Annotated in this window: 86 protein-coding genes, 2 pseudogenes and 2 riboswitches (2 of these 90 cut by a window edge); of the genes and pseudogenes, 67 read left to right on the top strand and 21 right to left on the bottom strand. The window is 52.8% G+C overall.

Features of this window, described 5'->3' with window-relative positions; all coding sequences use genetic code 11:
- From PGRAT_RS09320 to PGRAT_RS09360, 9 genes are all read left to right on the top strand, one after another.
- A protein-coding gene (locus PGRAT_RS09320) for a glycerol-3-phosphate responsive antiterminator (protein WP_025707427.1) crosses the window boundary here: on the top strand, positions 1-506 show its 3' portion. The gene continues 73 nt to the left of window position 1, outside the view; 506 of the gene's 579 nt are visible here — the last part of the coding sequence; its start codon lies off the left edge, out of view; its stop codon occupies positions 504-506.
- A gap of 210 nt (positions 507-716) precedes the next feature.
- Complete coding sequence (locus PGRAT_RS09325; RefSeq protein WP_238326867.1) at positions 717-1520, top strand: HAD-IIA family hydrolase; 804 nt, start codon at positions 717-719, stop codon at positions 1518-1520.
- 130 nt (positions 1521-1650) lie between these two features.
- Complete coding sequence (locus PGRAT_RS09330; RefSeq protein WP_025707425.1) at positions 1651-3018, top strand: ABC transporter substrate-binding protein; 1368 nt, start codon at positions 1651-1653, stop codon at positions 3016-3018.
- Positions 3019-3897 (top strand): carbohydrate ABC transporter permease, encoded by an 879-nt coding sequence (locus PGRAT_RS09335; RefSeq protein ID WP_025707424.1) that lies wholly within the window; start codon positions 3019-3021, stop codon positions 3895-3897.
- A 32-nt stretch (positions 3898-3929) separates the two neighbouring features.
- Positions 3930-4745 carry a carbohydrate ABC transporter permease gene (locus PGRAT_RS09340; RefSeq protein WP_042266454.1) on the top strand — a complete coding sequence of 272 codons (816 nt, stop codon included), beginning with the start codon at positions 3930-3932 and terminating at the stop codon, positions 4743-4745.
- Between the two features lie 22 nt (positions 4746-4767).
- Positions 4768-5712: a sugar phosphate isomerase/epimerase family protein gene (locus tag PGRAT_RS09345; RefSeq protein WP_042266456.1), complete on the top strand. Its 945-nt coding sequence runs from the start codon at positions 4768-4770 to the stop codon at positions 5710-5712.
- A gap of 52 nt (positions 5713-5764) precedes the next feature.
- On the top strand, positions 5765-6691 hold the full coding sequence (locus PGRAT_RS09350) for a 5'-3' exonuclease (protein ID WP_025706740.1): 927 nt from the start codon (positions 5765-5767) through the stop codon (positions 6689-6691).
- Between the two features lie 187 nt (positions 6692-6878).
- Positions 6879-8375 carry an alpha-N-arabinofuranosidase gene (locus PGRAT_RS09355; protein ID WP_025706739.1) on the top strand — a complete coding sequence of 499 codons (1497 nt, stop codon included), beginning with the start codon at positions 6879-6881 and terminating at the stop codon, positions 8373-8375.
- A 16-nt stretch (positions 8376-8391) separates the two neighbouring features.
- A complete protein-coding gene (locus PGRAT_RS09360) occupies positions 8392-8667 on the top strand; it encodes a DUF6171 family protein (RefSeq protein WP_025706738.1) in 276 nt (91 codons plus the stop codon).
- 149 nt (positions 8668-8816) lie between these two features.
- On the opposite strand, the gene PGRAT_RS09365 is transcribed toward PGRAT_RS09360, so the two are convergent.
- Positions 8817-9755 carry an ArsR/SmtB family transcription factor gene (locus PGRAT_RS09365; RefSeq protein WP_042266457.1) on the bottom strand — a complete coding sequence of 313 codons (939 nt, stop codon included), beginning with the start codon at positions 9753-9755 and terminating at the stop codon, positions 8817-8819.
- 174 nt (positions 9756-9929) lie between these two features.
- Positions 9930-10116, top strand: a riboswitch (cobalamin riboswitch).
- A gap of 176 nt (positions 10117-10292) precedes the next feature.
- Here PGRAT_RS09365 and PGRAT_RS09375 point away from each other — a divergent pair.
- From PGRAT_RS09375 to PGRAT_RS09450, 17 genes and pseudogenes are all read left to right on the top strand, one after another.
- Complete coding sequence (locus PGRAT_RS09375) at positions 10293-11060, top strand: energy-coupling factor ABC transporter permease (RefSeq protein ID WP_025708507.1); 768 nt, start codon at positions 10293-10295, stop codon at positions 11058-11060.
- A 2-nt stretch (positions 11061-11062) separates the two neighbouring features.
- The gene (locus tag PGRAT_RS09380) at positions 11063-11359 is read left to right on the top strand and encodes an energy-coupling factor ABC transporter substrate-binding protein (RefSeq protein ID WP_025708506.1); all 297 of its coding nucleotides are present in this window, start codon (positions 11063-11065) and stop codon (positions 11357-11359) included.
- The gene (cbiQ, locus tag PGRAT_RS09385; protein ID WP_042266458.1) at positions 11343-12131 is read left to right on the top strand and encodes a cobalt ECF transporter T component CbiQ; all 789 of its coding nucleotides are present in this window, start codon (positions 11343-11345) and stop codon (positions 12129-12131) included. The genes PGRAT_RS09380 and cbiQ overlap by 17 nt, the downstream gene beginning before the upstream one ends.
- 71 nt (positions 12132-12202) lie before the next feature.
- On the top strand, positions 12203-13081 hold the full coding sequence (locus tag PGRAT_RS09390) for an energy-coupling factor ABC transporter ATP-binding protein (protein ID WP_025706659.1): 879 nt from the start codon (positions 12203-12205) through the stop codon (positions 13079-13081).
- A 156-nt stretch (positions 13082-13237) separates the two neighbouring features.
- A pseudogene (gene cobJ / locus PGRAT_RS34005) lies at positions 13238-14455 on the top strand (precorrin-3B C(17)-methyltransferase); the annotation flags it as partial.
- Between the two features lie 129 nt (positions 14456-14584).
- Positions 14585-15769, top strand: a pseudogene (locus PGRAT_RS34290) (sirohydrochlorin chelatase); the annotation flags it as partial.
- Positions 15766-16545, top strand: coding sequence for a precorrin-6A reductase (gene cobK, locus PGRAT_RS09400; protein ID WP_042266459.1), 780 nt, complete (start codon positions 15766-15768; stop codon positions 16543-16545). The pseudogene PGRAT_RS34290 and the gene cobK, both read left to right, overlap by 4 nt.
- 9 nt (positions 16546-16554) lie before the next feature.
- On the top strand, positions 16555-17229 hold the full coding sequence (locus PGRAT_RS09405) for a precorrin-8X methylmutase (RefSeq protein WP_025707646.1): 675 nt from the start codon (positions 16555-16557) through the stop codon (positions 17227-17229).
- Positions 17230-17280: 51 nt separating this feature from the next.
- Positions 17281-18591: a cobalt-precorrin-5B (C(1))-methyltransferase gene (locus tag PGRAT_RS09410; protein ID WP_025707645.1), complete on the top strand. Its 1311-nt coding sequence runs from the start codon at positions 17281-17283 to the stop codon at positions 18589-18591.
- Positions 18584-19813, top strand: a complete 1230-nt coding sequence (locus PGRAT_RS09415) for a bifunctional cobalt-precorrin-7 (C(5))-methyltransferase/cobalt-precorrin-6B (C(15))-methyltransferase (RefSeq protein WP_025707644.1) — start codon at positions 18584-18586, stop codon at positions 19811-19813. Before PGRAT_RS09410 ends, PGRAT_RS09415 begins: the two co-directional genes overlap by 8 nt.
- Before the next feature lie 282 nt (positions 19814-20095).
- A complete protein-coding gene (gene cobI, locus PGRAT_RS09420; protein ID WP_244884057.1) occupies positions 20096-20965 on the top strand; it encodes a precorrin-2 C(20)-methyltransferase in 870 nt (289 codons plus the stop codon).
- Positions 20962-21765: a precorrin-4 C(11)-methyltransferase gene (gene cobM, locus PGRAT_RS09425; RefSeq protein ID WP_025705497.1), complete on the top strand. Its 804-nt coding sequence runs from the start codon at positions 20962-20964 to the stop codon at positions 21763-21765. The genes cobI and cobM overlap by 4 nt, the downstream gene beginning before the upstream one ends.
- Complete coding sequence (locus PGRAT_RS09430) at positions 21758-22873, top strand: cobalt-precorrin 5A hydrolase (protein WP_042266461.1); 1116 nt, start codon at positions 21758-21760, stop codon at positions 22871-22873. Before cobM ends, PGRAT_RS09430 begins: the two co-directional genes overlap by 8 nt.
- Positions 22866-24614, top strand: a complete 1749-nt coding sequence (locus tag PGRAT_RS09435; protein WP_042266462.1) for a cobyrinic acid a,c-diamide synthase CobB — start codon at positions 22866-22868, stop codon at positions 24612-24614. The genes PGRAT_RS09430 and PGRAT_RS09435 overlap by 8 nt, the downstream gene beginning before the upstream one ends.
- 675 nt (positions 24615-25289) lie before the next feature.
- A complete protein-coding gene (locus PGRAT_RS09440; protein ID WP_025704908.1) occupies positions 25290-26171 on the top strand; it encodes an ROK family protein in 882 nt (293 codons plus the stop codon).
- A 359-nt stretch (positions 26172-26530) separates the two neighbouring features.
- A complete protein-coding gene (locus PGRAT_RS09445) occupies positions 26531-27550 on the top strand; it encodes an HRDC domain-containing protein (protein ID WP_025704907.1) in 1020 nt (339 codons plus the stop codon).
- A 93-nt stretch (positions 27551-27643) separates the two neighbouring features.
- Entirely contained in the window at positions 27644-28588 is a 945-nt protein-coding gene (locus PGRAT_RS09450) for a 1-phosphofructokinase family hexose kinase (RefSeq protein ID WP_042266463.1), read from the top strand.
- Positions 28589-28658: 70 nt separating this feature from the next.
- On the opposite strand, the gene corA is transcribed toward PGRAT_RS09450, so the two are convergent.
- Positions 28659-29594 (bottom strand): magnesium/cobalt transporter CorA, encoded by a 936-nt coding sequence (gene corA / locus PGRAT_RS09455; RefSeq protein WP_025705585.1) that lies wholly within the window; start codon positions 29592-29594, stop codon positions 28659-28661.
- A gap of 429 nt (positions 29595-30023) precedes the next feature.
- Positions 30024-30162, top strand: a riboswitch (SAM riboswitch).
- A gap of 86 nt (positions 30163-30248) precedes the next feature.
- Between corA and metA the strand changes: the two genes are divergently transcribed.
- From metA to PGRAT_RS09475, 4 genes are all read left to right on the top strand, one after another.
- Positions 30249-31178 (top strand): homoserine O-acetyltransferase MetA, encoded by a 930-nt coding sequence (metA, locus tag PGRAT_RS09460; RefSeq protein ID WP_025705584.1) that lies wholly within the window; start codon positions 30249-30251, stop codon positions 31176-31178.
- 37 nt (positions 31179-31215) lie between these two features.
- Positions 31216-32415: an aminotransferase class I/II-fold pyridoxal phosphate-dependent enzyme gene (locus tag PGRAT_RS09465; protein ID WP_025705583.1), complete on the top strand. Its 1200-nt coding sequence runs from the start codon at positions 31216-31218 to the stop codon at positions 32413-32415.
- Between the two features lie 280 nt (positions 32416-32695).
- Positions 32696-33832 (top strand): cyclic dehypoxanthinyl futalosine synthase, encoded by a 1137-nt coding sequence (gene mqnC / locus PGRAT_RS09470; RefSeq protein WP_025705582.1) that lies wholly within the window; start codon positions 32696-32698, stop codon positions 33830-33832.
- A 283-nt stretch (positions 33833-34115) separates the two neighbouring features.
- Positions 34116-38498 (top strand): bifunctional 2',3'-cyclic-nucleotide 2'-phosphodiesterase/3'-nucleotidase, encoded by a 4383-nt coding sequence (locus PGRAT_RS09475; RefSeq protein WP_025705581.1) that lies wholly within the window; start codon positions 34116-34118, stop codon positions 38496-38498.
- Between the two features lie 101 nt (positions 38499-38599).
- Here the strand turns inward: PGRAT_RS09475 and PGRAT_RS09480 are convergent, their stop codons facing one another.
- Entirely contained in the window at positions 38600-38782 is a 183-nt protein-coding gene (locus PGRAT_RS09480) for a transcriptional regulator (protein WP_025705580.1), read from the bottom strand.
- A 162-nt stretch (positions 38783-38944) separates the two neighbouring features.
- On the opposite strand from PGRAT_RS09480, the gene PGRAT_RS09485 reads away from it, so the two are divergent.
- The 19 genes from PGRAT_RS09485 to PGRAT_RS32285 all read left to right on the top strand — a co-directional run bounded on the left by PGRAT_RS09485 (position 38945) and on the right by PGRAT_RS32285 (position 62153).
- On the top strand, positions 38945-39787 hold the full coding sequence (locus PGRAT_RS09485) for an SPFH domain-containing protein (RefSeq protein ID WP_025705579.1): 843 nt from the start codon (positions 38945-38947) through the stop codon (positions 39785-39787).
- Between the two features lie 12 nt (positions 39788-39799).
- A complete protein-coding gene (locus PGRAT_RS32280; protein ID WP_020432651.1) occupies positions 39800-39970 on the top strand; it encodes a type II toxin-antitoxin system antitoxin in 171 nt (56 codons plus the stop codon).
- A 530-nt stretch (positions 39971-40500) separates the two neighbouring features.
- Positions 40501-42438, top strand: a complete 1938-nt coding sequence (thrS, locus tag PGRAT_RS09495) for a threonine--tRNA ligase (protein ID WP_025705578.1) — start codon at positions 40501-40503, stop codon at positions 42436-42438.
- Between the two features lie 326 nt (positions 42439-42764).
- Positions 42765-43433 (top strand): 3D domain-containing protein, encoded by a 669-nt coding sequence (locus tag PGRAT_RS09500; RefSeq protein WP_081758819.1) that lies wholly within the window; start codon positions 42765-42767, stop codon positions 43431-43433.
- Between the two features lie 167 nt (positions 43434-43600).
- Positions 43601-43738, top strand: coding sequence for a hypothetical protein (locus PGRAT_RS33150; protein ID WP_155990387.1), 138 nt, complete (start codon positions 43601-43603; stop codon positions 43736-43738).
- 260 nt (positions 43739-43998) lie between these two features.
- Positions 43999-45066 carry a cell wall-active antibiotics response protein LiaF gene (gene liaF / locus PGRAT_RS09505; protein WP_042266465.1) on the top strand — a complete coding sequence of 356 codons (1068 nt, stop codon included), beginning with the start codon at positions 43999-44001 and terminating at the stop codon, positions 45064-45066.
- A gap of 2 nt (positions 45067-45068) precedes the next feature.
- Positions 45069-46124 (top strand): HAMP domain-containing sensor histidine kinase, encoded by a 1056-nt coding sequence (locus PGRAT_RS09510; protein WP_025706465.1) that lies wholly within the window; start codon positions 45069-45071, stop codon positions 46122-46124.
- Between the two features lie 96 nt (positions 46125-46220).
- A complete protein-coding gene (locus tag PGRAT_RS09515; RefSeq protein WP_025706464.1) occupies positions 46221-46874 on the top strand; it encodes a response regulator in 654 nt (217 codons plus the stop codon).
- A gap of 315 nt (positions 46875-47189) precedes the next feature.
- A complete protein-coding gene (locus PGRAT_RS09520; protein WP_025706463.1) occupies positions 47190-48854 on the top strand; it encodes a S1C family serine protease in 1665 nt (554 codons plus the stop codon).
- 124 nt (positions 48855-48978) lie between these two features.
- The gene (locus PGRAT_RS09525) at positions 48979-49668 is read left to right on the top strand and encodes a response regulator transcription factor (protein WP_025706461.1); all 690 of its coding nucleotides are present in this window, start codon (positions 48979-48981) and stop codon (positions 49666-49668) included.
- Position 49669: 1 nt separating this feature from the next.
- Positions 49670-51118: a sensor histidine kinase gene (locus PGRAT_RS09530; protein ID WP_025706460.1), complete on the top strand. Its 1449-nt coding sequence runs from the start codon at positions 49670-49672 to the stop codon at positions 51116-51118.
- Positions 51119-51176: 58 nt separating this feature from the next.
- Complete coding sequence (locus PGRAT_RS09535) at positions 51177-52133, top strand: 4-hydroxy-3-methylbut-2-enyl diphosphate reductase (protein WP_025706458.1); 957 nt, start codon at positions 51177-51179, stop codon at positions 52131-52133.
- Positions 52134-52450: 317 nt separating this feature from the next.
- Positions 52451-53497: a 3-deoxy-7-phosphoheptulonate synthase gene (aroF, locus tag PGRAT_RS09540; protein WP_025706457.1), complete on the top strand. Its 1047-nt coding sequence runs from the start codon at positions 52451-52453 to the stop codon at positions 53495-53497.
- Between the two features lie 282 nt (positions 53498-53779).
- Complete coding sequence (gene glnA / locus PGRAT_RS09545; RefSeq protein ID WP_025706456.1) at positions 53780-55204, top strand: type I glutamate--ammonia ligase; 1425 nt, start codon at positions 53780-53782, stop codon at positions 55202-55204.
- 1110 nt (positions 55205-56314) lie between these two features.
- On the top strand, positions 56315-58939 hold the full coding sequence (locus PGRAT_RS09550; RefSeq protein ID WP_238326834.1) for a GH36-type glycosyl hydrolase domain-containing protein: 2625 nt from the start codon (positions 56315-56317) through the stop codon (positions 58937-58939).
- A 190-nt stretch (positions 58940-59129) separates the two neighbouring features.
- On the top strand, positions 59130-60014 hold the full coding sequence (locus PGRAT_RS09555) for a hypothetical protein (RefSeq protein WP_025706454.1): 885 nt from the start codon (positions 59130-59132) through the stop codon (positions 60012-60014).
- A 106-nt stretch (positions 60015-60120) separates the two neighbouring features.
- Positions 60121-61212 (top strand): 3-phosphoserine/phosphohydroxythreonine transaminase, encoded by a 1092-nt coding sequence (gene serC, locus PGRAT_RS09560; protein WP_081758869.1) that lies wholly within the window; start codon positions 60121-60123, stop codon positions 61210-61212.
- A 99-nt stretch (positions 61213-61311) separates the two neighbouring features.
- A complete protein-coding gene (gene trmL, locus PGRAT_RS09565; protein ID WP_025706452.1) occupies positions 61312-61776 on the top strand; it encodes a tRNA (uridine(34)/cytosine(34)/5-carboxymethylaminomethyluridine(34)-2'-O)-methyltransferase TrmL in 465 nt (154 codons plus the stop codon).
- A gap of 122 nt (positions 61777-61898) precedes the next feature.
- Entirely contained in the window at positions 61899-62153 is a 255-nt protein-coding gene (locus tag PGRAT_RS32285) for an AbrB/MazE/SpoVT family DNA-binding domain-containing protein (RefSeq protein ID WP_025706451.1), read from the top strand.
- A gap of 507 nt (positions 62154-62660) precedes the next feature.
- Here PGRAT_RS32285 and PGRAT_RS09575 read toward each other — a convergent pair.
- Positions 62661-63728 carry a phosphodiester glycosidase family protein gene (locus PGRAT_RS09575; protein WP_025706450.1) on the bottom strand — a complete coding sequence of 356 codons (1068 nt, stop codon included), beginning with the start codon at positions 63726-63728 and terminating at the stop codon, positions 62661-62663.
- Positions 63725-64132, bottom strand: a complete 408-nt coding sequence (locus PGRAT_RS09580; protein WP_025706449.1) for a hypothetical protein — start codon at positions 64130-64132, stop codon at positions 63725-63727. The genes PGRAT_RS09575 and PGRAT_RS09580 overlap by 4 nt, the downstream gene beginning before the upstream one ends.
- A gap of 279 nt (positions 64133-64411) precedes the next feature.
- Here PGRAT_RS09580 and PGRAT_RS09585 point away from each other — a divergent pair, with 279 nt between their 5' ends.
- The 4 genes from PGRAT_RS09585 (at position 64412) to PGRAT_RS09600 (ending at position 69058) form a co-directional block, all read left to right on the top strand.
- On the top strand, positions 64412-65068 hold the full coding sequence (locus tag PGRAT_RS09585) for a response regulator transcription factor (RefSeq protein ID WP_025706448.1): 657 nt from the start codon (positions 64412-64414) through the stop codon (positions 65066-65068).
- 68 nt (positions 65069-65136) lie between these two features.
- Positions 65137-66354, top strand: a complete 1218-nt coding sequence (locus PGRAT_RS09590) for an aminotransferase-like domain-containing protein (RefSeq protein WP_042266472.1) — start codon at positions 65137-65139, stop codon at positions 66352-66354.
- A gap of 1213 nt (positions 66355-67567) precedes the next feature.
- Positions 67568-68260 (top strand): ABC transporter ATP-binding protein, encoded by a 693-nt coding sequence (locus PGRAT_RS09595; RefSeq protein WP_025706446.1) that lies wholly within the window; start codon positions 67568-67570, stop codon positions 68258-68260.
- Between the two features lie 24 nt (positions 68261-68284).
- Entirely contained in the window at positions 68285-69058 is a 774-nt protein-coding gene (locus tag PGRAT_RS09600) for a hypothetical protein (RefSeq protein ID WP_025706445.1), read from the top strand.
- A gap of 51 nt (positions 69059-69109) precedes the next feature.
- Here the strand turns inward: PGRAT_RS09600 and PGRAT_RS09605 are convergent, their stop codons facing one another.
- Complete coding sequence (locus tag PGRAT_RS09605) at positions 69110-69934, bottom strand: DUF2161 family putative PD-(D/E)XK-type phosphodiesterase (protein WP_042266474.1); 825 nt, start codon at positions 69932-69934, stop codon at positions 69110-69112.
- A gap of 173 nt (positions 69935-70107) precedes the next feature.
- Between PGRAT_RS09605 and PGRAT_RS09610 the strand changes: the two genes are divergently transcribed.
- Positions 70108-72003 (top strand): PrkA family serine protein kinase, encoded by a 1896-nt coding sequence (locus tag PGRAT_RS09610; protein ID WP_025708720.1) that lies wholly within the window; start codon positions 70108-70110, stop codon positions 72001-72003.
- A gap of 164 nt (positions 72004-72167) precedes the next feature.
- On the opposite strand, the gene PGRAT_RS09615 is transcribed toward PGRAT_RS09610, so the two are convergent.
- Together PGRAT_RS09615 and PGRAT_RS09620 are read right to left on the bottom strand one after the other, a co-directional pair.
- On the bottom strand, positions 72168-72884 hold the full coding sequence (locus tag PGRAT_RS09615; RefSeq protein WP_025708717.1) for a hypothetical protein: 717 nt from the start codon (positions 72882-72884) through the stop codon (positions 72168-72170).
- Between the two features lie 125 nt (positions 72885-73009).
- Positions 73010-73498: a DinB family protein gene (locus tag PGRAT_RS09620; protein ID WP_025708715.1), complete on the bottom strand. Its 489-nt coding sequence runs from the start codon at positions 73496-73498 to the stop codon at positions 73010-73012.
- Positions 73499-73687: 189 nt separating this feature from the next.
- Here PGRAT_RS09620 and PGRAT_RS32290 point away from each other — a divergent pair, with 189 nt between their 5' ends.
- On the top strand, positions 73688-73852 hold the full coding sequence (locus PGRAT_RS32290) for a helix-turn-helix domain-containing protein (protein ID WP_162165109.1): 165 nt from the start codon (positions 73688-73690) through the stop codon (positions 73850-73852).
- A gap of 203 nt (positions 73853-74055) precedes the next feature.
- Here the strand turns inward: PGRAT_RS32290 and PGRAT_RS31550 are convergent, their stop codons facing one another.
- From PGRAT_RS31550 to PGRAT_RS09645, 5 genes are all read right to left on the bottom strand, one after another.
- Positions 74056-76434 carry a transglutaminase domain-containing protein gene (locus PGRAT_RS31550; protein WP_238326916.1) on the bottom strand — a complete coding sequence of 793 codons (2379 nt, stop codon included), beginning with the start codon at positions 76432-76434 and terminating at the stop codon, positions 74056-74058.
- A 247-nt stretch (positions 76435-76681) separates the two neighbouring features.
- Positions 76682-78076, bottom strand: coding sequence for a SpoVR family protein (locus tag PGRAT_RS09630; RefSeq protein WP_025708711.1), 1395 nt, complete (start codon positions 78074-78076; stop codon positions 76682-76684).
- Between the two features lie 270 nt (positions 78077-78346).
- Positions 78347-78649, bottom strand: a complete 303-nt coding sequence (locus PGRAT_RS09635) for a hypothetical protein (RefSeq protein WP_025708710.1) — start codon at positions 78647-78649, stop codon at positions 78347-78349.
- A 74-nt stretch (positions 78650-78723) separates the two neighbouring features.
- Positions 78724-79737: a bifunctional glycosyltransferase family 2/GtrA family protein gene (locus PGRAT_RS09640; protein WP_025708708.1), complete on the bottom strand. Its 1014-nt coding sequence runs from the start codon at positions 79735-79737 to the stop codon at positions 78724-78726.
- A complete protein-coding gene (locus tag PGRAT_RS09645) occupies positions 79734-80711 on the bottom strand; it encodes a phosphodiester glycosidase family protein (protein WP_042266477.1) in 978 nt (325 codons plus the stop codon). Before PGRAT_RS09645 ends, PGRAT_RS09640 begins: the two co-directional genes overlap by 4 nt.
- A gap of 142 nt (positions 80712-80853) precedes the next feature.
- Here PGRAT_RS09645 and PGRAT_RS09650 point away from each other — a divergent pair, with 142 nt between their 5' ends.
- The 5 genes from PGRAT_RS09650 to PGRAT_RS09670 all read left to right on the top strand — a co-directional run bounded on the left by PGRAT_RS09650 (position 80854) and on the right by PGRAT_RS09670 (position 86204).
- Positions 80854-81582 carry a response regulator transcription factor gene (locus PGRAT_RS09650; protein WP_025704320.1) on the top strand — a complete coding sequence of 243 codons (729 nt, stop codon included), beginning with the start codon at positions 80854-80856 and terminating at the stop codon, positions 81580-81582.
- Positions 81579-82514 carry a sensor histidine kinase gene (locus PGRAT_RS09655; protein ID WP_025704319.1) on the top strand — a complete coding sequence of 312 codons (936 nt, stop codon included), beginning with the start codon at positions 81579-81581 and terminating at the stop codon, positions 82512-82514. Before PGRAT_RS09650 ends, PGRAT_RS09655 begins: the two co-directional genes overlap by 4 nt.
- A gap of 140 nt (positions 82515-82654) precedes the next feature.
- The gene (locus tag PGRAT_RS09660) at positions 82655-83572 is read left to right on the top strand and encodes an ABC transporter ATP-binding protein (protein ID WP_042266480.1); all 918 of its coding nucleotides are present in this window, start codon (positions 82655-82657) and stop codon (positions 83570-83572) included.
- A complete protein-coding gene (locus tag PGRAT_RS09665) occupies positions 83556-84263 on the top strand; it encodes an ABC transporter permease (RefSeq protein WP_244884058.1) in 708 nt (235 codons plus the stop codon). The genes PGRAT_RS09660 and PGRAT_RS09665 overlap by 17 nt, the downstream gene beginning before the upstream one ends.
- Positions 84264-84545: 282 nt before the next feature.
- Positions 84546-86204 carry an ATP-binding protein gene (locus PGRAT_RS09670; protein WP_025705535.1) on the top strand — a complete coding sequence of 553 codons (1659 nt, stop codon included), beginning with the start codon at positions 84546-84548 and terminating at the stop codon, positions 86202-86204.
- Between the two features lie 900 nt (positions 86205-87104).
- Here PGRAT_RS09670 and PGRAT_RS09675 read toward each other — a convergent pair.
- The 6 genes from PGRAT_RS09675 to PGRAT_RS09700 form a co-directional block, all read right to left on the bottom strand.
- Positions 87105-87950, bottom strand: a complete 846-nt coding sequence (locus tag PGRAT_RS09675) for a DegV family protein (RefSeq protein ID WP_025705534.1) — start codon at positions 87948-87950, stop codon at positions 87105-87107.
- A 175-nt stretch (positions 87951-88125) separates the two neighbouring features.
- Positions 88126-88986, bottom strand: a complete 861-nt coding sequence (locus tag PGRAT_RS09680; protein WP_025705533.1) for an AraC family transcriptional regulator — start codon at positions 88984-88986, stop codon at positions 88126-88128.
- A gap of 150 nt (positions 88987-89136) precedes the next feature.
- The gene (locus PGRAT_RS09685) at positions 89137-90825 is read right to left on the bottom strand and encodes a glycoside hydrolase family 13 protein (protein ID WP_025705532.1); all 1689 of its coding nucleotides are present in this window, start codon (positions 90823-90825) and stop codon (positions 89137-89139) included.
- A gap of 322 nt (positions 90826-91147) precedes the next feature.
- Complete coding sequence (locus PGRAT_RS09690; RefSeq protein WP_025705531.1) at positions 91148-93466, bottom strand: glycoside hydrolase family 65 protein; 2319 nt, start codon at positions 93464-93466, stop codon at positions 91148-91150.
- 309 nt (positions 93467-93775) lie between these two features.
- Positions 93776-94438 (bottom strand): beta-phosphoglucomutase, encoded by a 663-nt coding sequence (gene pgmB / locus PGRAT_RS09695; RefSeq protein WP_025705530.1) that lies wholly within the window; start codon positions 94436-94438, stop codon positions 93776-93778.
- 327 nt (positions 94439-94765) lie between these two features.
- Positions 94766-95803 carry a LacI family DNA-binding transcriptional regulator gene (locus PGRAT_RS09700; RefSeq protein ID WP_025705529.1) on the bottom strand — a complete coding sequence of 346 codons (1038 nt, stop codon included), beginning with the start codon at positions 95801-95803 and terminating at the stop codon, positions 94766-94768.
- A 651-nt stretch (positions 95804-96454) separates the two neighbouring features.
- Here PGRAT_RS09700 and PGRAT_RS09710 point away from each other — a divergent pair.
- Positions 96455-104125, top strand: coding sequence for a pullulanase (locus tag PGRAT_RS09710; RefSeq protein ID WP_042267967.1), 7671 nt, complete (start codon positions 96455-96457; stop codon positions 104123-104125).
- A gap of 730 nt (positions 104126-104855) precedes the next feature.
- On the opposite strand, the gene PGRAT_RS09715 is transcribed toward PGRAT_RS09710, so the two are convergent.
- Positions 104856-105317, bottom strand: a complete 462-nt coding sequence (locus PGRAT_RS09715) for a substrate-binding domain-containing protein (protein ID WP_081758885.1) — start codon at positions 105315-105317, stop codon at positions 104856-104858.
- Between the two features lie 328 nt (positions 105318-105645).
- On the bottom strand, positions 105646-107391 hold the full coding sequence (locus PGRAT_RS09720) for an alpha-glycosidase (RefSeq protein WP_025706796.1): 1746 nt from the start codon (positions 107389-107391) through the stop codon (positions 105646-105648).
- A gap of 815 nt (positions 107392-108206) precedes the next feature.
- On the opposite strand from PGRAT_RS09720, the gene PGRAT_RS09725 reads away from it, so the two are divergent.
- From PGRAT_RS09725 to PGRAT_RS09750, 6 genes are all read left to right on the top strand, one after another.
- Positions 108207-109541: a sugar ABC transporter substrate-binding protein gene (locus PGRAT_RS09725; protein ID WP_025706795.1), complete on the top strand. Its 1335-nt coding sequence runs from the start codon at positions 108207-108209 to the stop codon at positions 109539-109541.
- 112 nt (positions 109542-109653) lie between these two features.
- The gene (locus tag PGRAT_RS09730; RefSeq protein ID WP_025708504.1) at positions 109654-110967 is read left to right on the top strand and encodes a sugar ABC transporter permease; all 1314 of its coding nucleotides are present in this window, start codon (positions 109654-109656) and stop codon (positions 110965-110967) included.
- Positions 110964-111812 (top strand): sugar ABC transporter permease, encoded by an 849-nt coding sequence (locus PGRAT_RS09735; protein WP_036706843.1) that lies wholly within the window; start codon positions 110964-110966, stop codon positions 111810-111812. The genes PGRAT_RS09730 and PGRAT_RS09735 overlap by 4 nt, the downstream gene beginning before the upstream one ends.
- Positions 111813-111911: 99 nt before the next feature.
- Positions 111912-113966, top strand: coding sequence for a methyl-accepting chemotaxis protein (locus PGRAT_RS09740; protein WP_042266483.1), 2055 nt, complete (start codon positions 111912-111914; stop codon positions 113964-113966).
- A gap of 139 nt (positions 113967-114105) precedes the next feature.
- Entirely contained in the window at positions 114106-114636 is a 531-nt protein-coding gene (locus tag PGRAT_RS09745; protein ID WP_025708381.1) for a GNAT family N-acetyltransferase, read from the top strand.
- Positions 114637-114759: 123 nt separating this feature from the next.
- Positions 114760-115343 carry the 5' portion of an AraC family transcriptional regulator gene (locus PGRAT_RS09750; protein WP_025708380.1) on the top strand. 358 nt of this gene lie beyond the right edge of the window, so only the first 584 of its 942 coding nucleotides appear in the window; the start codon lies at positions 114760-114762; the stop codon falls past the right edge of the window.

Genomic DNA, 115343 nt, shown 5'->3' on the forward strand with positions numbered 1-115343 from the left:
AGAAGGCTTGCGACAGCGAGTGGCCGATGATTTTTCTGCTGATCGGCGACCTGTTCACTGTGAAGCAATATGTGAGGCAGGGCCTGGAAGCCGGCAAGAAGGTTTTCCTGCATGTCGATTTTATCGGCGGATTGGGCAGTGATCCTCTGGTGGTCAAATATATTGCCGAGAAGATTGGCCCGACCGGCATTATCTCAACCAAGAACCATATGGTCAAGCAGGCTAAGAAAAGCGGGCTTCTGGCGATCCAGCGCCTGTTCCTGATCGACACCTCCGCGCTGGAACACGGCATAAACAACGTGCGCCAGAATGAATCGGATGCGCTTGAAGTCATGCCGGGGCTGATTCCCAGGGTCATTACGGAGCTGAGCAGCAGCACTTCCCGTCCTATCATTGCCGGCGGCCTGATTAAGGATCATCAGGAGATTCAGACCGCTCTCCAAGCGGGAGCGAGTGCAGTATCGATGGGCAACCCGGAGCTTTGGCACAGTTTTGCACAAGCTTAACCTGGAGTTAATATCAGGATGACACGGTTTATTTATAGTGAAGAAGTAAACGTAAGTTAGCACTGTTCAATTTCATATCAAGGGTCGGAGACGAAGAGAAAACCCTTATGCAGCTATGTAGACGGCGGATTCATCATGCCCGCTTACTGTGCTGGATATAGGGTTTTTTGGTTTGTTTCCATTAAGGAGGCTGCTTTCCCATTGCAGGATGTGCTTGCGTACGAGACGTATTTTTTTGATTTAGACGGCACCATTTTTATTGGTGACCTGCTGCTGCCGGGAGTAAGGCAGACACTGAAGTATCTAAGGGAGCACGGGAAGCAGGTGTTGTTCCTGAGCAATACCACCATCCGGACCCGGGAAGAATGCCGGAATCGGCTAACGTTGATGGGGATTGAGGTCCGTACGGAGGAAGTGGTGACTGCGGCTTCGGTATCTGCGGTGTATTTCCGGGAAATGCAGGGAATGAACAACCGTAAGCCGCAGGTGATGGTGATTGGCGAGCAGGCTTTAAAATATGAGATGGCCTGCGGAGGGACTGCACTGACCGATGAACCTATGGAAGCCACGCATGTGCTGGTCGGGATGGACCGCAATTTTGATTATGAGAAGCTTCACCGGGCAATGAAGGCTGTCCGGGCGGGCGCGTATCTGATTGCCGCAAATCCTGATCCGAATTGTCCGGTAGTGGGCGACTTGCTTCCCGATACCTGGGCCATGGTCAAGGCCATTGAGGCAGCCAGCTGCGGCACTGTACAAGAGATTATCGGCAAGCCCTCCGCCTATTATGCGGAGAAGGTACTAGAGCAGAGCGGAACAAGGCGGGAGAACTGTCTGATGGTCGGAGACCGGATGGACACGGACATCCTCTTTGGCCTGAGCCACGGCATCAGCACTGCATTGGTGTTGACCGGAGTGACCGCGAGAGAGGATCTGGAGCAATATTCGACCCTGCCGGACCATATCTGGACCTCAATGTCCGAGATGCTGCAGAATCAGTTGCGCCTGTCCTGATTGCAGCAGCGTTGAACCACAGGATTACAGAGGGATTCCCATGTTGGTCAGAGTAAGAGGATCTGCTGTGCGCCGAGGGCGGCCGATCTTTCTGCTACTTATGAATAGATAAATGGAGGAGATTACAGGGATGCGTAAAGTGAATGTAATGGTTATGGCGGCTGCACTGGGAATGTCGGTGTTGGCAGGCTGCGGCAACAACACAGACACAAACTCGAACACAAACAACAATAACGCCGCTGGCAAAGGCAGCGGCACCGGGGCAGGCGAAGCCGCAGCCGCTCCGGCGGATAAAGGAACCAAGACGGAGCTGACTTACTATTACCCGATTGCTGTCGGAGGACCGCTGACGGCTACCATTGAAGCTATGACTGCAGACTTTATGAAGGAGAACCCGGATATTGTAGTTAAGCCGGTATACACCGGCAGCTATGCCGATACAGCGGTCAAAACCCAAGCCGGAGTCCAGTCGAAACAGCCGCCCGATGTAGCGGTATTGCAGTCGACAGAGCTGTTCAGCCTGCTGGATATGGATGCGATTATTCCGCTGGACGAGTTCATAGAGCAGGAGGGAGGAGACACTTATTTGTCTGACTTCTATCCGGCTTTTATGGAGAATTCCCAGACAGAGGGCAAAACCTACAGTATTCCGTTCCAGCGCAGCACCATAGTTCTGTATTACAACAAAGATATGTTCAAGGCTGCCGGATTGGACCCGGAGAAGCCGCCTGCAACCTGGGCAGAGATGCAGGAATACGCGGTCAAGCTGGCCGGTGGCGGCAAGTGGGGGCTGGAGATTCCGGTGACCGGATACGCTTATTGGATGCTTCAGACCTTCGCGCTGCAGAACGGCAACAATCTGATGGCTCCTGACGGCAAAAAAGTAATGTTCAATACTCCGGAGAACGTCGAGGGACTCCAGTATTGGGTCGATCTGGCGGCGAAGCACAAGGCTATGCCTGGCGGTGTAACCGATTGGAGCACGGTGCCTTCCGACTTCCTGGAAGGAAAAACTGCGATGATGTACCATACCACCGGCAACCTGACCAATGTCAAAAAAAATGCGTCTTTTGACTTCGGCGTCAGCTTCCTGCCGGCGCAGAAGCAATACGGCAGCCCTACCGGCGGCGGCAACTTCTATATTTTCAAGGATATCGATAAGAAGAAGCAGGAAGCAGCCTGGAAATTCGTCAAGTTCATGACTGAAACCGAACGTGCGGCGCAGTGGAGTATCGATACCGGCTATGTGGCAGTGAAGAAATCGGCGTATGAAACCGGACGGATGAAGGCTTATGCCGCTGAGTTCCCGGCTGCGCTGATTGCCCGTGACCAGCTGGAATATGCATCCGCCGAATTGTCGACCCATAACAACGGCAGGATTGTCAAAATCCTCAGTGACTCCGTTCAAGCCGCACTCACCAATGAGCTGACACCGGCGGAAGCCCTGCAGAAAGCGCAGAATGAAGCGGACAAGGCTCTGGCTTCCTTTAATAAGTAAATGAATGCAAGGCTGAGAAGAAACGGGTTCGCCTGGCTGCTGCTGCTGCCCTCACTGTTATTTCTGCTGCTGTTCACCTTCTATCCGATTGCGCTGACACTGCGGCTGAGTCTGTTCCAGGCGGATCTGTCCACACCGGAGCCCGTCTTCACGGGTCTCGGCAATTACCGCACGATGTTTCAAGACGAGGTCTTCCGCAAGGTTATGGGCAATAATGTGCTGTTTGCGCTGGGGACGGTTCCACTCGGAATCGCTCTGGCGCTTTTGATGGCAGTCTTCGCCAACAAGGCGCTGCTCGGCCGGGGATTTATGCGTTCAGCGTTCTTTTATCCGACGCTGATTCCCATGATTGCAGCAGCGAATATTTGGCTTTTTATTTATACACCGGAATACGGATTTATGAGCCGGCTCCTGTCCTGGTTCGGTATGAACGATATCAACTGGCTGGGCACACCGGGGCTGGTGATGTGGGCGATGATCCTGATGATCATCTGGAAGGAAGCGGGATTCTTTATGATTTTTTACCTCGCCGGTCTGCAAAATATCTCGAAAGAGCTGTATGAAGCCGCACATGTCGATGGGGTGGGCCGGTTCACCGTGTTCCGCAAAATCACTTTCCCGCTGCTGATGCCGACTACGCTGTTCGTAAGTATTGTTGCGCTCACCAACGCCTACAAGCTTGTCGACCACCTGATGATCATGACCCGGGGCGGCCCCAATAACGCCAGCAATCTGCTGCTCTATTACATTTATGAAACAGCGTTCAGCTATTGGGATCAGGGAATGGCGTCTGCGCTGACGGTGGTGATGATTGCCGTACTGCTGCTGATTGCGGCTGTGCAGTTCTTTGGCCTGGACCGGAGAATTCACTATAACTAAATCTGCATGGCTGCCGGAAGGAGGGCAATTCTATGATAATCAAATTTACATCCAGACTCGGAAATTTACTGATGCTGGCCCTCGCGGCCTTCTGGCTGATCCCGCTGCTCTGGATGACGGTGACGGCGTTTCGTCCCCGTCATGCAGCGCTTTCGGGTCTGTTCTCGCTGGACTTCACTTTGAACAACTTCGCTACGGTCTGGTCTGCCGCGCCTTTTGCCACTTATTATCTCAACACGATTCTGATTGTGGTGTGCGTGTTTGCTGTGCAGATGCTGACGGCCAGCATGGCTGCTTTTGCTTTTGCCCGTGTAACCTTTGCCGGCAGCAGCATAGTGTTCTTGCTGTTTCTGGTGCAGATAATGATACCCGCCGATGTGCTGATCTTCCCCAACTACAACGTCCTGAAGCAGCTGTCGCTGCTCGACACCAAGCTGGGCATTATGCTGCCGTTTCTGGCTTCGGCGTTCGGAATTTTTCTGCTGCGCCAGGTATTTAAGACGATCCCTGCCGAGCTGGAAGAGGCGGCGCTGATCGAGGGCTGCAGCCAATGGCAGGTCCTGTGGAAAATTTATTTCCCGCTGGCCCGGCCCACTTATGTGGCCTTCGCACTGGTCTCGATCAGCTATCAGTGGAATAACTTTCTCTGGCCGCTGATAATCACCAATTCAGTAGAGAACCGGCCGCTTACGGTGGGGCTGTCGATTTTTGCCCAGTCATTCGAGATTGGGGTGCAGTGGACGGAAGTCAGCGCGGCTACACTGCTGGTAATCACCCCGCTGCTGCTGATCTTCCTGGTGTTCCAGCGCCAGTTCATTGAGAGCTTCATGCATTCCGGCATTAAATAAAGCTGTTCAAGGAGGAGTTCAGATGACGTCGTTACAGGACTGCGCGGTATCTACTTATGTCTACATCGGCCGTCCGCTGGCAGAGGCTATTGAATTACTTGCTGCTGAGGGCTGGAAACACATTGAGATTATGTGCGAAGGCAGGCATGGGGAGCTGCTGGAATGGACGGCAGGCCAGTTGGCTTCGCTGGCCAGCAAGGGCAAGGAATTTGGCATCCGCTGGAGCATCCACGCACCGATTACCGGCTGCAATCCGGCAGCAGCGGACGGGCAGCGGCGGGCGGAGGCGGAAACGCTGCTGCTGGATACGCTGCGTGCAGCAGAAGCGCTGGGCTGCAGCTACGTGGTGCTGCATGCAGGCGAGCTGTCTGCTGCGGACACTGAGGCAGCCCCGCTGCTGGAAGCGGCAGGCGCCGGAGGAGCTTCGGCGGGCTTGCGGGAAGCGGCAGGCGCAAGAGGAGCTTCGTCGGGCCTGCGGGAAGCGGCCAAGGCGCGGGTGGTGCGATTCCTCCAGCGGATACTGACGGAAACCGCCGGCTCTGCGGCGGTTATTGCGCTGGAGAATGTTCCCCCGTACCCCGGGCTGCTGGGGACGGAGGTCACTGAGCTGCTGGAGCTCGCCGCGCGGGTGGATTCCTCCCGCATAGGTCTGGTGTTCGACAGCGGCCATGCCCTGATGGCAGGCAGGGACCGCTGCCTGCTGATGCTGCAGCAGGCCATGCCCCGCCTGGTCGCGCTGCATCTCAGCGACAATGCCGCTGAGCAGGATGAGCACCTGGGGCTCGGCCAAGGCAAGCTGCCGCTGGAGGCGGTGCTCGCCGGGCTGGCGGCAGGCGGATTCCATGGCGCCTGGGTGCTTGAGCTGCGGCATCCCGGAGATCTGCTGCCGTCCGCAGCCAAACTTCACCATTTACGGAAGCAATACCAGGCGGTCTATGGCATTGAACCTGTCCCGGGAATAAGGTAGACTTGATAGAGGAATGCATGTTCCAATATCCATAAAGCAGGTGTTACACACAATGAGTTCAGAAACAAAGGAACGGGTAATGATCGTCGACGGAATGGCTCTGCTGTTCCGGGCTTTCTATGCGACCGCCTATGGAGGATATATCCGCAAGACCAAAGCCGGACTGCCGACGAATGCAGTATACGGGTTTTTGCAGTATTTTTTCGATGCGGTCAGCACGTTTGAGCCTTCCCATGTGGTCTGCTGCTGGGATATGGGCAAGGGGACCTTCCGCACGGAGAAGTATGACGGCTACAAATCGAACCGGATTGATGCCCCGCTGGAGCTGATTCCGCAGTTTGACCTGGTCAAAGAGGTGGTTGCCGAGCTAGGTGTGCCGAATATCGGACTGGCAGGTTATGAAGCGGATGACTGCATCGGCACGCTGGCTTCGTGCTACAGCGGGGAATCCGAGGTGTATATTCTGACCGGGGATCATGACATGCTGCAGCTGGTCAGCGACAGCGTTAAGGTCGTAATTATGAAAAAAGGCCGCTCCAATTACAAGGTCTACGATCCGGCGGAGCTGCTGGAGGAACGAGGGCTGACTCCAGCCCAGGTAATTGACCTGAAGGGCTTCATGGGCGATACCAGCGACAACTATCCGGGAGTGCGCGGCATCGGCGAAAAGACGGCGCTGAAGCTGCTGATGGAATACGGCACCGTGGAAGGCGTGATCGAGAATCTTCACCTGCTGCCCAAAGGGGTGCGGGCCAAAATCGAAGCCGACCTCGACATGCTCCACCTGTCCCGCGAGCTGGCGGAAATCCGCTGCGATGTGCCGGTGGTCTGTACACTTGCAGAATGTCTGTGGGAGCTGCAGCGGGATAGAGCAGCACGCAAATTCCAGGAGCTGGAGTTCGGCAGCCTGATGCATCTTGTCGGCTCGGTGAAGGATGAACGGGGAATTGTGCAGATTGAACTAGGGGATCTGGGTTAAGGCCCATCTCTGTCCGGCAGGATCTTAATAGTAACATATATCCAGATTACAGCAGAAGCGCTTCCTGAGCCGACAACGGCAGGGAGGCGTTTTTTTGTTGTTGACGGATGCGAAAGAAGCGCTTTATAATGTTAATATAATTATTAAGTAGTTAATAAATATATTAATTAAGAGAGGCGGCATAGGAATGACTCAGCGTGTTGTGCTTCATACGGATATCCGCAAGGGAACGATTAACCGGAATATTTATGGTCATTTTTCCGAGCATTTAGGACGTTGCATTTATGAAGGGATCTGGGTAGGGGAGGACTCTCCGATTCCAAACACCAAGGGCATCCGCAATGATGTTGTGGAAGCGCTTAAGGAAATTAAGGTGCCGGTACTGCGCTGGCCGGGCGGTTGTTTTGCCGATGAATATCACTGGAAGGATGGCATCGGTGCGCGCGAAGGCCGCAAACGGATGATTAACACGCACTGGGGCGGCGCGGTGGAGAACAACCATTTTGGAACCCATGAATTCATGGAGCTGTGCGCCATGCTGGAATGTGAGCCATACATCAACGGCAACGTGGGCAGCGGAACGGTTCAGGAAATGTCGGAATGGGTGGAATACCTGACCTTTAACGGTGTATCTCCGATGGCTGAGCTGCGCACGAAGAATGGCCGGGAAGAGGCCTGGGCTGTGAAATATTTTGGCGTGGGCAATGAAAACTGGGGCTGCGGAGGGAATATGCGTCCTGAATATTACGCTGACCTGTACCGCCAATACCAGACGTATGTGCGCAACTACGGGGACAACCGGATTCATCGGATTGCCTGCGGCCCGAATGCGGATGATTATCACTGGATGGAAGTGCTCATGCGCGAAGCTGCGCGGTTTATGGACTCCATCACGCTGCATTACTACACCGTTCCCGGCGCAACTTGGGAGCAGAAGGGCGCGGCTACCGGTTTTGATACTGCGGAATACTTCACCACTCTGGAAAAAGCGCTGCGCATGGAAGAGCTGGTCACCCGCCACAGCGTCATTATGGACAAATATGATCCGGAGAAAAGAGTCGGCCTGATCGTCGATGAATGGGGAACCTGGTACGATGTAGAGCCGGGCACGAACCCGGGTTTTCTGTACCAGCAGAACTCGATCCGCGATGCGCTGGTTGCCGGACTGACGCTGAATATCTTTCACAAGCACAGCGACCGTGTACGGATGGCGAACATTGCCCAGACGATTAACGTGCTGCAGGCCGTCATCCTTACCGAAGGCGAAAAAATGCTGCTGACTCCGACCTACCATGTATTCAATATGTACAAAGTGCATCAGGATGCCGAACTGCTGGATCTGACGCTGGACAGCGGCTCTTACAGCTTCGGCGGCAAGGAGATTCCGGAAGTCTCGGCGTCGGCTTCAGTCACAGCAGAAGGTGTTATTCATGTCAGCCTGTGCAATCTGAATCATGCGGCTGCGGCTGTACTTCCGCTGGAGCTGCGCGGCCTTGCCGGGCAAGCGGTGGACATTGCCGGCACTACGCTTGCCGGGGCAACCATTGATGCCCATAACACTTTCAGCGAGCCGGAAGCAGTTGTTCCGCAGCCGTTCACTGCCTTTAAGCTGGAAGGAGATACTATTACTGTCGAGCTGCCGGCAATGTCGGTGACTGTACTGGCGATTACACCGAAGGCTTAATCGAAGGGGCATGGCTATGGCTGCAACCTCAACCTGCAAAGGGTGCCGGGACGATTATAAGGTCACGGAAGCCCAGATTGCGCGTATACTGGCGTCCTCAATGTTCAACGAAAGCAACACCGCCTCCGATCAGGTGTACGCGGAGCGGCTTGCCATTTGCGGTACCTGCCCGAAGCTGCAGGATGGTGTGACCTGCACCGCCTGCGGCTGCATTATCCCGGTTGTTGCCCGGCTGAAGGCGCGCGGCTGCCCGCTTCCCGGCGGCGGCCTGTGGCAGCCGGTTAACGGCTAAGCGCGGCGCGCGCGCGTCCTTGGGTCAGGCTGTGCAGAATACAGCATGGCATGAATCCTGGCCTAACCTCAAATCCCCGATCATTCGCTGGCTTCATCCGCTGCGGAGGATCGGGGATTCTTCATTGTAATCCTCATATGGAGCCTGGCTTAAGGTGTTCCGGCAGCGCCGGGACTCTCGGAGAGATAGGTATAGAACAATTCAACCAGCATGTCCTGGTTATAGTTGCCGAATCCTTTGCCGAACAGCGTCAGACCGCCGATATGCTCGGCATCCTCCTCCACAGACAGTCTTAACGTCCACTGCTTGCTGCGGATATCCACCTGATCCAGCGTAACCCCGGACAGCTTTTGTCCATCCATAAAGGTCCCATTGGGGGTAACCCGCAGCTGCTTAAGCAGTCCGTACTGATTTGTGAGCGCAGGCCACCAGGAAGGCGTATATTTGCCCCTGCTGTCTCCGTAGTCACCGGGACTGGTCCAGAAGCCAAGCTTTGTTCCGTTCAAAGTAAAGGTGATATCCGAAGGCCAATTATTATTGATGGAAGGGGCCTCTGAGGCGATTTCCATGGTAATGACAAGCTCCTCCGGCTGCTCGCTGGACAGGAGAAAGTTGGGGATTTTGTATTCGACATAGCCTTTGCCGAACCAGAGGATGCCTGCATTCATCCGCTCCAGATCCCAGAAGTAGCGCGGGTCGTCAAAATTGCCGATGACCTTCTCTACCGTTGCCAGACCGCAGGTCGGTTCGATCCGGAAGTCGGAGTAGAGGCCGACCGGTATCTCTTTGCGGTGGCTTTTGCGTTCCGCTGCGGTTTGAGCGGGGAAAATGATCTCTGCGCTTTCAGCCGCCAGCGTGCAGATTTTTTGCAATCCGCTCCGCCCGGGAGCCATATGTGTCCGGATCAGCCCGGCCGCCTCCAGCTTGCGGACATGCATCGTCATAATCGCGCTGCTAAGCTGGGCTGCCGCTGCCAGCTCCTTGACGTTCATCGGCTGAACGGCGAGCAGGCGGAGCATTCGGAGGCGTACGGCGCTCGATAAAGCCTCGTAGACAGGCAGGGATTCTTCGGTAAGATCCAATTTCATAGGACAGCCTCCGGGTTCAGGTTCATACAATAAGGGGACGGCGAAGCCGTTACTGCTTATATAGTTAATAATTATATTATTCAAATCAGGTTCTTACAAGCTTCTTGCCTTTTCATGGACACCTCCACTTTTATCACAGACACCTTAAGCCATGTCCGCTATGATGTACAGGATGAATTAGCGATGAAACAAGGTGCCTTTGATTCACATCAAGGGATAACAGGGAATCGGGTGCAACTCCCGAGCGGTCCCGCCACTGTAAGGAAGAGCCAGCTTTCAACAGGTCACTCGGTTGCTCCGGGGAAGACGAAGGCCAGCGATGATCCCGAGCCAGGAGACCTACCTTGTTTGCGCACACACGACTCTACGCGGATAGGAGCGGTGTACGAATGGATGGAGAGATAAGGGTGTGCTGCTTATTTTGGCGGCGGAGCAGCCTTCTCTTTGTGATCCGGATACGTACATGATACTCCCACCCTCAGGGGCGGGAGTTTTTGGTTTGACGCCGCATACAAAAATCAAGCAGGAGGTGCAGGGATGAACAAACGCAGCTGTTGGCGTTTTGCGTGGCTGGTCGGCATATTTGCCGTTTATTTTTTGCTGAACGAGCCGGGCACGGCGGAAGCAATGCACATTATGGAGGGATTTTTACCGGTTGGCTGGGCGGTGTTCTGGTGGCTTGCTTTTCTGCCTTTCTTTTTCCTTGGCGTCCGTAAGCTCACAAGGATGACCCGGGACAACCCGGAGCTGAAGCTGCTGCTGGGTTTATCCGGAGCATTTACCTTTGTGCTCTCTGCGCTCAAAATGCCCTCGGTAACCGGAAGCAGCTCTCATCCGACGGGGACGGGACTTGGCGCAGTGATGCTGGGTCCGCTGCCGATGAGCGTGACCGGTTCCATTGTGCTGCTGTTCCAGGCGCTGCTGCTGGCGCACGGCGGAATCACCACATTAGGCGCGAACGCCTTCTCCATGGCAGTGGCCGGCCCTTTTGCCGGTTATGCGGCCTATAAGCTGGTCATGAAGCTGGGCAACCGGGAAAAGTTGGCGGTATTCTGCGCGGCTGCGGTGGCGGATCTGATGACTTATGTGGTCACTTCCATTCAGCTCGCGGTGGCTTTTCCGTCAGCGGATGGCGGCGTACTGGCTTCTATGGTGAAATTCGGCGGCATTTTTGCCGTGACCCAGATTCCGCTGGCGGTCAGCGAGGGGCTTTTGACGGTGCTGTTATGGAACTGGCTGAAGGCCTACAGTTCACAGGAGCTGTCCCTGCTTAAACGGGGAGCCAGGGGAGGAAACACACTGTGAAGATGAAGAACAAATGGAAGAACCTGCTGATGCTGCTCGCGGTGATTCTGCTGGTGGTCCTGCCGCTGCTGTTCGTGAACGGAGAGTTCGGCGGGGCCGATGATGCGGCAGAGGGTGCAATTACAGAGATTGATCCCGCATATAAGCCCTGGTTCAAGCCGCTGGCTGAGCTGCCGGGTGAAACGGAAAGCATGTTGTTCGCGCTGCAAGCGGCTATTGGCGCAGGAGTAATCGGCTACACACTGGGTCTCTTGAAGGGAAGACAGGACCGGCAGAAGCTGAATGATCAGAAGAATTGATGCAATATCCTGCAGCAATGCCCTGAGCCGGATATCCCCGATGTGGAAAAGCCTCTTCGCAGCCGTCATGTTCACGCTCGCTTATGTGCTGCATCCGGCCCTTCAGGTGCTCATTACGCTGTGGATGATGCTGTGGTGCCTGCAGTATGCCAAAATCCCGCCGCGCGCCTACGGGCAGTTGTTTGGCACTGCGCTGTTGTTCTACGGCCTCAGCCTGCCGGCGCTGCTGGTGGAGCTGGGCCGTCCGGCAGCCGGAGAGGCTGCCCTCTGCCTGCGGATTCCGGGCACGGCCCAGTTTCTGTACATGGCCCCGGCAGGAGGTATGCGGGCAGCGCTGCTGCTGGCCCGGGTGTCCGCCTGTCTGGCCTGCTGTCTGTTCATCATGCTGACCACGCCGTTCGGCGAACTGCTGCAGGTGCTCCGCAGGCTGCGGATGCCGCAGATCGTGCTGGAGCTGATGCTGGTCATGTACCGGTTCCTGTTCCTGCTGGATGATGCCGCCCATGGCCTGCTGCTGGCCCGGCGGCTGCGCGGGGGTCACAGGGGCTTCAGATCCAAGCTGCGGGAGGCTGCAAGTATGGCGGCGTCATTGTTCGCGAACACCATGCACCGCTACTATGGGCTGTCGCAGGGGCTTGCTGCCCGGGGGTTTACCGGAGAAATTCTTTTGCCGCCATATGTGAAGCGGGAAGTGCCCCGAAGGTTTGCCCTTGAGGCCTATGCGGGAATTGTCCTGCTGGCGGCCGCACAGCTGTGGATGCTGTATACATGAAGAGAACGGCAAATGATCAATGAGTGAAAAGCCCGGATACAGAACTGATGGAGAAGGAGGGCGGCATGGACATGGATTACAGTTTAGCCTTCGAGGATGTCGTATTTCATTATCCGGACACGGTGGAGCCGGCGCTCCGGGGGCTGACCGCAGCGATTCCCAAAGGCTGCAAAACAGCCCTGCTTGGACATAACGGCTCCGGCAAATCAACCCTGTTTCTGCATGCGGTGGGCTTGCTGCGGCCGCAAAAAGGGAGGATGCTGCAAGCGGGACTGCCTGTATCCTATGCCAAAAAGGAGCTTGCCGCCCTGCGGCGCAGAGTCGGGCTGGTCTTTCAGGACCCGGAGCAGCAGCTGATCCTGGGCACACCGCAGGACGATATCTCTTTCGGGCTGCGGGGCGCGGGCATGGATGAAGCGGAAATCGCTGCGCGGTGTGCTGCGGTACTGGAACTGCTTAACCTTTCAGCAATACAAGATAAACCTATTCATCAGCTCAGTCTGGGCCAGAAAAAGCGCACCGCGCTTGCAGGCGTGATGGCGATGGAGCCGGAGCTCCTATTGCTCGATGAGCCAACCTCCTATCTGGACCCGCTGTCGGAGACGCAGCTTCTGGATGGCCTGGACAGCATACACCGTAAGGGTACAACTGTGGTGATGGCCACGCATGATATGAATCTGGCCTACCGCTGGGCGGACTGGATCATTATCCTCGATCAGGGCGTCTGCCGGGCCGCCGGAGCGCCGGAGGCTATTTTTGCCGGAGGGGAGCTGCTGCAGGAGATAGGCCTCGGGCTCCCGCTGCTGGCTGAGCTGTGGCACAGCCTGCCCTCGCGCGTAACGGGAGGGCGCGCTGCTCCCCGGAATGCCGGGGAGTTCAAGGCGTTGCTGAGCAGTCTGCTGGAGGAAGGAACGGGAGAGCGAGCCAGGGCAGCTGGTCGTCAGCCATAGTGGAATATAACCCGCCATACGGTCTCTTTAGTGACAGAGTGCAATTAAATCGGTTTCAGTGCAAATATAGGACTTTTTAGTTGTATCAAAAACAGCTAGAGCATGGGCATCCATTTAGAGTCAGTGTTGGACTTACATACGAACGGGGGAACAAGAATGAACAAGAAAGGAAAGCTGTTGATTATCGGCTTTGGTCCAGGCAGGCTGGAACATATTACGGGCCGTGCTCTGGCAGCGCTGGAAGAGAGTGAAGCCGTGATCGGCTACACCACTTATGTGGACCTGATCAAGCCGCTGCTGCGGCATCAGGAGATTGTCGGCACAGGCATGACTGAAGAGGTCAGCCGGGCCCAGGAAGCCGTGCGCCGTGCGGAATCCGGGCAGACGATCGCCGTTATTTCCAGCGGTGACGCAGGGGTATACGGAATGGCGGGGCTGGTCTATGAAGTACTGATTGAACGGGGCTGGAACCGTGTCACGGGTGTGGAAGTCGAGGTGATTCCCGGGATATCGGCCATTCAATCCTGTTCTTCGCTGCTGGGTGCGCCAATTATGCATGATTCCTGCACGATCAGCCTGAGCGACCATCTAACGCCTTGGGAGAGCATTGCGGCGCGTGTGGAGGCGGCGGGAGCCGCAGACTTCGTGATTGCCTTCTATAATCCGCGCAGCGGAAAGCGCACACGCCAGATTGAAGAGGCCCGCCAAATCCTGCTCCGCTACCGTGATCCTTCCACTCCCGTGGGTATTGTAAAAAGCGCCTACCGCGACCGCGAGCAGACCATTGTCACGACGCTCCAGGAGATGCTTGACCACGAGATCGGCATGCTGTCGACCGTGATCGTCGGCAACTCCGCCACGATGGTTTATGACGGCCTCATGGTTACACCGCGCGGCTATGAACGCAAGTACAGCCTTGGCGCCGATACACAGGCACTGAAGCCGCATGAGCGGCTGCGGACCTCTTCGGAGCCCTGGTCGCTGGCAGCGCTGAATCCCGCGGGGAATGTGGTGAAGGTGAACATCTGCGGCTTCTGCGGCATGAGAAAAGAGAGTGCTGCCGGAGCCGCACGGCGGTTACATCAACAGTTGAACGGCCGGCTTGTGCCAAGAGGGCTGCAGATCAGTGTGGCTGGCTGCGGGATGGCCTGCAGTTCGGCGGTCCTGGAGGATATCGGCCTTGTCTATTCCAAGGGGAGCTACGAACTATATCTTGGCGGAAAAAAAACCGGACGCACCCCGCACGCGGGCAGCAAGGTCCGTGAGGGAATGAACGAAGAGGAAGCAGTGGCCGCAGTAACTGAGGTGGTTGAGCAATACTGTGCGCAGGGCAGTCAGAACGAACGGTTTTATACTTTTTTTGAGCGGATGGGCAGTGGGATTTCAGCGAATTACCCGCAAGCGGAGAGCGTACTCCACTGGGAACACACGCACACATATTCCCATAACCATGAAGAAGCGCAAGGGATAACTACAGTATTGCTTGTAGGACATGGCAGCCGTGTGGAAGAGGGGAATGAAGAACTGCGCAATTTCACCCGGGCGCTTGCTGTCCGCAAGCCGGAGCTTGCCATTGAAACCTGCTTCATCGAGTTGTCGTCTCCTTCCATTTCCGAGGGGATTGACAAATGTGTGCTGGGAGGAGCCGGGACAGTCTATGTGGTGCCGATTATTTTGTTCGCGGCTGGACATTCCAAGCTGGACATTCCGCAGGCTCTGGATCAGGCAAAGCAGAAATATCCGGGTGTGGAGTTCATCTATGGCCGTCCGCTCGGAGTGCAGGAGAGAGCGGTAGAAATTCTGCTCGACCGGATCGCCGGGGCTGTCCCGCAGCCGGTTCAGGTGTCGTCTCAGCCGGAGCTGCCCGGAGACCGGCTGGGGGAAACGCTGCTGCTGGAGCACGGTTCGTTCGCGCAACAGGATACTGGCGGGCAGGAGACTGCGGCTGCATTGTCAGCTAGAGTAATGGCCTCTGCTGCGGATAGGGGCGAGCCTTGTTCCAAAGTGAGAGACGAGGACACCATCGTGCTTGTTATGGGCCGTGGGGGCAGTGATCCGGATGCGAACAGCGACTTTTGCAAGCTGGCCCGCCTGCTCTGGGAGAGAACACCCTACAAAAGCGTCGAAACCTGCTTTATTGCCATCACCAAGCCTTCACTGCCCGCAGGGCTGGAGCGCTGCCTGGCTCTCGGTGCACGCAAAATTATCGTGCTGCCGTATTTATTGTTCAGCGGAGTGCTGATGAAGCAGTTCAATGAGACGGTGAACCGTTTTGCCGCTGCGCATCCGGAGATTGAAGTGGAGGCTGGCACGGGTCTGGGCTCCCATCCGCTGTTGTCTGACATGCTGCTGGAGCGGATCGAAGAGACTCTAACAGGCCGGACGGCAGCCAACTGCGACAATTGCATGTACCGTGAGGAAGCGGCTGCGCACCACCACCATCACCACCATCACGATGATCACCACCACCATCACGATGATCACCACCACCATCACGATGATCACCACCACCATCACGATGAGCATCATGATCACCACAGCCACGGTGAGGAAGGGCATAAGTCCGGGTGTTGCAGCCAACCGGCCCCGGCAGACGCAGATAGGGGTGTCCCGCCGCAGTCCGGAGCTTCATATTCAGAGGATGCGGTGCACCCGGCAGGTGCTCCAGAGGCTCGCCGGCCGCGATGATATTTATACTGTGCGGAACCAGTGACGCTCGGGAACTGGCGCTGGCCCTGTCACGGGAGCAGCTGCCGCTGCTGGCTTCCGTAGTGACGCCCAGCGCTGCGGAACGGCTTGAAGCAGCTGGCATCACAACCCGTGTCGGCCGGCTGGACCAGCAAGGGATGATCGCCTGTTTACGCGAGCTGGGCTGCAGTGCCATTATTGATGCCAGCCATCCGTTTGCACAAGAGGCGCATGACCATGCGATGGGGGCCGCTGCAGCGCTGGGGCTGCCGTATTTGCGTTATGAGCGGCGCAGCCTCATGTATGAGCAGCATCCACGGTTGTTGGTTGTGTCTTCCTATGAAGAGGCTGCCCGCAGGGCCAAGCAGCTGAAAGGCTCTGTCATGCTGACTACAGGCGGTAAAACCTTGGAGATTTTTGCGGAAGCGCTGCTGGGTGACCCTGCGATCCGCCTGACGGTCAGACTGCTTCCCTGTCTGGAAAATATGCAGAAATGCCATTTGCTTGGGATAGAGCAGCGCAACATTATTGCGCTGCAGGGACCTTTTTCACGCGAACTGAACGAGGCATTGTACAAGCAGTATGGCACACAGGTCATGGTTACGAAGGAAAGCGGCGCGGAAGGCTCCCTCGATGAAAAAGTGCACGCCGCGCTCGATATGGGGATATATGTTATTTTGATTGCCCGGCCGCAAGCTTTTTATAAAGAGTATGGCGCGGTGTATGGGTCATTCGAAGAGATGGTGTCCGCAGTTACCGCTTTTAATAAGAAATGAGGGATAGCTATGGAATTTGGCACGGATTTTAAGCCGCTCACAGTGCAGCCGCAGGAAATAGAAAGCCTGAGCTTTCAAATGATTACCCGGGAGCTGGGCGGGCATGCATTTAACGCTTTGCAGTACCCGGTCGTGCAGCGGATCATTCATGCTTCCGCCGATTTTGAGCTGGGACGGAGTCTGGTGTTCCATCCCCGGGCAATGGAGGCAGGGATTACTGCTATTTTGGAGGGGCGGCCCATTATCGCCGATGTGCGGATGGTGGAGGCCGGTATTGCCAAAGAGCGGATTCACAAATACGGCGGTGAGGTACGGGTGCATATTTCTGATCCCGATGTGGTTGAGGCCGCTAAAGCACAGGGAACAACCCGGGCCATCCTCGCCACACGCAAAGCCTGCGCCGAAGCGCCGGGCGGCATCTACGTGATCGGCAATGCGCCAACAGCCCTGCTGGAATTGATCCGTCTGGTCAAAGAAGGTGCAGCACAGCCAGGGCTCATCATCGGCATGCCCGTCGGTTTTGTGTCAGCGGCGGAGTCCAAGGAGGAGCTGCGCAAGCTGGACATCCCTTACATCACCAACATCGGCCGCAAGGGCGGAAGTACTGTTGTGGTTGCGGCTGTCAACGCCCTCAGCCTGCTGGCTGTCCGCCAGGCAGCAGAATCACAGAATCAGAGTGAATAAGGCAGAAGCAAAAGATGCACCCCTTATCAGCAGAGAGAGGAGAAATGGGTCATGCAACAGCGGAAGTCACAGGGTGTGCAGGACGATAAGCGCAGCGGAGATTTGCAGCTTGGACAGAAGGGGCAAGCTGCGGCAGAGCAGCGGGGAAGCCGAGCTGTGCGAGAGCAGCGGGGAAGCCGAGCTGTGCCAGAGCAGCGGGGTAGCCAAACTGTGGCAGCACAGCGAGAGAGCCAACCTGCGGGAGAGCTGCGAGGGAGCCAGCCAGCTGACGGCTGTCCCGCTGGACCGCTGCGCCGTGGCTACACCACGGGCGCCTGTGCGGCCGCAGCCGCCAAAGGTGCTGCGCTCCTGCTGATTACGGGCGAAGCTCCGCCGAGCGTAGAGATCGATCTGCCTGCCGGCTTCAGGCATGCGTTTATGCTGGCCGGAGGGCAGCGCAGCGGCAGGGACTCGGCAGTCTGCGCAACCGTGAAGGATGCCGGAGATGACCCGGATGCGACGCATCAGGCCAGGATTGAGGCTGCTGTGAGCTGGCGTGACAGCCCCGGCGTAGAGATCGACGGCGGCAAAGGGGTAGGCAGAGTAACGAAGCCGGGACTGCCGGTGGCGGTCGGAGAAGCGGCGATCAATCCTGTACCGCGGCGCATGATTGAGGAGGCGGTGTCCGGGGTGCTGGAGGAGCATGGAGCGGCCAGGGGAATGCGGGTGGTCATCAGTGTGCCGGAAGGCGAAGCCATCGCGCTAAAAACGCTGAATCCGCGGCTCGGCATCCTGGGCGGCATCTCCATCCTGGGCACGCGCGGCGTAGTGACACCGTTCTCCACGGAGGCCTACAAGGCCAGTGTCGTACAGGCGATTTCGGTCGCTGCGGCCATGGGGAACAGGCAGATTATTTTGACCACAGGCGGCAGCAGTGAAAAATATGCAATGGCGATGTTCGCAGAGCTTCCGGAGGAAGCTTTTATCCAGATGGGTGAATATGTCGGCTTCTCGCTGGAACATGCCAAGGCTTTCGGTATCCATAAGATCACGTTGGCCGGTATGGCGGGCAAGTTTTCGAAGGTGGCGCAGGGTGCCATGCTGATCCATTCCAAAAACGCGCCGGTGGACTTCGGCTTTTTGGCCAAAATCGCCGCGGAGTCCGGGGCGGATAACGGGCTGGTGGAGGAGATTGCTGCGGCCAACACGGCCTCGCAGGTGGCGGATCTGATGACCGCAGCGGGGAATGACGGATTTTTTGAACAGTTGTGCCTGCACGCCTGCAGACAATGTCTGAAGCATATGAATGGAGGCATGACCGTCGAAATGGTTCTGATGACCATGAAGGGCCGGGTGCTGGGAAGGGCGGAAATCCGTGGCTGACATTATTTATATTATCGGAATCGGTGAGGACGGGGCCGGAGGGTTGACCCCAGACAGTCTAAGCAAGGTGCAGAGGAGCGAGGTACTGCTTGGCGGGGAAAGGCAGCTGTCTTTTTTCAGTGAGTATCATGGGGAGAAGATCGTTCTTAAAAACGGTCTGAAGGCTTTTGCCGATAAGCTGGAGGAAGTGTGGAAGGAGCGGCGTACAGTGGTGCTGGCATCCGGTGACCCGCTGTTTTTTGGGATTGCCGGGTATCTTGTCCGCAGATTCGGGCCGGAGCATGTCGAAGTGATTCCGCATTACAGCAGTGTCCAGCTGGCTTTTGCCCGGCTTGGGGACAGCTGGCAGGATGCGGAGCTGGTCAGCCTGCATGGACGTCCGATCCGGGGATTGGCCCAGCGGATAGACGGCAAGCACAAAATCGCCCTGCTCACCGACGAAACCAACACACCAGCGGTTATCGGTGCTTATTTGCGTGAGTTCGGAATGACCGAATATGAAGCCTTTGTCTGTGAACGGCTGGGCGGGGGCGAGGAGGTCTGCCGGTTCTGGGAACTGGAGGAGATGGAAAAAGGGACCTTTGCTCCTCTGAATGTGGTCATACTGCGGTGGAAGCCGGGAAGCGGGACTGCGGCTGTGCGGCGCGGTTTTGCCTATCCCGATGAAGCCTTCCGCCAGCGGCGCCCGGAGAAAGGCCTGATCACCAAGCGGGAGGTGCGCGCCTTAGTCCTGTCCGAGCTGAATTTGTCTGAAGAAGCGGTGGTCTGGGACATTGGCTCCGGCTCAGGAGCGGTGGCAGCCGAATGTGCGCGGATTGCCCGGTTAGGCAAGGTATACGCCATAGAAAAAAGCGCAGAGAATCTGCCGAATATGGAAGCTAACCGCCGTGAATTCCGCGCCGATTTTGAGGTTATCCATGGCAAAGCGCCGCAAGGCCTGGAACGGCTGCCGGACCCCGATGCAGTATTCATTGGCGGAAGCGGAGGCGGGCTGCGGCATATTATTGAACACTGTTCGCAGCGGCTGCGGCCGGAAGGACGGATTGTGATCGGGGCCATTACAATTGAGACGCTGTATACGGGTTTGGAGGCGCTGAAGCTTGCCGGAATGGCTACCGAGGTGACGCAGCTCCAGGCATCAAGGGGCAAGCCGATTCTCGGCATGACCCGGTTTGAGGGGATGAACCCCGTATACGTGGTAAGCGGGCGCAGACAGGGCTGATTTTGATTGTAGCTCAAGCTGTTCTATCGTCGGCCTTCCTGCCCGCCGGCAGGATTTGGCTCACTGTATACTCTGCACTGCTCCCGGACTGCTTCCGTACTGTGTTCCGCTATTTGTCTAACGCCACTATCTGCGCTCAGCACAAACAAAATCACTAGCAACGTACAGGGTGATTTTTGAAGGGGGATTGGTGGAAGTTGAGGTGATTAGCCGCTGCCAGAAAGGGTTTAGTCCAGGTGTCGCTGCATCAATAGATTAACCTAACTTAAAGGAGGAGCGCTCATGACCACAAGGTTACAAAAAAATAAGATTGAACATCAGCTGCACTCTATGGATGAGCAAGCCGCCCATGAAGAACGAATCACCGAAGCGGCCAGGCAAACTGCAGTTGCAGCGTATCATGCCGATGATGAGTATCCGCTGGTGGAGACTGAGCTTGCCCCCATTGGAACAGGCACCTTGTACGGAGTAGGGGTAGGTCCAGGTGACCCCGAGCTGATTACGCTCAAAGCCTGCCGTTTGCTGAGGGAATGTCCGGTAATTGCCTACCCGGCAACCAAAAAGGGCGGGAAATCCTATGCCCACGAAATTGTAGAAATGCATATCAAGGCGGATGAAAAAGTCATGCTGGGACTTGTCTTTCCGATGACTAGAGATCCTGAGCTGCTGGCAAGCGGCTGGAACCGCACGGCCGAGCTCTGCTGGAACGAGCTGAAGCAGGGCCGGGATGTGGCTTTTGTGACGGAGGGCGATCCCAATCTGTACAGCACCTTTATTCATCTGGCCCGGTTGATGCAGGAGCTTCACCCCGGCGTGCCGATCGTTTCTATTCCGGGAATATCGTCGGTGCTGGGCGCCGCTGCCGCGCTTCAGCAGCCCCTTGCCGATGGCGACCAGCGGGTGGGGATTATTCCGGCTACAGAGGACCGGGCGGCCTTGGAGGAGGCGCTGCTGCATCATGATACGGTGGTGTTTTTGAAGGTGGCCAAGGTGCTGGATCTGCTGCTGGATGTGCTCGATGAGCTCGGGCTTGCGGGAAAAGCTTCCGTTGTGACCAAAGTAACCTCTCCGAATGAAACGGTGTGGCGGGATGCCCGCGAGCTGCGCGGCCAAGAGCTCGAATACCTGAGTCTTATGGTGGTGAGCAAATGACGGCGGCCAGCTTGGAACCCAAGGTATATATCGTAGGTGCAGGGCCGGGTGATCCCGAGCTGATTACGGTAAAAGGCAGCCGCATCCTGCGTTCTGCAGATGTTGTGCTCTACGCGGATTCACTCGTCAGCGGGGAGCTGATCGCCAGTGTGATGCCGGGAGCCGAGGTGCTGCAAAGCTCGGGAATGGATCTGGAGCAGCAGGTGGAGATCATGGCTGCGGCTGTGAAGGCCGGGAAAAGCGTAGCCCGCATCCATACCGGTGACCCTTCCATGTACGGGGCAATCCTGGAGCAGATGTCGCTGCTGAAGCTGTGCGGCGTCAGCTATGAGATCGTGCCGGGGGTCAGCTCTGTTTTTGCTTCGGCGGCAGCGCTGGGTGCGGAGCTCACCGTGCCGGAGCTGACGCAGACCGTGATTCTGACCCGTGCCGAAGGCCGGACGCCGGTCCCGGAGCGCGAGCAGCTGCGGCAGCTGGCGGCGCATCACTGCACCGTAGCCCTGTTCCTCAGCGCTTCGCTGGCTGAACACGCGGCAGCGGAATTTCTCGCTGCCGGGTGGAGTCCCGATACGCCTATCGCTGTTGTGAAGCGGGCGACCTGGCCGGACCAGCAGATTCTGCGGACCACTGTGGCGCGCCTGGCAGCTGATCTGCGCGAAGCGGGCATCACCATGCATGCGATGATTCTCGCCGGCTGGGCGCTGGACCCGGCGCTTACGGACCGTGACCAGTACCGCTCGAAGCTGTACGACAAGACCTTTACCCACGGCTGCCGGGAAGGAATCGGCGCCGATGGCTAAGCGGTATGCAGCCGTTGCGATTACTGTGAATGGCATCCGGCTGGCGCTGAAGCTGGGTGAACGGCTGGCGGATACTGAGGTTTTTTATTACGCTAAATATAGTGAAAACGTACAGGACAACGCGGGAATTGGGCGGGCGTTTGCGGAGCCGGTCAAAGCGCTGCTGCCGAAGCTGTTCCGGCAGTATGAAGGGCTTATCCTGTTCTTTTCGCTGGGGGCGGCAGTCCGGCTGATTGCTCCCCTGCTGGAGGATAAAAGAACCGACCCTGCCGTCATTGTCATTGACGAACGCGGAGAACATGTGGTCAGCATGCTGTCCGGCCACTTGGGCGGGGCCAACAGGCTTACGCGGCAGGTTGCGCAGCTGCTGGACAGCCATCCGGTGATCACTACCGCCTCGGATGTGCAGGGCACCTTCGCCGTGGATCTGCTCGGCTCGGAGTTCGGCTGGCGCGCAGAGAGCTTCGCAGCCATGAAAACAGTCAGCGCCGCCCTGGTCAACGGGGAAGCCGTGGCCTTCCTGCAGGAGAGCGGCGAACGCGGCTGGCTGCCGCCCGGTGCGGTGCTGCCAGAGCATGTCCGCCTCTGCGGAAGCATGGCGGAGCTGCAGGAAGCGCCGTTCAGCGCGGCGGTCGTGATCACGGACCGGCAGCTGCCGGAGCCGGAGGCAGCGGCTCTTGGAGAGCGGACGGTAGTCTACCATCCGCGCAGTCTTGTGCTCGGGCTCGGCTGCAACCGCGGGACCCCGCTGGAGGAGCTTGAAGCGGTGGTGCAGGGTACGCTGGCGGAGCTGGGGCTTTCGCTTCTTAGCGTCCGCAATGCCGCTACTGCCGCGGTCAAAGGCGATGAGGCCGGGCTTCTGGCCTTGTGCGCCAAATACGGCTGGGAGCTGGCCCTGTTTTCGCCGGAGGAACTGAATATGGTGGCGCTGGAGCAGCCCTCGGAAATTGTTTTTAAGGCGACCGGAGCTTATGGTGTCTGTGAGCCGGCAGCCCTGTTGTCCTCAGGTGCCCGCGACCTGGTGCTGAAGAAGAAAAAAAGCGGCAATGCGACCATTGCAATAGCGAGAGTCAGCTTTGCTGAAACGGAGGGGAATAAGAATGAATGAGCAGAGCGGACCGGAGCAGCTTCCCCGGCTCCGCCCGCGTTTTGTGGTAGCCGGAACAGGCAGCGGTTCGGGCAAAACAACAGTGACGCTCGGACTGCTGCGGGCTTTTGCCCGGCGCGGTCTTACAGTGCAGGCCTTCAAATGCGGCCCGGATTATATTGATCCAGCCTATCACGCGGCTGTAACCGGCCGTACGGCCCGCAATCTGGATTCCTGGATGACCTCGGGCGAATATATGCTGGAGTATTTTTTGCGTTCCTCGGAGACAGCCGACCTGTCCGTAATTGAAGGAGTTATGGGGTTGTACGACGGCAAAGAGGCGGCTGCGCTTACCGGATCAACGGCGGAAATTGCCCTCCTAACAGGAAGTCCGGTGCTGCTGGTGGTGGATGTGCGCAGCATGGGACGCAGTGCGGCTGCAATCGTGCTTGGCTTTCAGCAGTTGGAGCCGGGCGTGAACATCGCTGCGGTAATCGTGAACCGCTGCGGGAGCGCCAGCCATTACCGGACGGTCCAAGCCGCGATTGAAGCGGCCTGCGGCATACCGGTCATCGGCTGGCTGGCACGGGATCAGGGACTGGATATCCCGGAACGGCACCTGGGGCTGCTGCCTGCCGTGGAACGCGGAGAGCTGGAGCCGTTATTTGACCGTGCCGCCGACCTGCTGGAGGCAGGAACGGATCTGGATGGACTGCTGCAAATTGCTGCAGCAGCGTCAGTCCTGCATTATCCGGCGGCGGGAGAAATGATGCCGGAAGGAAAAATACTGCCGGAAGGGGGTTCTACGGAAGAGAGTCCGCCAGAGAATGTTCCGGCAGCCAGGAATATCTTTCAGGTGACAGGCGCGCAAGATGCACAGGAACTTCCGGGTAAGCTGCCTGGCGCCGCCGCACTTTTCCCCACGATAGCTGCTAAGATCCATCAGGTGACAGGCGTGCAAGAAGCACAGGAACTTCCGGGTAAGCTGCCTGCCACCGCCGCACTTTCCCCCTCGTTAGCTGCTATGGGAGCCGGTATTATACAGTGCTATCCATCCTTGGATAGCACTGCTCCCCAAGCCCTCGCCTCGGTATATGACCCTGCGCCGGTCATTGCCGTTGCACAGGATGCGGCGTTCAATTTTTATTACGCCGACAATCTGGAGCTGCTGGCCCGTGCCGGGGCCCGGCTGGCTCTGTTCAGCCCGCTCAGCGGCGAAGGCATTCCGCCGGAGGCGGACGGCATCTACCTCGGCGGCGGTTTTCCAGAGGAATTCGCCGCCACAATCGCCGGGAATCCGGCCTTCCTGAACGGCCTAAGGGCAGCGGCAGCAGCAGGTATGCCGCTGTATGCGGAATGCGGCGGCTACATGGTGCTGGCCCGCAGCCTTACCGACCGCGCCGGGGCTGTACATGAGATGGCCGGGATTATTCCCGCCCATACAGTCATGCAGGACCGGCGCACCGCACTCGGCTACCGCGAAGTCACCGCGCGGGCCGATTGCCTGCTGCTGAAGCAGGGCGAGCGCCTGCGCGGGCACGAGTTCCACTATTCCCTGATGAGCTATTCGCCTAGCGAACCGCGGTTGTACGCCTATGACAGCAGCGGACGTAGCGGCAGCCAGCCGGAGGGCTATGCCCGCGGCAATGTTATGGCTGCTTATGCGCATATACATCTGGCTTCCCATATCCCGGCGGCATTCCGGCTGGTAGAAGCCTGCCGCAGCTACCGCAGGAGTAACGAAGACATGCTGCGCTCATAGGATGATACCCATGAGAGCAAGGCCAGAATAAACCGCATGATCCCGGCGAATAAGCTAGGATCATGCGCGCACTTGGAGGAGGAGCTGCCAGATCCGCTAGAGCCTGAGTTCTAAGTGGAAAAAGTAAAACTAATCCGCCGATAATTGCTTAGAAAAGGAATTTAGTGGGAATTTATCCACTTAATTCACGTGAAAATACGATATCAGGAGCAGTTGAGCCAGAATAAGTCTACTTTTTCCCACTACGGATGCCCGTACAGCGAAACGGTACCGAATAAGTATACTTTTTCCACTTTAGTTAGCTCAGTCCGGCCGGTGCACGATCGCAAGGCAGGTTCACTCAAGCCCAGCCGCTTCTCCAGGGATTTTTAGTGTACAAAGTGCAATAGATTGAACTTTTCGGGCGGTTTGATGGGTCTACTGCTGCAGAAAGTACTATAAAAGGCGCGTTCTGACCTAATTGGAAAGGGAGTCGAATCGCCGGTTGTTACTTGGATTGGCCTGCTTGCCTCTATTCCCGATATAGTGGGATTTCGGTGGAAATCTAGTTTCTTTTTCGTATGTCAACCGCTTGTCATAGATCTGCCGGCCACGTATAATAAAGGCAAGAGAACGCTTTATTACACGAATGGCCAATCTTTGGCTGAACGTTTATGGGGAAGGGAGACTGCTGCAGTGAAGGTACTTGGAGCAATTGAAGCAGGGGGAACAAAGTTTGTATGCGGGACAGGAAATGAGGACGGGACGATTATCGACCGGGTCAGCTTTCCGACGACTACGCCTGAGGAAACAATGGGGCTTGTGCTGGACTATTTTACAGGCAAAAATGTGGAAGCAATCGGCATAGGCTCATTCGGACCGATTGATCCGGTAATTGGCAGCCCGACCTACGGCTGCATTACAACTACACCTAAACCCCATTGGGGACAATACAATCTGGTTGGAGCAGTTGCCGGGCATTTTTCCGTGCCTATCGGGTTCGATACGGATGTGAACGGTGCGGCGCTGGGGGAATACAAGTGGGGAGCGGCCCAAGGGCTGGACAGCTGCCTGTATATCACAGTCGGTACAGGGATAGGAGCGGGCGCAGTAGTGGGAGGCAAGCTGGTGCACGGCTTGTCCCATCCTGAAATGGGGCATATTCTTGTGCGCCGCCATCCGGAAGACAAGTTTGAAGGCTTCTGCCCTTATCACAGCGATTGCCTGGAGGGTTTGGCGGCAGGTCCGGCGATTGGCAAACGCTGGGGCAAACCGGCTGGCGAGCTGCCTGCGGATCATCCGGCGTGGGCGATGGAAGCCCACTATCTGGCGCATGCGCTGATGAATTACGTGCTGATTCTGTCACCGCAGAAGATTGTGATGGGCGGCGGGGTCATGAAGCAGAGCCAGCTTTTCCCGCTTATTCATGCGAAGCTTCAGGAGCTCCTCGGCGGCTATGTGCAGCATCCTGCACTGAACGAGGCTATCGGCAGCTATATTGTTCCGCCTCAGCTGGGCGACAATGCAGGTCTGTCCGGAGCGCTTGGACTGGCTAAGCTGGCGCTGGACCGGGAGTAGCCTGAAGGCAGGGATAAGGATTGATTGGCTTTACAGCGCAATTCATCCTTATATTTCCGCTGGAACAAATACTGTTCCCATAGAGGAACGGACAAGCTGTTCCTACTTAGTATAAAAAGGGATTGACTGTTTCACAATATATGGGTATTGTAAGCATTAACAGTATAGCATTCCAGAGGAAGCACCTCTTTCACGTGAATTCGTGGGAGAGGTGCTTTTTTGTGTGCAGATGTAAGGCGGTATAAGCTTCACACCTATATCGTCCTTATATTGTCCGGTGATGGATCTGTCTAAGGAACCGTCCATCCGGAGAGTTCCGGGATTATGCATGCTGTAAGACAAGGAAGGTAGGGATTGGGATGCAGATTGTATTTATGAACCGTTTGTCGAGAATGTCAGGGGCCGATCAAGAGGGTTTAGCCCAGCTCTGGATTGGGGAAGAAGAAGGCACCTGGCGCCTTGGCTGGCGCGATTTCTCCGGCTCAGAGGAAACCGGGGACAGCTTGTGGTATGAAGGCGGCTCCTGGAATGAGATGCTCTGCGTCTACCGGCATGAGCTGGCGGTGAAGATGGGCGATGGCTACCGGCCTCTAATCGATGGGGCCTTTCACGATGAAGACAGCCAGTCCGGCAGCCGCAACCAGGAGCAGCTTAAGCTGCAGTATTTCAGCGAGCAGCATGGCAATGAATCCGTCTATGAAGAGCTCTGCTCCTGGCGCCGGGGCAAAGCCTCCATTGAGCGGAAAGCGCCATACATACTTGCCAGCAACCGTCTCCTGCGGATGCTCAGCGCTTTTCTTCCCCGCACTCTGGAGGAGCTGCTGCAGATTCCCGGCGTAGGCGAGGGCAAGGCCTCGCAATACGGCGAGGACTGGCTGGGCATCACCTCGGCCGCAGAGCGGGAGCATAGCTTTCCGCTGGGCTGGGTGCATGAAGCCGTTGACGAGGAACACTTTGTGTCCTGGCAGTACAAGCAGAAGGAGCTGAAGTACAAGAAGCAGCTGGAGCGGCTGCGGCTGCGCAGGGTTCTGCTGCAGGGAATAGAGGAAGGCCTTGGGATAGAGCAACTGAAGGCAGCGAGTGGGGTAAGCCGCCGAGAAGTGCTTGAAGCGGTAGAAGAGCTGGAGAAGGACGGCTATTCCGTCGAAAAGCTCATTGCTCTCGAACTGGCTGAGGTATCCTCCAGCGAGCAAGCCGGTGTATGGACCGCCTATGAGCTGATGGGTGATACCTTCCTTAAGCCCGTACTTTTCAAAGCCTACGGGGAAGGATTCTCACCTGCGGAAGGATTGGATGTGTATTATGAACGGCTGCGGCTGATCCGCATCCGCTACCGGCGGGGACAATCAGCTAAGCTGGAAGGGGCGACGAATTTATAATCGCCTATGCTGAAGGCCGCTTGGGACTCACTTTAGGAGAATGCTGTAATTTGGAGTAAACTACAGGTATTCCGAATAAAAGGAGAGAAACCTATGATCGTAACATTAACGGTTAACCCCAGCGTAGACGCCAGCACAGGCATTGAGAAGGTCGTTCCTGACCATAAGCTGCGCTGCCGGGAGGCATCCTATAAGCCGGGGGGCGGCGGGGTCAATGTGTCCCGGGCGATCCACAGATTAGGCGGAGAGTCCTTGGCTTTGTATGCATCGGGCGGACTGCACGGGCAGCTGCTGCATAAGATGCTGGAGCAGGAAGGCGTCGGGCACCAGGAGATCCCGATTTCCGGGCAGACACGGGAAAATCTGATCGTTGTGGAAGAATCCACAGGCCAGCAATTCCGGTTCGATATGCCTGGCCCGCACTTTATTGAGGGCGATTGGCAGCAGTGTCTGGAGCAGCTGAAATCCCTGGGCGGGAAGCCGACCTACGTTGTTGCCAGCGGCAGTCTGCCTCCGGGATGCCCGGTGGATTTCTACGGCCGTGTAATTGAAGCCGTGAAGCCTTGGCAGGCGCGGGTGATTGTCGATACCTCAGGCGAAGCGCTGCAAAAGGCTGCTGACGCAGGTGTATATCTGCTCAAGCCGAATGCCCGCGAGCTTGAGGAATTGACCGGACATTCCATTACAGGGGATGCAGAGGTCCGGGCGGCTGCCCTGGAGCTGATCGAGCAAGGTCGGACAGAAGTGGTTGTGGTATCCCTCGGCGGCGAGGGGGCATTGCTGATTACGAGCGAGGGCTCCGAGCATCTCAAGGCACCTGAAGTTCCCGTACTGAGTGTAGTAGGGGCTGGAGACAGTCTGGTGGGCGGGCTGGTCTACAGTCTGGAACGGGGCTGGCCGCTGCGCCGGGCCGTTCAGTTCGGAATCGCCTCCGGAGCGGCGGCGGTGATGAATCCGGAGCGTCAGCTGTGCAAGCGTGAGGATACGGAACGATTGTTTATGCAAATCGAAGCAGCAGATGCAGAGACTCAGCGATAAACCAAAAAGACGAAGGTTTCCTTGCCATGGGGCAGAGAAGCCTTCGTCCTGCTTATTCGTCCATTTTTGTTCATAGCCATTCCTTCTTGCGGAAAATAAACAGCATCCCGCAGCCGAGCGTAACCATAACGGCAATGACTCCATAGTAGCCGTACCGGGTATGAATCTCAGGAATATTGTCAAAGTTCATTCCATAGATCCCGGTGATGACGGTCAGCGGCATGAATATTGTGGTAATCGCGGTGAACACTCTCATGATCTCATTGGCGCGGTTGGCGATACTGGACTGATACGCTTCGCGTAAGTTCCCCATGAGATCGCGGTACGTTTCAAAAGTTTCAGAGATCTTGACCGCATTTTCATAAATATCGCTGAAATACTTCTGCAGCTGATCATCGATCAGGCGGAGGTCTTTTTTGTTAAGCGTGTTGATAACTTCCTTCTGCGGCCCCAGCATCTTCTTCAGCCAGAGAATTTCACTGCGCAGACCAATGATCTCGCTCAGATGCGATTTCTTGGTATGCATCAGAATATCCTCTTCCAGCTTCTCAATCCGCGCTTCAATCCGGTCACCGACGGAGAAATAATTGTCTACGACAAGGTCGATCAGCAGATACAGGAAACGGTCAGGCTCGCTGACCTCCTGCTCCCACAGAATGGGCTTCAGTACGCGCAGCTCATGAATTTTTTGCTTGGTGACGGTGATAATGAAATTTCTGCCCAGAAACACGTTGAGCGCACGCAGAAAAATCTCTTCATCATCAAAACGGATGCTGTTGACTACAATAAAATAATGGCTTTCGTAAATTTCCAGCTTCGGGCGCTGATCCTCTTCGCTGAGGCAGTCCTCAACGGCCAAATCATGCAGATTGTACAAGGGCTGAAGCAGCTCCAGATCCTCAACATCCGCATCAATCCAATAAAATCCCTCAGCGGGGGCAGTCAATGTTTCTTCAATGTCATCTACAGGTGTAAAAACCCCTGCGTTTACCAGCCGGATTTTCATCTGATCCACTCCTCTTAAGCCCTGGTCTTCTCCAGAGCCTGTGCTAAATTATAGGCACAGGGAACAATCAGCTTGACCGGTGGTACAGTCAATTCTTGAGGCCAAATGACGGTTCGAGGGCATGAAGAAGAAATGCTCCCGCCGCCGGCAAGCTGATGTTAATCCTGTGTGGTTGCTCTTTCTGGACGCTTATCTGCGAACTCGGGTCGCCTTCCATTCTTCTCTCACCTCTTCTTTTCGTCAGGTAGGGGCTGTGAAACCCTTGTCTAGTATAACCCCGGGTTATGGGTCTTTCAAGCTAAATTCTTGCGGCTTTTGGGGACCCAATAGCATTGTATGGACTTGACGAAAAGGAGGTTCATGATTTAAAGTGAATTTTAAGAAAAGCATTTAACGTTATGTGACTTTTTCTCAATTGAATACAGCTAAATCTTATCAAGAGCAGGTGGAGGGACTAGCCCGATGAAACCCGGCAACCGGCGTGTGAACGCACGGTGCTAATTCTTGCGGAAACTTTGTATGGGAAGCCTGTCCGGCTGCCTGGCACAAGTTCTCTGGCAGATGAGAGAGGCGCATATGACTGCAGATATATGACCTTTCTCACAGAGAAAGGTCATTTTTACATTGTCATCAACGAAGGAGTGGAAACTAGAAATGCCGATAAAAATTCCCGACAGCCTGCCGGCCAAAGAAGTATTGTCCGGAGAAAATATTTTTGTAATGGATGAAAGCCAGGCCTTCCACCAGGACATCCGTCCGCTTCGCATAGCCATCCTGAACTTAATGCCTACGAAGGAAACTACAGAGACGCAGCTGCTGCGCCTGGTCGGGAATTCACCGCTTCAGGTGGATGTTGTGCTGCTGCACCCGAGCTCTCATACCTCGAAGAACACCTCGGCGGAGCATCTGAAGAGTTTTTACAAAACCTTTGACGAGATCAGCGACCGCCGCTTTGACGGGCTGATTATCACCGGCGCTCCGGTGGAGCAGCTGGACTTTGAAGACGTGAATTATTGGGAAGAATTGAAAGGGATTTTTGAATGGAGCAAGCACAACGTGACCTCGACCATGCACATTTGTTGGGCGGCACAGGCAGGGCTCTATCATCACTTTGGCGTGCGCAAGGTGAATCTGGACGAGAAATGCTTCGGCGTGTTCCCGCACACCGTGAACCAAAACAATGTAAAGCTCCTGCGCGGCTTTGACGAGGTGTTCCATGTTCCGCATTCCCGGCATACGGATGTCTCGCGTGAAGATATCCTTGCCAATCCCGAACTGCAGATTCTGGCCGAATCCGAAGAAGCCGGAGTGTATCTGGTTTCGACGCTTGACGGCAAGCAGATTTTTGTGACCGGGCATTCCGAATATGATCCGTTTTCGTTAAAGTGGGAGTATGACCGGGATATCGCCAAAGGGATGGATATTGCGATACCGAAGCATTACTATCCTAAGGATGATCCGCAGCGCACACCGCCGGCAGTCTGGCGTGCCCATGCCAACTTATTATTCTCTAATTGGCTCAATTACTATGTATACCAGGAGACCCCTTACGATATAGACCAAACCGATTATTTAGTATTCTAAATATATAAGAGAACACCATACTTAGGAGGCAGCAGCTATGGATGAAAAATTGAGGATTGAGAGCAGATTGGCGCAGATTGGTTCGCAGGAGGACCCGGCTACGGGGGCAATTAATTATCCGATTTACAATGCAACGGCATTCCGTCATCCCAGACTTGGACAGAGTACGGGGTTTGACTATATCCGTACCAAGAATCCTACCCGCTGGGTGCTGGAAGAAGCTGTGGCAGAGCTTGAATCGGGGGATGCTGCTTTTGGCTGCAGCTCTGGAATGGCTGCGCTGACAACCCTATTTGCCTTGTTTGGACAAGGTGACCATTTAGTGGTTTCGCTGGACCTGTACGGTGGAACCTACCGTCTGCTTGAACGGATTCTCTCCAAATACGGCATAAGCGCCTCTTATGTGGATACGAATGATCTGGACGGTCTGGAGGCTTCACGGCGTCCGAATACCAAGGCTGTTTTTATCGAAACGCCCACCAATCCGCTGATGATGATTACGGATATCGAAGCTGTCTGTACGTGGTCCCGCCGTCATGGACTGCTTACGATTGTGGACAATACGCTGCTGTCACCGTTTTTTCAACGGCCGCTGGAGCTTGGGGCGGATATCATCGTCCATAGCGCGACCAAATATTTGGGAGGCCACAACGATGTGCTTGCCGGACTGATCGTAACCAAAGGTGCCGGGCTGTCTGCAGAAATGGCGGTTTTGCACAATTCCCTGGGTGCAGTCCTGGCACCAAATGACTGCTACCAGCTGATGAAGGGGATGAAAACACTCGCGCTGCGCATGGAACGGCATGAGAGCAATGCGCTGGCGCTGGCCCGCTATCTGCTGGAGCATCCGGCAATCGCTGAGGTTTTCCATCCGGGACTTCCTGACCACCCGGGTTATGAAATCCAGAAACGCCAAGCCTCGGGCAACACCGGGATCTTCTCCTTCAAGGTAAAAGATGCCAGATACGTCGAGCCGCTGCTGCGCCATATCCGTCTGATTGCCTTCGCCGAAAGCCTCGGCGGGGTGGAGTCGCTGATGACCTATCCGGCGGTGCAGACCCATGCTGATATCCCGGTGGAAATCCGCGACGCTGTCGGTGTAGATGACCGTCTGCTGCGCTTCTCCGTCGGGATTGAGCATGCGGATGATTTGATTGCCGATCTCGGACAGGCGCTGGAAGCGGCCCGGATCGAACTGGAAGAGGCATCTGCCGGCACAACGCCCGCTGAAGAATAAGAAGCTTGGCCGCGGCGCCCTCACGGGCGCCGCTGTTTTTTGATAGATCAGTAAGTATGTATGGGGTCCCCGCAAAGTATCTGAATCAGCTTCCATGCAAAAGCCCCGCTTGTGGATTATTTTAAGGCGGCTGGATTTATAGTTTTACGCCGGCGTGTCCCAGCAAAGGTTTCTCAAGGCGTCCGGATTGTGATACGATGGAGGAACGAGCTTATTCATTTGTTCAACAAATTTAATACATCTACCTTGCTGTATAGGCGTAAAAAGGAGGCTGCTAACGATGAGTGCAATAGATCTGATTCTGGAGAAGGCGCTGAAGGGCGAACGGCTCGGGCTGGAGGATACGGTCCGGTTGTTCGAGAGCAATGAAATTGAAAAAATGGGCGCTGCCGCTGACATTATCATGAAGCGCTGGCACCCGGACCCGCTGGCTACTTTTGTGATTGGCCGCAATATCAACTATACGAATGTATGTGATGTGTACTGCCGTTTCTGTGCGTTCTACCGCAGACCGGGCTCTGAGGAAGGATATGTGCTGCCCGACGAGACGATTTTTCAGAAAATCCAGGAAACCATCGATGTGAATGGTACGGAAATTCTCATGCAAGGCGGGACCAATCCCAATCTGCCATTTAGCTACTATACGGATTTACTGCGCGGAATTAAGCAGCGTTTCCCGGAGATCACCATGCACTCCTTCTCCCCTGCGGAGATTATGAAAATGGTTGAAGTATCCGGTTTGCCGCTGGAGCAGGTGGTCCGCGAGATTCATGCTGCAGGTCTGGATTCCCTTCCCGGGGGCGGAGCGGAAATTCTGGATGACCGGACCCGCCGCAAAATCAGCCGTCTCAAAGGCTCCTGGCGGGAATGGATGGATGTCATGCAGACCGCACACAAGATCGGCATGAACACCACGGCAACCATGGTTATCGGCCTTGGCGAGAGCATGGAGGAGCGGGCGCTTCATCTGCTGCGGGTACGGGAAGCCCAGGACGAGTGCATTGCGAACAAATATGACTCCGAAGGGTTCCTGGCGTTTATCTCCTGGACCTTCCAGCCGGATAATACCAATCTGAAGCTGGACAGACAGACGCCGGAAGAATACCTCAAAACGGTTGCCATCAGCCGTCTGGTACTGGACAACATCAAAAATTTCCAGTCCTCATGGGTTACAATGGGGCCGGAGGTCGGCAAGCTGTCCCTGCAGTATGGCTGCAACGACTTTGGCAGCACCATGATTGAGGAGAATGTAGTATCCTCGGCGGGCGCAACCTACAAGGTCAACATCGAGTCCATTACCCAGCTGATCCGCGAAGCAGGCAAGATCCCGGCGCAGCGCAACACGCGTTATGACATCCTGCGGGTGTTCAACGATGCGAACGCGAAGATTGACAATGATTTTGTAATGCAGAACTAATAATTTAATAAAATTAAAAATATTTATAACTTCATGTGTGATATTTTATTGCGGCGTCTATCCTTGTGGAATTCCTCTATGGGAATTTACAAAGATAGACTTTTTTTTGTGTTATGTAAAGTTTTATAGGCATTTTACCCAAAATTAATGGTTGAAATGTGATATTTTACACAACTATTACTCAGATTTAATGCATTTTGCTAGATTCATATTTTGGGGTATGATACAATCTTGCGGTCAGCATAAGTAGGAATACGAAACATATGGGGAGGATATCTGACTTATGGGAGAAAGAAGATGGAACAAGCCGATAGCTTCGATATTGGCGACCACCGTTCTGGCAGCACAAGTGCTGGGCGGAGTTTTTGCAGTTCCGGTTTTGGGAGCAGGCAAGGCAGAAGCCGCAGGCGCTGAAGCCGTAGATCCGGGAACTCCCGGGACAATTAATCTACGCCTGATGAGCACCACGGATGTTCACACCAATGTGATGGGCTGGGATTATTTTAAGAACAATTCATCGTTAACAGTGGGGCTGGACCGGACGGCGACTTTGGTGAAACAAGCCAAAGCAGAGCCGAAAGGAACATACAATCTTCTGCTCGATAACGGCGATTTGATTCAAGGCACACCGCTTGGCACATATCTGTCGAAGCAGGCTGATCCGGAGGGCAAGCTGAACCAAATTCATCCGATGATTGCGGCTATGAATATTATGGGCTATGATGCGGCAACACTTGGCAATCATGAATTTAACTATGGACTGAATTATTTGGAAAGTGTAACATCGGCAACTTATGCTACTTATAGCCATTCGAATAATTTTCCGAAGTTCCCCTATTTGAATGCAAACGTGTATGTGGATGACAAGGATAACGATCCTGCGAATGATGTAAACTATTTTACGCCTTACAAGATTTTGGACAAAAAAGTTAAAGACAGCAACGGCGTTGAGCAGACCATCAAGGTCGGTCTTATTGGCTTGGTGACCCCGCAGATCATGGACTGGGACAAAGCCAACCTGGAAGGCAAGGTCATCACCAAAGACATTGCTGCGACAGCCAGCAAATTTGTTCCGCAAATGAAGGCTGAAGGTGCTGATGTCATCGTCGCTATGGCGCATACCGGTTTTGACAAGTCCGCAGTGGAAGGCGACTTCTCCGAAAATGACATTAATGCGCTCAGCAAGGTAGCGGGCATTGATGCCATTACGTTCTCCCATACCCATAAGGTATTCCCTGCAGCGGATGTGAAGTCACTGGACGCATCATTCAAGGATGCCGCTGGCAACGAGCTGCCTGGCATCGACAATGGCAAAGGCCAGATTAACGGTGTTCCGGCAGTTCAAGCCGGTTATGGCGGAGGCTATTTGGGCCTGATCGACCTTGCCATTAGCCAGGACCCGGCTAAGAGCGGGCATTGGAAGGTGGACAAGTCCGCTTCCACTTCCTCGACACGTTCGATTTACAGAAACGAGAACAAAGTGAATATTTCCAATGTTGAACCGGACCCTGAGGTAGACGCGGCTGTTGCTGCCAATCATCAGGCCACAATTAAGTACGTCAGTGAACAGCTCGGCACAACAAACGTACCTATGAACAGCTATTTTGCTCTGGTGCAGGATGATCCGACCGTTCAGATCGTAACCTATGCCCAGAAGCGTTATGTCGAGAATCTGATTAATACAGATCCCTCCTTGGCCCAGTATAAGGGTAAGGCAATTCTTAGTGTAGGAGCACCCTTCAAGGCCGGACGCAACGGTCCGGATGAGTATACGGAAATCGAGGCAGGACCATTGACCATCCGCAGCGCAAGTGACTTGTACCTCTATGATAATACGCTGAAAGCGGTCGAGGTCAGTGGCGCTACGGTAAAAGAGTGGGTGGAGATGAGTGCGGGTGCATTCAACCGTATCGATCCGGCAGTTTCCACGCCGCAGGAGCTGCTCAACTCCAAGTTTGCCGTATATAATTTCGATGTTATTGACGGAATTAAATATAAGATTGATGTGACCAAAAATGCGAAATACAACACGGATGGAACAATTAATGACGGTTCCTCCAGCCGTGTAACTTCTATTACTTATAATGATCAGCCTCTTAATATGGATCAGAAGTTTATCGTTGTTACCAATAACTACCGTGCGAGCGGCGGGGGGAACTTCCCTATCAAGGACGGCAAGCTGATCATTGATACGCTGGAAGAAAACCGTCAGGTTCTGATGGATTATATCAAGGAAGCAGGTACCGTGAATCAGCCTGCGGACAACAACTGGTCTATCCAGCCGATCAAAGGGGATGTCAAAGTAACCTTTACCTCATCTCCGAAGGCTAAGAAGGTATTGCTTAAGGATGACAAAATTACGGATACCGGCACACAGAACGATAAAGGGTTCGAAATTTATAACCTCGATCTGAGCGGTGATGTCAAGGTTCACATTCTTGGAATCAATGACTTCCACGGCCAATTGGATACAACATCCTATGTAGGCGACAATGCTGTGGGCACAGCTGCCATTCTGGCAACTTACCTGAAAACGGCACGTGCACAATATGCGAACTCGCTGCTTGTCCACAATGGAGACTCTGTAGGAGCTTCAGCTCCAGTGTCCTCAAGGGAGCGCGACAAGCCGACGCTGGAATGGATGAACCTGATGAAGTTCGATGTCGGAACTTTGGGCAACCATGAGTTCGACCAGGGTGTCGCAGCACTTAAAGCACAAATTTTTGGCGGTGTAGACCCAGTAAATGAAAAAATTACCCATGCACCTGTGAATTTTGACTATATTAATGCCAATGCAGTAGATAAAGATACAGGCAAACCTATTATCAAACCGTATACCATCAAAGAAGTGGGCGGTGTGAAAATCGGATTTATCGGCGTGGTTACCAAAGCCACTCCAAGCAAGGTATCTCCGGCCGGCACAGCCGGTGTGAGATTCCTGAGCGCTGAGGAAGAGGTTGCGGCGATTGGCAAATATGCTGCAGAGCTTCAGAAGCAAGGCGTTGAAACGATTATTGTCCTTGCCCATGACCCGGCAACCACCAAAGGGGATGTGACTACAGGCGAAGCCGCGGACTTAGCCAAGGCTCTTCCGGCCGATTCACCGGTTGATGTCATCGTGGCCGGCGACAATCATGCGCTTGCCAATGGCGTAGTGAACGGTAAGCTGATTGTTCAGGCTTATTCCTACGGAACCGCATTTGAAGACATCAAATTGGTGATTGATCCGGATACCAAGGATGTCAAAGCCAAATCAGCTACCGTAACCTCAACCCTCCAAAAAGGAGTGGAACCGGATGCTGAAACGGTGGCCTTGGTGAACAAGTACCTTAAGCTTCACCCGGAGTTGGCCCTGCCAGTCGGCACTACAGACGGTTCGGTTACCCGTACGGATGCCTACAATAATGAAGCTCCTCTCGGCAACCTGATTGCCGACGCTATGCGCCAGGCTGATTTTAAAGATGGCAAAGGCATTGCAGATTTCGCCTTCATGAATCCGGGCGGCATCCGCGCCGATCTTCCAAAAGGCAATGTATCTTTTGGCGACCTGGCGAAGATCCAGCCGTTCGGCAACACGCTGGTGAAGCTGACGCTGACCGGTGAGCAGATCAAAACCCTGCTTCAGCAGCAATGGGGAACCAAAGCTGACGGAACGGCTGACACCAAAACCCTTCAGATCTCCGGTCTGAAATATACCGCAAATATGTATCTGCCGGTGGCTGACCGGATTGCCAGCCTGACCAAGACTGACGGAACACCGATCAGCATGACAGAAAGCTACACGGCAGTCGTCAACAACTTCATGGCTGCGGGCGGCGATAACTACAGTGTACTGACCAAGGCCAGTGAATCCCTGGCAGGTCCGATAGACCTGGATGTCTTCTATGATTACGTTCAGAACACATTTAAGGGCGGGGCGATTACGGCCGCGATTGAGGGCCGGATTACGAATAACCTGACAGCTTCAACGCCAGCTCCGGGTCAAGGCGGCGGAGGCGGAGGGGGTACTGCACCAACAGCTACGCCAAAACCTACGGCTACACCTGCACCGGCTGCAACGGCAACGCCTGCACCGGCCGCAACCGCAACTCCGGCTCCTACACCAACGCCTGCAATCACTTTTGGTGATTTAGGCAAAGTGGCTTGGGCGCAGGAAGCGATCAATTCTTTGGCGGCCAAGGGCATCCTAAAAGGAATTGACGGAAAGAATTTCGCTCCGAACAAGACAGTAACACGCGCAGAATTTGTTGCGATGCTGGTTCGTGCACTGAACCTCACTCCTTCAGGAGCAAGCACCAAATTCAGCGATGTGAAGCAAGGGGTATGGTATACCGATGCCATAGCTGCTGCTGTTAACGCCGGTATTGTGAAAGGCTCCGGCAACGGCAAGTTCGAGCCGGGCCGTGAAGTGACCCGTGAAGAGATGGCGCTTATGATCGCGGCAGCGCTTAAGGATCAATTGCAGCCCATCGACTCTGCATCCGTACTGGCCGGCTTTGGCGACAAGTCGAAAATCGCTTCCTATGCTCAAGAGGCTGTAGCCCAGCTTACACAGCTTGGCATTGTCAACGGAGTGGATGGAAAGAAATTTGCGCCGAAGAGCGATGCTACCCGTGCACAGGCAGCGGTCATCATTTACCGTATGCTGGAGAAGAAAGCTTCCTAAGCTTTGAATCTGGCATGAACTAGTCATTCATAAAAGAGCTCCGCCCATCGATTTGATGGCAGCGGAGCTCTTTTTGTACAGGCAGGAATGCGGGAAGTGCGTTACTTGACGGCAGCTTCCCACTTGCAGCGGACCGGGGAGACAATCGCATTTTCTTTTTTTAGTTCGGTGAAGGCTTTGTCAATGGCTTTGCGTTCCAGACCGGACAGCTTTTCAACCTCGCCTGCGCTGAGCGGAGTTTCCGATGCCTTAATAATATCGAATACCTGTTCCTTAACACTCATGGGTTTCCACTTCCTTCATCATTAGTAGTATTGAATATAGCCTTTGATAGTTTCGTAGTATAAAAGAAAACGGGCAAATATGCAGTGATATTTTTGTTTACAGTCATATCCAAAAGTGATATCATAATTATATCAAATACATATCTTATGGAGGTGCCTTTCATGAAAGAAAAAACATTGCATCCAATCAGCGGCTTTCTGGTTATTGCGCTAATTGCCATCTGTGTGGCAGGAGGGATTTACGGTGCAGCTCATGACTATGCTATGATTCCCGTTATCCTGTTTGTCGTAGCAGGTGTGCTTTGTACGAGTATTACGGTAGTGCAGCCGAATAAGTCTGTCGTGGTAACCTTTTTTGGTAAATACGTCGGTACCATTGTCAACAGCGGGCTCTTTGCCGTCATTCCCTTCAGCATCCGCAAGACCGTATCCCTGCGGGTGCGCAATTTCAACAGTGTGAAGCTGAAGGTAAATGATGTCGAGGGGAATCCGATTGAGATTGCCGCAGTTATCGTATTTAAGGTAGTCAATTCTGCCAAAGCGTTGTTTGATGTCGACAAATATATGGCTTTTGTAGAAATTCAGAGTGAGACTGCGCTGCGGCATGTGGCCAGCCGGTATCCTTACGACAATTTTAACGAATCCGGGATGTCCCTGCGGGCGAATGCGGATGAAATCGCCAAGGAGCTGGCAACGGAGCTGCAGGAACGTCTTTCCTTATCCGGTGTTGAAGTCATCGAGGCACGCCTGACACATCTCGCGTATTCCACTGAAATCGCCAGCACCATGCTGCAGCGCCAGCAGGCGTCCGCCATTCTGTCCGCACGGCAGATTATTGTTGAGGGTGCCGTCGGCATGGTGGATATGGCGATCCGCCAGCTGAAAGAGAGCGGTGTAGTCGAGCTTGATGAAGAACGCAAAGCGGCGATGATTAACAATCTGATGGTAGCGATTGTGTCGGAGCGCGGTGCGAGTCCGGTCATTAACGCCGGCTCGTTATACTAAGGATCGTTCATCATGGCGGCCAAGAAGAGCTTTCCGCTGCGGATCGATCCCGAACTGCACGAGGCGCTGGAACGGTGGGCAGGAGAAGAATTTCGCAGCGTGAACGGACACATCGAATACTTGCTGCGTGAGGCTTTGAAACGCGCAGGCCGCTTGCCTGAACGGAAACGCCGGGAAGAATAGTATTGCGGGGCAGAAGGCGGCTTCTGCCCTGCATTATTTTTGGCGTTGGTATTGCGGATTTTTATTGAGGATATGTTACCTGAAGATGTTTACCTTAGGAGATTGACTTGACGGAACGCCGGAGACAGAATTATAATTACACATGATTCATGTTAATAGCGTTGACAAAGATAGGGATTGTTACTACAGGACCGCTTCAGAGAGAGGAAACTTCAGGCTGCAATTTCCTCCGGTATCCGGTAACCGATCTACCCCTTTGTAGCTGCGGTTATGAACTCCCGGGTGCTGTCTATTTGCGGACAACCTGCAGGGTATAGTAAGAACCGCCGGTTCATGGCCGTTATTCCCATGCTGATGAAGGATTCCTGCAGGATTGGAATCGAATTTGGGTGGAACCACGGGTGCAATCACTCGTCCCTTTGCGGGACGGGTGTTTTTTGTATGTATTGATAGCCTATGCTTTCGAAGCGAGTTTTGTACGAAGCACAATCAGGAAGCAGAGGCTCACAAAACTTTCAGGAGGAATAATCATGCCGGTAAATATTAAGCTTCCGGACGGCTCGGTCCGGGAATATGCGGAGGGCAGCAGCATTGACGATGTAGCGGCTTCGATCAGCAGCGGGCTCCGCAAGAATGCGGCAGCAGGCAAGCTCAACGGGATTGTTGTAGACTTGGCAACGCCGCTGCAGGAAGGTGCGTTAGTGGAGATCGTGACCCTGGATTCGCCGGAAGGCCTCGAAGTGATGCGCCACAGTACTGCCCACTTGATGGCGCAGGCGGTTCGGCGCTTGTTCGGAACCAAGGAGGTTAAGCTGGGGGTAGGTCCGGTAATCGAAGATGGCTTCTATTATGATATGGATCTGGAGCACCCGCTGAATCCGGAGGATCTGCTCAAGATCGAGAAGGAAATGGAACGTATCGTATCCGAGAATCTGCCGATTATCCGCAAAGAGGTCAGCCGCAGGGAAGCGCTGGAGCGTTTCGGCGAGCTGGGCGATCCGTACAAGCTGGAGCTGATCGAGGCGCTGCCTGAGGATAGCGTGATCACGATTTATGAACAGGGAGAGTTCTTTGACCTCTGCCGCGGTCCGCATGTCCCTTCCACAGCGAAGATCAAAGTCTTCAAGCTGATGAATGTAGCCGGAGCTTACTGGCGCGGCGACAGCAAGAACAAGATGCTTCAACGTGTATATGGTACAGCCTGGATCAAAAAAGCACAGCTCGATGAGCATCTGCGTCTGTTGGAGGAAGCCAAGAAACGCGACCACCGGAAGCTCGGCAAAGAGCTGGAAATCTTCACATTCAACCAGCTGGTAGGCCAGGGTCTGCCGATCTGGCTGCCAAAAGGCGCGAAGCTGCGCAGTATTCTGGAACGTTATATCGTGGATCTGGAAGCCAGCCTCGGCTATCAGCATGTATACACTCCGGTGCTTGGCAACGTGGAACTGTACAAAACTTCCGGGCACTGGGAGCATTACCAGGAAGATATGTTCCCGAAGATGACGATCGATACTGAAGAATTCGTCCTCCGCCCGATGAACTGCCCGCATCACATGATGATATATAAGAGCTCGATGCACAGCTACCGTGATCTGCCGATCCGTATCGCTGAGCTGGGTACGATGCACCGCTATGAGATGTCCGGCGCGTTGACAGGTCTGCACCGCGTGCGCTCCATGACGCTGAACGATTCCCATATCTTCTGCCGTCTGGACCAGATTAAGAGCGAGTTCACCCGTGTGCTGGATCTGATCAAGCAGGTGTACAGCGATTTCGGCATTCACGATTACCGCTTCCGCTTGTCCTACCGTGATCCGCAGGATACCGAGAAATATTTCCAGAACGATGAAATGTGGGAAACTGCACAGCGGATGCTGCGTGAAGTGGCTGAGGAAGCCGGCTTGCCGTTCTTTGAAGCGGATGGCGAAGCCGCGTTCTACGGTCCGAAGCTGGACGTGCAGATCCGGACGGCACTGGGCAAAGAAGAAACATTATCCACCGTACAGATCGACTTCCTGCTTCCTGAGCGCTTTGAGCTGGAATATGTCGGGGATGATGGTCAAAAGCACCGTCCGGTCGTGCTGCACCGTGGTATCCTCGGCACCATGGAGCGTTTTGTAGCCTTCCTGCTGGAGAACTTTGCCGGTTCCCTGCCGCTCTGGCTGTCTCCTCAGCAGGTGAAGATCATTCCGGTATCCTCGGCATTTGATGATTATGCCAAGGAGGTTGAAGCGAAGCTGCTGGCCAGCGGCATCCGGGCCGAAGTAGACCTGCGCAACGAGAAAATGGGCTACAAGATCCGGGAAGCGCAGCTGGAGAAGCTGCCTTATATGTTCGTGGTCGGTGAGAACGAGATGAATGCGGGAAGCGTCTCAATCCGCAAGCGCGGTGAAGGCGATATCGGTGCCCAGCCGCTTCAGGAAGTTATTGCTGCATTGGTTAAGGAAGTTGCGGAGCGTGTAATCTAAAGCTGCTGCCGCAGATATTCTGATAGTTGTAAGGCCTATATAAGCCTCTGTCATACGCCGCCTGCGGCCGTTACCTTACGGCTGCAGGTATAAAATTTTGTGAAACGGGAAACCTTCGCTAATAGGGGGAGGTTTAACTAATGAACAAAATGGGCTTATGCCAGAGGTTTTGGTGTCTTTTCGTCACTATTGTACTTTTGCTGACTGCTGCCGGAGTCTATCCTGATTTTGGACACAAGCGGGTGGAAGCGAACGGGACGGGAGACACTGCAAATCAGCTAAGCAGTACAACAAAGTCACTTGATCCGCAATATACTAAGGATGCTATGCCGTTCAGCAGTGTCCACAGCCATACTCTAAATGACGTGCTTTCGGTTGGCCAAGCCGCGCTGTACGCTCAGGGGGAGTCCGTTTCCAGAGGGGTTTCCCGTTCAGAGGCGCTTGCCCAGTCGGGCCAGCCGGCGGCAAGCCAGGCACCGAAGCATTCAGCAGCACCTCAGCCAGTCCAACCATCGGCGAAGCAGCCGCTGAGGCCGGCATCCATTCAGGTGGCGGCACCTGCACCGGAGCAGATTATCTCTTCTCTAAAAGTAACAGCTACAGGCTATACAGCAGGTTATGAGTCTACAGGCAAAACCGCAAAACATCCGCAGTACGGCATTACCTATTCAGGTGTCAAAGTCCGCCGGGATAAAAATGCCGTCTCAACCATCGCCGCGGACCCGAAAGTCATTCCGCTTGGCAGCGTGCTGTATATACCTGGCTATGGCTACGCGGTTGTAGCGGATACAGGTTCAGCCATTAAAGGCCGGAAAATTGATCTGTATTTCAGCACCACCAAGCAGGTCTATAAGGAGTGGGGAAAGAAGACGGTAGTGGTTCAGCTCATTAAGCGGGGGAACGGAAAATGTACCGAGAACATGCTGAAGAGTCTGGGACAGGCCATCCAAACTTATAATGCCATCCCGCAGGATCTGCTTGAGGAAGTTATTTAACGCTTGCCGCATAGAGCGGAAGTATGAATTTTATTTCACTTGATCATGCATAAATAGGCCCTGCCTTTCTCATAATACGGACTGGGGCAGAGTAATAGCCTCTTTCGTCAGCATCTCAGAGCGCAATCTGAAATCAGACTGCACAAGAGACAAGGGAGGTGATTTCCGTGGCCAATTCCAAGAAACCAAAGGTACAAGAAAATTATCAAACACCAAACGAAAAATACAATGCTGAATTTGCTGTTGAAAATGACGGCGCATCGAAGCAGAGCATTGCTAAACCGGTCCAAAAACCACAGCAGTAATGCTGTAGATAGCTTTTGGAACAGCAGCTTTCAACGAATTGCATCAGATATTTAACCGGCTGTCCCGTTTCCGTTCAGTTCTCTGAGCGGTGGGGCAGCCTTTTTATGGTGTGGATTTAACTTTTTTTACCATGCGCCTCAGTCCGGAGACTGAGGCAAGTTTCCTTCTCCCGGCGCTGTTCTCCGGCCGCCTGTTCCTGTAGACTAAGGCTATAAGATTGAACCAAGCGAGCTACATCAATATAAAGGGGAAATGAAGGATGAAAAGACGATTCACCAGCCAGATCCTCGGGGGTCTGATCCTGATTGGTCTGGGAGCGATGTTTCTGCTTAGGCAGATGGGGTACACCGATTTCAACATAGGTTCTTTGTTCGCCGATTATTGGCCGGTTATTCTTATCGTCATGGGTGTGCAGAATGTTCTGTCCACGAATGACCACGGCAAGGGATCATCTCTGTTTTGGGGGTTCTTTTATCTCGCGCTTGGGGTGTTTTTCCTGGGCCGCAACCTGGATTGGTTCTATGTATCGGCAGGCGATTTTTTCAAATTGCTGATTCCCGTTATGCTGATCGGCGGAGGGCTATACGTAATCTTCAAACCGCGGAATCATACACCTCCCGTTCCGCCGTCACCGCCAACTTTCTATCCTCCGGGACCTGAAAAAAGCTCTTTGGACGTTGAACCGCCCAAACCTCTCGAATCCACGCTCGATGAGCAGTTCGAGCAGAAATTCGGCAAGCCTGAGGGCAAGCGGGATTGGAACGAATATCTGCAAAAGGATGATGAGGACGAGGATGAGGACAACGGGCATATCCGCTCATCGGCGGATTCACGCTGGCAGGAAAAGCATGAGCGGCATGAACGCAGACGTCAGGAGCGGCAGGAGCGCCACGCCCGCCGGCATGGCGAATGGCACGGCAGGTTTGACGATGGGGATGACTCGAAGGAAACGACGCACCGCTCCGCTTTTATCGGGGATGTTCATATGGGCAAGGATCATTTCCAGCTCAAAAATACGAATATTTCGCAGTTCATCGGCGACACCGTGCTGGATCTGACCAATGCGCAGATTCCTTACGGGGAGACGAAGATTAATATCTCTGCTTTTGTAGGCGACATCAAGGTGTACGTGCCGGAAGACATGAATTTAGGCGTGAAGGTCAACAGCAGCTCTTTTATCGGAGACATGCAGGTTCTGGAACAATCACGGAGCGGGTTCATGAGCAGTGTCCAATGCAAGACTCCTTATTATAAGGAAGCCGGCAAAAAAGTCCGCATTAATGTCAGTGCCTTCATTGGCGACATTAAAATCAAAACGGTAGGTTAGGCATGGGGAAATTGTTAAGCAATACCAAATGGATGCTGCTGGTGTATTTTCTCCTTAGCGGCGGTGTAACCGCCGGACTTATGTATGCGGGGACATGCCTCGGCTATATCGAAGTTCAGGATTACCGCATGTGGTTGTATCTCTGTGCCGGGATTGTGCTGTTCACGGTAATTGTTGGGTATATGGCGGGCCAGCGGATTCAGCGGCGGATTGATCTTCTGGATCTGAATATGCTTCAGGTAGCCAAAGGCAATCTTTCCGTGAGAATGCCTGAGAGCGACGACCAGTCTTTTACCAGAGTGTACCACGAGTTCAACATGATGATGGACACGGTGGAGAACAAAATGCAGCTGCTGCAGCGTTTGGGCGAGCAGGAAGTGATCGAAAAGGAAAAGGCGGCGGAGAGTGCGGTACTTGAAGAGCGCAGGCGTATGGCCCGGGATTTGCATGATACGGTGAGCCAGCAGCTGTTCGCGATTCATATGTCCGCTTCTTCGCTGCCTAAAGTGCTGGAACGGAACGCAGAGCACGGTAAAACCGTAATGGATCAGCTGATTACCATGTCCCAAATGGCCCAGAAGCAGATGAGAGCCCTGATTGCCCAGCTTCGGCCGGTGGAATTGGAGGGGCATAATCTTTTTGAAGCGCTGGAGAAATGGTTCCCGGATTATTGCCGCCAGAACGGGCTTAAAGGCGTGAAGGAGCTTGAGCTGCAGGGGGAATTGTCTGAAGCGATTGAGCATCAGCTATTCCTGATCATACAGGAATCGATGGCGAATATTGTCAAGCATGCAGGCGCGCGTATGGTCAGCCTTTCGCTGCGCGAAGTCCCGAGACAAGTGGTGCTGAGCATTAGCGATGACGGTCAGGGCTTCGAGCATGTGCAGCATAAGCAAGGCTCCTACGGACTGACAACGATGCGGGAACGGGCCGAGAAGCTTGGCGGACAAGTGGAAATCATCAGCCGCAAGGGAGCGGGCACTACGATCCGCGTACATATACCCAAATTTCTGCAGGGCAGCCCGGAGCTGGACAGCACGGGTGCTGCCGAGGGCTGATCACACTAGGCGAATGCTTCGGAAGAAACGTTGAACGTTGTAAGAACAATATTTCAGGGGTAGCCTGGGCTGCACAAAAACTTTAGGAGGATAAACATGGGTATCATAAAAGTTCTGCTTGTTGATGATCATGATATGGTCCGGATGGGCCTTAAAACTTATCTGATGCTGGACCCGATGTTCGAAGTCATTGGAGAGGCTGCGAACGGGCAGGAAGCGCTGAATATGCTGCGGAGCTGGGGGCAGGAGGCGCTGCCTGACCTGGTGCTGATGGATCTGATGATGCCGGTGATGAACGGCGCAGAAACTACCCGGGCTGTACTGGCCGAATTTCCGGGCCTCAAAATCGTCATTCTCACCAGCTTTCTGGAGGATGATCTTGTCGTGGATGCCATTGAAGCCGGAGCGGTGAGCTATGTGCTCAAGACCGTCTCGGCCGAAGAGCTGATCTACGCGCTGCAAGGCGCATTCCGCGGGATGCCGGTGATGACCGGCGATGTATCCCAGGCCCTTACCCGGGGCATCCGCCAGCGGACGGTGCAGGGAGATTCCTCCGGCCTTACGGAACGGGAGAAGGAAGTGCTGCTGCTCATTGCCGAAGGCAAGACCAACAAGGACATCGGCGAGGAACTGCATATCAGCATCAAAACCGTAAAAACGCATGTCAGCAACCTGCTGATGAAATGCGAGCTGGATGACCGTACCCAACTGGCGATATATGCCCACCGCAAAGGCTGGGCGCAGGGTTGAATAAGCTGGAATTTAGTATAATTGCACGTTGATTGATGTAACCCTCGTGGACAAGGATTTCGTGAATGAGGCAATGTACAAAATACAATTAAGGTCTGGCGCGTATTATGCGCCGGGCTTTTTTTTGCTTCAATTTAAGAATATATAGTGAGTCTCGGATCTCTGCTACCCTGCATGGGCTCTCCCGCCATCTCTTATCTTTTTATCTCCGTTTAAATTGTTTTTAATGTGACCTTAAGGTTTAAAGTACAAAATAAGACCAAGAAAACAAATAAACCCTTGCCGGAAGCGCAAGGTGCGGGAGGAAAGATAAACATGGACGATAACAAAAACAACTATGGCCGTGAAAACAACTTTAATCGTGATAATGAACCCTCGCCGGAGCGGGAATGGGATAGCAATAGCAGCAATAATAATGAATCTACTGAATCCGGCTCTTCCTACTATTACTCTTACGGACCTTTCAAATCGCTTAACAAAGATGAGATGAACCCGGATGATCCGCAGCACTATAACCGCCGGGAACCGGAACGTGTAGAGGTGAATCCTCCGCAGCCGGTCAGACCGGTGCCATACAGCACCTCGCTCCGCACAACCGGATTTGACGGCAATGGCGGACGGGGCGGTAACGGCGGGAATGGAACGGACGGCGGCAACGGCTGGCAGTATAACCACAAACCGAAGAAGCCGGTAAAAGCGGTGCTGGTCTCTTTTCTGGCCGGGATGATTGTTCTCTCAGGTTCCATGTTCATGGCCGATCGCGGCAACTGGTTCACAGGTGACCCGGTGACTACGGCATCTATATCGAACACTGCGGCGAAGACAGCCAACGGCAGCGCGGAGGCCAAGCCTTCCACCACAACGACATCGCTGCTCACAGGTACAACGGATGCTTCGAAGGTAGTGGACGCCGTTGGACCGGCAGTCGTCAAAATTGAAACTTTGGTGAAAACAAGCTCTGGGCGAAACTCGGCCAATCCCAATTTGAGTGATCCGTTTTCGCAGTTTTTCTTCGGTGATCAATTTGGCGGCAACAGTTCTTCCGGTTCAGGATCGGGCTCGAATTCCGAATCGAATTCAGGCTCGAATTCTTCCCAGCTTACACCTTATGGAATCGGAACAGGTTTTATTTATGACTCCGCAGGATATATCTTGACCAACCAGCATGTGGTTGACAATGCCGATGTGATTCAGGTTACTGTCGACGGCAACACCAAGCCATATGAAGCCAAACTGCTCGGCACCAGCAAGGATCTGGATTTGGCTGTGCTGAAGATTCAAGGAAAAGACTTCCCGACTGTACAGCTTGGCGATTCTGACAGCATCAAGGTCGGCTCTGAAGTGGTCGCTATCGGGAACCCGCAGGGCTTCGACCATACCGTTACAGCCGGTGTGCTCAGCGCCAAAGACCGGAGCATTGACATCAACGAAGAAGACGGCAGCGGCACCCGCAATTACAAAAACCTGCTGCAGACGGATGCGTCCATCAATCCGGGTAACTCCGGCGGCCCGCTGCTTAATCTGAATGGCCAGGTTATCGGAATGAACGTTGCTGTAAGCACGGATTCTCAAGGTATTGGTTTTGCCATTGCGGTAAATACCATTAAAGAGGTTGTTGACAAACTCGAAGCCAACCAGGAAATTCCTAAAGAGCCGGTTCCGTTCATTGGCGCTTCATTGATGACCATTACCGATGAGGTCGCCAAACAGATGGGTACGGATATTAAAGAAGGTTCCGTCGTAGCCGAAATCATCTTCAAATCGCCGGCCTACACCGCTGATCTGCGTCCTTACGATATTATTACAGGTGCTAACGGCAAGAAGTACGCAACCAGCCAGGATTTGATTACCTACATCCAGACCCTCAAAGTGGGTGACAAAATCACGCTCAACGTTGTACGTGACGGCAAAACGCTTGAACTTCCTGTCACCATTGGCAATAAAAACGACTTCAACACTTCACAAACTCAGAAGCAGTAACGGACAACGGACGGTGAAGTGCAGAGCGGAAGGGGAGACCCTTCCGTTTTTGCTGCAATGGCTGCTAACACTAGCAATCATGTTACAATAGAGATATATGATTTGGACAATGGGGGTTGTTTGGATGCGGCCGAATATTCTAATTATTGATGACGATGAGAAAATTATTTCCATGCTGCGCCGGGGTCTTGCTTTTGAGGGCTATGACGTTAAGACGGCCACGAACGGAGCCGATGGCTTGCGCGCTGTACTGAACAGTGATCCGGATGTGGTTGTACTGGATGTGATGATGCCGCAGGTGGATGGATTCGAGGTCTGCCGGCGTCTGCGCGAAGGAGGAAGCACGGTGCCGGTCCTCATGCTTACAGCTAAGGATGAAATTGAGCATAGGGTAAAAGGCCTGGATCTGGGTGCGGACGATTATCTGGTCAAGCCGTTTGCGCTGGAGGAGCTGCTGGCCCGTGTGCGTGCGCTGCTGCGCCGCAAAAGCGAGCAGGGCGGAGGAGGCTCCGACCAGGCAGTCTCCTACGAGGATATTACGCTGGATGTGGACTCGCGGGAAGTCACCCGGGGCGGCAAACGTCTGGAGCTGACAGCGAAGGAATTCGAGCTGCTGCATCTGTTCATGCAGAATCCGAAACGGGTGCTGTCCCGGGATCTCATCATGGATAAAATCTGGGGTTATGATTACAGCGGAGAATCCAATGTGCTTGAAGTATATATTGCCATGCTTCGCCAGAAAACCGAGGAGCACGGCGGTAAAAGACTGATTCAAACGATCCGGGGAGCCGGTTACATCCTAAGAGGTGACTAATATGTCGATACGATTGCGGCTGACCGCTTGGTATTCAGGGATTTTGGCCGTTATGCTGCTGGCCCTATCAGCCGCAATTTACGGGTTTGTGTATATTAATACTTATGGTGATATTAAAGATCGGCTCAAAGCACAGTCAAACCAGCTGCAACTGAAGCCGACCTGGAATATCGACGGCACGAGGAAGCTTACCCTTGTGGGGTTTGAGGGACAGAATCTATATGCGCAGATGTATGTGTATGATGTATCTAAGATGATTCCCAGCACCAACATGGAGGATCTGGGTTTTTCGTTTGAAATTCCAAAACAGGATTCACTAAAAAATGAACAAGGATTTATTCGAACAAGCTATGAAGGCAATCCGTTTCTGATGTATCAAATGGCAGTAAATGTTTCGGACGACATGGCCACCCATCCAGGAGTGCTCCAGGTTGCTGCTTATGTCGGTGAGCAGGACCGGATGATGCTGAATCTAAAGAACATCCTGATCGTAGGCTCTTTCGCCACTCTCATCGCGGCATTTACCTTCGGCCTGTTCCTGGCCCGCAAGGCGATGAGTCCCATCGGCAAAGTCATTGAGGCGGCAAACGGAATTCAGACCGGAACCGACCTCAGCTCGCGCATCGTATATGACGGGCCACAGGATGAGATTGGACGGCTGATTCAGACCGTTAACAGCATGCTTGGGCGGATGGAAGGCTTCTATACAGAGCTTGAGGACTCTTATGCAACTCAGCGCCGCTTTGTATCTGATGCTTCGCACGAGCTGCGGACACCGCTTACAACAATACGCGGGAATATTGATCTGCTGCAAAAGGTATGGGAGATGGACCCGGCTGAAAGCCGGATGACAGAAGCAGAGATTCGCCAGTTATCGATTGAATCTGTGAAGGATATCGCTGACGAATCCAAACGCATGAGCCGTCTGGTTGCCGACATGCTGTCGCTCGCCCGGGCCGATACCGGTCGGACGTTTGACATCGAACCGGTGGCGCTGGAGCCAATGATGACTGAAGTCGCCCGCAGAGCGTCCTTCCTGCCGCGGCAGGCCGACTGGTCCGTCGGCGACCTCAGCCAGCTGAACGGCAAATATATCCTCGGCAACAAAGACTATCTGCAGCAGATGATGTTTATTTTTATTGATAATGCCTTTAAATACACCCCTGCGGGCGAGGTCACGCTGGACGCTGTTTTTTATCACAATCAGGTGGGAATCCGCATTGCCGACACGGGGATCGGGATGGATAAGGACGAGGTTCCCCATATCTTTGACCGTTTCTACCGTGCCGATGAATCGCGGGGAATTACCGAAGGAATCGGCCTCGGGTTGTCGATCGCCAAATGGATTATTGATGAGCATGGAGGTTCGGTTGAGGTGGTTACGCGCCAGGGTGAGGGGACGACTTTTGTCATCTGGCTGCCGCTTCTCTTTGCTCCGCCGCTGGAATAGGGTATAATTAGGCAGGTCCTATTACAGCAGTCAACGACAGCAGAAAGCCGGTGAATTCATGGAAGTCATCAAAATTTCTCCCCGGGGTTATTGCTATGGCGTCGTCGATGCCATGGTGATGGCACGGCAGGCCGCGCAAAATCTTGATTTGCCCCGGCCGATTTATATACTGGGCATGATTGTGCATAACAGCCATGTCACCAACTCGTTCGAGGACGATGGAATAATCACGCTGGACGGCCATAACCGTCTTGATATTTTGGATAAAGTCGACAGCGGCACGGTGATTTTCACCGCCCATGGTGTATCGCCTGAGGTTCGCCGGCTGGCCCGGGCCAAAGGCCTGACCACGGTCGATGCGACCTGCCCGGATGTGACGAAGACGCACGACCTCATCAAGGAAAAGGTAGAAGAGGGCTGCGAGATTATCTATATCGGCAAGAAAGGCCACCCGGAACCGGAAGGAGCCGTGGGAATTGCGCCTGAGCATGTCCATCTGATCGAGAAAGAAGAGGAAATTGCCGGATTGTCCATTCCCTCCTCTCGGATTGTCATTACAAACCAGACTACCATGAGCCAGTGGGACATCAAGCATATTATGAAGAAGCTGCTGGAGACTTTCCCCGGCGCAGAGGTGCATAATGAGATTTGCATGGCTACCCAAGTGCGCCAGGAAGCGGTGGCGGAGCAGGCTGGCCAATGTGAGCTCGTCATCGTTGTCGGCGATCCGCGCAGCAACAACTCCAACCGCCTGGCCCAGGTGTCGGAGGAAATTGCCGGTGTGCCCGCGCACCGTATCGCCGATGTGTCGGAGCTGAAGACGGAATGGCTGCAGGGAATTACCAAAGTAGGGGTAACCTCCGGAGCTTCTACGCCTACGCCTATAACCAAAGAAGTCATCAGCTACCTCGAGCAGTACGATCCTGCACTGCCTGAGACCTGGGAGATCAAGCGTACCGTGAACATGTCGAAGCTCCTGCCTCCAGTGAAGAACAAGAGCGCAAGCGCTACCTGATTAATTTCTGCCCGTGCGGACTTATACCTGATTAGAAAGCACGCAGCTTCCTGCCTTTGGGAGCTGTGTGCTTTTTTACTATGGCGGAATCCGGAACTATCCCCTGAAGTTACCTGAGGGAATTAGAGGAAATTAGAGAGGCATCGCCATAATTTGGACATAATGCATACAATACGGCCAATTGCAGATTGACTAAAACGGGTCAATGAGTTAAAATTGCTTTAGCGCTTAAAAGCGTACACGCGTCGTAGCGAAATAGTATTTTTATTGTCTTTAGAGCCGGTTTAAGAATATTTGTCCAAAAGGGGAGCTATTATATGATCGTCATTACATCCAATCAGACACCACAGGAGCAGGTAAACGAAATTATCGCTGTTATTGAAAAGGAAGGCCTGCAGGTCCATCTCTCGCGCGGTGCGGATCATACGGTGATTGGCCTGGTGGGCGGAGTCACTCCGAAGCTGGCCGAGCATCTGCGGCAGATGAAAGGTGTGGAGAACGTGGTGAAGATCTCCAAGTCTTACAAACTTGCGAGCCGCGACTTCCACCCGGAGGATACGGTCATTGATATCCGCGGTGTAAAAATCGGCGGGGAGAACCTGGTCATCATGGGTGGACCCTGCGCCGTGGAATCCCCTGAACAGATCGATGAGATCGCCCGCCTGGTCAAGGCTTCCGGCGGCCAGGTGCTGCGCGGCGGAGCCTTCAAGCCGCGGACGGGTCCTTACAGCTTCCAGGGCGTAGGCGTGGAAGGCCTCACGATGATGGCAGAAGCAGGCAAACGCCATGGCCTGCTGACGATTACGGAGGTAATGACACCGGAGTATGTTGATATTTGTGCGGAGCATGCGGATATCCTGCAGGTTGGCACACGCAATATGCAGAACTTTGACCTGCTGCGCAAGCTGGGCACCTGCGGGCGGCCCGTGCTGCTGAAGCGCGGCTTCAGTGCGACTTACGATGAGCTGCTGAATGCGGCGGAATACATTTTGGCCGGCGGTAACCGCGATGTCATGCTCTGCGAACGCGGAATCCGAACATTCGAAACCTACACACGCAATACGCTTGACCTGTCAGCGATTCCGGTGCTCCAGAACCTGAGCCACCTTCCAGTCATTTCCGATCCAAGTCATGGCACAGGACGCCGTGAGCTGGTGGAGCCGATGGCTAAGGCTTCTGTTGCTGCGGGTGCCAACGGGCTGATTATTGAGATGCATACCGATCCGGACAACTCAATGACGGGAGATGGCGTGCAGTCTCTGTTCCCTGAGCAGTTTGATAAGCTTCTGAGAGATCTGGAGAAGCTGGCACCGCTTGTCGGACGCAGATTCTCCAGTTCGCTTGAGGCAGCTCCCGTCCTTTAACAGCTGCGGCCGATAAGGCATTCAAGCAGTCCTCCATCCCGCTTTCGGGCGGGAAAGAGGGCTATTTTTGCGTACTGCGAAGTGAACATAACATGTGTTTGAACGAACGGAGCATTTTTCACGAAAGCGTCAGAATATCTTACATTGTCTCAAGAAATACCTGACATAAGCATTGACGATGTTAGGTTTGGGATTTATAATGACGACAGCAAAAAAATTAAAAACAAGAACATTTGATACTGTGAGCGGCCTAATGTTCGGAACTTGGGGAGGAATTAATTCATGTCGGTTGAAAAAGTGTTGCAGACGATCAAAGAGAACAATATCGAATGGGTGGATTTTCGTTTTGTAGATTTGGGTGGACGTGCTCACCATATCTCACTTCCAGCATCTGCTGTAGATGATGAAACATTTGTGAATGGTGTTGCATTTGACGGTTCTTCCATTGCAGGTTTCCGTGGGATTGAAGAATCAGACATGGTTATGATGCCTGATCCTAGCACTATATACATCGATCCTTTTACAGCTCATCCAACGCTTAACATCATGTGCGACATTTTCACACCTGATGGCGAACGTTATGAGCGCGACCCGCGCGGCATCGCAGTAAAAGCAGAAGAGTTCCTGCAAGCCAGCGGTGTAGGTACAGCAGCATTTTTCGCACCTGAATCCGAGTTCTTTATCTTTGACGATGTGCGCTATGAGAGCGGAATGAACAGCTCCTCCTACTTCGTAGATTCCGAAGAAGCGGTATGGAACACTAACCGCAAAGACGAAGGCGGCAACATGGCATTCAAAGTAGGCGTTAAAGGCGGCTACGTGCCAGTAGCACCAGTGGATTCCCAACAGGATATCCGCAGTGAAATGTGCCGTTTGCTTAGTGAAGCAGGCCTCGAAATCGAACGCCATCACCATGAAGTGGCGACAGCAGGCCAAGCGGAAATCAACTTCCGTTTTGATACCCTGAAGAAAACAGCCGACAATCTCCTGACTTACAAATATATTGTGCAAAACACTGCACGCCAATACGGCAAAGTGGCAACCTTCATGCCAAAACCGCTGTTCGGCGACAATGGTAGCGGTATGCACGTTCACCAATCCATCTTCAATGGCGATTCTCCTTTGTTCTACGAAAAAGGCGCTTATGCCAACCTGAGCGAAATGGCATTGCACTACATTGGCGGTATCCTGTATCATGCTCCGGCACTGATCGCACTGACCAACCCAAGCACCAACTCGTTCAAACGTCTGGTTCCTGGCTACGAAGCACCGGTTAACCTGGTATTCTCCAAAGGTAACCGCTCCGCTGCAGTTCGTATCCCGGTAGCTGCTGTGACACCTAAGGGCTGTCGCATTGAGTTCCGTACACCTGACTCCACTGCCAACCCTTACCTGGCATTCTCCGCAATGCTGATGGCAGGTCTGGATGGAATCAAGAAGAAGATCAACCCTGTTGAATTGGGTTATGGTCCTCTGGACAAAAATATCTACGAATTGGCCGATGAAGACAAAGAGAAAATCCGCAGCGTTCCAGGCACACTGGAAGAAGCACTGGATTCCTTGGAAGCTGACTACGAATTCCTTACAGAAGGCGGCGTATTCACTAAGGACTTCATCGATAACTACATCGCTCTGAAACGTTCTGAAGCTCAAGCGGTGGCCATTCGTGTTCATCCGCATGAATACTCCCTGTACTTTGATGTATAAGACCGCTTAATCATACGAATAAATGGAGAGGCCTCCGGGAAACCGGGGGCTTCTTTTTTTGGTGCTGTAAGGCTTTCTCCGGGCTTTGCAGCGGTACAGTGGTACCTTTATGAAGTGTGAAGTCAAAGGGCGCTGTGAAGGGGCCAGCGGCCTCTGGGATTAGTCTGGTAGAGGCAAGGAGCTTCTGCTTAGGTGATCCATACATGGTTCTGTATAATTGGAACCTTTTAAGAAAGCAGGAGTGGAAGCGCATAGGTCAATCAGATAAGGATACGAACAGAGCAGTCATCCTAAGTGGGAAAATGGATCACTAATTGAACTCATTATGCTTATAGAAGCTCCTATGTTGGAAAAAGTACTACTAATTCGGCTGAAAGCAGCCGTATAGGGTCAATATGCATAAATTAGATGTACAAAATCCAACTAAAACCTTTTGTAGCCAGGATTTCAGCAAATTAGTTTTACTTTTTCCACTTAGCTTCAGTTCCTCATGAGCTTCATTGCATCCCCCGAGCTTTCAAGTGCTCAAGTTCAACTAATCTATATAGTATAGAAGAAATATATCTTTATTAACGAAAAGTTTCGCAAATATACCGAAATGATAATTAAAATTTCAGATGTCCAAAATAGAGAACGCTTACTTTTTGTGGATAGTCTATTTTTTAAGGGGCGATTATAAAAAAATAATCATCTTTTATACCGAATGTAACTATTTACGAAAGTAGTTTCGTTAAAATTATATTCTGGAATTCGCTTTGGGTAACGTTGAATTTTGTTATAAAACCAGCTTTTTTCAAGGGTTTTTGTTTTCTTTCACGGTATACCAGAAAAATCTTTACAAAGAAATGCAACGATGCAATAATAAAAATCGAAACCGGTTTCTGTTATGTATTCAACGGTCTGCTGGTTTTAACCCGCTTAGGTTAACCTCAATATAGTTTGCCTATGAGCAATAGAGTCTTGAGCAATAAAATATGAGCAATAGAGAGGATGAATGCAGTGAATCATTCGAAAACAGGATGGGTTTTTACCGGAAGCAACGGGGATTTCTGTCTTAAACAGCCTGACCGGAGCAGTTTTTTATATTTTCCTCTTGTAAATGAGGGGGGGATGATGTCTTCTATCAGTCCGAAGCTTCATGGTCAAGTCACTTCTGGCCATAATACGTTCCTTACTCCGCCCTTATCTGTAGAAGATTTGCATAATTCCCGGGCTTCCCGCAATTTCTGGGTGTATGTGGACGGCAAAGGGGCCTGGTCGGCAGCAGGGAACTCCGCCCGGCAAAATGCCGGAATGTATGGTGAAGAGGCTGACGATACGGAATTGGAGGCGGGTTTGTTGTGGCACCGTGTAACCCGCGAGAGCCGGGAGCTGGGCATCAAGGCGGAAATCACGAGTTTTGTGCCTGCAGGAAACGATAAAGTGGAGCTTATGAAGGTTGTGCTTACCAATACCTCCACAGAGGTATTGGCTGTTACGCCTACGGCAGCGGTTCCGCTCTATGCGCGTTCAGCGGACGATCTGCGGGACCACCGGCATGTCACCTCGCTGCTGAACCGGATTTATACCTCTGCGCATGGTATTGAAGTGCAGCCGGCGCTTTCCTTCGATGAGCGTGGACACCGGGTGAATTACACCTCATATGGTGTGTTTGGGGCTGCAGAAGGCGGTGATCAGCCAACCGGTTTCTTTCCGGTACAGGAGGAATTCATTGGTGAAGGCGGAAGTCTGGATTGGCCGGAAGCGGTCGTCTTAAACCGGGAACCGCAAATCGGCGCAGGCGGCGGAGTACATAGGGAAGGTTATGAAGCACTTGGCGGGCTGCGGTTTGCCGGGGTCTCTTTGCAGCCGGGCCAGAGCATGTCATATGTGCTTGTGCTGGCGATCGGCAGCGAAAGAATCGATATTGCTGCGCTGATGGACAAATACGGCTCTGTCAGAGCTTTTGACGCCATGCTCCAGGAGAATAAAACGTTCTGGGCCGATAAGGTGAACACGGTGGAATTCCATACCAGTGACCCGGTGGCGGACCAGTGGATGAAATGGGTTACGCTGCAGCCGGTGCTGCGCAGACTGTACGGCAATTCCTTTTTGCCGTACCATGACTACGGCCGCGGCGGCCGCGGCTGGCGGGATCTCTGGCAGGACTGCCTGGCGCTGCTGATCATGGAACCGGGAGATGTGCGCAGTCTTCTGCTGAATAACTATGCCGGTGTCCGGATCGACGGCAGCAATGCAACGATTATCGGCCAGCAGCCGGGCGAGTTCATTGCCGACCGCAACAATATTCCGCGCGTGTGGATGGACCACGGGGCGTGGCCGTTCCTTACCACCATGCTGTATCTGGACCAGAGCGGAGATCTGGATTTTCTGCTTGAGCAGCAGAGCTACTTCCGGGATTCCTTCATGGCCCGCTGCCGGGAGCGGGATGTTTCCTGGGATGCATCCGCAGACAGCATGCTGCAAGCTGCGAACGGAGAGCCTTATACGGGAACCATCCTGGAGCACATTCTGCTGCAAAACCTTGTTCCGTTCTTCAACGTAGGGGAACACAACAATATTCTGCTGGAAGGCGCGGACTGGAATGACGGCCTGGATATGGCGGCACAGCGTGGGGAAAGTGTCACCTTCACCTCCTTCTATGCCAGCAATCTGCTGGACCTTTCCCGGCTGCTGCGTATGCTGAAAGAGCGTAAAGGAATTGAAACGCTGGAATTGGCAGAAGAAATGGCGCTGCTGCTGGATTCATTGCATGAAGCGGTAGATTATGAGTCCGTATCCGATAAGCGGGGCCGGTTGGACCGTTATTATGCGGCTGCGCCGAACCGCGTAAGCGGCGTCCGCGCAGAGCTTGCCCTCGACAGCATAGCGGATGATCTGGCCCGTAAGGCTGAGTGGATTTTTGATCATCTGCGCCGGAACGAGTGGATACAGAGCGCTCAAGGAGACGGCTGGTTCAACGGTTATTACAATAATGACGGGGAACGTGTAGAAGGTGAATCCGGCCACAACGTCCGCATGACGCTGACAGGCCAGGTGTTCCCGCTCCTTGGCCATGCTGCCGCTCCTGAGCAGATTCCGCAGATCATTGCAGCGGTAGAGCGCAATCTGTATGATGAAAAAATCGGGTACCGGCTCAATTCGAACTTTGGCGGCATCCAGCAGAATTTGGGCCGCGCGTTCGGATTTGCCTTTGGTCATAAGGAGAATGGGGCTATGTTCAGCCATATGACCGTGATGTACGGAAATGCGCTGTATAAGCGGGGTTATGTAAAAGAAGGACGCAAGGTGCTGGATTCTCTGTACAGCCTGAGCGTAAATTTCGAGCTCAGCCGGATGTATCCCGGCATTCCGGAGTACATTAGTGAGCAGGGCAGAGGCATGTATACGTATTTGACCGGCTCTGCGAGCTGGCTGCTGCTGACCATGGTTACTGAAGTATTCGGTGTCAAAGGAAAGCTCGGCGACCTCTTGCTTCAGCCTAAGCTGATGAAAGACCAGTTTGACCAGAACGGAAAAGCATCGGTACGGACTATCTTTGCGGAACGTCAACTGGACGTTGTCTACACCGCTGCAAGCGGCGCTGAGTACGGAGGCTGCCAGATACATTCCGTTACGCTGAACGGCGCTGTGGTGACGCTTCAGCGCGTCTCAGAGGGTGTTCTGATTCCCCGGAGTGTGCTGACTGCCTTGCCGGAAGAAGGGGTCCATCTTCTGCAGGTGGAACTGGCATAACAGGGGATAAGATAAGAGGAGCGCCAGCTTTGCCGCATCTGCGGCAGCGGGTGCTCTTTTGCAGATATAGAGGCACCTGATGCAGCCGTCATTGAAATCATCATGAAAAGTGGTGCGTTCCGGCATAATGAATGGTTTAATAAGTGAGGGTTGAATAAAGACTGCTAGATATGGAAAGGAAGGGTTAATCATGGCTTACAGTCTCTCAAACGGCATACTCCAGGTAGATATAGCTGATGTCGGAGAGTACAGCGGTACCCGTTTTGATTGGACCGGATTCATTACGGGGGTGACTTTGCAGCAGGGACAGCATACATTCTGCGTGCCGGAAAGCCTCGTTTCAGGGCTTGGCAGCGGGGGAATGGGACTATGCAACGAGTTCGGCATTTCCCGGGCAATTGGCTATGAGGAAGCAGCAGCCGGGGAATGGTTCCCGAAGCTGGGAGTCGGGCTGCTTCAGAAGGTAAGCGATGAACCTTACGACTTCTTTGGAAACTATCCCCTGATTCCGTTCGAGATTGAAGAGGAGCGCAGTGCACAGTCGGTCACCTATACGGTTCAGCCGATGGAATGCCGCGGCTACAGCATACGGTTGACCAAAAAGATTTCGCTGCTCGAAGACCGGCTGAATATTTCTTACACGCTGGAGAACATGGGCGACAAGCCGCTGCATACGGAAGAATACGTTCATAACTTTGTGGGGATTAACGGTGCAAATGTCGGCCCGGACTATGAACTGGAAATTCCGGCTGGGCTAAGAGTGGAAGACCCCGAATCTTCTTATACAGCGGATCTGCTGTCAGTTTCCGCCAATACCCTCAGCTGGAAGGCGGAGCCTGACCGGCCGTTTTACTGTAAGTTGGGGGTCTGGAATAAAATGGATGACGGGGGCTTCTGGGAGCTGCGGCATAAACCAAGCGGAGCCGGTGTGAGGGAGAGCGGGGATTTTGCAGCTGAGCGGATGGCGCTGTGGGGAGAAAAACATGTAATTTCTCCCGAAGTTTTTGTGAACATCAGCATTTTACCGCGTCACAGCAAGCATTGGAGCCGCAGCTATCAATTTTTCACCTTGTGAAGGGCTGCGGTCTTACCTCCTATGTGAATAATTATACTTGCTGGTGTGTGTGATTACTGCTATCATATCGATATCCATATTCATAGGAGAGAAAGGGTGGGGAGCAATTTTGAGCAAGAGAGCATACAATTTTAACGCGGGTCCGGCGGCATTGCCGCTGACAGTACTTGAACGCGCACAGGCAGAGTTTGTCGATTTCCGGGAAAGCGGAATGTCCATTATGGAGATGTCGCACCGTGGGGCAATATACGAATCCGTGCATAATGAAGCGCAGGAACGTTTGCTTTCGCTCCTCGGCAATCCTCAAGGCTACAAGGTTCTGTTCATTCAAGGCGGCGCAAGCACACAGTTCGCTATGATCCCAATGAACTTTGTCTCAGAAGGCCAGGTTGGCAGCTATGTCATGACAGGAAGCTGGGCAGAGAAGGCATTTAAGGAAGCGAAGCTGGTTGGAGGCGCACATGCCGCCGCATCTTCCGAAGACAAGAAGTTCCTGGCCATTCCCGAGCTGAGCAGTATCAAGGCAGCGGACAATGCGGCATACCTGCACATTACCTCGAATGAGACCATTGAAGGAACACAATATGCGGAGTATCCGGATTCCGGTTCCATCCCGCTGATCGCGGATATGTCCAGCGACATTCTTAGCCGTTCTTTTGATGTGAATCAATTCGGGCTGATCTATGCCGGAGCTCAGAAGAATCTGGGACCTTCCGGTGTTACCGTGGTGATCGTCAAGGAAGAGCTGATCGCCAAGTCGCCTTCCAATATACCGACGATTCTGCGTTATGATACGCACTTGAAGAACAACTCTCTTTACAATACGCCGCCATCCTTCTCTGTATATATGGTTAACGAAGTGTTAAAATGGATTGAGGAACAAGGCGGGCTGGCCGGCATTGAAGCCAAGAACCGCGACAAAGCAGCTCTGCTGTATAATCACATTGACGGCAGCGGCGGTTTCTACCGTGGAGTCGCAGAAGCAGGCAGCCGTTCCATTATGAACGTGACCTTCCGCATGCAGTCGGAGGAGCTGGAGAAGCAATTCGTCAAAGCGGCCGAGCAGGAAGGTTTTGTGGGGCTGAAAGGCCACCGCAGTGTGGGAGGTTTGCGTGCTTCTATCTACAATGCGGTTCCTCATGAGAGCATTAAGGCGCTGTCTGATTTCATGAAGCATTTCCAGCAAACTCAAGGTTAATGAATGCAAATTTCGAACCTTCCGCCTGTTGGCGGGAGGTTTTCTGTTTGAAAACAATCAACGGGCTGAATAGCCTGCAGAGAGGAAGTTCACTACATTATGGCATTACACATTGTGCTGGTGGAACCGGAGATTCCGGCCAACACCGGCAATATCGCCCGCACCTGTGCAGCTACGGGCACCCATCTTCATCTGGTCCGCCCGCTGGGCTTCCGTACAGATGATGCTACACTGAAGCGTGCCGGTTTGGATTATTGGCATGCCGTACACATTGAATATCATGATTCCTTTGGGGAAGTGCTGGAAAAGTATGCGGAAGGCCGGTTCTTCTATGCAACAACGAAGGCGGACAAGCGCTATACCGATTTCACGTTCCGGGACGGGGATTTTTTTGTTTTTGGCAAAGAAACTAAGGGCTTGTCTGCAGAAATTCTCGAAGCCGGCAAAGAAACTGTCATGCGCATGCCGATGAGTGAGGCGGTTAGATCCCTGAACTTATCCAACTCTGCGGCAATTATTGTTTATGAAGCGCTCCGGCAGCTGGATTTTCCGCAACTATTCTAAAAGTAAACACAATTTTTTAATTTTTTCAGCAGGATTCGACATTAAGGTAACGAAATAGAAGAATAGTGCCGAAATAAGTAGTAGATACTAATCTTTGTTGAACAGGAGAGTGTAAGTTAGATATGAAACCTGCTGGCGTAGTTCGAAAAGTAGATCAGCTGGGTAGAATTGTTCTGCCTAAGTCCCTGCGTAAAAGATACCAAATGAATGAAGGTGATCCTGTAGAAATTCTGGTGCAGGGCGATCACATCATTCTTGAGCGTTACCGTCCGAAATGTGTTTTTTGCGGATCGATGGAAGGCGTAAGCGAATATAAAGACCGTTATATTTGTGCGGATTGCCTGACCGAAATGACCCAATTGCCAAGACACGCCTAATAGAATCAGATCAGGCATTCCAAGAGAAAGTGCGCAAATGGCAATTGTACATAGGAAAGGCAACAACCTGCGCCCTCTTGGCGGATTACCGATTCCAGACTTGTTTACGAAAAGTGGGCTGCAGCCAAGCGGCGACTGCTGTGCCATGGGGCGGTAACCATCCACTTATGGGAAGAAGGATGAAAAACAATGTGAGCCTTTACATCCTTCTACTGCTCCCACAACAAAGAGCGCCGCACAATTGTGCGGCGCTCTTTGTTTGAAGAGGTAAGGGTGGGCTTAGTAACTGTCTGCGGCTCCTACAGGCCCTTGGTCTGGTCATCGTTGTACGAAGCGGTAAGGATACCGGCCAGAAACAACAGGAACACAAGAGCGATGATCCAAAAGGTAAGGGAAAACGACATGCGTGCACCTCCATGAGTGACTGTATTCGTTTCCCTGATTATACCCCGGGGTCTTCCAAAAATAAATGAAAATGTGATTTGCCGCATAGACAATACATAATGATTATTTAAAAAAGAGAAAATTGGTAGGAACCTTGCGCAGATTTCCATCTGAAGGCCTATTAATGACCCGTCCGTTGAAAATCAAAGAGGAGGAGCCGCCGCCGTCCAGATTGTACGCGTCAATGACGCCCATACTCCACAGTTTGTTCTGAAGCTCTTCCAATGTTGCTCCGGAGTTGCCGTTTTCGTTATATCCGTCTGCAACCATCACCAGCAGCTGGTCGTCTTTGTACTTGCCGATAACCGTACGGGGAGCCCGCTTCGGGGACAGCTGCCATTTGGTTGGGATGGGCACCTTGACGCTGTTCTTCAGCAGGACCGGCACAAAGGTGGCTCCGAAAACCGGCTGCAGCTGGTCCAGCTGTGTCCGGCTGTAGAATTTACCGCCGATCAGCTGGCCGGAAGCGTTCAGTCCGACGAAGCTGAGATCCTTGTAGGTAGATTCGAAGCCGTACAGATACTCACCGCCGATAACGGTTGTGGAGAGCGGGTAGCGTTTGCCGTCCCTGTCGGCAAATCCTCCTGCATTGATGCCGGCGGTTGCGCCGTAGCGGTTCGCGGCCTGCAGCGTCGTTTCCGCTCCGCCTTTGCCGTCACCAGCCAGACTCATTTTCATGGCGGCCGGGTCCTTCAATTTTATTTTCATAGCGTAAGCTGTATAATTGCCGGGGTTTAGCCGGTAGAGTTCAATGGTTATCCGGTCGCTTCTCGCGACATCGGCTGGAATGCCCAATCTGGAGCTGATCCGGCGGTTGTAGATCAGTTCCGGACGCGCGGCCTGGGTCTTGGCCATTTGGACCAGCGCGTTCATGGCATTGGTCGTCTGATTGTACAGCTTGGCGCTGGCACTGATGGAATGGATGGTGTAAGAGGCCGCAGCTTGGGCTGTGGTCAGCGCACTCTGCAGCTCAGCTGTCTCCTTGACCGGTCCGGGTTCCGCGGCGAATTGTCCAACACCCAAATTCAGATCAAGCGGCGGCTGGTACCACCATAAGCAGAGCAGCAGGCCAAAAAACGGCGCGGTCAGAAGCATGAAAAAACGGTTGATTCTTTTAACAGGCGTCATCATTTCAGCAGATCCATTTCTTTTTGAAGTGCAGCCAGCTGTTTGCGGACCTCGTTCAGTTGGGTGTACAGCTTGTTGCTGTTATCTGTCTTGTTGCTGGCATTATCTTTGGTGAAGGTAAGAAGTTCGTTAAAGGTGTCCACGGTGCTCTGCAATTCCTTGACTTGCTGGGAGAGAGCGCCAATTCGCGACTCGTAATCGGTCTTCAAAACGGTAAGCTGCTGCTGGCTCTGGATGCTAAGCTCGCTTAGCACTTGCTCCTTAAGATGGTTGGTATAGCTGTACACGGCGTAAAAACCGAGCCCGATCATCAAAATCCAGAACAGTAAAAACCATTTTACGGAAGATCGGCTTCGCGCGGAAGCAGTGCGCGAGTGAACCGGTGTCGATTCCGCTAGCGGTTGCATTGATATCACCTCAGGCAAATTTTTTTCAAGTCCTCATTCTATCAGACTTTTACAGTTTCCGCAAAAGTGAAAAGACTTATATAAACGTGAAAAAGTAATTGCGCTCTATTTAACTACTACGATACAATTTCTATAGATTGGAAGTTCTGATGGACGTATACAAGGAAAAAGAAGGGATAAATGAGAAGTCATCCTGAGCCTTGCTTACGTACTTACAGGAAACGCTATGGCGCTTCCCTTTTTGGGTAAATATATAGATAGCGGGAGGTCTGGGCATTAATGAAGAAGGTGTGGCGGGTGATCATCGTGGGATGTCATCCCACAAGTATGCTGGGTACGAAATTGATTCTGGAGGAAAGCAAGGAGATTGAGGTAGTGGGGATGTTCTCCACCTGGGGCGAGGGCGTCTACACGGTACAACAACAGCAGCCGGATCTGGTGCTGACAGATTATCAAATGCCGGAAGGCAATGTCGAGGGTGCGCTGGTAGAGATGAAGCAAAGCTCAAAAAGCACCCATTTCATCATTATGACCGAGGAAGAGGACAAAGAGCTGTTTCAACCGCTTTTAGAGCTTGGGGCCAGTGGTGTGCTCTCCAAGGGAGCCTCTCCGCGTCAACTGCTTCAGATGATCAACGGGCTGCGCGAAGGTTTTCTGTCCATTCCGCTGGAATGGGCCCGGGACGGTTTCCGTCCGATTGCTTCGTCGCGCGGGCTGGATGGGGTACTGCAGTTAACCCAGACCGAAATGTTCATTATGGAACGGATCGTTCAGGGAATTACATACGATAAAATTGCACTTGAAATTGAAGTCAGCCGCCGTTCCATCGATAATTATCTGCGGAAGATTTATGTGAAGCTGGAGGTATCTACAAGAGCGCAAGCGATTGAAAAGTTCGCGCTTTTCTCCAGACAAAACAAGCAAATGTACGCTTAGCCCCAGCATAACGACATAATGACGGCCGGAAAGGAATATTCTTGGTACCAGGGAGAAGGGGGGAGCATATGAAATATGAGTTTTCTGCCCGCGCACATACATTACACTCTTCACCGCTGCTGAGCATACGTACAGAGACGCGCAGAGGGACACTGATATCACTGGCTGAAGAGCTGCCGGCCGAAGAATTGTTTCCATTATCTCTACTGGCTGAAACGGCTTCCACTGTGATCTCGGCAGACGCCGGGGCGCTGCAGTATGGTGATCCTGAAGGGTATGGCCCCCTTCGTGAATGGCTGACCGGAGACTGGCTGAAGGCCAAAGGGGTGGCGGTTGCCGCAGGCGGAGTTCTGCTGACAACGGGAAGTCAACAAGCGATTGATCTGTTGTCCAGGGTCTATATTGATCCCGGAGACCGCGTGCTGGTAGAGAATCCGACTTCTCCGGGTATTCTGCAGGCCTTGCGGATGCAGGGTGCCGTGATCATTCCCGTCCGGGGCGACCGGGACGGGCTGCTGCCGGAGCATTTGCGTACCCAAATCCGCCAGCACCGGCCCAAGATGCTGTTTGCTACGCCGAGCTTCACAAATCCGAGTGGAATTCTCTGGAGTCTGGCCAGACGCAAGGAAGTGCTGGAGCTGTGTACCACGCACAATGTGCTGATCGTAGAGGATGACTCTTATGGCGATCTGCATTTTCAAAGGTACACGGAGCATCCTTCAGTGAAGTATCCGTCGCTGTATGCGCTGGAGAACGTCAGCGAGGGCGGACATGTGCTCTACATTGGCTCCTTCAGCAAAACGGTCGCACCTGCCCTGCGGACGGGCTGGGCGGCGGGCAGCCGTGAGCTGATCGGAATGATGGCTGCCGCGAAGCAGATGGCCGATTGGCAATCCAGCTCACTCAACCAGCGGCTTCTGCATCATCTGCTGGATGTGACGGCCTTTGACCTGCGTGAGCATATTGCGCTCTTGAACCGGGAGTACAACACCCGGCTGAAGCTGATGGCGGAGCTTCTGAAGCGTCCGGCCTGGAAGAGCAGCAGCTATTGTCTGCCGGCAGGCGGGATGTTCCTCTGGGTGACGCTGCCGGAAGGCCTGGATGCGATGGCGCTGCTGAAGGCTTCTCTGGCTAAAGGCGTGGCTTTTTTGCCCGGCCCGCTGTGCAGTGTGAGCGGAGGAAGCGGACACATCCGCCTCAACTTCAGCCATCCCGGCCGGGATGAGCTGCTGCTGGGCATGAACCTGATGAGCGAGGCCGTGACGGAGTTTACGGCACGGAGCTGAGCATGGCGGTTTTTAGTTAAAGCCCTTTTCAGGGCTTTTTCTCGTTGTACAGGAAATTAGGCAATACCAAACCAAGCGGATCTTTCTGGAAGCTCAGAGGCTAGAAGAGGTGGGGGGCCGCAACAGCAGAATGTAGCGGACAGAGAAGGCCTTCTTTTGCGGAAAAGTCTGCTTTTTGAGCGGACTCGGACCCGGAAGCCGTTATATCGCTTCGAAGGAGCGTGGAATAAGGGGAAAAGGGCAAAGCGTATCTCAGTCCGGTTGTCCGGCTATCCGGCTGAATGAAGAAATCCTTGCCAAATAACGGATTTCCTGTCCATAACAGCCGCAGATCAGTCGTGAAGGGAGCTGTTCGTGGCCGCAGAGGGACCAGCGCGAAACCGCACGGTCAACAATGGGTATGGGTTCTTACCCACGCGAATGTGCGGGCGTGCCGAAGGCCGGGCGGCGCTTCAACAACGGCAGAAGCGTCGTTGTTGAAGCACCGAAGGCCGGTACGCCTGTATCTTGGAAACTATAAAGATGAGAAATCAGTCGGCTAGATGCCCTTAGTCCCAACTAGCACCTGCTCACCGGCTTCTTCGCAAGCGCCAGTTGGAAAAAGGGAGCTTATTTTTCCGGAATGTCGAAAATAATAAGACTTAAGTGGAAAAAGGGAACTTAATTGGTCTATATTCCCTGGAGAGGAGCGGAATCAGCCGAATTAGTGTACCTTTTTCCAGTTAACCTGCCGAGAATAGGGTGCTCGGGCAAATTAACTACCCTTTTTCCACTTGGAGTTGCTGTAGGGTCCATGGGAACTCGTTCACCGGGTGACGCTAGACGGAAATCCACCATACCGGCTGTACTGTCCAGTGAAGGACGGCGCAGCCGGTTTGTTTTGTACAACCATACACAAAAAAATCCGAACCGCCGGGAAGTCTATTGGGTAAAGGCTGCAGGTGGTGCCAGAGCAAATAGGAACAATCCTTCTGCAGAGCCAAACGGACAGAGGAGATGCTATTTTACGAATAAGTACAGGACCGCTTTTTTGTCTTGCCTGCCCGGATCAGAGGCAGGCTTGTTTTTGTGGCAAATTAAAGAACAATGCCTTGAATCTCACTCAGGCTGCGGGGATTGGGCGGTGCCGGGCGTCTAAAAGAAGCAGAGGCACTGGTGCAAAATGGAAAATGGAATACGGAATACGGAATACATAACTGAGGAGATGCAAGTGATGGAGAACGTGCTGGAATGCAGTAACCTGACTAAAAGGTATGGCAAAAAAGTGGCCCTGGACAATCTGAATTTCACCCTGCCGAAGGGGAGGATTGTAGGATTGCTGGGCCCGAATGGAGCGGGAAAAACTACCCTGATGAAGCTCATCGTATCCTTGCTGCGCGATTACAGGGGGTCCATTACCGTCTGCGGACAACGGCCCGGCCTGGATACCAAAAGAATCGTGTCTTATTTGCCTGACCGTGAATTTCTTTATCCTTGGATGACTATAGAGGAGTGTATCTCATTCTTCCGGAACTCTTTCGCCGACTTTCAGCTGGATATGGCTTACGCCATGATCGAAGAACTCGGCCTGGAACCTCTGGAAAGGGTAAAGAATTTGTCCAAGGGGATGCAGGAGCGTGTGAGTATTTCCCTGGTCTTTGCACGCAAAGCAAAATTGTATGTTCTGGACGAGCCGCTGGCTGCAGTGGACCCTTCGACACGGGAGAAGATCATGCGGATCATCCTGGACCATTTTGACCCGGAGAGCTCGATACTGCTCAGCACACATCTCATTCATGATGTCGAAAGCCTGTTTACGGATATAGCGATTGTTAATGAAGGCCGGGTACAGCTGTACGGAGGTATAGGGGAACTGCAGCAGGAATACGGGATGCCCATCGAGGAGATTTTTAAGCAGTTGGTGTAATTCAAAAATAAGGGAGAGAGTTTCATGGTTCAATTTAACCAATTCAAACTGGAATGCAGAAAACATTGCGCCGTATTCGCGGCATTCACCGGAATCAGCGTGCTTACGAATCTGTACTTTTTATTCAGCCAGGATCAGGATCTGTCCTTTGTCTTTCTGCTGGTGAACATGGTGATCGGCATCCTGCTGCCCGTATATATCTATCTGGATTATTACCGCGAGTTTTTTACCGGTACTATGCCTATTAATCATCTGCTGCCTCTTAGAACCTCGGCATTGTTCGGTGTAAAGTCGGCAGTTTTTATGCTGGGGCTTACTCTGGTGTGGGTCCCCTCCTTGCTTGATGTGTTTGTAAATCCGGCAGGTCTGTATCAACAGCGGATCATGCATTCGGACAGCCCGGCTCTGGGCATCGCTTATCTGGTGCTCTCCAAGCTGTGCAGCATTCCTGCCGGTCTGGCTGTGATGGGACTGGCCCTTGCCGCTGCCAAAAGACTGCGCAAACCGGTGCTCAGCCACCTCTGCATAGCTCTGGTAATGGTCTTGGTGGTGGGCATTCAATTTGCGCTGGTGGTCCGGAACAGCTGGCACTGGAGCATCGGAACGTCCGCAGCGGAGACCTTCAAGCAATATGCGAACCTGCTTACGGTCAGCCCTGTAAGCCAGGTACAGCCCGCCGATATCAACGAGTCGATCCGCTGGTCCTCGGTGGGCATGAATCTTCTGGTAGCGCTGGTTGCGGGAACCATCGGCCGTTATTTATTCAATTCCCGGAAGTATGAAATCTTCGGGAAGTAAACATATCTGGCGTGAACCCAGCAGAATATCTGCCGGCCGAACACGCAGCAGCTACAGCTTGCCCGCGCTGATCTCTGCAATAGCGGCATATTCGATCAGTGCCGCGGTTCCGGCGGCCGTGAGCGTGTAGCGGCCGCGCCCCACCCGGAAGAACCACCCGTAGTAGTTCTTCTGCAGGAACGCAGCGGCGCCCGGCACGCCGCTTCTCTTGCGCAGCTCGGCGGGGGTCACGCCGAGCGGGGCTTCCGCCCGGCTGCGCGCCGCTGCCGGGTCCGCCCCCGGCGCGCCGCTGCCCGCAGCGCGCCTTGCCTTGGCGGGGCCGGCCGCCTGAGCGGCTTCGGCCTCGGCCGCCTGCAGCGCGAGGGCCACGCGCAGCGCCTTCTCGCGGTAGGCCGTCACGAGCTTGACGCGCGTGCTGCCGCCGGTGTTGTAGTCCCCGCTGCGCTCGCGGAACTCATAGAGCAGGCGCTCGCGCCGTCTTGCGCCGCCCCGGACCTGGGGCGGCGCGTCGTCCGGCTCCGCGAGCACCTCGACGAGCGGGACCTTGGTCTTGTAGAAGACCACGGTGACCAGCCCGAGGCCGAGGCGGCGGCACAGCCCGGTAAGCTCGCCCCAGCGCTGGTTCACCGCGCCTTTTTTGTCCCGCACGCGTTCTACCGCGAGGTAGACGTTGGGGCTGAGCCGCAGCCGTTCAACCCCCTGCAGCAGCAGGGCGAGGTTGAACGATTTTTTCATCTCTACGATCAGCGGCAGCTCCTCATCCCCCCGCAATCCCACCAGATCGCAGGTCCGCACCTCGCCTTTGATGTCATAGCCCTGCTTCTCAAAAAAACTCTTCAAAGGAGCATACAGCTCCGTTTCATGCTTAACCGCCATAATTGTCACTCCTGCGCCCTATTTTTAAGGAATATGAATTTCCTGGGTTTTTAACGATGCTCTATTATAGCACAGCAAAAAAGAGGTCAACTATTCCCGGCTTACCGCATAGTTATGTAATACACTTTCTAAGCTGGTGGAGCAAGTAGGAGCGCAAGAGGAGGCAGCGAGCAATGGATATATTTGAGCGTATAGCTTCGTATCGGGCTGAGAACGACCGTTTGGCGTGGAGCGGCACCTTCAAGGAGTATATAGAACTGCTGAAAAAAGACCCCTCTCCCGCGAAAACGGCTCATTCCCGCGTATACGACATGATTAAGTCACACGGCGTAGAGGACATTAACGGGCGTAAGAGGTATAAGTTTTTTGAGCAGGAGATTTTCGGACTCGACCGTGCCGTAGAAAAGCTGGTGGAGGAGTATTTCCATTCCGCCGCCCGGCGTCTGGATGTGCGCAAACGGATATTGCTGCTGATGGGACCGGTCAGCGGGGGCAAGTCGACGCTGGTTACCTTGCTGAAGCGGGGGCTGGAGCAGTATTCGCGGACGGATGAAGGAGCGGTGTATGCTATAGAAGGCTGCCCGATGCATGAGGACCCGCTGCATTTGATTCCGCTGGAGCTGCGCCCGGAGATTGAGCGGGAGCTGGGAGTACGCATCGAGGGCAACCTGTGCCCCTCCTGCCAGATGCGGCTCAAAAATGAATATCACGGGGACATCGAACAGGTAAAAGTGGTACGTGTGCTGTTGTCGGAGGAGGAGCGCGTCGGGATCGGGACCTTCAGTCCGTCCGATCCGAAATCTCAGGATATCGCCGACCTGACGGGCAGCATCGACTTTTCGACCATTACCGAATTCGGCTCGGAATCCGATCCGCGCGCCTACCGCTTCGACGGGGAGCTGAACAAGGCCAACCGCGGGCTGATGGAATTCCAGGAAATGCTCAAATGCGACGAGAAATTCCTCTGGAACCTGCTGTCACTGACCCAGGAAGGGAACTTCAAGGCTGGCCGGTTTGCGCTGATCTCCGCCGACGAAATGATTATTGCACATACCAATGAAACGGAGTATAAATCCTTCATCTCCAATAAAAAGAATGAAGCACTCCAGTCCCGCATGATTGTCATGCCCGTTCCTTATAATCTGAGAGTGTCCGAAGAGGAAAAAATCTACGCCAAGCTCATCGCCCAAAGCGACATGAAGCATGTGCACATTGCCCCGCATGCGCTGCGGGCAGCAGCGATTTTCTCTATTCTGACCCGGCTTAAGGAGAGCAAGAAGCAGGGCATGGATCTGATCAAAAAGCTGCGCATGTACGACGGGGAAGAGGTCGAAGGCTACAAGGAAGCGGATCTTAAGGAAATGCAGACAGAGTATCTGGATGAAGGGATGTCCGGCATCGATCCGCGTTATGTCATCAACCGGATTTCCAGCGCGCTGATTAAAGGCGACCTGAAATGCATGAACGCACTGGATGTGCTGCGGGCGATCAAGGACGGCCTGGACCAGCATCCTTCGATTACGAAGGAGGAGCGGGAACGCTATCTGAATTTCATTTCCATTGCCCGGAAGGAATACGATATTCTGGCCAAAAGCGAAGTGCAGAAGGCTTTCGTTTACTCTTTTGAGGAATCCGCCAAAACGCTGTTCGAGAACTATCTCGACAACATCGAAGCCTTCTGCAACTGGACCAAAATCCGCGATCCGCTGACGGATGAGGAAATGGAGCCGGATGAGCGGCTGATGCGTTCGATCGAAGAGCAGATCGGCATTTCCGAGAACGCCAAAAAAGCCTTCCGCGAGGAGATTCTGATCCGGATTTCCGCCTACTCCCGCAAAGGCAAAAAGTTCGAATACAACAACCATGACCGGCTGCGGGAAGCCATTGAGAAGAAGCTGTTTACCGATTTGAAGGATATCGTCAAAATCACCACCTCCTCCAAAACGCCGGATGAAAGCCAGCTCAAGCGCATTAACGAGGTCTCCAGACGCCTGATCGACGAGCATAATTACTGCCCGATCTGCGCCAATGAGCTGCTGAAATATGTCGGAAGCCTGCTAAACCGCTGAGGTCATCAGAAGATGTTGCACGGACTGCCTGCTGGCGGTCCTTTTTTCTGTATATGCTTGTCCTATAAAACAGGTTTGCTCGTATGTATGACGGCGCGGGAGAACGGGGGCTGGCCGCCCCCTCTTGCGCTAATGAGTCCGTCCGGACTAATCCTCAGACGGCTTTATTCCTTGGACTCTTTATCCTTGCCGCCGATATTAAAACCTAACTGTCCATTATATTTGCCTACCTGTCCGGCAACTCCTAAGCCTGCTCCTTGACCGCCGCCAAGCTGTGCCTGTACCTGTGCGCCGAGACCATTGTCCCCGCCGAGCTGAAGCCCGGTATTGAAGCCTGCGCCCTGGCTTAGACCTAAGTGGCCTTCTGCATTGGCCTGCAGACCATAATCTCCCCCGACCTGTGCCCCTGTTTGGAATCCGGCCGCTTGACCACCGCCAAGCTGTGTTTTTGCCTGAGCGGCCACTCCGTACTTGCCCAAGGCCTGGGCTTCGGCATTGAACCCAAGTCCCTGGCTGGTGTCCAGATGGGTATTGCCTTGCGCATGGATTCCATATGAAGGGGCGCCCATGTGGCCGCTGGCATGCATACCCGCGCCGTTTAAGCCTAAGTTGCCGCCTGCATTTAAGCCAATGCCGTGTTTGCCGCCCACTTCACCTCCAGTATTAACGTGAACGCCCTGTCCGCTGCCAACGCTTGCGTCCATATAACCCGATACAAGTTCTTTTTTGGGGTTTGGGGTGGCCGAGGGCAGGTCTGCCGGGCTGCTCTCTGAACGGACGAGATGGTAGTAATGAGAGTAAGGAAAAGGTGTGTAGCGGGGAGAAGAAGGATATGCGGGGGGATAAGTTTGGCTGTTTGAATATTCGTTCCCTTGAGTCATGTGGGATACCTCCATTATTCAATTAATGATAACAGCCTATTCAAGGTAGAGTTGAATTGATACCCTTCCTAAGAAAAACGTATTTGCTGCTGCGCTCCGCACTCCCAGATTTTCCTCTGTTCTTCTCACTTGCCGCTTTTCATCGTTTTTAGATACTGCTCCATTTGCCGCTTATGGTGTTTGTCGTGGGGAATAAAGTCCCTCAGATACCCCCGGATACTGAATTTCCTGCCGTCCCCGTCCGGATAAGCTTTGGTGAATTCTTCATCGCTCAATCCCATGGTGGTCTCCAGGATTTTGGTCCGGTACTGCACGAATTGCCCGATGGCCGCCTGCGTGGTCAGTGACTTGGCATAATCGATGGCGCGGGCATTGAACTCATCAAAGTTCTGATGCCTGATGGTCAGCGGTTGGCCTTCCTGTATTTTGGCGAAAGCTTCCTCATAAAAATACTTGTCCCATTGTGTAATGTGGCATAGCATTTCTTTTAGGGTCCATTTGCCGGCCGCAATCGGAGTTTCCCAATCTACTTCTTCCAGGGTAGCGAGGGATTGGATGTAGAGGATTAAGGATTGAAATTCAAACACCAGCTGTTCGTTCGTTTTCGCTGCCATGAAATGACCTCCAGTTGTGTATATCCAGATTTTTCTGCTGCAGCTTAACTATACCTCATCGAACTTGACTGCAGCCTGTCAGGTTAAGGATAAGGTGCTGCGGAGCTCAGCTTAGCAAAACAGGAACAGTCCTGCTGACAGCCAGTTGCTATAATAAAATCACCGATCGGGGAAAGGCTGGGTGGCTCAGTGAATTACAGCAAGGATATCGAAAGAAGCATTATCGAGATTGCGCTGGATTATGGCTTTGAGACGCAGAGCGGATTCGCGAAGGCGTTCCGCAAAGCTTTTGGCTACAGTCCCACGCAGTATGCGGCGCGGATGGAAGGCGGGCAGCGGATATGTCTACGATGAAGGCAAGCTCAATTTTGAGTTCTACGACGAGCGCTGTCATTCCCGGGTGGATACGGTGATGGAGATTTATGTTCCGGTGAGGGAGCGGCCGGGAAAATAGGAACTTTGGAGCTGCGGCTTCCTATAGCCGTCAAGCTTAATCCTAAATCGCCAAAAGGTAAGCCCCGCTGAAGGGGCTTACCTTTTGGCGTTCTTTTTATAGCCTACAGCTGAACCGCCACATAGCTTCCTAATTCAAACATACTTGCATTGGCCAGCTTGCTTGCATCATATTGCTGAATGACCTCGGCGGTTTTCTGCTTAAGCTCCGCACTGTCCGTATCGGCCAGGACGCGCAGGATAACCAGGGTCTCCCCTTTCTTCAGCTGCCCGGCCAGCTTGGTCTTGTACGCTTCAAGTGAATCGGCCTCAAGGCCGTGTGTCACGTAATAATCATGGGCATTGCTTGTTGCCTGGAACAGGGACAGCTTATGGTCCAGCCAAGAGGCGTTGTCCATGACATAATCTACATCGGCGGCAGTAGCATCGTTGGAATTGTAGAGCAGATACGGAAGTCCGGAATTGGTCTCGTTATTGGTGGGGTCGACATTGACCCATTCCTTGCCGATCTTCACTTTGTTCCAGGCGTGATTCACGCCGCCCATCGTTCCCGTGACCACCATCGAAGGGACTTGGGCCAGATCAGAGAGCAGCTGGAAGGTGTGAGCATAGCTCATGCATACGCCAATCTTTTTGACCAGAATGCCGTAGGTACTGAAGGAATCGTTGAACTTTGCATCCACACCCTTGAACTGCTGCTGCTTGGCATTGTCCAGCGCAGCATCGTCGTAGGTGGTGTTGTCATTCAGATAATTGTAGATCGCCATCTGCTTCTCATCTACGCTCATGCCGTCCTTGATGGCGGCATCGATCACTTTGTCTGCCTCTGCGAGGATTTCCAGCTGTTTGGACAAGATGACCTCGGCAGGATCATCGTACTCCACATGCAGCGTCAGGGTCTGATAATTGTAGCCGTAGCTGCGGAATCCGAGAATGAGCGGGTTCTGATAGACTACTTTTTCTATCACATCCACCAGCGTACGCGCATTTTGCGCCTCCGGGAAGGCCTGCAGCGGAATTTCGGTCTTCCCGCTCATCAGATTCAAGGTGAGATACTCTTCCAGCGCAGAGTCCGCATGGATTAAGTCTGCTGATATCGTTGGCGCAGGCACTGCCTGCTTGTTCCCTTCGTCCACCTTGTTCCGGGTATTTTCTTTTTGCCGGTCAATGACATTATCACCAGATTCGCCGGCCTTCCCGTCATTGTCAATGATAGTCGGCACATCGGGTGCAGGCACATAATCCGTGTTATTCTTCGGCTCCACATACCCTTGATTGGTCCCTTTGCTCTGAGCGGCCTCAAGACTCGCAATATCCGCATCCGTCAACTTCGCAACTTGGACGTATCCCTTCAGCGCAGTGCCTTGAATGGAAAACGGGACATCGGTTGGACCGGACTGCGGAATGGTGATGGAACCGGTGTCGTAAATAACAGTTCCCTGGGCTTTGGAGCCGTCAATAAACTGGACAGGGACTGTCTTGGGCAGTTCCCCGGCGTTCTTGAACAATTTCAGATTGATATTATCCTCGGAAGCCACGGTGCGCGGCAGCTGTTTGGACAGCGCAACAGTATCCACGGAGGCACTGAACTTGGACTCTTTGTCCCCCTGAACCGCGGTTACGTAATATTCACCTTGAACATTGTTGTTTTGGAGGCTAGTGATTGTCTCATCTACAATACCAAGCGCACCGCGCCCGTCCTTCATGAAGTCGTTATAAGAAGTGCCGGGAACCGTCGCGATCAGCAGCGGACGCTGATCCGCATAACCTTGCTCCGCGCCACTGAGCGCCTCATTGGTATTCTCCATCGTAATGTGCGAAGCATTATAAATATTGTAGCTTTCTGCTCCCGGCACCTCACTCCAGACCAGCGTCAGTCTGCCGTCCGGGCTGATGTCGGCTTGCAGATTCGGTACGGGCAGATCCGATTTCACCGTAAACGGAATGATAACCGGCTGCTTCAGAGGAGTAGGTGTAGCCGCATCCAGGTCATAGTTGAGCCGTATGTAGTACACGGGGGCGTTCCCCCAGGAGCTGCCCCCGGCTGCGCGTAGGGAATCGGAAGCGAGAACGCCGAAGCCTAGCGGCTTAATGGAGTATACGCTTTTGCCATCTACAAGCTGTGAGTCTTCAAGGGTCCCCACCTTGCTCTCCGGCAGTGCCTTGATATCGGTATGTACGGACAGCGTCTTGCCAATCGCCTCTGGGCCGAGATTCGTATTGAACCTGAATATAAATTCCATATCCTGCTCGACGTTGTACATGGGCATAATGCCCGGATTATTGTCAGTATCGTACTTTTGCTTCAGATCGTACACCGTCTGCGAAGCGTCCGGCGGAGCGTTCCCTGAAGATTGCTTCGTCTCTGCAGCCGCACTGGCTTGCGGGGCGGTTGACGGCTCTGGCCCGGCATCGCTGCTGCCTCCCATGCAGCCTGTTAATACTACACACATGATGAACATAATCATTGCCAATTGTTTCACTTTCAATAAAGTCCTCTCCCGTCAGGTTTGTCTAAGATGAGCGTAAATTATGGATCAATCCATAATTACCCATTATAAATATCAGAAGATATATAACCCAATCCGACGCTTTTAAAACAAAATTGGGATAATTTATATTTAAGCTGCTGAAACAAAGGGAATTTAAATACCCCTGCCGGGTAGCAGGGGGGAATGAGGGTGGAATCGGGTTCAGTTTATATTAGTCCGGCGGGCAATGGAGAGTAGACTACAAAAACCGCCGCTGCACCTTCTTCCCGTCATACGAGAAGAGCGCTTTTTTATCCTCCACGACCGTCTGTAAATGTACGCTCCGGCCCCAGAGAGCGTAGATATGCGGGAGTGTGCGCTCCAGATATTTCAGATCCAGCTCGATGCTCTCGTAGCGGTGGACGATCAGCAGCTCGCCGTTGCGCTCGTAGTCCGCATCCTCAATGACCAGGTACGGCGAGCCGCCGTTGACCCGGGCCAGCACCAGCTGGTCACGCACATTTTCCCAGGCCTTGTCGGTAATTTTCCACTCCGGGCCTTTCTTCTCGAAGACGTAGAGATCCAGGTCATTGACCAGTTGCTTCGACAGATAGCTGCGGATAAAAGAGATGTCCGAGTCCAGCTCTCGTACCTCGAACATTTTGTCACGGTCCCAGCGGCGCTCGATGTCCTCGAAGATCTTCAACCCCAGGTAGTAAGGGTTGAGGCTCTGCCGGGAGGGCTGAACAACCGAGGAATTGAGCTTGGCGTATTCCACCGTCTCCTCAGGCGTCAGGTCCAGCTCGCGCATAATCCGCTGATGCCAATACGAAGCCCAGCCCTCGTTCATGATCTTCGTCTCCATCTGCGGCCAGAAATAGAGCATTTCGTCACGCAGCATGGTCATGATGTCGCGCTGCCAATCTTCCAGCGCCGTTGAATATTGCTGGATGAACCAGACCATATCCTTCTCCGGCTCAGGCGGGAACTTGCGCTTCCCGGCTGTTTCCGGTTCGGGGCCGGCCGTTTTGCCGTTCTCCAGATCCCACAGCTCATCGTAGGGATTCGCCGGTCCGGCGCCTCCGGGAGGAGCCTCCTTGCGCTCCTTCATCTTGGCTTCGAGCAGGTGGGTCTTGCCCAGCTTGCGGGGCTGGATCAGACTGGGGTCGATATGCTCCTGAACCGCCAGCACGGAATCGATGAAGCTCTCCACGGTATCTATACCATACGTCACTGAATAATCAGCGATCCGGTCCGCGGTGGCCGACATGCTCTCGACCATGTCGCGGTTGGACATGGAGAAGCGCATGTTGTTTTTGAAGAAATCGCAGTGGGCGAGGACATGCGCGACAATCAGCTTGTTCTGGACCAGGGAGTTGCCGTCCAGCAGGAAGGCGTAGCAGGGATTGGAGTTAATGACAAGCTCATAGATTTTACTGAGTCCAAAATCATACTGCGACTTCATCTTGTGGAACGTCTTGCCGAAGCTCCAGTGCCCGAACCGGGTAGGCATCCCGTAGGCACCGAATGTATAAATGATGTCGGCGGGGCATATCTCATAACGCATCGGGTAAAAATCCAGCCCAAACCCGGAAGCAATCTCCGTAATTTCGGCAATCGCCCGTTCCAGTGCTTGAATCTCATCTCCGGGCATGAATCCATCTCTCCCTCCAGCTTGGGCTTATGCTGCAACTGATTCTGACAAGGCCGCCAAGGTGCTGCGGCACTTCCGGAACTGTTCTTCTAATGTATATGGAAGGAGGGAGGGGAGTATGATGGGGGGCTGAATATGGATAAAGAGGCTTCGTGTAAATTGGTGGGTAGCAATTCGATCCGCCTGAAGACATTCATCGGGTCCACTTTAAATTCCTTCATTCGGGCAAGAGCTACCCGCGCATACGTGGTCCAGAGAACCTTGTATCGGTCAGTTTTCATTCAGGGCCTCTCCCAGTAATTGTGCAAACTCTTCTTCGCTGTCACTGTATGTGGAAATTCCATCCTTGCGATCTTTTTGAGCTTGCTGAAGCTGGGAGAGAACGGCCTTATCTTTAAAAATTACTGACGTCATTCTTTTCTTCTGTTCGTCCGTAAATACAGGCTTTTCATCTTTCCTTTGTAGCGTAACGTTGAATCCGAAGTTTTCTTCGATTAACTGGACCAGGTCTTTAAGTTCAACAAAAGACTTGCCTTGAAAGCTTTGCTCCAGTTGTTCTTTTGAAATGGACATTCTGCTCACCGCCTTTTTGATATTATAACATTTTATAAAATCTAATTCTTTAAGAAGTTGGAAAATTTATAGGTCTAGTACACAAACCTCCGCTGCGCCCAGTAGCTGAACAGGAAGATTGAAACTTCAGTCAGCAGCTTGGCGGCGGCGAGCGGGATGATCAGCTTTTCATTGTAGAAATAGAGCAGCCCGTAATTGAACAGCAGCACGAGGAGCACCAGTGCAAAGTATTTGGGCAGCGACTTGTGCAGCCTGGAGGGTTTGCCGCCGGTGAACACGTATCTGCGGTTCATGGAATAGTTGAAGATGGAGCTGCATAATCTTGCGGCGGCAACCGACAGGAACAGGTTATGGCTGAGACGCTGGAACAGGAACAACAGTGTGAAGTCGAGCAGGGCCGATACCAGCGATGAAGTGCTGAACATTAGAATCGGCAGATAGATCCGGAAGGAATCCGCCAAAGGCCGGAAATGGGATGATTTATTGTTATCCAGATAGACGGTATCGATGAACTCTTCGGTAATCGTATAGCCCTCCTGGCGGGCGGTGAGCAGCATATTCATTTCATATTCGAACCGTTCGCCGGGAATCCGGCACAGCCAGTCCAGCAGCTGGGGGGAGAAGCCGCGCAGACCGGTCTGGGTATCATAAATTTTGGTGCCTGTCGTCAGGGAAAAGACAACACGTGTCACAGCGTTGCCGAAGCGGCTGCGCAGGGGAATGGTCCCGCTGAAGCGGCGGCTGCCCAGGACGATTCCGGGAGTGGTCTGGTTCAGGAGCACCTCGGCAATCCGCTTAATGTCATGGGGCAGATGCTGGCCGTCACTATCCGCACAGACCACATAGCCTGGCAGCCCGGCCTCGTGGATGTACCGGAACCCTGTTTTGAGGGCGAGCCCTTTTCCGAAATTGAGCGGATGGGTCAGAACCGTGCAGCCGAATGCTTCTGCAATGTTGAAGATCCCCCGGTAAGCCGGGCCGCTGCCGTCATCTACAAGGACAATCGGCCCAAGCTGGTAATCGCAGAGCTGTTCAATTAAATCCAGCAGCCGTTCATCTGGCTCATAAGCCGGGATCAATATAGTCATGATGTTGCCCCCTCCTTGATATACAGAATGTCGCTGACGCCGCGTTCCTGGTTCTTGCCCTGCGGATTATTCACGACCCGTCCCATGAAATACATGGTGGATGAACCGCCGCCGTCCAGATTGTAGGCTTCGGTGGCTCCGAGATCAGACATGACATTCGCCAGCTCGGTTAGGGTCATCCCCCGGCTATACCCTTCACTGCGCCCGTCCACTACGACGAATACATAATGGTTTGGTGCAATCATGCCAACTGCGGTCCGGGGATTTGCATTCTGGATGGAGCGGTTGCCTAAGTTGGTATCGATTTTAACATTGCTGAAATCACTGGCGATCTTGCCGTCCTGGATCAGAATCGGCCCGAAGGACAGCGTGTTGGCGGCTCCTTGCGCCAGGAGGTCGGACGAAGAAACTTCCTCCTCGTTGTAGGTCTGCATTGTCCCGTCCCCGAACAGCGCCATCGCATCCCGCACCGGGTCATCGCGGTAGACGGTGCCATTCCGGATAATCACCCCGTCGTTGCGGAAGCCATAATAATCGCCGTTGATGGCAAAGATCGCATTGTTGCTGGAGGCGATCTCCGAGGTATCCTCCGTGATATTGGTGCCAAAGCTGTTGTCGGCAAAAGCAGACCGCAGGCTGCTGGCATCCTTAAGGACCACATCTGCGACAAAATAGGTGATCTGGTCTGTGCCGGACCCGGTCTGCACCTGGTCGATCCGGATCTGGATATCGTCGCTGGAATAATTCCAGTCGTCTGAAGCCGCGTTAACCTCGGCTAAGGCTGCGGCTGTGGTTGCTGCCGTACTGGAGCTTGCTGCGGCTGTATCATCCGCTGCGGCGACTTCGACATGTTCGATCAGGTAACGGTCTGCGAGACTATATATCACTGTACCGAGACCCAGGAGGACCACAATCATCACGATCAGCAGGTTGCGTTTGAAGCTCCAGGCTTGTCTTGTCCGCATGTTTTTCATTAAAGGATCACCTCATCAAGTAAGTTGTTAAAATGATCATACCTGGGCTACCTTTAGTGAAACTGAAATAGAAATGGACCGGATGATTTGGATTGATGGTATACTTTAACCAGCGTATTTTGAATTACAGGGAGGTTCTGACATGCCACAGCGCGTGCTGTTAATAGAGGATGACGAGGCAATCAGTGAAATGGTGCGCTCGTATTTGGTCAAAGAGGGGTATGAGGTGGAGACGGCATTCGACGGGGATGCGGCGGAGAAGCTTTTTCACCGGGGCGGGGCTTATGATCTGGTTCTGCTGGATCTGATGCTTCCCAAACGGAGCGGCAGCGATGTACTTCAGACGATTCGCCGGGACAGCCTGGTGCCTGTGCTGATTATGTCCGCAAAGGACAGTGATGTGGACAAGGCGCTGGGCCTCGGCTTCGGCGCGGATGATTATATTACGAAGCCGTTCTCGATGATTGAGCTGGCAGCGCGGGTGAAGGCGGCAATCCGCAGGGCCGGGTATGCTGCTGTGGGAGTTCCCAGTCAGGAAGCGGCTCCGGTGCAGGAGAAGGCTAATATAATTTCACTGCGCGGACTTACCGTGGATCTCGATAATTTCTCGGTGCTGAAGAACGGCGAGGAGGTCAAGCTGACCGCCAAGGAGTTCCAGATTCTAGGGTTGTTCGTAAGCAGTCCCGGACGGGTATATACCAAATCGCAGATTTACAACAGTGTCTGGGACGATGATTATTACGGGGATGAGAATGTCATTAATGTACATATGCGCAGATTGCGTGAAAAAATTGAAGATGACCCGTCGAAGCCGGAGTACATCAAAACGCTGTGGGGCATTGGCTACAAGCTGGGGGATGTGCTGGAATGATTGCTTTTTGGAGTGTGGCGGTACTGTTGCTTCTGCTTGTGGTCCTATGGCAGTACCTGCGTTTGCGGGAGCATTCCCGCCAGCTCGACTATATCCATACCAAGCTTACGGATATTCTGGGCCGGGGGTCGCACGAAAGGCTGCTTTTGTTCAACAATGATCCTCATCTGCAAATTCTGCTTACCGATCTGAACCGGCTGCTGGACGTCAATCACAGGGGAGCGGTGGAGCTTGCCAAGCTGGAGAAATCCATGCGCAGCATGCTGGCGAACATCTCTCATGATCTGAAAACCCCGCTGACGGTGGTGCTCGGTTATATTGAAACGGTTCTTCAGGATCAGGCGATGGCCAAGGAGGAGCAGGAGAGGATTCTGCATACGATCCATGCCAAGGCAGGAGAAGTGATCCGGCTGATGAACAGTTTTTTTGATCTGGCCAAGCTGGAGAGCGGGGACAAGGAGATTCCCCTGTCACGGGTGGAGCTGGGGGAGGTCTGCCGGAGAAACATCCTCTCCTTCTACGAAATTCTCAATGCCAAGGGCAGTGAAGTGGACATTGAGCTCCCGGATGAGGCGCTGTATATCATGGGCAACGAAGAGGCGCTGGACAGGGTGCTGTCGAATCTGATCTCCAATGCAATCAAGTATGGGGATGCCGGCGGGGTGCTTGGACTCAGGCTGTACAGCGACGGGGATCAGGTGTGCATAGAGGTGTGGGACCGGGGCAAGGGCATCACCGAAAGCGACCAGGACAAGGTTTTTGAGCGGCTCTATACGCTGGAGGATTCACGCAACCGCGATTACCAGGGGAGCGGACTGGGGCTGACCATCACCAAACGGCTGACAGAACAGATGAACGGCAGCATTACCTTGCGCAGCAAACCTCATGTCAAAACAGCATTTACGCTTTCTTTTCGCAGGCAGACTTTCTGACGCTCCTATTGGTCGCGGCTTCCCGGGGCTTATGTCTGCAGCTTAAGAATTTTGTAAGGTTCAGGTAATAAAAAAGAAAATTCCGCTGTGTACAATAAGAACCAGGAAGATAAACGAAGAAGCCAAAGGGGATAACGGAAATGACCACCATATTGCGGACTTGGGATTTAACCAAGGAGTATCAAGGTAAAGAGGCTGTTCGCGGCGTGAACATGAGCATCAAGCAAGGTGAAATTTACGGTTTCCTGGGACCGAATGGAGCGGGCAAAACCACGGTGATGAAAATGATCACCAATCTGGTGAAGCCGACAGCGGGGAATATTGAATTTTTTGGAGAGAGCATGACGGACCATTCCTATGAAATGCTGAAGCGTATGGGCTGCATTATTGAATATCCGGTGTTCTACGACAAACTGACGGCGAGAGAAAACCTCCAGCTGCACGGGGAGTATATGGGGTACTACGATGCGAAGGCCATGGAAGAAGCGCTGGAGCTGGTCAAGCTGAGGGGTGTGGACAAAAAGCCGGTCAAGCAGTTCTCCCTGGGGATGAAGCAGCGGCTGGGCATTGCCCGGGCGGTAATGACCAAACCGGAGCTGCTCATTCTGGATGAGCCGATCAACGGATTGGACCCCATGGGTATCAAGGAACTGCGTGAAGTATTCCGCATGCTGAGCCGGGAATATGGAATAACGCTGCTGATCTCCAGCCACCTTCTGGGGGAGATTGAACAGGTCGCCGACACCATCGGCGTGATCCGTGACGGAATTTTGCTGGAGGAAGTAGCGATGGATAGGATCCGCAGCCAGAACACGCAATACATTGAACTGATTACCGGAGAGAGCAGCAAAGCGGTGTATGTGCTGGAGCACAAGCTGGGCCTCACCAACTTCAAGGTGCTGGACCCCCGCACGATCCGCATTTACGATGCCGTACAGCAGCTTGAACTGAATAAAGCACTGATAGAAGCGGGCGTAGAGCTGGACAGCCTGAGTAAAAAGAATCTTTCGCTGGAAGATCATTTTGTGGAACTGATGGGGGGTGAAGGCATTGCTTAAGCTGATACAACTGGAAATCCGTAAAAATAAGCTGTTTGGCATGCTCAAAGGTGTGGCCATTGCCGTCTTATTGATTCTTGGCTTTATGCTTCTGCTTACTTACGTTGACGCTGAGGACGGCAGCGGCAGAGGGGAATTCAAGACTTATGCAGAGATGTTAGAAGGCTTGTATATTTTGGTCAAAGTGACCTTTGTGGTGTTTGCTTCGGTTGTGCTGAGCAAGCTGGTGATCGACGAGTATAAGAACAATACCATTACATTGCTCTTTATGTACCCGATCTCCCGTAAAAAACTCCTGGCTGCCAAAATTATCATCGTCTTCCTCTTTACACTGCTCAGCGTTTTTATATCAGATATTCTGATTGGCGCCCTTCTGATTGGAATTAACTCTTTCACTCATGTGATTCCGGGACAGCTGGAGCTCACTGCGATTTCTCGAGAGGTGGTCCGCATAGGGGCAGATGCGATCTATGCGGCAGGAATTGGACTCATTCCTTTATACATCGGAATGCGTAAAAAATCCGTACCCGCTACCATAGTTACTGCGGTGCTGTTTGTCGGCGTGAGTTCCTCCGATTTTGGCGGCTTCCGGATGAGCAATCTGGTAGGGATCTCCATCTTCTTCAGCCTGCTTGGCGTAGCCATCGCTTACCTGTCGATCCGGAATATCGAACAAAAGGATATTGCCTGAATGTAAATCAAGCTATCTATAGGAGCGTTCTCGTTACCAGGGTTCCTCTGTAGTGAGGTTAAGGATGTGTTCTAGGTCCTTGCTGATCTTCCGGGGGGCCTTTTTCCCAAAAAACCGCTTGGTGTCAATGTTTTACATGGCGACCAACTGCGGTTTTTTTGCTATAATAGTATAAAATTCAGCAAATTCCGAGCGGGGTACAGATTGAAATTACATATAAAGTTTATCCGCAGCTTCTGAGTAGAAGAGGATACAGGATTAAAGCAGCAGAGGAGGTGGGCTATGCCTATAAAATGGTCTTCCATTCTGGACCGGGTGCTTTCGGAGGAAGGCGCCTATAAAGCGTTATATGATCATCATCCCGACCTGATAATTGTGCTGGACAGGCAGGGGTACTATGTGGAGAGCAACCGTGCTTTTGAAGCAGCCGCTGGAGCAGATTCGCTGCTCCATAAGCCGTTGCCGGGTTCCCGGCCACAGCCCCCAGGGGAGGAATATTTTGCCGCAGCGCTTGGAGGTATCGGCTCCGGGGTTGAGCTGCAGGTGGAAGAGGGGAGCGGAAGCCGCCCTGCGGCCATTACGTATGTGCCAATAAAAGCTGAAGAAGGGATCGCAGGCGTATTTGCTATTGTTCATTATGACCAGAGCCGCGGTCTTCCGCTTGAGGTTGAAGAGTGGCTCGGCAGTCTCATCACCCGGGAGGAACCTCCCATGGAATGGACGGATGACCGGACACCGGGGCATGAAGAGATACTTGCCGCAATGGGGGCAGCAGCGGAACAACAGCAGGCAGAGCTGGTGCTGGAGATGTCTGAGGACAAGCATCTTGGCCTGATACTGAACTCTGTTGCGGCGGGGATTTTTGGACTGGATACACAGGGAAGAACATTTTTTATCAATCGTGAAGGGGCAGATATGCTGGGATATACTCCCGCTGAATTGATTGGCCGGACTTTTGCCGGACAGGTTCATCATATCCATGGAGACGGGTCAAGGTACCAGATTGAATGTCCGATCTCGCAGACCCTCCAGGACGGCCGTACACGCAGCAAAGGGGACGAAATCTTCTGGCGGAAAGACGGCACCAGCTTTTTTGCCAGCTACCGGATTGCCCCGCTTATGCATAAAGGCAGGATATGCGGGGTGGTGGGTTCCTTCAGCGATATTACGAATGAACGGGAGATTCTCCGGGCCAAAGAAACGGCAGAGCAGGCCGCTCAGGCTAAAGCGGATTTTCTTGCCATGATGAGCCATGAGATCCGCACTCCAATGAACGGGATGATCGGGATGGCTGACCTCCTGCTGGAAACGGAGCTTGAGGAAGAACAGCGCACCTATGCTGAGATTCTGCGTAACAGCAGCTACAGCCTGCTCAAAATCCTGAATGACATCCTCGATTTCAGCAAGATGGAAGCCGGTAAAATGCCGCTGGTGTCAGAGAAATTTGATCTGCGTGAGATGATGGAGAGCATTATAGATTTATTTACCCCCAAAGCGGAAGAGAAAAAGCTGGCGCTGCGGTGGTGGGCGGATACCAGTGTGCCGTCCATGGTCACTACCGACCCCAGCCGCTTGCGCCAGATTATTGTGAATCTCGTCGGCAATGCCCTGAAATTCACCGAACGGGGCAGCGTTACCCTGTCCGTGAAGAATATTCAGCTGCCGGCTTCGCCGGAGTATCTGCTGGAATTTTCAGTGCGGGATACGGGGGTGGGGATTGCCGACAGTAAGCTGAATCTGCTGTTTCAATCCTTTTCCCAGCTTCATCCCTTCATCAACCGCAAATACGGCGGCACGGGACTAGGACTGGCCATCTGCAAGCAGCTGGTGGAGCTGATGGGCGGAACGATTTTTGTAGAGAGCGAAGAGGACCGGGGCTCCACCTTCCGCTTCATGCTTCCTTTCGTTAAGGAGGAGATGGAGGCGGATATCACTCCTTAAGGCTGCCCTGGTGTGGCCGGAAGCCGGACAGCCGGAGGCTGGAGGTCTTCGGGCGGCCTTTGATGTAGGGGCTGAGCTGCTGCAGATTGGAGTTAAGCTGCAGGCAGCCAGGCCAGTAAGCTGGGATCGAAGGGGGCACCAAAGAAGCAGGGAACTAGAGGTGTAAGAAAGCAGGGAACTAGGACACCATGGAACGAGGGGACTGCATCGAAGAGGGTGACAAGGCATTCACAGCCGCAAGCCCGCTAGCGGAAGCAAGCCCTCTAGCGGCAGCAAGCCCTATTATCCCAAACAGCAAGTCTCCTATGACGGGGACCTGCTGTTTTTTTGTGGGGAGGCCCGTTTATCAGTATCATCTCACACGGTTGGTCAAAGTTCGCTGTTGCTAAGTGGAAAAAGTAAACCTAATTCAGTCAAATTCCCGATAATCCTTGAGTTAAGTGGAAAAAGTGAATCTGATTAAATCGGGAACGGTGTATATGGGCCATTGTTGGATTTTTTTTCCGATGTAAGTGGATACATTCCACCTAAATCCCATAAAAGAACGAAAAATAAAATATTAGGTGGAGAAATTCCACTGGAGGATGGATTATGTAATTGTTGAACTCCTGAACTCCTGAACTCCAAGCTATCAATATTATTTACTAGCGACGCCTTTGGGCTCGTGCGAATAAGGGGGAGGCGGCGCAATGTAAAAAGAACCCATATCCGCATAAACTGCAGACAACAGGTTCGTCACAGGAAAATTCTTGACTATTCGTTGCGGCTGAATTAAGAACCATGAGAGCAAAAGCAGAGGAGCAAGAGCAGCAAGAGCAAGAAGAGCCAGAAGAGCAAGAGCAGAGCAGCAAGAACTGGCCGCCTGCCGGCCTGCCAACTTGCCAGCCTCTCAACTGGCTTCTAATGCATATACATGAGGCCGACGGTACCTGGACCACAGTGGCTTCCTATCACACAGCCTGCGTGAATGATGGCGATTTCGCCGGAACCCGTCTGCTCACGCAGTGCTTTCTCCAAATACTTGGCATCCTCTTCCGCGAGGGTGTGGGCAACAATGATAAGCTCTTTGTCGATATCACCGGCATGCTCCAGGGCGTGGTGGAGCATCTGCTCGACAGCTTTTTCCTTTTTGCCGCGAATCTTGCTGACCGGCACGATGGCGCCGTCAATCAAACGCAGCACAGGTCGGATCTTCAGCAGGCTGCCGATAAAATTCTGCATGCCGGAGCAGCGTCCGCCCATGTACAGGTAGTCCAGCGTATCTACAACAAACTCCGTTTCCACCTGGCTGCGGCACTTTTTCACCATTGCGGCAATTTCCAGAGCACTTTGGCCTTTGGCGGCTGCACGGGCAGCCTTCATGACCAGGAGGGCAATCCCTCCGCACAGCGTCTCGGAATCTACGACCTGCACCCGGCCTTCCGGGAACTCGCCTGCCGCGAGCAGGGCATTCTGATATGTAGAGGATAAAGCAGAGGATAGACTGATATAGACGATATCTCCTCCGCTGCGGATCACCGGCTCAAAGGCAGCCATAAAATCTGCGGGCGAGGGGGCAGCTGTCTTCGGCAGGGCACCTTGAGCGGCTACCCGGCGGTACACTTCCTCAGGTGTAATATCCACCCCATCCCTGTAAGTAGCGTCATCAAATACGACATACAGCGGAATGATGCCAATATCATACGTTTTCTTCCAGCCTTGCGGCAAATCGGAAGTGCTGTCTGAAAAGATTTTTACGATAGACATGAATTTCTCCTTCACCGGTTCTCGGATGACAATCTTCCATAATATGATCTATATAATCTGTAATTATACCAAGCCTGCACGGATTCTCAAAATGAAATCATAGTTTTGCTGCCGAAGCGGCGAAAAAAAGACCAGCCGCTTCTGACGGCTGATCTTGAAAACAGTTGTAGGAAAGTTACTTCTTGAGCACCGGTATCCACACTTCACAGACATAATCCTCTGCACCCGTATCGCCTGGCGGATACAACTCAAACTCCGGTCCGCCCGTATGCTCATAGCCGGTTCCCGGGAACCATTCCTGAAAAATCCGCTGCCACACCTTCTGAATCGCATCGGGCATAGGGCCGGCTGAAGTGAATACGGCCCAGCTTGCAGCTGGAATCACTGCGGTCTCGTAGCCTTGCGGGTCGGTTTCGGGTGTGCCTTCCACTCCGATCCAGTAGGACAGCAGCTCCTTCTCCATGTCCATGCTCATACAGATGCCGAGCCAATCTTTGCCCGTGCCAACTTCAATCAGCTTATCCGAAGTGCCGTCCGCATTGCATTCATTCCAAAACTCGGGGATTCTGCGGAGATTTTCTCCGTCCCGGGTAGTCACCTCCATGGATTTACCGATAACGGTAAAAGCAGGTTTCTCTACGATTTTGTATTCCATTTCCTGATCTCCCTTCAATGATAGATGGAAGGAGAGGCGGGGGAACGCTTTGAGCTGTACCCCAGGCTCCCGTGCGGAGGAGGGGGTTAGCCCATGCGCCTTGCGGAACGCTTTGGCGAACGCCTCGGGGGACTCGTATCCGTATTTCAGCGCCACATCGAGCACCCTGATCTTTGAAATCGCCAGCTCCTGGGCTGCCAGGGTCAATCTCCGTTTGCGGATATAGTCTGCCACCGTCACTCCGGTCAGCATGGCGAACATCCGCTGAAAGTGAAACGGAGAGACGTGGGCCACCTTGGCAACGTCCTCAATGCGCAGTGGCTCCGTCATTTTGCTCTCCATGTAATCCAGTGCATCTTTCATACGGATCAGCCATTCCAAGTCTGCCATCTCCCTTTGAACCCATCCTACCATGCCTGCTCCCGGGTCGTCCTGTTATTCTCTGCTCGTTGCAGACAGGTCAGGTCAGACCCCGTCCGCGCATCCAGCAGAGCATGTCCCTTATAGTATAGCCCAGGAGTGGGGAGGGAGTCAGCCCCCCAGACGGCAGACTCTGGCTTCATAAGGACGCAGGGTTTCCCGGTCCATGGCCGGCTGCTCCTCAGGATAGTTGCTGATGACCGTTTCGGTCACGGCGTTCAGCTCCTCCAGGAGATCTACGGTCTGCGGGTGTTCGCAGAAATTCAACAAGATCAGCCACCGTTCCCCTTCCAGCGTCCGGGTATAGGCATAAATGAATTCATGCTCCGGCAGCAGCAGTTCGTAATCGCCATAGACCATAACAGGATGGTTTTTGCGCAGACTAATCAGCTTCTGATAATAATAAAATACCGAATCCGGATCAGCCAGCGCCTGTTCCACATTGATCTCCTCATAGCGCGGATTGAGCTTGAGCCACGGCGTTCCTTCGGTAAATCCGGCATTGGGGGAGGAGTCCCACTGCATAGGCGTGCGGGCATTGTCCCGGCCTTTGACATGGATCGCCTTCAGGGTGGCTTCATGATCGCCGCCGCCATCCGTTACCTTTTCCTTGTACATATTATGGATTTCAATATCCTTGTAATCTTCAAGCTGCGGGAACTGCACGTTCGTCATGCCGATTTCCTCACCTTGATAAATGTAGGGCGTGCCTTTTAGCGTATGCAGCAGGGTAGCAAGCATTTTGGCCGAAATCACACGGTATTCCCGGTCATTGCCGAATCTGGAAACCATCCGGGGCTGGTCATGGTTGTTCAGGTACAGGCTGTTCCAGCCGCGGTCCGCCAGACCTACCTGCCATTTATGCAGGATATCGCGCAGCTTGGTCAAGTTCCAGGGAGTGACATTCCATTTGCCGCCGGGGCCGGAGTCTATATCCATATGCTCGAATTGAAAGACCATCTGCAGCTCATTCCGGTCTTCAGCGGTATACAGGATGGCGTCTTCTACCGTAGCACCCGGTGTCTCACCAACGGTCATTACATTATATTTGGAGAGAACCTCCCGGTTCATTTCCTGCAAATATTCGTGGACACGCGGGCCGTTCATATAATATTGTCCGCCGCCGGCCAGCTCGCCGGGAGCAAGACCCTCATAATAGGCCGAAGGCAGGCCTTCCACCTTGGAAATCATATTGATGACGTCCATCCGCAGCCCGTCTACCCCTTTGTCCAGCCAAAAAGCCATCATCTTGTACAGCGCCTCACGCAGCTTCGGATTCTCCCAGTTGAGATCCGGCTGCTTGCGTGAGAAGAGATGCAGATAATATTCGCCTGTTTTTTCATCCAGTTCCCAGGCCGGGCCGCTGAAGATGGAGCTCCAATTGTTCGGCAGCTCGCCATTCGGGCCGCCGGGCCGCCAGATGTAATAATCCCGGTATGGATTATCCTTAGAGGAACGGGATTCCACGAACCAGGCATGCTCATCCGAGGAATGGTTGATGACAAGGTCCATCATCAGCTTGATGCCGCGTGCATGCAGCCCGTTCAGCAGATCCTCCCAGTCGCCAAGGGTGCCGAATTCATCCATAATGTCCTCGTAATCGCTGATATCATAGCCATTATCGTCATTTGGAGATTTGTAGACCGGCGACAGCCAGACGACATCGACCCCCAGCTTGTGCAGATAATCGAGACGGGAGATAATCCCGCGCAAATCTCCGATTCCGTCTCCGTTGCTGTCCTGGAAGCTGCGTGGATAGATCTGATAGACAACGGCTTCTTTCCAAAAGGTTCTGTTCATGCAAATTCGCTCCTTTGAATGGGATTGGGAATTTATATTCTGCTTTGAAAATGGAATCAGCAGCCGTCTCGGCTATAGAGAAGAGTTGGAGTTCCGGCCGCTGTTGTATCCGGATTTGTTCAATTGATACCACTTCCCACGGTTGAAATCCGGAGACTGCCTATGCTTCCGACGCGGGCTTTTCTGCGAAAAGCTTTCAGGCGGACGTTATCGCTCCTACACTTCCAGATTTCCCCTCCAGCCTTCCTGCAGATTCTATTTTCCAGCCCAGCGTATATAAATAGCCCCGAAGAAGCTTAAGCCTTCGGGGCAGCAGCAACAATTACACCGTAACGGATGAGCCTTCGGCAGTGACGCTGCTCAGCCCGTTCACTGTATAGTCCTTGCCAAAAATCGTGATGGACGCCGGAATATCCGTTTCATTGACGACCGTAACCTGCACGTCGGTTACACTTACCTTCAGGCGGGAGCCGCGGAACATGATTTTGAACGAATAAGCGGTCCAGTGGCCCGGATTGGAGGGATTCAGGATCAGCCGGTCAGCCTGCACCCGCAGTCCGCCAAAGCCATGCACGATCGACATCCAGGTTCCGGCCATACTGGTGGTATGGCAGCCGTCTTCCGTATCGTTGTTGTAATTGTCGAGATCCAATCTTGATGTGCGCAGGTACATTTCATATGCCTTTTCCTTGTATCCCAGCTCACAGGCGAGAATCGCATGGATGCAAGGGGAGAGGGAGGACTCATGGACGGTAATCGGTTCATAAAAGTCGAAATTCCGCTTTTTGGTCTCCAGATCATAACGGTCACCGAGGAAATAGAGTCCCTGCAGCACATCGGCCTGTTTGATGAAGCAGGAGCGCAGAATGCGGTCCCAGGACCATTTTTGATTCAGCGGGAGATTTTCGGGCAGCACATCCTTGACCTGAATGATCTCTTTGTCAAGGAAGCCGTCCTGCTGCAGGAAGATTCCGAGTTCCTCATCGGCTGCATAGTACATTTTGGCGATAATATCATTCCACTTTGCGGTTTCATCCTCTGCCAGCTCCAGCTTATCAACAAGCTCCGCATAACGGGCGGACTCATTCTCCTGCAGATACTTCAGCGCTTCCAGGGTGTATTCCATCGTCCAGGAGGCCATCCGGTTCGTATACCAGTTGTTGTTGACATTGTTCTCGTATTCATTCGGTCCGGTGACTCCGAGCATTACATATTTGTCCTTATGCGGCACGTAGTGCACGCGTTCCTCCCAGAAGCGGGAGATTTCCACCAGCACCTCCAGGCCATACTGCCCAAGATAGGCTTGGTCTCCGGTGTAGTTCACATAGTTATAGATAGCATAAGCAATGGCGCCGTTGCGGTGGATCTCTTCGAACGTAATCTCCCACTCATTGTGGCACTCCTCACCGTTCATCGTTACCATTGGATACAGCGCGCCTTTTTTAAAGCCGAGCTTGCGGGCGTTTTCCTTCGCCTTCTCCAGATGCTTGTAACGGTAGATCAGCAGGTTGCGGGCAATCGAAGAATCGGCGGTACTTAAGTAGAAAGGCACACAATAAGCTTCAGTATCCCAATAGGTGCTGCCGCCGTATTTTTCTCCGGTGAAGCCCTTAGGACCGATGTTCAGCCGGTCGTCTTCGCCGGTATAGGTCTGATTCAACTGGAAAATATTGAAGCGGATCGCCTGCTGCGCGGATACATCGCCTTCAATGATAATGTCGCTTTCCTTCCACTTATCTTTCCATGCCTCAGCCTGTTCGGTCAAAAGCGTCGCAAAACCGGCTTCCCGGGCGCTGTGCAGTGCGGTTTCTGCTGCTTCCACCAATTGGCCCAGCCCGTGATTGCGGGAGGTGACATTGGCAGCATACTTATAAATAACCACCTGATCGCCGGATTTTACCGGGAAGCTTACTTTGCTGGCTACATATTTCTCTTCCTCGATGGTAACGGCTTCACTGGCAAGCTTTTCACCATTCAGGAGGATGTCGAAGAGATAGGCAGAGGTAACGTGAAAATCAAGTTTTTTGGTCTTCAGTGTCAGATGTCCGCCATCCGGTCCGCCTTTTTTCTCAACTTCATTCCAGAATTTCTCGTCGTAGTTGGCGTCCTTGTTCTTGATGTCGCCGTCCAGGTAAGGGGTGATGGTCAGCTCACCGGCAAAATTAACGGGGCTGATCGAGTATCGGATGGCGCCAATCTCACGGCGGGCCATGCTGACAATACGGAGGCTGTCGACCCGGACTTCCTTGCCGTCAGCCGTTACTGCGGTGAAGCTGCGGGACAATGTGCCTTCCTTCATGTTAAGCTCCCGGCGGAATTCGCTGACGGTGCAGGCCGCCAGATCCAGCGGTGTGCCGTCAATATCAATGTTGATGCCGATCCAGTTCGTGCTGTTCAGCACCTTGGCAAAATACTCCGGATAGCCGTTTTTCCACCAGCCCACCCGTGTTTTGTCGGGATAGTAGACGCCAGCCATATAGCTGCCCTGCAGGCTGTGCCCGCTGTACTGCTCTTCAAAATTGGCGCGTCCGCCCATATACCCGTTGCCGATGCTAAAGACGCTTTCGGAGATTTCCTGGGTCTGTGGATCAAAGGATTCTTCAATAATGGACCATTCGTCGATTTTTAAATATTGTTTCATTAGTACCGGCTCCTTTTAAATAGGGGATGAGGATATAGAATGAACTAAATCTCTTGGATTAGAATTCTGGTGCCAGCGCCGCTCCTGCGCGGATTGTTTGGACTTCCGGCCGCTGTTATAATCAGATTCCTTGATGGGAAGCAGTGAATGACGGCTGAAATCTGATTATAAAGGCGGACGCTGACGCTCCTACAGTTCCAAACTTCCGCTCCGCGGCTTCGTCACCATAACTCTAAAACGTCAATATTAATTCATTTTATAAAAAGTAGGGCAGAAGAGACTCAGATTACCTATAACTGTTAATGTTCGTCAAACACGTGCAAATGATTCCCTGAGGGCTGTAACACTGATGTGTGCCAGCGAAGGGACAACAAGGTTGGCGGCTCCCAATGTCTGGGGGGAGCCAATTCCTACGCTGCGCATGCCGGCGCGGATAGCTGCGGTGATTCCGGCTTCGGCATCCTCGAAGACGACACAGTGCCTGGGTTCAGTAGAGGTTGCTCTGGCACCGAGAAGGAAAACCTCGGGATCGGGCTTGGCGGCGCTGGTATGCGTACCGTCGATGATGGCATCGAAATAAGGGGTAAGACCAGTGTTGTTCAGGATCAGCATCGCATTTTTGCTGGCCGAGCCAAGGGCTGTCTTGATTCCCTGGGTACGGCATTCTTTCAGAAAATCCAGTGCACCCGGCAAAATCTCCGAACTGTCCATCTTGGCGATATATTCGACGTACCGGTTGTTCTTCTGCTCGGCTAGCTCGGCTTTGCGTGTTTCATCGAGGGTAAGCCCGCCGATTTCCAGCAGAATGTTCAACGATGCGGTCCGGCTGACGCCCTTAAGCCGTTCATTGTCTTTCTCAGTGAAGATGAAGCCAAGCTGCTCGGCCAGCTCTCTCCAGGCGATGTAATGATATTTGGCGGTGTCGACGAGCACGCCGTCCAAATCGAACAAACAGGCTTTGATTTCTGACATAATGAACCTCCTAAAAGTTGTGATGATAAGTAAGCATTAATTTCCCGGATGGCGCTAAGACTGGCGGAAATCATCCATAGTATGCAACAATCCGGTTAGTTAAGGGTGTCAAATCACCGATATTCTGGACCACGTACAACCATGGGCCTGCTGAATGGGCCGAACGGGCAAAAAACCTGCAAAATGTGCAACAATTGTGTAATGTCAGCAACAACCGCAAGCGGGACAACTTATCAGCAAGCTGAGTTTTTTATGTAGCGCAAACGTTTGTACAAGTTTCGAAAAAATAAATGAAGCATCAGTTGCTTCATTTATTTTGTTCCCAAATTACTTTTTTACGGGTGGGTGCATGGATGACTCTCTGATGATCAAGCGGTGGGGAATCACGAACCGGTTCGTATATCCGTCATGGTTATCCGGCTTCTGGATACTCTGGATCAGCACCTGGGAAGCTGTGTAGCCAAGATGATAAATGCCGATATCGATACTGCTGATCGGTGGACTGGACAATTCCGACAATGGAATATTGTTAAAGCTGACGATCGCCAGATCCTCAGGAACTTTGTAGTTCAGCTCATTCAACCCTCTCAGTACACCGAAAGAAACCATATCATCGACTGCAACGAGTGCTGTGGGACGGTTCGGGAGATTCATGAAAAAAGACATGGCCCTGTAGCCGCTGTCCTGCAGAAACTCGCCTTCGACAATCCATTCTGCCCGCATTTCCAGTCCGCTCTTTGCCATTGCTTTGCGGTAGCCTTCCAGCCGGTCGCGTGAAACGATGAGATTGGGCGGCCCGCTCACGAAGCCAATGCGTTCATGTCCCATGGAGATCAAGTGGTTGGTAGCATCGAAAGCAGCCATGATATTATCATTATCCACCGATAAAATATCCTCATAGCGGTCACTTCGCCCTACCAGAACAAAGGGATAACCACCCGATTCCAGAAAATCAATCACGGCATCATCTTTGCGTGAATACAGCAGAATAACGCCGTCAACACGGCGCCCCTTGAGCAGCCGCGATACAGATTCCAGCTCTTCCTTCTCGTTCGCTCCGGAGCTGATCAGCACATCATAGCCGGAACGGCTGGACTGCGTAACGATCCCGCGGATTAATTCCATAAAAAATAAATTGGAGAACAGCTCTTCAGCCGGCTTCGGTAGAATGATGCAAATGCTGTTCGTGGTCTTCGAAACCAGGCTTTTGGCCATCATATTCGGAGTGTAGCCCATTTCCTCCATAATTTCTTTGACTTTACGGGAAGTTTCTAGGCTAATTCTGGGATGACCTGACAACACCCGGGATACAGTGGAGGGAGATACTCCCGCTTTCTTAGCCACGTCCTTGATGGTAACTGTCATAGAAACCTCCTCATGGAACCGTTTGCTTTACTCTGTAATATTAATCGAAGTGCTGTTAATTGTAAATAGTGAAACTCCTTTTCAGGGATATTTGCAGCAGTCCTGCTGGAGAGATGGAATTAGCAGTCCCTGCACTTCTCACTGGTACATGCGATTTGGCAAGGGGAAGGGGTGCTGATGTTTCAGCCTGGAGCAAGGAAGCGGGGCATATTTGTTAAGGAAGTGCAAACGAAACAATCCGCTTTTTCTTACGCAAGATAAGGCTTATTTCAATGTTGTTATATTCTGAATCTGTGCAAACTGGTGCAAGTTGAGGGGTGTTTTTGTGCAAATCATGCCATAGGCAATATCCGGATCGCTGAAGCAGACGCTGCGCACTATTCGAAATGGAGGTTGACAACATTCCAGATACTGGATTAGTATGGTGAACAGAATAGAAAAAGCGCTTACATTTGCTGTTTTGGGCTGCCGTTTTGTATCGATTTTTGAATTGATGATATCTAATGTGGCTTTTCGTTATTTGCAAACGTTTGCGCATGAACAGGCAATTCAGAGGGCAGCACTGATTTATTCTGACGGGAGGAGGGGAACCAAGGGGAGCAGGCTTGAGTGGCTTGAGGGAAAATTTTAATTATGGGGGTATCCGCTACAATGAAATGGGCATTATGGGGCAAGAAGGCATTTTCGGTTAGTATGATTGTGGTGCTTGTATGTTCCTATTTTTCTTTTTATCCAGGCAGCGTGGTGAATGCGGCAGCGTCCAAGGTTGTGCTTGTGGGCAGCCTTCAATCGGAATTATCCACGGAAGCCGAGCCTGCGGGGGACTGGGACCCTGCTGCCAGCGTGACGGAGATGACCTACGTGGACAATGGCCTGTACAGGTTCACGGGTATCTTGCCCGCCGGTGTCTATGAGTATAAGATCGCACTGAATGGCAGCTGGGAGGAAAGCTACGGATACGGCAATTATACCAATAGCGCAGGAGTCGATAAAGACGGCAATATTCAGATATCGCTTGCCGCCGAGACCAGCGTCACCTTTTATTATAATGACCTCACGAAAAAAATTGCAGATTCCACGTACTACACACCGATTGAGGCTGATAAGCTGCCCAGGCTGACCGGCACTCTGCAAACGGAGCTTGGCGATGCTCAGGATTCCTCTCCTGCTGATGCGAAAACTACGTTGTCTGATCCGGATTTGGATGGAGTCTATGAACGGTCGGCTGAACTTCCCGCAGGGGAATATGCTTATAGAGTCTACGTTCCCGGAGATACACCGGATACGGATATGTTCTATCCTGGCGGGGAGCAGAAGCTGAACCTTCCTGCCCATTCGAAAGTCACCTTTACGTACAACGCTCAGGATCATGGGGTGAAGGCCACTTTTACCGTGCCGGCTGCTCCAGGAATAACCGTTCCTGTACCGGAGGGGCAGCTGCGTATTCATTATAGCCGGACAGCCGGGGATTATGCCGGTCAAGGACTGTGGATGTGGGATGATGTGGCTGCGCCATCCGCTAACTGGCCGGCAGGTGCAACCCCTTTTCCTGAAGGGCAAACCGATGCTTATGGCGCTTATGTCGATGTGCCGCTGAAGGCGGGAGCGAAAAAAGTCTCGTTCCTGATTGTCAACCGCAGTACAGAGGCCAAAGACGGAGGCAACAAACTGTTCACGATCAATACGCCGCAGACGAATGAGGTGTGGGTTAAGGAAGGATCGGATACCGCGACGCCGTATGAACCGGTTGTATTGCCTGCCGATACAGTCCGGGTTCATTATACGAGAACAGACAGCAATTCGGGCCAGTACGGCTTATGGCTGTGGGATGAGGTAGCCTCTGCGCCGGTAAACTGGCCGGGGGATGCTGCTCCTTTTCTTGCAGAGCATACGGACGCTTACGGTGCTTATGTGGATGTTCCGCTTAAAGCGGATGCCCAAAAAATAAGCTTCCTGGTGGTCAACCGCTCCAGCGGCGATAAAGACGGAGGCGACAAGACATTCAAGCTGCTGGACCGCTACAATCAGCTGTGGATTAAGCAGGGGGATGATCATGTATATATATCCCCGTTTGGCGAACTGCCGGTGAGCCTGGTGTCGGCGGAAATTCTCTCAACCACCAAAATCATGCTTACCTTCACGTTAACGGACGGTCTGGATGCTGCCGGGTTAAAGTCCGCCATTACAGTAACGGACAAAGAAGGCACACCCGTTCCTGTCACTGCCGCGGCCATCAAAAGCACGACTTCGGTTGAGGTGGACACCGCCGCTTTTGCGCTGGAGAAGGCTCCGCTGAGCCTAGCTTATGCCGGGAAAAATGTATCCGCTTCCGCAGGCTGGCGGATGATTGATGAGATGTACAACTACACTGGAGACGATCTGGGCGCCACCTATCACCCGGCGGACCAGTCGGCTACCTTGAAGCTGTGGGCACCAATGGCCAGCAGCGTGGTTGCGAATGTGTACAGCAAGACTAATGCCGCGCAGCAGGTGGGCCAAGTAAGCCTGACTCTAGGCGATAAAGGCGTCTGGTCGGCAGAGCTGAAGCCGTCGGATCTGAGTAAGGGTGCAGCAGCAGACGATGTGCGCGGCTATTACTATCAGTATGAGGTGACCAATAACGGCGTAACCAAGCCGGTGCTTGATCCCTATGCCAAGTCGATGGCTGTGTTCACCGTGGACACCACGGGGGCGGCAGGACCTGACGGGGATACGGTTGGGAAAGCGGCTATCGTTGACCTGAGCGGCACGAACCCGCCGGATTTCCGGGCCGGGGATATTCCCGGCTACGTGAAACGCGAGGATGCTGTTATTTACGAAGTCCATGTACGGGATTTCACCTCTGACGTATCGATTGAAAGTGAACTGGGCGGCGAGCGCTGGGGCTCGTATGCGGCTTTTGCAAAAAAGCTGGATTATCTTAAATCCCTGGGGATCACCCACATTCAACTGATGCCGGTCATGGCCTGGTACAATGGGGACGAAACGCAGATGGCCAACAGGGAGTCCGGCTATTCAACCCAAAACAATGAATACAACTGGGGGTATGATCCCCATAACTATTTCTCGCCGGATGGCGCTTATTCGGAGCAGCCTGCCGATCCCGAAGAGCGGATCAAGGAGCTGAAGGGCCTGATTGATGCAGTCCATAAGGCAGGTATGGGTGTGATTCTTGATGTCGTCTATACCCATATGGCGAAGAAAGATTTTCTGGATGATATCGTACCGAATTACTACGCTTTTCAGGATGTCAACGGAAACTTTGTCGGCGGCTTCGGCAACAATCTGGCGACCAGCCATAAGATGGCCGAGAAGCTGATGGTGGATTCGGTCAAATACTGGTTCAGCGAATATAAAATCGACGGAATGCGCTGGGACATGATGGGCGATGCCACCTCCGATGCCGTCCAGGCGGCTTATGATGCCGCTGAAGCCATCCATCCGAAGGCGCTGTTCATCGGTGAAGGCTGGAAAACCTTCGCTGGGGATGCCTCCGATCCGGCACTGGCCGGCAAAGGCGCCGATCAGGCATGGATGGACAAGACGGACAGCGTTGGCGTATTTTCCGATGAATTCCGCAATGAGCTGAAGTCCGGCTATGGCTCGGAAGGCGAGCCCCGGTTCATTACGGGCGGAGCCCGCTCTATCGCCACGATTTTTAACAATATCACAGCCCGGCCTTCGAACATTCCCGCAGATGATCCGGGTGATGTTGTACCGTACATCGAAGCCCATGACAATCTGACGCTGCATGATGTCATTGCGCAGACGATCAAGAAGGACCCGTCGATTCCTGCCAATGAGCTGGAAATTCAGAAGCGGATCCGGTTGGGCAATCTGCTGGAGATGACCTCCCAAGGCACAGCTTTCATACAGGCAGGCCAGGAGTATGGACGTACAAAGCAGTGGAAGGGAGCCGGAGTTCCTGAGCAGAAATATACAGAACTGAAGGATGCAAACGGACAGTCTTTTGGCTATTTTATTCATGATTCCTATGATTCGTCGGATGCGGTCAATAGGTTTGACTGGGCCAAAGCGACGGACGAAGTGAATTACCCGGTTCAGAATACGACAAGGGCATACACCTCCGGGCTCATTCAGCTGAGAAAATCAACCGATGCCTTCCGGCTTGGCGATCAAAGTCTGGTGGACACGAATGTCAACCTGATCACTGCACCGGAAATCAAAGCAACCGACCTGGTGATCGGCTACAAGAATAAAGCGACCGATGGAACCGGACTCTACTATGTCTTCCTGAACGGCGACAATGCTGCTAGAACTTTGACCCTTTCCGAGGATTTAACCGGAGGCCAGGTGCTTGTGGACAATGATCAAGCCGGAGTGACGGCGATTCCTGTGGACAGCCTGAGCGGCTTCACGCTGACGTCAAATTCAATTACCCTGGACCCGCTTACTGCTGTGGTTATCCGCAAGGATGCCGCCGCCGCTGTTTTGGCTTCTCTGGGGACGGACAGCACAGGATATGCGCTGCAGACCGGCGGTACACATCAGACAGCTGTAACAGCCAAATACGATGACGGCAGCGCAAGAACGGTTACGAATGCAGCAGCCTATATCTCCAGTAACCCGGCGATTGCCACGGTAACAAGCAAAGGAATGGTCAAGGCCGTTAAGCCGGGAACAGCCACAATTACAATCACTTTTGGCGGACTCTCTGCCAAGGTGAATGTAGAAGTGACCAAAGAGCCGGTAGACACCAAACGGTATGTGCAAATTACCTATGTCCGAGACGACAAGGATTACAATGACTGGAATCTCTGGGTGTGGAATACGGGCGTGAAAAACGATCAGATCGATTTCACCACCTTCAAGGATGGCAAGGCCAGTGTGCTGATAGAGGTGGCACCGAATGCGACGAGTGTCGGTTTTGTCCTCCGCAAGGGTACGGACTGGAATACCGGCAAGCAGGATTATCCGGATGACCGGGTCATTCCGCTGGCGGCGGGCGAAGCTTTTACCAAAGTGATTGTAACCAGCATGGTAAAAGAGCTTGATATCAAGCCTGCGATTGGCGGTCCGGTGATGAGGGACGGAACGATCACGTTCCGGTACAGGGATGATGCGCTGTTCCGCACAGGTCATCAGGAAGCCATCAGCGGGGTTAAGGTTAAGGTGAACGGCAAAGAGTATCCGATGGCTTATGAGGCAGCGGAGGAATGGTTCAGCTATAAGCTGAAGGATGTGCAGGAAGGGACGTACAAATATAGTTTTGTTGTAACCAAAGACGGAGTGACCGAAGAGCTGACTGACCCGAAAAACACCGTGAACGGTGAATCCGTTGTCGTCTATCATATCCCGGAAGTTACGATTACTGCAGCAGTTCAGCCGGAGGCCATCGCCTCCAATGAGAATGCAGTGGTTACGGTAAAAGCCGCTTCCGAGGAAAAAGTATCTTACGTGGATGGTTATATGGATCTGTCCGCCCTTGGCGGACCGGAAGCAGTGAAGCTGGATACAGAGCTCATGCAGCAGACGGTTGCAGTGAAGAACAGCGTGCCGGCAGGAATAAAAAGCATTCCAATTACTCTGCTGGATGAATATGGAAATACGCACAAAGGGACTGCACGGGTTGAAGTGAAGGCGAGAACGTATACGGGCGGCCCGCTTGATTTTGATTGGGATGAAGCGCGGATCTACTTCGCTCTTACGGACCGGTTCAAGGATGGGGATGCTGCGAACAATGCGGACGTTGATACAACCCACCTGGAAGCCTATCACGGCGGGGATTTCCGCGGGATGATCGACAGTCTCGATTATCTTCAGAAGCTGGGGATCAATACCCTGTGGATTAGCCCGGTTGTGGACAATATCGATTTCAACAAAGGTGCCGGTTTCGGCGGTACGCAGTATGGCTACCATGGCTATTGGGCCAAGGATTTCACTCAGCTGGATGAGCATCTGGGCGACATGGCAACCTTCAAAGAGCTGATTGAGAAAGCCCATGACAAAGGCATCAAGATTATGGTGGATGTTGTGCTGAATCATGCCGGCTACGGCCTGAAGGCAGAAGACAATTATCCGGGTGTTTCGGCTGAGGATAAGGCGCGTTTTGTCGGTATGCTCCGCGAGGATGGCGTATCCGCTGATACGGACCCGATCAAGGGTGAGCTGGCAGGCCTGCCCGATTTCAAAACCGAAGATCCGGCGGTCCGCAAGACCCTTATCGACTGGCAAACCGGCTGGCTCGACAACGCACGGACGGAGCGCGGAGACACGATTGACTATTTCCGTGTGGACACCGTGAAGCATGTGGACAGCACCACCTGGAAAGCGTTCAAAAATGCGCTGACCGCCATTGATCCAGCCTTCAAGCTGACGGGGGAATATTTTGGCGGCACGCTGGACAATGACGGCGGCAACCTGCACTCCGGCCAGATGGACGGTCTGCTGGATTTCGGCTTCAAGAACGCCGCGAAGGATTTTACAGACGGCAAAATCTCGGTTGTGGATACGTATCTGCAACACCGGGAAGCCCAGATGGACAACACCGGGATGATGGCTCAGTTCCTGAGCAGCCACGACGAGAACGGCTTCCTGTCTAATTATGTGGATGGAGACAAGGACAAGCTGAAGATTGCTGCCGCCTTGCAAATTACGGCAAAGGGACAGCCGGTTATTTACTACGGGGAAGAGCTGGGACGTTCCGGTGCCAATTCCGGGGACTTGTCCAAAGGAGAGTTCAGCGAGAACCGCGGGGATATGCCATGGGATCAGCTGGGTGCAGAACAGGGGCTTCACGATCACTATCAGAAGCTGCTGAATATCCGCGCCAAGTACTCCCAAATATATTCCAAAGGTATCCGTACCAAGCTGGCAGGCTCCGATGAGCTGGGATATCTGGCTTTTGACAAGCAGTATGACGGAGCAAATATTGTGACCGCTATCAATACAAAGGCTGAGGCGGTATCGGTAAGCCTTCCGGTCCCTTTTGCCGCACAGGCTGTGGTTGTGGATGAATACAGCGGCAAAACCTATACGGTATCAGGGGATCAGAAAGTGACAGTTGAACTGCCGGGCAGGGGTGACGGGGGAACGGTTATACTGGCCGTTGTTCCTAAAGTGACGCCTACGCCGGCCCCGACGCCATCGCCAACACCAACGCCGGAACCTGCGGGCGGGTCCGGTTCGAATCCGGTGATTGTGGCAACAGCTGCCCCTGCTGCTGATACGCAGCTTATCAGCGGGGACAGTCTGAAGAACGGCAAGGATGGCAAAGTCACAGTGGAACTCGCTTCTGGCAAGCAAGCGGTGCTCCTTCCGCTTCAGGCCGCGGCCATGCTGGGGACAAATGATCTGGTGCTCACTATGCGGGGTCTATCCATAACGCTGCCTGCCCAGGTTCTGCGCACCATTCAGGGAACCTTAACTGGAGCAGATGCAGAAGGTGCGCAGATTCTATTGGGCGCAGTACCGCTTACAAGCAATGCGGCGAGCGCGCTGCTTGCGGGTATTAGCAAGGACAACATGTCGGCAGCTGCGGCATCGGACCTCTATGAGTTTAGACTTGAAATTATCCGCAAGGACGGTAAGAAGATCCCCGTGACCTCGTTCGCAGAACCGGTCAAGCTGGCCTTCCAGCTTAAAGGGAACCCCGACAAGGAACTGCTTGGTGTCTACTATTTGGAGGACAACAGTTCACTACAGTATGTTGGGGGATCGCAGCAAGGGGATGTCATTACAGCCGGGGTAACACATTTCAGCAAATATGCAGCGCTTGTAATCAATAAAGTCTACTCAGATGTTCCGGCTGCCTATTGGGCAGAATCAGCGATTAAGTCACTTAGCGCGAAGCAGGTGATTACAGGTGTTACGGCATCCGAGTTCAAGCCCGGGAACCCTGTCACCCGTGCGGAATTCACCTCACTCCTTATGCGTTCGCTTAGCCTTCAGGCCCAAGGGCAGGCCGCATTGAAGGATGTGAAAGAGGAAGAACAGAGTGGATTCACGGATGTGAGGGCAGATGCCTGGTATGCTTCCTATGTGTCGGCTGCAGTCCGTCAGGGGATTGTGGCTGGACGCACCAGGGACTTGTTCGTTCCGGATGCAGTGATCAGCCGTAAGGAAATGGCCGTCATGATCATCCGGGCGCTGGAGATGAAGCAAGGCAAGAAGCTTGACCCGGTCAATGGCGGATTGCGGTTTGCCGATGCTTCCAGCATCAGCTCGTGGGCTGCACCATATGTGAGTGCCGCAGCAGAGCAGGGACTTCTGCAGGGCAGAGCAGGCAACAAGTTCGCACCGGAAGCTTGGATGACCCGGGCCGAAGCTGCCCAGGTAATATATAGATTGCTTGGGAAGTAGGTCGTTCGGGAGGCCTCAAGAGCTGAGGAAATCAACAGGAGTACAGCAGCAGTGGATCAACAGGAGAAAGCAGCAAGTGGATCAGTAGAGTAATATAGCAAAGTACAGCAACAGGAGTGGGTTAGCAAAGTAATATAGCAAAGTACAGCAACAGGAGTGGATTAGCAAAGTAAATAAAGACTACCCAAAGGGCACTCTTCCCAGTGAAGAGTGCCCTTTGGGTGTTGGAAGATAAGTCCCTTCATCTTGAAACCTCAGAAGTTAAGTGGAAAAAGTAAAACTAATTGGCCGAGAACCCCGCCGCAACAAGGTTTAGTGGGAATTTGCCCACTTCATTCAAGACATTTCACCTCATTTGGCTGGTTATGGCCGAATTAGTGGTACTTTTTCCCGCTAATGGTGCTCCAGGAGCCGGTCAGGCCGAAAATAGTGATACTTTTTCCCGCTAATGTTCTCCAGAGCCGCCAGGTGAGATTAGTGGTCCTTATTACTGCGGATATCACGAAATTCAGCGGATAAGGTGGAGGTCCATGGGAGGCGCTATCGTACTATGGCGTTAAGGCGTTATCGTGGTTATGGAGCAAGGGCGAGCCGTCGGCAGCATAGCAGTAAAGGCGAAGATAAGCGAAGACAGGCCTGCGGGTTGCCGCAAGGCTGTTCCGGTTCCTTTTTTAATACATACGGAATATTCCATAGTCTTACCGATGAATTGCAGTGAATCAGCGCCGAGTTATGGGGATTTAAGCCGCTTGCAGGAGGATCGCTCCATAAAAAGGGTATCGATTTTAATTTTTGCGCTCACGGCTGAGCTAGTGTGAAAAGGTGAAGTCAAGAGGTCAACGGCCCATTGCGCCATTTGCTGTTTTTCTACGTGAACGGTGGTCAGCTCCGGCGTCTGAATGAGAGATTCGTTGATATTATCGAATCCGACGGCCGATACATCCTCTGGAAATGAGAAGCCTAGTTCAGCGAGTGCCCTCATGGTGCTGATGGCTATATAATCACATCCACAGAAGAAAGCGGTAGGAAACGGCTGTCCATTATCCATTAATTTGTGCAATTTTTCCCTTAAGGGTAACTGGGAAGAGAACAGGGTTGGAGGCACAGCCAGAATGTTGCTTTTGGAAATCTCCAAATGATGCTCAGCCAACGCAGACAAAACCCCCCGCTTGCGCTCATCGAAGTTGTGAATCCGTTGTCTGCAATCTCATTTCATACATTGTCTGAACACGGGCGAGGAATTTCAGACGAGCGGAGAAGACAACTTAAAAACGCTGGAGCTTGTATTTGAAACTTACAGGAACGCAAAAGAACATAGGGTCATTCATTTTTGACAGCCGATAGACACACTGCCCTGAAATCATATGGCTTGGTGGATATCGACACAATGATGGACTTCCGGGCAAGGTCGTATATGCAGATCAAAAAAGAACCTGATAAGAGCTCATCAGGTTCTGGTTTTTTTTGAATTTAAAAGCGGGACAAGTCAGATTGGTTACTCTTATAGCTGTCTTGTGCTGTTACAGCAACGCTTTGAGCACCGCATAGCCGTATGCGGGCAGCTTGATCGACAGTTTGCTGCGTTCGGCGCGCACGGTGTCGCCGGTAAACAGGTTCTCCCAGTTGCGGTCTTCTACATCAAGGGAGAAGGTTTGCGCCGTTTCCTCTGTGTTGACAAGCACCAGGATGATATTATCGCCCAGACGGCGTTCGTAGGCGAGCTTGCTTCCCTGCGGTCCGGCTTCCAGGAAGGTAAAGGTGCCAGTGCGGAGCGCAGGATGGCTGCTGCGGATTTCAATCAGCTTGCGGTAATAGCTGAACAGGTCCAGATCCTGATTTTCCGGGTTCCATTCCATGCATTTGCGGCAGCCCGGATCGCCTTCGCCGTCCATGCCGATTTCGTCACCGTAATAAATGCAAGGTGTGCCCATGAAGGTGAACTGGAACAATGCGGCAAGCTTTTGCTTATTTTTGTCCCCTTCAGCCAGAGTCAAAAGACGCGGCGTATCATGGCTGTCCAGCAGGTTGAAGGCTACTTCGCTGGCTTGCAGCGGGTAGCGGGAGAGCTGTTTGCCAATAGCGTTGGCGAAGCCTTCGGCATCCAGTGTGCCATAGATAAAAAAGTCGAGCACGGCATCGGTGAAGGGATAATTCATGACCGCATCGAATTTGTCGCCTTCCAGCCAAGGTGATGATTCATGCCAGATTTCGCCCAGAATATAGGCATCCGGATTCGCACGCTTGACAACCTTGCGGAAATCACGCCAGAACTCAAGATCTACCTCGTTGGCAACATCGAGCCGCCAGCCGTCAATGCCTACCTCGGTGATCCAGTATTCTGCAACCTTCAGTAAATATTCTTTTACAGCGGAATTCTCGGTGTTCAGCTTCGGCATTAAGGGCTCGAAGGCAAAAGCATCATAAGTCGGAATATTATCCACTACCTGCAGCGGAAACTCACGGACATGGAACCAGTCTTTGAAGGGGGAAGCTTCACCCTTTTCGAGTACATCCACAAATGGGGCAAAGGTCCGGCCCGAATGGTTGAACACTGCATCCAGCAGCACGCGGATTCCGCGTTCATGGCAGGCGGCGACCAGCTTTTTCAGCGTCTCTACATCACCAAAATGAGGATCGACCGACATATAGTCTTCCGTATCGTATTTGTGGTTGGTGGTCGCGGTGAAGATCGGGGTGAAGTAGATGCCGGTAATGCCGAGCTCGCTCAAATGATCCAGATGGTCAATGACCCCTTGCAGGTCGCCGCCGAAAAAGTTCTCCGGTGTAGGCGTTCCGCCCCAAGGCTGCACATCGGCCGGATTCCGGCCGGGATCGCCATTTGCAAACCGCTCAGGGAAAATTTGATAAAAGACAGCGTCCTTCACCCAAGCGGGTGGAGTAAAAACATCACCACGGTTTATGTACGGGAATTCAAACAGCCGGTTGGGATTCGCCGGACGCTCAGTCACAAACTCACTTTCCGTCATCCAAATGCGTTCATGCCCTTTTTGCAGCAGAAATCCATATTTCAGGCGCCGGTACGGGGGCACCGAAGAGCATTCCCAATAATCGAACATAGCATCCGAGGTGAAAAGCGTCATCGGAATCAGCTCTTTGGTAGCATCCCAGGCATATTTGTCTCCGGCCCAGGCGAAAACCTCGGTTAAATCCCCTTTTTTGGCGCGCAGGCGCAGATGAATCGTCTCGTGATCATAGGCATAAGACCAGTTTAACCGCGGGCGATGATAGACAGCTTCCAGTAACATTAAATAATTCCTCCTAAAAGTTTTGTGAGCGTACACATCCTCGGCCTGCTGCGTGCAAAACTCGCTTCGGAAGCATACGCTTAAGTTTTGTGAGCATAAGCAGCCAGAACAGGACTGAACAAACGGACTTCGGCAGCATTGGCGGCAGAGGCGGATGTGCCTTGTTGCACAATTAATGTGCCTTAGTTGCACTGATGGGCGCATTCTCTATCCGCAACAAAAAAAGGCACAACTGACAACGGTAGCTTGTCCGAGGTTGTACCTTTTTGAAGTTACATTGCCTTTTAGTTGTTTGCGGTGATGTCTGTGCAGCAGATGAGGCTGCTTATAATGTTTTGGATTATAGCATGGAATAATTAGGGGTTCAATACTTTAGTTCAAACCATTGCACAAAATTTTAGGAGACGGAAAACCGGTTTTTCTACAGGATAAATAACCAATAAAATCTAATAATATCCATTAAAATGAAATAAAAGGATAATAAGAAAGCTTACTCCAGATTTGTGGGAATGATTCGTTGTAAACCAGTAAGAATAGGAGCTTTCTTTTGAAAAAGGGAGGAAAACCGGTTTCCCTTCAGAAAATTGGGCAAATATGATTGAATACACTATGTGCAAACGTTTTTACAATTAAGATTACTGTTGTATTATGAAATAGAGGAATGAAGCGCTTTCTGGAACTTGCCGAAGCGTATTATAGACGGGGAACAAATAAATACATACATTTTTTTTGAAACCCCTGAAATCGTTTGCGCAAGATCTGAAGCAACATCGTAAGCGCAAAGCAAGATACACAAATTAGGAGGGGTTAAGTCAATGGAATTGAAAAAGCTTATGGTTCTCACCGCAGCATTCTCTATGGCAGCGTCCATTACAGCGTGCAGCTCTAACAACAACGGCAATAATGGGAAAAATGCTTCGGCAACCACAGCACCGGCAGATAATGCAACAGCAACTAATGCTGCGAACAGCGGCAACGCTTCGGCAGCAGGCGACATTAAACCGGAAGAGGGCGCATCGCTGCTCGTATGGGAGAGTAAAGAAGAGAGACCGTTTGCCGAGGAAATGGCCAAACAATTTACAGCTAAATATAACGTTCCAGTGAAAATTGAAGAGGTGGCACCGCCGGATCAGGTAGGCAAACTTACGCAGGATGGCCCATCCGGCCTGGCAGCAGATGTTGTGCTGATCCCGCATGACAATCTGGGCAAAGCCGTAAGCGCGAGCCTGCTGCTTCCAAACGATATTTTTGCCGAGCAGACTAAAGCTAACAACACGGAGGCTTCCATCGTAGGCTCCTCCTACGACGGCGAGCTGTACGGGTACCCAAGAGCGGCCGAAACCTATGCCCTCTACTACAATAAATCACTGGTCAAGGAAGCGCCTAAAACCTTTGATGACGTAATTACCTTCGGCAAAACGTTCACAGACAAAGCCAAAAACAAATACGGAATTATGTGGGAAGTCGGCAACATGTACTTTGGTTATCCCTTCATCGCCACTACGGGCGGCTATCTGTTCGGCAAAGACGGCACAGACAAAGACGATATCGGCCTGAACAATGAGGGTGCGATTGAAGGGCTGAAAACTTACGCCAAATTGAAAGAAATACTGCCAATCAAGAGCGGTGATATCAATGCGGACATTAAGCGCAGCTTGTTCAGCTCGGGCGATGTTGCCATGGATATGACAGGTCCTTGGGAGCTTGCAGCCTACAAGCAAGCGCTTGGCGATAATCTGGGGGTCACTCCAGTGCCTACGATTGACGGCAAAACAGCCATTACGTTCTCCGGCATCAAGATATTCGGTGTCAATGCCTACACGCAATATCCGAATGCAGCAAAACTGTATGCTGAATTTGCTTCAAGTAAGGAGTCCCAGCTTGAGCTCAATAAACTGGTTGGTTCAATTCCAACCAATAACGAAGCACTGAAGGATCCGCAAATTACGGGCGATCCGTATATCTCGGTTTTTGCTGAGCAGGCCAAGAACTCTCAGCCAATGCCGTCCATCCCTGCAATGGGCAATGTATGGAGTCCTGTGAACGCAGCCCTTCCGGAAATCTGGGATAACAATGCAGATCCTAAAGCGGCTATGGACAAAGCAGTACAGCAAATCAAAGACCTCAATAACGGTGCAACTGCGAAGTAACAGCAGTTTGTCAACAGCAAAACAATAGCATACAGTGGAATTCACTCGCCCGCCGCTCCGGGTAGCGGCGGGCAGTTCCTGAATTCCGCGCGGAGAGGAGAACGGAAGGGAAATGCAGCGACACCGCAGCAGAGCCGCAATACTGTCGACCATCTTTATGGGATTGGGACAAATATATAACCGCCAATTCATTAAAGGGCTTATTTTTATAGCTGTAGAGGCTGGAGCTCTGGTCTATTTCATTGCTAATTTGGGTAGGGCCTTCTGGGGTATTACTTCACTGGGGGATACACCCAGCCATCTGGAGAAAGTAAAAGGGATCACCAAAATGGTGCCCGGAGATCATTCCATCGTTATTTTGATTCAAAGCTTGATTACCTTAATGTTTTTTGTATTATTCCTGATTGCCTGGTTTATGAATATTAGGGATGCCCATAAAACCGGAGAAGAACGCGAAACTGGTCGTCCTTCGAATACATTCAAACAGTCCGTACGCTACGTTTTGGATTATAAATTTGCCCAGAGCTTTTTGCTGCTTCCGGGAATCGGTATTTTGTTCTTCACAATCATGCCGATTATCTTTATGATCATGTTGGCCTTTACGAACTTTGCCGCACCCGACCACATCCCGCCGGCGAGGCTGGTGGACTGGGTAGGTTTTGAAACCTTCCGTAATCTGCTGGTCCTTAAATCTTGGAGCCATACCTTTTACGGGGTACTTACCTGGACGATCGTCTGGGCGGTTTTATCAACTATAACTACTTACTTCGGCGGGATGCTCGTTGCCCTGCTGATCAACCAAAAAGGTATCCGCTTCAAGGGTCTGTGGAGACTGATTCTAATTGTGCCGTATGCCATTCCGCAGATGATTTCACTGCTGCTGATGCGCAACCTGTTCAACGGGCAGTTTGGCCCGATCAACCAGTATCTCGGCTATTTCGGGCTGGGGGGTCTGCCTTGGCTGACCGATCCGTTCTGGGCCAAGGTTACCGTTATTATGGTTAACATGTGGGTAGGTATTCCGGTATCCATGCTGCTGATTATGGGTGTGCTGACTACAATCCCGCGTGATATGTACGAAGCAGCCGAAGTGGACGGGGCGACCAATTATCAAAAGTTCCGCATTGTTACACTTCCAATGATCTTGTTCTCTACTGCACCTACGCTGATTATGCAATTTGCCGGCAATATCAACAACTTTAATGCCATCTACCTTCTGACTCAGGGAAATCCGGTCAACGGGAATTACCAGTATGCCGGATCAACGGACTTGCTGGTAACATGGCTGTACAAGCTGACGCTGGATCAGAACAAAAATAATATGGCTTCCGCGATAGGCATTATACTCTTCATCATTGTAGCCGGGTTCTCCCTGTACAATTACCGCCGGACCAAGTCATTCAAAGAGGAGGACATGATTCAATGATCATCGGACGCAAGCTTGCGAACTTTTTTCGCCTCAGCTTTAGTTACATTATTCTGATTGGGCTCGCGGTTGCTGCGATCTATCCGGCGCTCTGGATATTGTTGTCATCCTTCCGGCCGGGTAAGTCATTGTACAGCAAGACGCTGATTCCTGAACATTTTACTCTGGACCACTATAAGGAACTGTTCACTTCACCGGTGTATATGTTCGGGACCTGGTATGCGAATACACTTAAGATCGCCGTATTTTCTATGCTGATCGGTGTGGTACTGACCCTGCTGACCAGTTACGCGCTATCCAGATTCCGCTTCAAAACCCGCAAGACTACCATGTCGGTACTGCTCATTCTCGGGATGTTCCCGGGCTTCATGAGTATGATTGCGATTTACCTGCTGCTCAATCAGTTCAATCTGCTGGATAAGCATCTGGCGCTGATTATCGTCTATGCGGCAGGAGCACCGCTTGGCGGCACATTGATCGCCAAAGGCTTCCTGGATACCATCCCGCGTTCACTGGATGAAGCGGCACGGATTGACGGAGCCAGCAACTTCGGGATCTTTGCCCGGATTATTCTTCCGCTCTCCCGGCCGATGATTACCTATATGGCGCTCACGCAATTTGTTGGCCCATGGGTGGATTTCATCTTTGCCAAGCTGATATTGCGGACCAAGGATAACTGGACGGTCGCTGTCGGGATGTGGGATATGGTCAATACCATGCAGAATTCCAATTTTACCTTGTTCGCAGCGGGGGCTGTGCTGATTTCCGTCCCAATTATGATTCTGTTCGCCTTCCTGCAGCGGCTGCTCGTGGACGGTTTGACTGCGGGTGCCAGCAAAGGATAGTTGTTTTGCCTGCTTTATGAATCGCAGAAACACAGGGTACAGCCTTTATGTTGATATTAAGGGCTGTACCTTTATTTTGTCATGAGGAGAGAGTGTGTAATGAAACAGCCGCGTAACTCGCGATTTAGATCGGTAGGCATGAAGCTGTTCGTCATTTTGTTCTGTACCATTGTGCTGCTGTCCTCTGTCCTGGGCCTGACCTCCTATTATGCCGCCAAAGGCATTATCACGGATCAGGTGGCTGCAGCTTCCTCCCAGTCTATAGTGCAGGCAGCAGACAAGCTGGACTTTTTATTTGCCGAGTACGAAGCGCTCTCCCGGCAGTTTGCTGTGGATTCCATTCTAAAGGCAGATATGGAAACGGTGAACCGCCCCGGAGCCGGGACCGTCGACAAAGCGGCGGCTGAGGACCGCATCCGCCGCAAGCTGGACTCGGTCAAAGGCTCCGACGAACGGCTCCTGGGCATCCGTCTGGTGTCAAAAAGCCTGGTGGATGCTGACTCTTACAAGTCGACGGGCATCAGCTCCGTCCGCAGCGCTGAAGGCATCCAGACAAGAGTGAAGCAGCTTGATGAAGCCAAGGGCAACCCGGTCTGGTTCCCGGTGCGGGCCAAAGGTTTCTTTGATGTGTATGACCAATCCTCGCTGACAATGGGCCGTTTGCTGCGGAATATACAGCATCCCGAAGCGGAGTATTACATGCTGATCGAGATCAAGGGTCAAGCGCTTACGGATATCCTCTCCAATCTGCATATTGGGCTCACGGGGGAAATCCGGATTCTGGACCCGTCGGGAAACATTGTATATGGAGCGGATAACAAGCTGCTCGGCGAACCCTCATACATCCATCCGGCAGCAAAGCCGGCGGAGGGAGAACGGCAGTCGTTTACCGCCAGCAATGAGCAGGGCACCTCTCAGCTTGTGGTCTATCAGCCGCTGGATACGGCCAAGTGGACGCTGATGGGTTATGCCCCGGTCAGTGATTTCACGAAATCAGCTGACCGTCTGCTCTACATAACGCTTTCAGTTGTCCTCGCGGCGGCAGTGATTGCAGTGGTCATCGGCTACGTTCTGGTTCGTCTGATCGGCCGTCCGCTGGGCAAGCTCGCCGGGCTGATGGAGGAAGGGGAGCAGGGCAATCTTCAGGTGCGTACCCATTTCAAAGGCCGGGATGAGATTGGGCGGCTGGGACATAGCTTCAACAAGATGATGGAACAGATTTCGCTGCTGGCAGGACAGAGCAGCCGTTCGGCGGCCCAGGTGCTGGCTACCTCGGAGCAGCTGGTGAATGCGTCCAGTGTGACCTCTGCTCATGCGAGAGAGGTGGCTGCAGCTACGGGAGAAATAGCCCATGGTGCGGCCAGTCTGGCTCTGGAAGCAGAGAACAGCAACCGCAACGTGGAGAGGATGAACCTCCAGATCACGAAAGTGCAGGAGACCAACAGGGCCATGGACGCTTCGGCGGAGAAGGTGATCACGGTCAGCGACCAGGGAGCAGAGCTGATGAAGACACTGGTGGCCCAGAGTGAATCAACTGTGCAGATGATGGAGTTGATTCAGGAGAACTCCATGAGGCTGCGTGAGAGCACACATTTGATCCGCAGCATCCTGACCCCGATGGTTGCCGTGAACAAACAGACGAATATCCTGGCGCTTAATGCTTCCATAGAAGCTGTTAGAGCCGGGGCGGCCGGAAGAGGTTTTGTTGTGATCGCCAATGAGATCAGAGGGCTGGCTGACGAGTCCAACCAATCGATTGCTATGGTATCGAAGATTACTGAAGAGATTAGCAGCCGGATTGAAAATACAGTCCAGGTGGTGGGCGATACGGCTCCGCTCTTTCGGGAGCAGATTTCCTCCGTGCGGGAATCTTCCAGTATATTTGAAGGGGTCCGTGAGGAGATGGAGCAGTTCATCGGCTATTTGAATGAATCGTCGGCGTCCATCACGGAGCTGATGGAGTACCAGCAGCAGCTGGGCGAATCCATGGCCAGTGTCCATGCGGTTGTGCAGCAGACCAGTGCTTCCACCGAGGAAGTTGCCTCCATGTCCTCGCAGCAGTTCACGGTCAGCGAGGAACTGGTTGCGCTGTCCGGCAAGCTGGAAAAGCTAGCGGAGGAATTGAAGCAGTCGCTGGTTTCCTTTCACGGATAGGGCGGATAAGCCACAGCGCGTAGATAAATCCTATAAGTTTTTGTATAATGAAACTTACTTCATATAATGAAGGGACTGAATTATGCGCAGATATCAATATTTTAAACCTGACTATTAAAATTTAATGGAGGTAAAAGTATTGATTACAGAATTGCACACAGAACGTTTACATTTGAGAAAAATGAAGGTATCGGATTCATCAAGCTTGTTTAAAATTTGGTCTGATCCGGCAGTTACCAAGTTTATGAATGTTAGTTGTTTTACTAATGAAAATCAGGCAAAAGCAATGATTAATCTCCTCGATAACCTTTATCAGGAGGGCAAAGCTATCCGGTTCTCCATAATTAAAACTGAATCCAATGAAATCATTGGGTCTTGTGGTTATAATTCCTTGGATTTTGAAAATGCTAAAGCAGAAATTGGTTACGACATTGCCAAATCATTTTGGGGAAGAGGATATGCTTCAGAAGCTATCCGTTCTTTGTTAGATTATGCATTCTCAACTTTAAATTTGAATCGGATCGAAGCAAAGGTTGAACCCGGAAATGCGAATTCAATCAAACTTTTACAAAAGCTGGACTTTACGTTTGAAGGAAGCCTTAGACAATGTGAAAGAGTAGACGGAACGTTTAAGGATCTCAGTATCTATTCAAGATTAAGATCGGATTGATTTACCCGGATAACAATAAATCTCTGGTTCAGCCTCTGCGGCCGGCAATCGGCAGCGCAGAGGCTTTTGTCTATAACATAGGCCCAGGGCACTCTTGGGAAGGAGGGGTTAAGCTTGGCGGAACTGAACGGAAGCCTGTTTCAGCAGGCTTTGCTGGACGGAGAGTATGGGCCGCATTTTTTTGCCTACTATTATAAACAGTGGAATCCATATACGATGGCGTACCATCAGCATAATTCAACGGAGATTATGTACCTGATCTCGGGGAGCTGTGTAGTCGAAGTGCGGCAGAGCGAGAATGAGGAGGAACGCTTTCGCCTGAAGCGGGGAGAGCTGATCATGCTTGATGCCAATGTGCCGCACCGGCTGATCGTGGAAGAAGGAACATCCTGCCGGATGCTGAATGTGGAATTCGGCTTCACGGCAGCTGCCGGAGCGGTTCCTTCCATCGCCAGGCTGGCTGAAGCGGAGGCTGGCCTGGCCGGGCTGCTGCGGGAGCCCTTCAGGAGTCTGGTGCTGCCGGACCCGGAAGAAGTATTTCATGTGCTGAAATCGCTGGTACTGGAGTTGGACCAGCATGGCGTAGAAGGGGAAGGACAGGGGAAGGAGCGGGGAAGCATAATGATCGGGCTGCTGTTCTCCGAGCTGCTGCTGCGCCTCGCCAGACTGCGCCGGGAACAGCTGGAGGCCAGCCAGCAGCCGGCACA

The sequence above is a fragment of the Paenibacillus graminis genome, from assembly GCF_000758705.1.
GTDB classification, from domain to species: domain Bacteria; phylum Bacillota; class Bacilli; order Paenibacillales; family Paenibacillaceae; genus Paenibacillus_AQ; species Paenibacillus_AQ graminis.

What these genes read in the sequence shown, in the direction of transcription:
- PGRAT_RS09595 (WP_025706446.1), top strand. Translation starts at nt 67,568, where the DNA reads ATGGAGAACGTGCTGGAATGCAGTAACCTGACTAAAAGGTATGGCAAA.
- PGRAT_RS09580 (WP_025706449.1), bottom strand. Translation starts at nt 64,132, where the DNA reads ATGCAACCGCTAGCGGAATCGACACCGGTTCACTCGCGCACTGCTTCC.
- glnA (WP_025706456.1), top strand. Translation starts at nt 53,780, where the DNA reads ATGTCGGTTGAAAAAGTGTTGCAGACGATCAAAGAGAACAATATCGAA.
- corA (WP_025705585.1), bottom strand. Translation starts at nt 29,594, where the DNA reads ATGAAAATCCGGCTGGTAAACGCAGGGGTTTTTACACCTGTAGATGAC.
- PGRAT_RS09615 (WP_025708717.1), bottom strand. Translation starts at nt 72,884, where the DNA reads ATGACTCAAGGGAACGAATATTCAAACAGCCAAACTTATCCCCCCGCA.
- PGRAT_RS09685 (WP_025705532.1), bottom strand. Translation starts at nt 90,825, where the DNA reads ATGAACAGAACCTTTTGGAAAGAAGCCGTTGTCTATCAGATCTATCCA.
- PGRAT_RS09450 (WP_042266463.1), top strand. Translation starts at nt 27,644, where the DNA reads ATGATCGTAACATTAACGGTTAACCCCAGCGTAGACGCCAGCACAGGC.
- PGRAT_RS09585 (WP_025706448.1), top strand. Translation starts at nt 64,412, where the DNA reads ATGAAGAAGGTGTGGCGGGTGATCATCGTGGGATGTCATCCCACAAGT.
- PGRAT_RS09405 (WP_025707646.1), top strand. Translation starts at nt 16,555, where the DNA reads ATGGAATTTGGCACGGATTTTAAGCCGCTCACAGTGCAGCCGCAGGAA.
- PGRAT_RS09340 (WP_042266454.1), top strand. Translation starts at nt 3,930, where the DNA reads ATGATAATCAAATTTACATCCAGACTCGGAAATTTACTGATGCTGGCC.
- PGRAT_RS09445 (WP_025704907.1), top strand. Translation starts at nt 26,531, where the DNA reads ATGCAGATTGTATTTATGAACCGTTTGTCGAGAATGTCAGGGGCCGAT.
- PGRAT_RS09355 (WP_025706739.1), top strand. Translation starts at nt 6,879, where the DNA reads ATGACTCAGCGTGTTGTGCTTCATACGGATATCCGCAAGGGAACGATT.
- PGRAT_RS32285 (WP_025706451.1), top strand. Translation starts at nt 61,899, where the DNA reads ATGAAACCTGCTGGCGTAGTTCGAAAAGTAGATCAGCTGGGTAGAATT.
- PGRAT_RS09390 (WP_025706659.1), top strand. Translation starts at nt 12,203, where the DNA reads ATGGATTACAGTTTAGCCTTCGAGGATGTCGTATTTCATTATCCGGAC.
- PGRAT_RS09430 (WP_042266461.1), top strand. Translation starts at nt 21,758, where the DNA reads ATGGCTAAGCGGTATGCAGCCGTTGCGATTACTGTGAATGGCATCCGG.
- aroF (WP_025706457.1), top strand. Translation starts at nt 52,451, where the DNA reads ATGATCGTCATTACATCCAATCAGACACCACAGGAGCAGGTAAACGAA.
- PGRAT_RS09605 (WP_042266474.1), bottom strand. Translation starts at nt 69,934, where the DNA reads ATGGCGGTTAAGCATGAAACGGAGCTGTATGCTCCTTTGAAGAGTTTT.
- PGRAT_RS09350 (WP_025706740.1), top strand. Translation starts at nt 5,765, where the DNA reads ATGAGTTCAGAAACAAAGGAACGGGTAATGATCGTCGACGGAATGGCT.
- PGRAT_RS09645 (WP_042266477.1), bottom strand. Translation starts at nt 80,711, where the DNA reads ATGAAAAACATGCGGACAAGACAAGCCTGGAGCTTCAAACGCAACCTG.
- metA (WP_025705584.1), top strand. Translation starts at nt 30,249, where the DNA reads ATGCCGATAAAAATTCCCGACAGCCTGCCGGCCAAAGAAGTATTGTCC.
- liaF (WP_042266465.1), top strand. Translation starts at nt 43,999, where the DNA reads ATGAAAAGACGATTCACCAGCCAGATCCTCGGGGGTCTGATCCTGATT.
- PGRAT_RS09600 (WP_025706445.1), top strand. Translation starts at nt 68,285, where the DNA reads ATGGTTCAATTTAACCAATTCAAACTGGAATGCAGAAAACATTGCGCC.
- PGRAT_RS09500 (WP_081758819.1), top strand. Translation starts at nt 42,765, where the DNA reads ATGCCGTTCAGCAGTGTCCACAGCCATACTCTAAATGACGTGCTTTCG.
- PGRAT_RS09725 (WP_025706795.1), top strand. Translation starts at nt 108,207, where the DNA reads ATGGAATTGAAAAAGCTTATGGTTCTCACCGCAGCATTCTCTATGGCA.
- PGRAT_RS09520 (WP_025706463.1), top strand. Translation starts at nt 47,190, where the DNA reads ATGGACGATAACAAAAACAACTATGGCCGTGAAAACAACTTTAATCGT.
- PGRAT_RS09735 (WP_036706843.1), top strand. Translation starts at nt 110,964, where the DNA reads ATGATCATCGGACGCAAGCTTGCGAACTTTTTTCGCCTCAGCTTTAGT.
- PGRAT_RS09435 (WP_042266462.1), top strand. Translation starts at nt 22,866, where the DNA reads ATGAATGAGCAGAGCGGACCGGAGCAGCTTCCCCGGCTCCGCCCGCGT.
- PGRAT_RS09650 (WP_025704320.1), top strand. Translation starts at nt 80,854, where the DNA reads ATGCCACAGCGCGTGCTGTTAATAGAGGATGACGAGGCAATCAGTGAA.
- PGRAT_RS09730 (WP_025708504.1), top strand. Translation starts at nt 109,654, where the DNA reads ATGCAGCGACACCGCAGCAGAGCCGCAATACTGTCGACCATCTTTATG.
- PGRAT_RS09485 (WP_025705579.1), top strand. Translation starts at nt 38,945, where the DNA reads ATGAAAGAAAAAACATTGCATCCAATCAGCGGCTTTCTGGTTATTGCG.
- PGRAT_RS09660 (WP_042266480.1), top strand. Translation starts at nt 82,655, where the DNA reads ATGACCACCATATTGCGGACTTGGGATTTAACCAAGGAGTATCAAGGT.
- PGRAT_RS09530 (WP_025706460.1), top strand. Translation starts at nt 49,670, where the DNA reads ATGTCGATACGATTGCGGCTGACCGCTTGGTATTCAGGGATTTTGGCC.
- PGRAT_RS09525 (WP_025706461.1), top strand. Translation starts at nt 48,979, where the DNA reads ATGCGGCCGAATATTCTAATTATTGATGACGATGAGAAAATTATTTCC.
- PGRAT_RS09670 (WP_025705535.1), top strand. Translation starts at nt 84,546, where the DNA reads ATGCCTATAAAATGGTCTTCCATTCTGGACCGGGTGCTTTCGGAGGAA.
- PGRAT_RS09610 (WP_025708720.1), top strand. Translation starts at nt 70,108, where the DNA reads ATGGATATATTTGAGCGTATAGCTTCGTATCGGGCTGAGAACGACCGT.
- PGRAT_RS09740 (WP_042266483.1), top strand. Translation starts at nt 111,912, where the DNA reads ATGAAACAGCCGCGTAACTCGCGATTTAGATCGGTAGGCATGAAGCTG.
- PGRAT_RS09590 (WP_042266472.1), top strand. Translation starts at nt 65,137, where the DNA reads ATGAAATATGAGTTTTCTGCCCGCGCACATACATTACACTCTTCACCG.
- PGRAT_RS09380 (WP_025708506.1), top strand. Translation starts at nt 11,063, where the DNA reads ATGAAGAACAAATGGAAGAACCTGCTGATGCTGCTCGCGGTGATTCTG.
- PGRAT_RS09515 (WP_025706464.1), top strand. Translation starts at nt 46,221, where the DNA reads ATGGGTATCATAAAAGTTCTGCTTGTTGATGATCATGATATGGTCCGG.
- cobK (WP_042266459.1), top strand. Translation starts at nt 15,766, where the DNA reads ATGATATTTATACTGTGCGGAACCAGTGACGCTCGGGAACTGGCGCTG.
- PGRAT_RS09375 (WP_025708507.1), top strand. Translation starts at nt 10,293, where the DNA reads ATGAACAAACGCAGCTGTTGGCGTTTTGCGTGGCTGGTCGGCATATTT.
- PGRAT_RS09690 (WP_025705531.1), bottom strand. Translation starts at nt 93,466, where the DNA reads ATGAAACAATATTTAAAAATCGACGAATGGTCCATTATTGAAGAATCC.
- PGRAT_RS09410 (WP_025707645.1), top strand. Translation starts at nt 17,281, where the DNA reads ATGCAACAGCGGAAGTCACAGGGTGTGCAGGACGATAAGCGCAGCGGA.
- PGRAT_RS09700 (WP_025705529.1), bottom strand. Translation starts at nt 95,803, where the DNA reads ATGACAGTTACCATCAAGGACGTGGCTAAGAAAGCGGGAGTATCTCCC.
- cobM (WP_025705497.1), top strand. Translation starts at nt 20,962, where the DNA reads ATGACGGCGGCCAGCTTGGAACCCAAGGTATATATCGTAGGTGCAGGG.
- PGRAT_RS09365 (WP_042266457.1), bottom strand. Translation starts at nt 9,755, where the DNA reads ATGAAATTGGATCTTACCGAAGAATCCCTGCCTGTCTACGAGGCTTTA.
- PGRAT_RS09555 (WP_025706454.1), top strand. Translation starts at nt 59,130, where the DNA reads ATGGCTTACAGTCTCTCAAACGGCATACTCCAGGTAGATATAGCTGAT.
- mqnC (WP_025705582.1), top strand. Translation starts at nt 32,696, where the DNA reads ATGAGTGCAATAGATCTGATTCTGGAGAAGGCGCTGAAGGGCGAACGG.
- PGRAT_RS09640 (WP_025708708.1), bottom strand. Translation starts at nt 79,737, where the DNA reads ATGACTATATTGATCCCGGCTTATGAGCCAGATGAACGGCTGCTGGAT.
- PGRAT_RS09720 (WP_025706796.1), bottom strand. Translation starts at nt 107,391, where the DNA reads ATGTTACTGGAAGCTGTCTATCATCGCCCGCGGTTAAACTGGTCTTAT.
- PGRAT_RS09480 (WP_025705580.1), bottom strand. Translation starts at nt 38,782, where the DNA reads ATGAGTGTTAAGGAACAGGTATTCGATATTATTAAGGCATCGGAAACT.
- PGRAT_RS09635 (WP_025708710.1), bottom strand. Translation starts at nt 78,649, where the DNA reads ATGTCCATTTCAAAAGAACAACTGGAGCAAAGCTTTCAAGGCAAGTCT.
- PGRAT_RS09710 (WP_042267967.1), top strand. Translation starts at nt 96,455, where the DNA reads ATGAAATGGGCATTATGGGGCAAGAAGGCATTTTCGGTTAGTATGATT.
- pgmB (WP_025705530.1), bottom strand. Translation starts at nt 94,438, where the DNA reads ATGTCAGAAATCAAAGCCTGTTTGTTCGATTTGGACGGCGTGCTCGTC.
- PGRAT_RS09345 (WP_042266456.1), top strand. Translation starts at nt 4,768, where the DNA reads ATGACGTCGTTACAGGACTGCGCGGTATCTACTTATGTCTACATCGGC.
- thrS (WP_025705578.1), top strand. Translation starts at nt 40,501, where the DNA reads ATGCCGGTAAATATTAAGCTTCCGGACGGCTCGGTCCGGGAATATGCG.
- PGRAT_RS09360 (WP_025706738.1), top strand. Translation starts at nt 8,392, where the DNA reads ATGGCTGCAACCTCAACCTGCAAAGGGTGCCGGGACGATTATAAGGTC.
- PGRAT_RS09620 (WP_025708715.1), bottom strand. Translation starts at nt 73,498, where the DNA reads ATGGCAGCGAAAACGAACGAACAGCTGGTGTTTGAATTTCAATCCTTA.
- PGRAT_RS09575 (WP_025706450.1), bottom strand. Translation starts at nt 63,728, where the DNA reads ATGATGACGCCTGTTAAAAGAATCAACCGTTTTTTCATGCTTCTGACC.
- PGRAT_RS09675 (WP_025705534.1), bottom strand. Translation starts at nt 87,950, where the DNA reads ATGTCTATCGTAAAAATCTTTTCAGACAGCACTTCCGATTTGCCGCAA.
- PGRAT_RS09330 (WP_025707425.1), top strand. Translation starts at nt 1,651, where the DNA reads ATGCGTAAAGTGAATGTAATGGTTATGGCGGCTGCACTGGGAATGTCG.
- PGRAT_RS09535 (WP_025706458.1), top strand. Translation starts at nt 51,177, where the DNA reads ATGGAAGTCATCAAAATTTCTCCCCGGGGTTATTGCTATGGCGTCGTC.
- PGRAT_RS09550 (WP_238326834.1), top strand. Translation starts at nt 56,315, where the DNA reads ATGATGTCTTCTATCAGTCCGAAGCTTCATGGTCAAGTCACTTCTGGC.
- trmL (WP_025706452.1), top strand. Translation starts at nt 61,312, where the DNA reads ATGGCATTACACATTGTGCTGGTGGAACCGGAGATTCCGGCCAACACC.
- PGRAT_RS09630 (WP_025708711.1), bottom strand. Translation starts at nt 78,076, where the DNA reads ATGCCCGGAGATGAGATTCAAGCACTGGAACGGGCGATTGCCGAAATT.
- cbiQ (WP_042266458.1), top strand. Translation starts at nt 11,343, where the DNA reads ATGATCAGAAGAATTGATGCAATATCCTGCAGCAATGCCCTGAGCCGG.
- PGRAT_RS09655 (WP_025704319.1), top strand. Translation starts at nt 81,579, where the DNA reads ATGATTGCTTTTTGGAGTGTGGCGGTACTGTTGCTTCTGCTTGTGGTC.
- PGRAT_RS09475 (WP_025705581.1), top strand. Translation starts at nt 34,116, where the DNA reads ATGGGAGAAAGAAGATGGAACAAGCCGATAGCTTCGATATTGGCGACC.
- cobI (WP_244884057.1), top strand. Translation starts at nt 20,096, where the DNA reads ATGACCACAAGGTTACAAAAAAATAAGATTGAACATCAGCTGCACTCT.
- PGRAT_RS09465 (WP_025705583.1), top strand. Translation starts at nt 31,216, where the DNA reads ATGGATGAAAAATTGAGGATTGAGAGCAGATTGGCGCAGATTGGTTCG.
- PGRAT_RS09335 (WP_025707424.1), top strand. Translation starts at nt 3,019, where the DNA reads ATGAATGCAAGGCTGAGAAGAAACGGGTTCGCCTGGCTGCTGCTGCTG.
- PGRAT_RS09510 (WP_025706465.1), top strand. Translation starts at nt 45,069, where the DNA reads ATGGGGAAATTGTTAAGCAATACCAAATGGATGCTGCTGGTGTATTTT.
- PGRAT_RS32280 (WP_020432651.1), top strand. Translation starts at nt 39,800, where the DNA reads ATGGCGGCCAAGAAGAGCTTTCCGCTGCGGATCGATCCCGAACTGCAC.